We start from the raw sequence: 115,343 nt of genomic DNA, 5'->3' as shown, positions 1-115,343 counted from the left end.
CTCAATGGCACGCGCCTGCGCCAGAACCCGCCAGTGATTCAGACGCGGCTTGGGGAACGCTGCAGGCAGAATATGTATCCTGGCTCCTGCTACAGTTGTCTTACGGAACAACTCGGGGAATCTCAGGTCGTAGCATACCGCACAACCGATCGGACCGAAACGTGTCGAAAGAACCGACGTATGACTACCGGCTTCCACATATTGTTCTTCCCGAAATGGAGAGAACAAATGAATCTTATTATAAGAGCCGATTAATTCACCCTCTGCATCGAAATAGAGAAAGGTATTTGTCGCTTTTCCGGATGGAGATTGCTCGAGAAAAGAGCCGCATATGTCGACCCCAGCATCCTTTGCAATCTGCCCAATCGGGGAACGGTATTCCTGACGCGCATCAAGTATTCCACGGTTTGCGCGCCAATTGAAGCCTGAGGTACACATCTCTGGCAGACAAAGAAGTTCAGCCTCTCCGGAAACCTGACGTGCAAAGCCTGCGATACGTTCCAGGTTAGGCTTCACATCACCAGAATAAACTGAGTACTGGGCAACTGCTATTTTCACAATATTTTAAGTACTAATAGAAAATTCGAATCTGTTTTACATTTTAATATATTGACAGGAATTAACTTTATTCAAACAAACAAAATCCAATACATTATGGCAAAACGAACAATCAAGATAAGTATCAAGCTGCCTACTGGCATCAGCGCAACCAAAGAACTCGAAGAGAAAGCGCAGACAGCTGCTGAAGCAGCAATCGCATCTGCGGTTTCCGAATTGGCTGAAGCACACAAGCTGGCAAAGGAACTCGCCGATAAAGGCATCACAATCTCCCCGGAAGAGTTGATGAGCCGCAAGAAAACATCGGCAAAAAGAAAGTCCTCGGGGTCCAGCACGGAAAAGCGCAAACGAATCGTACTAAGCGCAGCACAACGCAAGAGCCTGATTGCCGAGCTCAAAGCCGGAGCAAAGATTGCAGAAGCCGCCGACAAGTATGGTATCTCAACTGCCACCGTTATGAATATAAAGACAGCCGCGGGCCTAACCAAGTCGCGTAGCAAGTAAGAGAGTTACAACATTTCCATCAAGCCCCTGTGCAACCGCCAGGGGCTTTTTCATGCCGGACTAGGACAACACAGACTCTTCCTGAAGTTCCGGCTGATCAACCTCCGCTGGCAAATGCTTCATAATATCACCGTAAGCGTCTTTCCCGAAATAACGCTCCAGCAAACGCTTATCTGACTTCGTTACATCAACTAGTATCAAGCCGTCGATCACATCACTGAAAGCCGGATCGACGTTAAAGCTAACAAGTACGCCATTCAGCTTCAAATAATGTCGAAGCAGCATCGGGATCCCTTTCTTATCTTCCTCAAAACCGGAAATGATCGCCGAGATCGCATCAATGGATTTAAGCGACTCGCCAATGCGTTTTAACGACATCCCGGGTATGCGCTTACGGGTTTTAGGAGGATTCCTCGGCCTGACATAGGAGGACAATTCATCGTCAAAATTATGCTCCCGAAAAAAACTCACCATTAAATCCTTCGAAATCCGGTTGTAAGCACTCGTAATGCTGACTGGTCCGAAGAGCGTACGGCAACCGGGGTGCAAAGCCATAAATTCGCCAATACCACGCCAGATCAAAGCCAATGAGGCATGTTTGCGCTGATATTGAAGACAGACAAAGGAACGTCCAAGCTCAGCAGCAGGTCCGAGCTTTCGAATAAAGCCGGACTGATAGCGGAACAAGGTGTTAGTGTAGAGGCCCGCGATACCATGCGACCGGACCACATCCTCGACGATCGCAACACGGTAGGCACCGACAATCGCATCGTTCCGATGATCCCACATGAACAAGTGCGTATAATAACTATCGAAGACATCAAGGTCACGGGCCTGCCCCGTGCCCTCCTCCACTGCCCGAAACGTTTCTTCCCTCAAACGTCCGATCTCAAGCAATACCGTCGGTATTTTTGCCGCTTTCGCATAATACACCGCAAAATGTTTTTGCCGAGCCAAACAATGCCGATCCGGCAAGGCCTCAACTTCATTGCGCAAGCGATGCTTCAACTGAGGCGGTGCCAATGGTGACAGCGCCACATGCGAATGTCCGCCTAACTGCCTAAAGGGAAAGCGCATGCCATGCACAGCTGTCCGCTGGCCCAACTCATAGGTCTTTGCTCTGAGAAAGTCGGTCGCGAGTTTCCTCGAGTCAAAGCGCGTCAGATAGTCGGGAGCAATCGGCTCCCCTATATTCACTTTCAAGGTCTGCCCACGGGCATGATAAAACTCACGCGAAAGCATCAAGGTCCGAAGCCGGGGGTGAATCAAGCCAAGCAACTGGAAAACAAAACCGTTCGAACCATGAAAATAAACCGGAAGGACCTTTGAATTGGATCGCAACGCAAGGTTCACGACATGTTTGGACCACTCCCGATCCGCGACCCCACGGCAATCCTTCTTATAACTCGAGACCTCCCCCGAAGGAAACACGCCCAAGCAGCCGCCATCTTTCAGGTGGTCAAGAGCACGCCGCATCCCAGTGATATTGGAAGCCATCGAATGCTCCGCTTCAAAAGGATCCACTTCGACAATGTGCTCCTTCAAGCCAGGGATAAGCCCCAGCAAATAGTTGCCCATCACTTTGCTGTCCGGCCTAAGCCCCTGAAGCATCGCTCCAAGGACAACACCATCGATACCTCCATAAGGATGATTGGCCACAACCAGTAAAGGCCCTTCCTTAGGAATTTTAGCATAAGCATCCGCATCGATCTCAAACTGTATCCCCATATATTTGAGGACCGACATGAAAAAATTTCCCTCGCCAACGTCTTTCGACTTCCGAAGCTCCCGTAGAAAGCGCGGGTAATGCCGATTGATTGGCCGAACGGAAAGCAAATGCCCGAGGAAAAAATCAGCCACTCCGACAAAGGCTTCGGGACAGCCCTGCTGTCGAAGAATTCCCTTCAGGTCAATCAACTGGCCGGCCTCATTCAAAGCAGATTCAGAGTGCATGAACCACAGATTTGTACGCTAGAATGAGTGACTGTTTCAGACGATGGATCTCAAGGGGCTTACTCAAGTAATCGTTCATGCCACTCTCCATGCATTTATCGCGATCATCCTCCATAGCGTAAGCAGTCACTGCGATCAGGTATTGCTCCTTCGGAGTCGCCAAGATGTCTCCCTCACGAATCAAGCGACTGATTTCCAAACCACTACGCCCAGGAAGCCGGATATCCAAAAGGATCACGTCATAACGACGCTCGCTCAGCAATTCAATCAACTGTTCCGACTCCTCGGCAATATTCGGCCGGTACCCGAGCGTCTCTAGCAGTTCCTTGATGACCCATCGGTTATCCTGATCGTCCTCACAAAGCAGGATATCCATCGGATAGTTTTGAGAAAAAGACTCGTCCAGATCGTCATCAATCCCCCCCTGAAGAGCAAAGGGACTATTGGACAGCGTACCCGCGACATAGCGCTGCAAGTCGATCTCAAACTGAAAATTCGCCCCTTCTCCGACGCGACTCTCAACCCACAAGCGACCGTTCATCCGTTCCACAAGCTTTTTGGAAATCGCCAGCCCCAAACCGGTACCACCGAATTCGCGAGTCGTCGAATAGTCTGCCTGGGAGAAAGGCTGAAAGATTCCCTCTGCCTTGGACGTCGGTATGCCACACCCCGTGTCGATGACCTCGAAGTGTAAGCGCTGGTTGAAATTATCCTCAAGCCCGCCTGCTGACGGATTCACATGAAGCGTGACCGAACCTCGACTGGTAAATTTGACCGCATTACTCGCAAGGTTCACCAAGATTTGACGGATACGGTGCGCATCACCACGGTAGAATTCATCCACTCCGGGACCGATCTCGAAATCCACTTTAAGCCCCTTATCCTTAGCGGAAGGCAAGATCGACTCAAGTGCTTCACAGACGATTTGCTCCAAATCGAACTTTCGGCATTCCAGCTCCAAGGCTTGGGATTCGATTTTCGAATAATCCAGAATATTATTAATCAGTTCAAGCAAGGCGGCACCACTTCGCTTGATAATCGACGCCTGTTCCGCTTGCGACTCATCCAGATCGCTTTGCCGTAATAAGTCAGTGTAACCAATGATCGCGTTCATGGGCGTCCGGATCTCATGACTCATCACTGCGAGAAACTCTCCTTTGGCGAGACTGGCGGCATCGGCCCGCTCCTTCGCGACACGCAGTTCCCGCTCTCGCTGACGGATGATGAAGATACCGGAAAGCCCGATCGCCAAGACGCGCACCGCATTGATCTCGCTTTCCTGCCAGACGTGAGGTCGGGAGCAGAAATCCATGGCGAGAAATCCCCTCAGACTACCATTGTACCACATGGGAATCGCGAGAACCGACTTTGTTTGAATTTCACGCAGAAGCGAAAGTGGATCCAAACGAACCGTCGCCGTATCATCGATACGGAGCAAACCGTCCTCCTCAAACGCCTTCAGCCAGCCGGGGAAATACTCTTCCATGGGCGCATGAGCCAAAGCCGGACTGGCCATCACCTGAGGGCAATTCTCATCCCTTAGCCACTCGTGGCTAGCTTGAAGCACGAGGAAATTATCCTCTTGCCTGCCACTGACGTGAAAGATGTAGGCACGATCCACCCCCAAGGCCTCGGACACTTCACTCAATGCCGAAAAGACCCCATCATCCAAATCTTCCTTCACCAGCAAGTCGGAATTTGCCCGTGCCGTCGCCATAAGCACACGGTCGCGATTCAACAGGGCGGCCTCAGAAGCCTTGCGTCCCGAAATATTGTAGGCGACCCAGACCACCCGGTCCTTCGTTTCAGAAAAGGGAGATGCCATGGGAGATACTCGAGCCTCAAACCAGTGGGTACCGAAGTCAACAGACTCAAGTGCATACTCCAGGGTACAGACACGGTCCTCCGTCAAGGCCGTTTCAATGACAGCTAAAAGCTGCCGGGAGAGGTCTCCATCAAACAGCGCACTGAGATGCTTTCCACGAATCGTTGCAGTGCTCACAATTCTGTGGTTCGCCTCAATCGCACGATTGGCGGCAAATGAATCCTGGATGATACCCGTACTGGAAAATACGAAGACGACATCCGGGAGTGCATCCGTAAAGGCCCTCAAGCGGCTTTCATTCTCGACCATTTGTGCTTCGCGCCTGCGCAACTCAGACATGACGGCAGCCAGAATCACTGATGTGAGCGAGACAATACCGATGAAGATCCAGACGCTGGCCGGGCTCTGGCTGATATAGCCACCACCATCCAGCACCGGGATCAATACCCAGGCCGCAAGCAACGCCAGCGCAAGCACACCAGCGGAGGCACCCCGCATTCCGAAGCGGACGGCCGCCCAAGCCATGATAGGAAAGATCGCCAACTCCATCGGGTAGAGCAGCACATCGGTGGGAGCCCAGTTCCGGAATGTAATGTAGCCAAAGACCAGCAAGGTGGCGAACCACAGCATCACTTCACACAAACGCCCGGAACCAAGCCGAAAACCACCTCGATGTGACCATGACACGAGTACCGGGACCGTAATAATCGCCCCGACCGAAGCCGCGAGCCAGTGCATCAGAAAGACCTCCCGGAAACCCACCTGCTCAAACTGATGTCCGGCGACGCTCAGAAGCGACACTTCCAGCAGCACACCAATAAAAGTCACGCAGATCGCACCACCGAAGAGCACAATGAGCGTATCGCGCATACGCTCCATATCGAGTTCAGCGGGAATAAACGTCCTCACAAACCGACGTCCAATACCGGCCGTAAGCGTCGCAGCCAGAGGCACACTGAAAACGACAGATAGCCCTCCCCCCGTTATGTTACCTGATAATAAGGCACCAAGGAAAACCGCAGGGAGATAGCGATATCCGCCGACCAAGACAATCCCCAGGCTCACACCGAAGACGGGTGCGAGCTGGTTGACGTTATTTTCGAGACGGGGATCCGCCAGGGAAACCGCAATTTGCGCCGAAAAGGCAACACCGAGGAGGACCAGAAGGAACTTTAGAGCAAAAAGAAAACCCCGCTTCTTCATGAAGAGTGGATGGCCGGTAGAAGATAATTAAAAGTAAGCCACATGCCGACTCGAACCGAGAACTATTCCCGGTACCAATCGCCCGATGGAGACTGTAACCAGACACGCTTAGGCGAGTTTTCGCGAATCGCCTGGGCACGCTTCGCCTGAACATCCGCCAAAGCGACACCGGTACGGTCCGCGATGATTTCATAAAATGCAAGACGATCGCGGTTCTCCTGGGATAACAGACGGCGCTCATCACGGTCCAGTACTGAGCGGGCCTCAAGCAAAGCCCGATTGTTTTCCCCGACTTTCCCCGCGAGCTTGAGCTCAACAATACTAGCCAATCGGGCATCCATCTGCTGGATCAGTTCGGTTTCGGAACCATCGGCCCGTGAGACCAGAGTCGCCCCAGGCAATAGGCAGAGAAGCAATAGAAATATTCGGAATCTGATAATCACTTTCATTCTGAGACTTCTCCTTCCTCAATCTGGTCCTTGGCGAGTTGTTTGGTTTTGGCATCCAAACCGGCAAAGGCATCGTCCAGTTCCTTCTCCAAACGGAGGTTAACATCCATGGTAATATGAATCGGCTCTATTTTATGCTCCGTCTTGACCGAAACACAACCAGGCAGGGCCCAGATGGCAACGAACAGACAGAGAACCGAATGGTAGAGGGTGCAGCTTGATCGTAGAGACATGCAAACGGGACAATTAAGTCTTTTCATACAAGTCACACACCGAGCCCAACGCAATACTTCTTAGCCCAAAACGGCCCGAAATCGAAAAAAAGTAAAATATCACCGAAAAAATAAACTTGATTCACCTCTGCTCAGAGCCAACCTCCATCACTTCACTTTTACGGACGGATAGCTCAGTTGGTTAGAGCACCTCGTTTACACCGAGGGGGTCGTGGGTTCGAATCCCTCTCCGTCTACCATGCCTCCCAAAGCGTCGCCACGCATCAGCGGGGCGTTCTTTTTTTACAATGCGTCACATCATCTCTATCCTCGTCGAAAACAAGTTCGGAGTACTTGCGCGGATTGCCGGCATGTTCAGCGGCCGTGGCTTCAATATCGAAACTCTGAATGTAGGCCCGATGACGGACGAGCGTTTTTCCCGGATCACCGCAACGATCATCGGCGATAGTGATGCGCTGGACCAGGCCATCAAGCAAGTGAACAAGTTGATCAACGTGCTTGAAGTGACCGAATTTTCCAGTGGCCAGGCCACCGAACGGGAAATGTTAATGCTAAAAGTAAGTGCCTCTGCCGGACAACGTTCCGAAATCATGCAGGTGTGCGACATTTTCCGCGCCAAGATTATCGATGTGGCCCCGGAAACCGTAAACATTGAGATGACCGGCAATGCCAACAAGGTTACGGCCTTCCTCAATTTGGTCGAACCGTACGGAATCATCGAGATGGCCCGCACGGGCAACCTCGCACTGAAGCGTGGTTAATCCTTCCCCTCATTTCTGCAATTAACCCGGCCCAAAGCCTAATTTAATCCACAGACAAAACTATGCCTGCAAAAGTATACACCGACAAGGACGCCGATCTGCGTGTCCTCAAAAAGAAAACTCTGGCAATCATCGGTTACGGCTCCCAAGGCCACGCCCATGCACAGAACCTGAAGGACAGCGGCCTGAATGTAATCATCGGCCTCTATAAGAAGAGCAAGTCCGTAAAGGTGGCCCAAAGCCAAGGCTTTGAAGTCTATGAGACTGCAGAAGCGGTCAAGAAGGCCGACGTCATCATGCTGGCAGTGCCGGACATGAAGCAGCCTGAAATTTACGAGAACGACATCCTCCCCAACCTCGAGAAGGGCAAGACTCTGGCTTTCACGCACGGTCTGGCCATTCACTTCGGCTTGATCGAAGCTCCCAAGGGCATCGATGTCATCATGGTCGCCCCGAAGGGCCCGGGTCATGTGGTTCGCAGCCAATACGTAGAGGGCAAGGGCGTCCCTGCCCTGATCGCAATCAACAAGGGCTCCTCCAAGGATGCCAAGAAGGTTGCCTTGGCATGGGCCAAGGGTGTGGGCGGCACACGCGCCGGCGTCATCGAAACAACTTTCAAGGAAGAGTGCGAAACCGACCTCTTTGGTGAGCAAGCCGTGCTTTGCGGCGGCGCTTCCGCACTGGTTCAAGCCGGTTTCGAAACTCTCGTTGAAGCAGGTTACCAACCCGAGATGGCTTACTTCGAATGCTTGCATGAGCTGAAGCTGATCGTCGACCTGATGGTCGAGTCCGGCATCTCCGGCATGCGTTTCTCCATCTCCGAAACGGCTGAATGGGGCGACTACATCTCCGGACCGCGCGTCATCAACGCCTCCTCCAAGAAGGCAATGAAGGCGATCCTGAAGGACATCCAAACCGGCAAGTTCACCAAGAACTGGGTGAAGGAGTACAAGGCAGGCCTGCCGAACTACAAGCAGTTCGTCAAGGACGGTCAAAACCACCCGATCGAAAAGACCGGTCAACGCCTCCGTTCGCTCATGCCGTGGGTCAAGAAGCGCAACATCAAGGGCGCTCAGGCAGCTTACAACTAAGCCTCGGCTGATATTTCAAAGAGAGCGGTCGTCGGCACCTCCGGCGACCGCTTTTTCATGCACAAAGGAGAGGCTTTACGCCCACGAAGAAATACCAGAAGATCGAGAACTATGGCTCCCTCACCCACCCTCATCGCGACCCGAAAAAGTCCGCTGGCGCTCAAACAAACCGAAATGGTGCGTGCCTGGCTGGCCGAGAAGCTGCCGGATGCGTGTTTTGAGGACCTGCCACTTAGCACCAAGGTGGACGAGCGCCTGAGTTGGTCGCTCGAAAAGCGCGGGGGGATCGGCCTCTTCACAAAGGAACTGGAAGACGCATTATTGGAGAACCGGGCCACACTGGCAGTGCACAGCGCAAAGGACATGCCGACCAGTTTCCAGCAGGACCTCGTAATCGCCGGCTACCTGCCTCGAGCTCGGGCAAATGACGTACTGGTACACAAAACCGGCAACCCGCTCCCACAGAGCATCGCTTCCAGCAGTCCGCGACGACGTGCCCAGGTCGGCCTGCTTCAGCCACAGGCCGAATGGACCACGATCCGTGGCAATGTGGCCACCCGCCTACGCAAGATCGTCGAAGGCGAAGCCGAAGCCACACTTCTGGCCGCCGCGGGTCTGGACCGTCTCGGAATTGAAGGCCATGAAGGTCTCGAATTCATGGAACTTCCCATCGAGGAAGTCGTTCCAGCTCCGGGACAGGCAGCCGTCGCCATCCAATGCCGCGAATCGGAGTTATCGAAGTACGAGCACCTTTTCTGCGAACAAACGAAACTGGCGGTTAGCTTGGAGCGCGCCTTCCTACGAAAACTCGGAGGCGGTTGCCAGACTCCTGTCGGCGCCCATTATGCCGGAGGCAGCTTTTATATTTTCCATCCTGAAATCGGCCACACCAGCTTCGAATTCGAAATTGAAACGCTCTCCGATATCGACGGCGTACTTTCCGCAATTTTCAGTGACCTGAAACTTTAGCCTACCTGTCATCAGCGTCACCGCTGGCACTACCAACAAAACGTAGCATCCGGTGTCTGGCGGATGATTTTAAAACTACTTGATGTCCATCTAACTCCTGTCTTCTTGGAAATATGTCTGAAAACGGAAAAGTCTATCTCATTGGCGCAGGCCCCGGTGATCCGGGTCTGGTGACGGTGCGTGCCCGCGAGCTGCTTGAGTCAGCTGATGTCATCGTTTACGACTATTTGGCCAATAACAAACTCCTGGAATGGACGCGACCGGACGCGGAGAAGGTCTACGTCGGCAAAAGCGCCGGCCGCCATTCGATTCCGCAGGACGAAATCGAAGAGATCCTAGTCGAGCGCGCCCAAAAAGGCCTCCAAGTCGTACGCCTCAAGGGAGGCGATCCCTTTGTGTTTGGCCGAGGCGGCGAAGAAGTCCGGGAACTGGAAATGGACCAGATTCCCTACGAGATCGTGCCGGGAGTCACCGCCGCCCTCGCCTCTGCAGCCTATGCGGGCATTCCGCTCTCACACCGGGATTACAGCTCCTCAATCACCTTTCTCACCGGCCATGAAAACCCGGAGAAACACGAGCTCCATATCGACTTCCGGAATTACGCGAAAGGCAAGGGAACACTGTGCGTCTACATGGGTATCGGGCAACTGCCCCGGATTGTAGCCGAACTCAAGGAAGGCGGGATGAATGGCACCACTCCCGTCGGCATCATCGAATGGGCCACCCTGAACCGCCAACGCTCGGTTTTCGGGACAATTGACAGCATACTTTCAGACCTGGAAGCCTCGGGCATCGGGGCACCCGCCATGGTTATTATCGGCGAGGTCGTGGGCAAGCGCGCCAAGACCGAATGGTTTGAAGGTCGTCCGCTGTTCGGAAAACGAATCGTAGTCCCTCGCGCACGCCAGCAGGCCGGCGAACTGACGCGCATGCTGGAAGAGAATGGTGCGGAGGTCATCGAGCTCCCCTTCATCGAGATCGTACCCGCTTTTGATGCGAAACTGGTCAGTGAGATCTTCGCGGGTATCGCAGTCTACGAATGGATCATATTCACCAGCGCGAACGGCGTACGCCAGTTCTTCGAACTTTTCTACAAAGCATACGAAGACATCCGCTGTCTGGGCCCGATGCGTGTCGCCGCAGTAGGTGCCGCCACAGCCCGGGAAATTGAAAAACATCGTATCAAAGTCGACCTGATTCCGAAAAAAGCCAATGCCGATGCGCTGGCAGAAGAACTGATCGAGCAGGAAGGCTTGGAAGGCATCCAGGTACTGGTAGTCACCGGCAATCTAAACCGCGAGGGTCTGGTCAATACACTGGAAACGGAGGGGCGCGCGATTGTCGACACCCTTCCACTCTATGCCACCCGAAAGGCAAAGCTGGCCGAGGATCCAGTGGCAACCGACATCCGCAAGCGCGGAGCCGACCTGGTGCTCTTTACCAGTTCCTCCACAGTCCGTTCCTACGTCGAGCAATCCAAGTACCTGCAAGCGGAACCGGGCGCGAGCAAGGCGGCCTATGCAAGCATCGGCCCTCAAACCAGCAAGACCCTGAAGGAAAACGGACTCGATATCGCCTTTGAAGCCTCAGAATCTAGTCTCGACCACTACGTCAAAGACACTATTAGCTTCTTTAAACAAACAACAGATCCAAAACAGCACTAACCTACACATACACAATGGCCAACGTCATCCTCGAAACCACCCAGGGCAGCATTGAATTCAAGCTCTACGAAGACATTGCACCGAAGACCTGCGAAAATTTCACCACCCATATTAAGAACGGTTACTACGACGGAATCGTCTTCCACCGGATCATTGAGGAATTCATGATTCAAGGCGGCGACCCGACCGGAACCGGCCGCGGTGGCGAATCCATCTGGGGTGAACCCTTTGAGGATGAATGCGCGCGCGACCTGCCCTTCGACCGCCCCGGCCTGCTCGCCATGGCCAACGCCGGCCCAGGCACCAACGGCAGCCAGTTCTTTATCACCACCGTCCCGACCCCTTGGCTGCACATGCGCCACACGATCTTTGGCGAGGTCGTCAATGGCATGGATACCGTCGACAAACTCGAAAAGGTTTCCAAGGGCCCCGGCGACCGTCCGATCGAAGAACAAAAAATCATCTCGGCCAAAGTGGTCGAGTCCTAGGCACCGCCCGAGTACATAATTTTCATGGCGGCTCGCGTCTGCGCAGCCGCCTTTTTATTGTCCGCTTATGTTAGTTTGCGCACTTCATGGATTCACCGGATGCGGTGCTGACTTTGCCCCCTTGCTTAGTGCATTGGGAGGTCCCCATGAAATCATCAACGCACCGATCCAATGGAGCTGCCCCAACCTGCCGGGCCACGGAGCACGGCCCGAACTAGACTGTAGTGCCGCCGCCACGCTTCAATGCATCGATCATGCGGTCCAGTCCCACCCATCCTCCCAGACAGGCAAAAAAGTCCTGCTGGGTTATTCCATGGGAGGTAGAGCCGCGCTTTTGCATGCCTGCAAACAGCCCCAATTCTGGGATGCGCTGATCTTGATCAGTACCAATCCAGGAATCGAGAATCCGGAAGAAAAGGCAGTGCGGGCCAAGGCCGATGCGGAAATGGCATTGCGGATCGAGAACTCGAAGCTAGAAGCGTTTCTGAATGAGTGGCAAGCAACTCCGATCCTTCGCAGCCAGCAAGATATCCGCAGCGATTGGCGGCAGAGTATGCGATTAAACCGCTTGCAGCACAGCGTACAGGGGCTTGCCAATAGTATGCGTGATTTCGGGCAAGGCTCCTTTCCTAATCTTTGGCCACAGCTAGACCGACTCGATATGCCGATCCTGCTACTCACTGGCGCCTCAGACTCGAAATACACAGATATTGCCCGGCAAATAAAGACCCGGTTGGGTAACCGACCAGTCAGCCATAGGATCATCCCTGAAGCCGGCCACATGCCACAGCTGGAAGCACCGGTCGAATCCATTCAGGCGATCCGCACCTTCCTGGGGCAGGTCGGCTACTGAAGTCCCTGCAGGCTCGGAAGGTCCGGGTCCTTATCGACGCGATCCGGAAAATGCTGAATGGCCCGGCTCAACGAGTCCTGCACACGACCGGAAGTCAATTGGACGGCATCGAATATATTTGGTAAGTCCTTGCGCCAAAATAGGCTGCGCGTTTCCGTTTCGTAGACCTCGACGGTCAGATTGAGTCGTGCCGCGAAGCGATAGCTAGGATTTTCCCGACGGTTCAAGCTGTCCAGCGGTCCGTCGATGGAATCAAAGACGCTCGGATAGCTGCTCACCCCCTTCATCCATTTGACCACAACATAGAAATCCGAACCACTTTCAACCGATTCGAAGCCGCGCGCTTCCAGTTCTTGAGTCAGGACCTGTTCAGAAAGCTGCTCCAGCATCAATGTTTCGGAATCGTTCCAATCGAAACCGGTAATCAAAGTATGCTTGAAGCTGAAAGTGTCAAAGGGGGTAAAATCTACCGAACGTACGAAATTACCATTCGGATTCTCCGGACTGGCGCAGCCGAAAAACAGCAAACACAGACAGGAAGACAGGAAGAGTACGTATTTCATGAAATAGAATATGCATGCACATCGTGTAATTTCAAACCTTGCAAGGATTGCGATGTCAGGATGGCATGCAGCATGCGGCTTACCAAACAAGAAAGAGTTAGCCTTTCAATCCTCCTACTGATTGGTATTCTGGCACTTGCCGGCTGGATTCTCTTCACCCAAACAGGCTTCAACGATAAAACGGAGCCTGCAGCGGCGCACTGGATCGACGGAACGGACAGTCCTTAACGGATGCTCCGCATCGGCAACAACTCGATTAGGGTCATTTCAGTCGGACAAAGGAAGCGAATCGGCGGTAACCCCCTGTAACGGTTACTCCCCGCACCGGCAGAAACATTCAGATAAGGGACTCCAATCCGGCGAAAGCCCCGGGACCATTCCTTAGGTACTTCGCTGTCAATGACAAGCGGGCCGTACCAAGGCAGACGGACCTGTCCGCCATGCGTATGCCCGGCGAGGCATAAATCGATCGGAAGCTCCCGCGTCTCCAGAGCATAATCGGGCGCATGCCCCATCACGACGCGAAAGTCCTTGGCATCCGACTTGGCCATCCAGTCTTCAATTGAACGCATGGCCCATTTCGGTTCCTTGGAATGAAATAGGTTCAGCCCGAGGATATCGATCTTCCCCGCCCCCGTATCAATTTGCGCGGAACCGGTCGAGAGGACATGAAGCGGCTCGAGTTCGGGACCGCGTAAGCGGTAGAATTTGATCCCAGGCTCATACTCGGTATCCCCGTAGACCGCATAAATACCGTATTTCGGTGACAAACTCTTGAACAGCGATAGGAGCTTCGGCCACTCACTGTCGAAAGTTGCAGGCGCCACCGGTTGTAGGAAATCCCCGGTAAAGAGCACCAGATCCGGCTGCAGTGCTTGGATCTGCTCGAACAGATTCTGCTCATGCCCGGCAATGCCTCCCGACTGGATATCCGAGATATGGAGCAGACGCACCGGCTTTGCCAACTTGGGCGTCTCCAGGCGAACGTGGCGCAAGACAATCTTCTCCGGCTCGACCCGCGTCACATAGTAGCGCAAGGCAAATAGATCCGCCGCCAGAAAAAGGAAAATACCACAGAGCGCACTCGCGGACCTGCGAATGCCCGGCCGTGTCACTCCCAGCACTCCGATAAAGAGCGCAAGTCCGACGAGGGTCAGCGGCAGCTCCCACAGATTAAAATCGTAGGCCTTGCGGATCAGCTCGAAATCCGGCTTGAGCATGCCCCGGGAGACATAGATCGCATTGCGCAGAAAGACATAAAGCACAATCAGGATCGTGGACAGTCCACCGGCCACAAAGAAAAAGCCGCTTCGTTTACGCGAAGCCACATCAGTCATGCCTAGTTGTGTCAATTCGGCCATTAGTTCAGAGATTGCTTCCGGATCAACATACGCACCGCTAAGGGAATCAAGGCCACCGCGCCCAATAGCCAGCACAAGACCAATTCGACCGTCACCCGCATCCGATTCCGCAGGGCGATCTGGTAAAGTAGCGTGCCGACACAAAGATTTAAGATCTGCAAATTACAAAACAAACTAAGAAACACGGTAGGATGGTTCGCCAAAGCCTTGGCTCCGCCATAATCAGCGGTCGAGAGGGGTTGCGGAATTAATCTGGCCTCGTAAAACTGCCAAACGAGATAGAGCAAGACCAGTCCATAAACACTACCCACCAGCAACGGTTGGGCCAAATGCCGCACCGTTTTCGATTCAGGAACCACGATCATCGCCAGCCAAACCGGGGCGGTCATAAAGAGAATGAGGTAAAAGGCGGCGTTCAAATCGCCTTCCCCGAAAAACTCAATCAACCAAATAGGCATGACTTCGTGAGTTAAAAGTATGAAGGTCGGAAGGTGGGAAGGTCATTGAATGGCCAAAAAATGTTCACTCCTTTCACCTTCACACTTTCCCACTCTCAGTTCCCAACAATCTTTAAATAGGCCTCGATATAGCGGTCCAAAGTCCCACTCAAGACATCCTCGGGCAAAGCAGGCGGCGGTGGCGTCTTATCCCAGTCCAAGGACTCCAGGTAGTCGCGCACAAACTGCTTATCGTAGGAAGGTTGCGGACCGCCCGGCTTATACTCGGAGGCGGGCCAGTAGCGGGAGGAATCCGGTGTCAGGATCTCGTCGATCAAGTAGAGCGCGCCCGACTCATCCGTCCCGAACTCAAACTTGGTGTCTGCAAGGATGATCCCCGCCTTTTCCGCGGCAGCCACCCCCATTGAGTATATTTCGATGCTCAGGTCATGCACGCGCTGGAACAGCGACTCTCCGATCAACTTGGCGGCATCCGGACAATCGATCGGCATGTCATGTCCGCTCGCAGCCTTCGTCGTGGGCGTAAAAAGCGGCTGGGGTAAGGCACTGCTTTCGAGCAGCCCTTCCGGCAAATCGTATTCGAAAAGCTTGCCCGTCTGCTGGTAGGCCTTCCACCCTGAGCCCGACAAATAGCCGCGCACCACGGCTTCGATTGGCAGCGGCTTGAGCTTCTTCACGATCATGCTGCGGTATTCCAGCTCGGGATACGACTGCCCCAGCTCACGGATTCGCGCGTCATGATTCTCGACCAAATGGTGCTGCGTGATCGCCCCCACTTGGCGAAACCAATACAAACTGATCTGGGTCAGCAGTATCCCCTTCCCCGCCAAGCCTTCCGACATAATCACATCAAAAGCCGAGACCCGGTCGGTCGCGACCATGAGCAAGGCATCCCCCAGATCGAACACTTCGCGGACCTTGCCGGAAGCGACACGGGGATAGGGCAGATTGTCAACGGTCAAGACCGCTTCTTCAGGCAGAGGGAAAGGCAGAGAGGATGCATCCATAGTCAACCTTGATGCAGGACAAATTCATGCGTGTAAACGGTTTCTGAAGCCAAGCGAAATTTTTGTGACTTTTTTCAAAAAAGACTTGCACGCCCCCCGCTCAAACATAGCTTCCGTGACTTCCTCCCACCTCCCGTTCGTCTAGCCCGGTCTAGGACACCTGGTTTTCATCCAGGCAACAGGGGTTCGAATCCCCTACGGGAGGCCACTTTAAACCCATCGGCTCACGGAGTTCGGTGGGTTTTTTAGTGCCCAGACGTGACGTGTCGGGGATGAAGAACCCCTCAAGGGGTTTGACGGAAGGAGCAACGCGACTGAGGATGGGGCACACCACAGGTGGGATCGCGAAGCGATACGGCAACGCCGTACCAATCCCCTACGGGAGGCCCTCAGCTCGCGTAGTTCGCTGTTTTCGAGGTGCGGATACCGTCGCAACGGAGCAAGGGCGTCTCGCCCTTGTCATGGTCCACTTCCTTTCCGCAATTTATCAGGGCGGGACGCCCTGACTCCGTTGGAATCCCGGACAATGCAGAAGGCGTATGCTAGCTTCACAGCCATGCCCAGACAAAGAAGACCTCAAAGTTTCAAAAAAAGACTTGCACGCCCCCCTCGCAAACATAGCTTCCGTGACTTCCTCCCACCTCCCGTTCGTCTAGCCCGGTCTAGGACACCTGGTTTTCATCCAGGCAACAGGGGTTCGAATCCCCTACGGGAGGCCACTTTAAACCCATCGGCTCACGGAGTTCGGTGGGTTTTTTAGTGCCCAGACGTGACGTGTCGGGGATGAAGAACCCCTCAAGGGGTTTGACGGAAGGAGCAACGCGACTGGAGATGGGGCACACCACAGGTGGGATCGCGAAGCGATACGGCAACGCCGTACCAATCCCCTACGGGAGGCCACTTTAAACCCATCGGCTCACGGAGTTCGGTGGGTTTTTTAGTGCCCAGACGTGACGTGTCGGGGATGAAGAACCCCTCAAGGGGTTTGACGGAAGGAGCAACGCGACTGGAGATGGGGCACACCACCGGTGGGATCGCGAAGCGATGCGGCAACGCCGTACCAATCCCCTACGGGAGGCCACTTTTAACCCATCGGCTCAGGTAGTTCGGTGGGTTTTTTAGTGCCCAGACGTGACGTGTCGGGGATGAAGACCCCCTCAAGGGGTTTGACGGAAGGAGCAACGCGACTGGAGATGGGGCACACCACAGGTGGGATCGCGAAGCGATACGGCAACGCCGTACCAATCCCCTACGGGAGGCCACTTTTAACCCATCGGCTCAGGTAGTTCGGTGGGTTTCTTTTTGTATGGATACCGTCGGCAACGGAGCAAGGGCGTCCCGCCCTTGTAGGGTCCGCATACCATTTGTAGTCCATCAGGGCGGGACGCCCTGACTCCGTTGGTTCATCCAGGAGCCAAAATGCGCTCCTTCACCAATTCGCGTTGATTCGTAGGAATTCGTGGGTTCAACTCAGCGACAGCATGTCCGACCCGCAGAAAGAAATCGCCAAGCTTCGCGCAGCCATCGCCGAACATGACCGGCTCTATTACAAGCAAGCCCAGCCGAAGATCGACGACCAGGCCTATGACAAGCTCAAGGCTCGACTGGCTGAGTTGGAAGCACAGAACCCGGAGCTGGATTTTGGTGCCTCCCCCACCCAATCGGTGGGCGATGACCGTCTGGAAGCCTTTGAGAGCTACACGCACCGCAAGCCGATGCTGAGTCTGGACAACACCTACAGCCAGGAGGAATTGATGGAATTCGGTCGCCGTCTGGAGCGTCTGTTTCCCGACGAGTCCTTGGAATTCCTGGTTGAGCCGAAGATCGACGGGGTCGCAGTCAGTTTGACCTATGAAAAGGGGCAGTTCGTCCGGGCCGTTTCGCGCGGCAACGGAGCCGAGGGAGACGACATCACCCAGAACGTCCGCCATATTGCCGGACTTCCTGCAGCGATCACAGATGCCCCCGAGATTCTCGAAGTCCGCGGTGAGATCTACATGCTGCACGAAGAATTTGAGCGGATCAATACCGCCCGTGACATAGAAGGACAACCGCTCTACGCCAATCCACGCAATCTCGCAGCCGGCACGATCAAACTGCTCGATCCAGCCGAAGCCCGTAGTCGCAAACTGGAAATCGTGCTCTATGGCATCGGTGCCTGCGAACCGGGCCGCTATTTCAGCCATCAGGCCGAGATCCAGGAAAAGCTCAAGCGCTGGCAGTTCCCGGTATTGGAGAAATACTGGATGGCTGGAAGTATCGAAGAAGCCTGGACCTGCATCGAGGCGCTGGACGCGCTTCGACAACAGTTCAGCTACCCGACCGACGGCGCAGTGATCAAGCTCGACGACTTCCGCCTGCAGGACGAAGCCGGTTTCACCTCGAAGGCGCCCCGCTGGGCCATCGCCTATAAGTTCGAAGCCGAGCGCGCCGAGACCCTGCTCAAGGAAATCAGCCTACAGATCGGCCGGACCGGTGCGGTCACCCCCGTCGCGATTCTTGAGCCGGTACAGTTGGCCGGCACAACCGTGTCGCGTGCCACCTTGCACAATGAGGATGAGATCCGCCGCAAGGACATCCGCCCCGGCGATACCGTACTGGTGCAAAAGGCCGGCGAGATTATCCCGCAAGTCCTCGGGGTCAACCAAGCAAAGCGCCCGGCCGACAGCCAGCCCTTCGACTTCGGCGAGCATCTAAAGGCACTCGGCATTGAGGCCGAGCGCGATCCCGCCCAAGCAGTCTGGCGAATTGTCAGCACGAACGATCCGATCCGTCAGCAACGCGCGCTCCAGCACTTTGCCAGCCGTGCCTGTATGGACATCGAGAACCTCGGTACCGCCGTGGTCGAACAGCTCGTGACCCGCGGCCTGGCCAAGGATCCAGCGGACCTCTACCTGCTCCAGGTCGAACAGCTACTTGAGTTGGACAAGTTTGCCGAGAAATCCGCACAGAATCTCTATGACGCGCTCCAAGCCAGTAAGACACGCCAACTCTGGCAGCTGATTCACGGGCTCGGCATTCCACATGTAGGTAAACAATCGGCCAAGGATCTGGAGGCCAACTTCGAATCCCTCGACGCCATCGCATCCGCCAGCGAAGAACAACTGGAGGAAGTCGACGGGGTCGGCAGCATCATGGCCCAGAGTATCCATGCCTGGTTCGAGGATGAAGCCAACCGCGACCTGATCGATCGTCTCCGCAGTCAGGGCCTGAACTTTCAGTCCGCCCGCTCCGAAGCCCCGGCGGATGGGGCACTCTCCGGCAAGATCGTCGTGCTCACCGGCAGCCTGCCCACACTCACCCGAAGCGAAGCGACCGAGCTCATCGAAGCCGCTGGCGGCCGTACCAGCTCAAGCGTGAGTAAGAAGACCGACTATGTACTGGCCGGCGAAGCTGCCGGTTCCAAATACGACAAAGCGGTCAAACTCGGCATTCCGATTTTGGATGAGGAAGCTTTCCAGGCATTGATTGGTTAAAATCTCCCGCAGTATAGAACTAAGATTGCGCCCAAGATAGACAGCCGCATTCTCCTAACAATGCGATTGCGAGTCAAAAGCAAGCCCTCGACGAACCGGCATGAAGGCGCCGGTTTCCGCGACGCCCCCAGCTCAAAGAAAGGCCGTTTCTTCGGCGTTTTCTTCGGCTTTCCCTTCTTCGCAATGGGAGCCGCCTTTTGTTGGTTCATGGCGCTCCATCCGATCGTCAAGTCGGTGACGAGTGGAGATTGGCCGCAGGTGCGCTGCGTGATCACGAAGAGTTATGTCGACAGCCATTCCGACAGCGACGGCACCACTTACTCCATCGAGATTGAGTTCCGCTATCGTTATGAAGGCAATGTATACACCGGCGGTAGCTACGACTTCAACACCGCCAGCTCCAGCGGTTCTTCAGGCAAGCACAAGGTCGTGCGTCAGTATCCGGTCGGCTCCGAACAAACCTGCTGGGTCAATCCATCCGATCCCACAGAAGCCGTACTCTCACGCAAGATCCCCGGAATCGTCTACTTAGTCATCCCCTTCACTTCAATCTTCATGCTTATCGGCCTGGCCATCATGCTCGGTTCCCTCGGCCTGCTCCCCCCAAAATGGAGGGACAAACTGTATAGCCGGCACAAGCCGGTCGAAGACCAGGACGAGGGCGAACGCTGGCTCAAGCCCAAGCACAGCGGCACAGGCAAACTGATCGGAGCCATTTTCATCGCCGCCTTCTGGAACGGCATCACCGGGGTCTTTGTGGGCCTCGCAGTGAAAAGCTTCCTGGAGGGACGCCCGGAATGGTTTCTCACCCTCTTCATCATCCCCTTTGTCTGCATCGGCCTCGTTCTTTTCTTCAGTATCTTTTACTATCTGGTTGCCCTGTTTAACCCGAAAGTCGATCTCAACCTGAGCGAGGCCCGTCCACGCCTCGGACAAACGGTACGCCTCAACTGGCGCAGCCGAGGCTCGCTGCAACGCCTGAAGGACTTGGAAATAATTCTGGAAGGACGTGAATCGGCAACTTACCGGCGTGGCACAAACTCCGTCACGGACCACAGCCTCTTCCACAAGGAAACCCTCTTTAAGACCGAACAGCCCGGCGCCCACCCCGGCGGTCAAATCGACCTGCAACTGCCGACGGCGCTCATGCACAGTTTCGACGGTGGCAACAACAAGATCGAATGGCGCATACGGATAGTCGGCAGTATCCCGCGCTGGCCGGATATCGACGAAAACTACCCGATCACCGTACGCCGCCTAAAACACCATTAGCCAGCAATAAAAGCCCGACATGGACTCAAGCCTCTACATCGACTTGCCGAAAACACATTACCAGCCCGAAGAAACACTCCGCGGTGAGATCCTCTGGGCCCAGGACGAAGCGCCTGAAAGTATCCACCTAAGTCTCGGCTGGTGGACCGAGGGCCGTGGGAGCAAGGATGCCAAAATAGAAACCGAGCTGGAATGGCCAAGTACGGATACCGCCGGCCAACAAAGCTTTGAAATTACTCTGCCGAAGACCCCCTACTCCTTCAACGGCCAACTCATTACACTGAAGTGGGCCCTGGAATTGAGGACCCGCAAAGGCGGCCACAGCCACAGCGTCGAAATCAGTATCGCTCCGGGGGACGCTCCGGTCGACCTCCCGCTCATCGAGGATGAAAGCCCACGAAAATCCATTTTCCGCTTCGGCCGTCGCTAGGATACGCTACCGCCTCCCCGAATCCGAACTCCGGAGCTTGGCAGAAACGATCTGCCAAAACCGCTCGGTCAGCGCGATTGTCGGGCCCAAAGGCACAGGAAAAACGACCTTGATCGAGGACCTCGTGCCCCAGCTGAACCGATTGGATCTTCGGATTGTTTGGATTCGGCTCAGCCTGGAATCTTCACAGACAGAGCGCGCACAGGCCATTGCCTGCCTCAATCAGCTCGGCCCTCAGGACTGCGCTCTCTTCGACGGAGGCGAAGTTCTGAATGTATGGCAGTGGTGGCGCCTGAAACGGCATTTAAAGAAGGGACAGGGCCACCTCATTGCCAGTCTCCATCGGCGGCGCGGGTGCAAAGTCCTCTACCGCACCCGCCCGGATTGGCCATTGGCGAAACGCTTGGTCCGAACACTCGCCGGCCAAGCTTTGGGCACAGAGCTGCTGCCGGTCGCCCGTAAAAGTTTTCTGGCCAACCGGGGAAATATGCGCGAAGTCTTTCGCGCCTGCTATTGGGCATGCGCCAAGCTGTAGCGACTCGGGTCTCCCTAAAAAAACCTGAGATTATTGTTGCTTATCTCAGCATTGCCTAAAATAAGAATCGGTTATGAACCTCGAAGCGATTAACCAACTCTTTCAAAACCAGCCAATGGTGGTACTTTTTGCCATTATTGCAGCCGGTTTGCTCTTCGGTAATATTACGATCAAAGGGATTAACCTGGGCAGTTCCGGGGTTCTTTTTACCGCTCTGCTGGCCGGACACTTGGGCTACAGCATTCCCGGGGGAGTCGGTACGCTGGGCTTGGTACTCTTCGTGTATTGCGTCGGGATCGGGGCCGGCGGGCGCTTCTTTGCCTCAGTGGCCCGCGAAGGCGCGACCTTGGCTAAGCTGGCATTGGTGATCGTCGTCTCGGGCGGATTGGTCACCTGGGCGGGTGCGAAACTCTTTCATGTTCCGACCGACCTCGCAGTTGGCATCTTCGCCGGCGCACTGACCAGTACACCGGCCCTCGCGGCGGCAACGGAAGGACTGCAGGGGGGCAGCGGCGTCAGTATCGGCTACGGTATCGCCTATCCATTCGGGGTGATCGGTGTGGTGCTCTTCGTACAGTTGCTACCACGCATCCTCAAACACGACCTGGACAAGATCGCGGCCGAACATGAAGGCAACCAGGCCAAGGAAGATTCGGTTCAAAACATACTCGTGGAAGTCACGAACCAAAATCTCTTCGGCAAGAAGATCGCGGATTCGGGCGTCGCCAACCTGAACGCCTGCCAGGTCTCCCGTGTCTACAAGAACAACCAGTTGATGCCCTTGAGCTACGACGATTGCTTCAGCGAAGGCCAGATCCTCATGCTGGTGGGACGCAGCAAGGAGATCAACATCGCCATCGACTACCTGGGACATAAGAGCCACCGCAACATCCTCAAGGACGTCGAAAACGAGCGGCAGCAGGTGCTGGTGACCGACCGGAAGATCGCGGGCAAGACTCTCCGCGAGCTCGCCCCCCTCAAGACCTATGGTGTCGTGCTCACCCGGATCACACGACTGGGCCTGACCTTCGTGCCCAATGCATCTACTGTGATCGAGTCGAACGACTACCTGACCGCGGTGGGCCGCAGCGAGGACCTCAATGAATTCCGCAAGATCGTCGGACACCGCAGCAGCGCCATCGATGCGACCGACCTCCTTTCTCTCTCTGCCGGCATGACGCTCGGCATCATCGCCGGCCTCATTCCGATCGGCTTGCCCGGCAGCACCCCGATCACACTCGGCCTCGCCGGCGGTCCGCTCTTCGTCTCCCTGATCCTGGGGCACTTTGGTCGCGTCGGGCGGATCTACGGCCACATCCCGCGCCCCACCCGCCTGCTCCTTCAGGAGCTCGGCCTGGTTTTCTTCCTCGCCAATGCCGGGGTGAAAGGCGGCGGCTCGCTGGCGGAAACTGTGGCTGCCTACGGCCCCATGCTCTTCGGCTTGGGTATGCTCGTCACCATCGTACCGCTGCTCATCGCCTGGCCGATCGCACGCAAACTCTTCAAGCTCGACCCGCTGCAGTGCCTGGGTGGTATTTGCGGAGGCATGACCTCGACCCCGGCACTGGGGGCGATTACGGCCAAAACCGATTCACAGGTCCCGGTCGTCAGCTACGTCTCGGCTTATCCGGTCGCCTTGATCGTCATGATCGTCATCGCCAAGATCCTGATCGGGGCACTGGGTGGCGCTTAGCGAGTCGCAGTGGCGCGCCCCAGCCGTAAACGGCACAACCTTAATGCAGTGTTGACGTAGTCGTATTGCTTCAGAGAGGACTTGCGTAACCCGTTGTCATGAAGGCGAACGGCTGAATCAAGTCGCCTACGACCGCCACTTTAAACTCCTTACGATATCCCTGAGGGAGTGCCATTCGCCTATGGCGTTGCCACCTTTGCCTTGGCTCCGATTTCTGTTACTGTCGAGACAAGATCATCCAGAAGTAACTGCATGAGGGCTTCTTCGGTTTTTTGACCGTTCTCATGTAACCATGCACTGGCCAAATTACCCGTGTCAGAACCATATATCCTGTGCGAGTAGATGATGGCATAAGCTTCCTTTTTCTCTATGGCTAGACGGGCAAATACAATCTCGATGAATTCTGGCCGAGGAAAAGCAACGACGATCAGATGCTCTGCTTCATTTTCTGTTGTGCGTGGTTTCGAGTCGGTACGGAGTATGACTGCTCCGTTTTTGTGATATATACCTAGAACATTATTTGCGATTCCAGCCAGTGATTCCCCCGTGCCAGAATCAGGGTAATGGTTTACCGTAACCATATCTTCCCAACTGCCTAAGTCTTCTTGTCCATCAGGAGTGAATTCATGCTGCGTGCCCTGAGACCACCGGTGGACAAATTCGACCGAAGATAGGTTGATTTTCGGAGTGCTCGCAGAAATCGGACAAATACAGATTAAGAATGCTGTGATCGTTTGTATGATTCGTTTCATGTTTTTTGCCAAGGTATGTTCGGCGTGTGAACCGAGAGCTATGATCTGTCCTAATGAAACTCGGACACGGGATTTTCAGGCCAAATCAAGTCACCCACGAACAGACTCGCACTCAATAGAAGCATCATTGTGTCACTTCATCTAGCTGTGAGCCTAGCGGATTACCCACGCGATACTTCGACCCAGTCATTTCATCAGTAACGAAAGTTCCGACATCAAATTGGAGTGAAAAGTCATAATCTTCATCTGCAACGCCGATGGACTGTATCGAGCACTTGATTTCGCGGACTAAATACTGACGATACTCGTTCGTCTCAGCATTCTTGCGGTAGCGCCAAATCCGGGTATGGGTTTTATGAGGAAAGCCATTGGCATCAGGATCCATAAGCTCAGTCCTCCAAACGGGCCGCCTAAAACCAGACAACTGCGGATTGGCATCGCCTACTATTGCGACCTCAATCGAGCTCAGATAGATAAAGTCTTCATGCTTTTGGAATGAAAGCGCGTAGGAGTAGCCCGCGCCACTACTGAATTCTTCGAGCCTTTTGAAAAAAGTAAACGTATAGCCCGACTCGACCTCCTCAAGGGTTCCAGATTCGATCAAGAAAGGCGCAAACTCGCTCAAGCTCTTCCAGCCAGCCGGACGAACCGGATCTTTGAGTGAACTCAAACCACTCGGCAGCATCCCTAACAAATGAATCAAATTAAAATGCGATGACACATGATCCGGCGTCCGAATATACGCAGATGGCCTTCCGGGATAGTAATCCACCAGTACCCCGTCTGAGGACAAAAGGCGCTGCCTTTCAACGGTGATACCGTGATTCTTTTCAATGCTTCGGAGATGGAATGCCTTCGCATTCCAGACTACTTTCTGAGAGGCCCTGAATGTGTTTAATTCCAAGAGCTTGCCAGAATCCGTCACTGGGACTGGAACATCACAATCGTTTCTGTAAGCGATAAAATCAGCCCCGGGACTGCTCACTCTCTCATATTTGGCTTCAAGACACCACTCATCGTTCGTCAGGCCATGAGTGAGCGAATCAAAAGGGTCAGCCTGTGCGTCCATCAGATTGATCGCTAGAAATGGACTCGCGTCCAACCACGATACCAAGCCTAGAATTAAACTGATCACTGGACCTGTGCGCTTCATATCAAGACCCGACAACTTACGTATGAGCTCTAGCGACGACGCGTTAGCGGCGTTGTCCAGTGGCGCCTACTGGTTCGCTCCTTGGGCCTAAGAGTTTTTCGAGTACAGATAGCCTCCTATCCAACTCCGAGATTTCCTGCTTCAATTTCTCATTCTCGATTCGTAGTTCCATGATTTCAGCGGGGTAATCGACCTGAAAAACACTGAGTTCTGCCCCCGGCTCTTCCTCCCATTTGATATCTTCTAAATTCACCGTAAAGCTCACTGTTTCCATTTTCGCTTCTTTGAACTTATCAAACCTCTGATCCGGAACCAAATCTGTCGCTCCAGATGGAAACTTCGCTTCGTCGTTCCCGTTAAGGGACAGCACGAGCAACAGAGCAGCGAAGGTTGTTATGGTACGGATATTCATTTTTTACAGCGTACAGTATTAAAAAAGGTCACTCATCAATAACCTACGAACACGGTTGGCACGACAGCAAAGCTGCGCTGCAAACACCTGGTTCGTAGTTTTCCACGTTTCTAGTGAACGGGTCGATCGATAGCAACCAAAGACTCATCTAAAAACAACTAGTCTTTTCCCATTTCACCCCTCCAGAAAAGAATCATCGTCAACCTACGGCATAGCAGGCATGCCCCGTCTCCTCTGCGATTGGGGCTTCATGGATCTTGGGGCTACGTTGCTCTACGCACAAGCCGCCCGCACAAGACGCCGAGGCATGCCGAATTCCACTTTGAGGGAGACCGGACCATCATTTTCCAACCGCTGCAGCGTTGTAGGAATTACCCTGTCAGTAATCATTCTGTTCCCCAAAGCACCGTTGTAAGCATCATTCTGCCTAAAATGATTCTGCCTAAATCTACGGTGTTGTAAAAATTATCCTGACCTGTCCTGAGCTTGCCCGCGGTGAGCCTGCCGAATCCGTCGAAGGGCCATAAATCATTCCGAGCTGTCGCACGGCTCAAGCAGTGCGACTACGACTGGCAGCGACCTCAGCCTTCCTTGATCAGATACGGCCCCCAGCCTTTCTCGAAGAACTCGCGTTTCACTTCAGAGGCGCGGTCCACCGAAATCGTGCGGATACCGATGCCGTCCGCTCCGCGGCCGACGACAATCTTCTCCTCCTTGTCCTTGTCCTGCTCGAGCACGAAACGGTACTCGCTGAGGTCCATGTTCTTGGCTTCGGGGCAATCCCTGCCCGCCTCCGAGCAAATCGCACGGGCACCGCGACTGCCGCCGCCATTGGCGATGTAGAAATCCAGGGCGGAAAGCACCGCCTCCGAGACCCAGGTCATTTGGTGCCAGCGGAAAGCGGAGCCGACCATGGACGCGGAGTTGACCTTCAGGCCTTTTGCTTCGACCTGCTTGCGCAAGTCAATGGCTGCCTCCAAGGCGGTGTTCACACTGCCCGCATCACAAATAATGCCGGCATAATCACTCATGCGCGCCTGCACCTCGGCCTTCACATCCTTCGGCGCGAGACCTTCGTCGGACTGGACAAAGCTGTCTGCATCCTGGAGTGCCCCCCGCAGCGCGGCATCGATGAATCCCGAATCCGCGATAGCGCGCTCCCGCACCAAACGGTCGCGCTTGATCGCGATAGCGACACGCTTCCCGAATACCTGGCCGGAATTAAGTGCAGCCCCGCCCGGACGGGTCACCCCGTGACTGCCGGCAGCTTCACCGATCGCGTAACAGCCATCGAGATTGGTCTTACCCCAGTCATCAATCAGGATGCCGCCGTTCATATGCTGGTTGTTCATGGCAAATTCCAGCGGCTCGGTCGTCAGGTCGCTACCATGCATCTTGTAGAGTTCGATCGCCAGCGGATTCATCCGGCGCAGGCGATCGATCGGCAGATCCTGCAAGGCTTCGTTGTTCTCCAGATAGGCCCGCACGTCCGGATCCAGGTCCTCCAGCGAGAAGGCCTCGCCTTCATTGACCGGCTCGGGATTGCGAAGAAAGTCCAGGTAAACCTTACGGCCCGCCTGCTGCTCCCTGAATACTGCCAGGTCAAAGAGACTGGACCCGTAATTCAACATCCGGGTGGAGTGGAACGGCCACTGGTAGCCCTTGCGGAAGGTGTTCGACACCATTTCGCGGGTCGTGCGGTAGTAGTCCCGGAGGAAGTGTATCTCGTTGCCGTCCGCATCCACCGAGTAAACGCGCGGCATGACTTGCACATAAGTACCGGAGAGGTTCCACGGAAACTTGGTGCGCGGCGTCCCTATCCCAAACTGGCTCTCTGTCAGGTTGCACAGTTCAACGCCAGCTTCCAGAGCCAAACCGAGACCACCGTAGCAATGATGTGGATACACGCTGTCACGGTAGAGTTCTCCGGGACCGCCAGTTGCGATCACCAGGTCGGAACAATGGATAAAGATCAGGCCATAGGCATTGCGTTCCTCTTCGCGGTGGAGTGCGATCACTCCAGCCACGCGTTCCTTGCCGTCGACGGTTTCCTTGACGATACGAATGCCGCTCACACTCGGAAGGATACGGACACCGAGGGTCAAGGCTTCCTCAAAGAGAACCTTGACCATAAGCTTTGACGTGCGTGGGCCACAGCTCGTCGCACGTCCGGCTTCGTCGTGGTCGGTCTGGTAGCGAAGGATCGCACCGTAGTCGTCATGCGGCAAAGGCAGGCCCATGAACTGCAGGCCGCCGATCGCGTCGATCGAGCCGACGGCTTCGACATAAGCGGTGGAGAAATTCATCGCCCCGCCCCCGCAAAGGCCTTCGGCGTACTTGATAAAGTTGTCGCCCTTGTAGTCCGTACTGGCGGTGTACAGGGTCTGCTTGTCGGAGCCCGAGCATGCGGAGGTGCCGGCATAAAGCCCGGTGCTGGCCACAAGAACATCGACGCCACGGCGGTGCAGTTCGACCACCGCACGCATACCGGCGGCTCCGCTGCCCAAGACGAGGGCCTCACATTGATAGACCGGCACGGTGACACCGTCGATATCCACGGTGCTTTCCGAGGGTGCTTCGCCGCGCACGGCGGGCATCTCAAATCGAGTCAGTTTATCCAGGATGTCCTGGGGTACGGTTTCGAATTTTTCGTCAGTCTGCATAGTTCAAGTAGGTTGTGAGTTGAGGTATGTATTTAAGAAAACCAAATCAGCATCGAAACAGTCATGAGTGCGGCACCGCCGAAACGCAGCCCCCGTGTGCGCGGGGTTATTTTTTCACGGGCCCCAGCCAGCAGATACGCGGCGGGTGTGGCCAGCAAAACGCTCCAAAGTCCACGTGTGCTGTAGGCGATGTTCATCGTCGCCACCTGCTGGTAGTTGGCCAAGGCATAGTTGAAGATAAGCGCTTGGAGCGCCATCCCTAATCCAGCCAGAATGGCCCACTTCCAGGCAACAGGCGTCAGTTTCTTGAGTGGTTGATTAAAAAAAGGAATCAGCGCGAGTGACAGAATCGCATTCACCGCCACAGCAATAAAGAGGAACGAGCCGACTCCATACTCGAGGCTAAAATTGCCAACCATGACATCGTAGCCGCCGAAAAAGCAGGCGCTGAGTAAAGAGAGGCAAATGGCCAGTGCATTTCCGCTGAGCAACTTATCGGAAAAACCGAGCATGGCGACAGCCACCATCACAGCCGAGGCTACCAGCATTAATTTTGAGCTGGGTGCCTCCGTCCCGAGCGCCAAGCCAATCAGGACAACAAACATAACCTTCGTTCCCATGATCGGAGTTTGCACACTCACATCCCCCACCCGGATCGAAGCAAAGGTGAACAATTGCCCGAGAAAAAACAGGCCTCCGCAGATCATCGGCAAGTGTATCTGCTTGAGTGAGAAACCAGACCAATCGCCAAGCAGATAACATCCGAAAACAGCCACAAAGAGCAGATTCGCAACAAAGGCCACACGCATCACTCCCGCGCCTTCCGCTAAAGCGCGTTTCGAGAGAATCGCGGCGATGGCATAGCCGAGCGCAGCGATCAATCCGTATGTTAGCGAGACAGCCATATTTTCGTTTAAAAATAAATTTCATTGCATTTTTTTCTCAGATTGCAATTAATAAAGCGAAACCATGAAAAACTCCGACCTTACCCTCGACTTCTCAATCGTGCGCGAACTACGTAAGCGTGCGGGGATGACGCTGGAAGATGTTTCCCAGAAATCGAACATATCGATCGCCGGACTCTCGAAGCTTGAACGCAACCAGAACATGGTCGAGCTCGACACCTTGTACCGGCTGGCCCGCGTCTTCGGCCTGTCCGCCACCGATCTGTTGAATCTGGCCGAATCCTGCTCGGCCCACGCTAAGAAAGCAGAGTGCTACACCTCTGGACCCTTCGACTTCGAACGGGTCAATTTCAAGGGCATTGATTGTTTCTATGCCAAGGCCAAGGCCGGCGAACAGCTCAAAAAACCCGAAGCCCACGGCGATGAATTTGAAATCTGCTGGGTACGCAAAGGCAGCATCACGATTACCCTGCCCCGCGAACAGCACACATTGACCCCCGGTCAGGCACTCAAATTCGATGCCGCCCTGGAGCACAGCTACGAGATCCTCGAGGACAGTGAAATGGTGATCCTCCACTTGGAAAAAACCCACCGCTTTTAAGAGACGACATGCTACAAACAGGACTCACCTCGATTACATTCCGACAACTTTCGGTCGACGAAATCATCGAACTGGCAGCCAAGGCCGAACTTAACGGTATCGAATGGGGCAGCGATGTCCACGTCCCACAGGGCGAACTCGAACTGGCCGCCGAAGTCAGAGCCAAGACCGAAGCCGCCGGCCTCACCGTGTGTTCCTACGGTTCCTACTACCGCTGCACGGAAGCGTCTGGTGAAATGACTGACTTTCTGGAAACCGCGCAAGCACTCGGCGCTCCGGCAATCCGCGTCTGGGCAGGCGACAAAGGTTCAGAAGATGCGGATCAAGCTTACCGCGACGAAGTCGCCGAGCGTCTCCGCCGCATGGTGCATGCTGCCAAGGAGCTGGATATCACCATCGCACTCGAATACCATGGCGGTACTTTAACGGACACACAAGCATCCGCTCATCAGCTCTTAAAGGAAGTCGGCTTGCCCGAGCTCAAGCTCTACTGGCAACCCCGCACCTGCGGCACCTTCGAAGGCGACATTCCCGAACTCAAAGCCGCACTGCCGCACATGAGCCACGTGCACTGTTTCCACTGGGGGGCCAATGGCTGGCAGGATCGCCATGCGCTGGCTGATGGTATCGCCCCCTGGACCGAATACCTAAAGCTGATCCGTCAAGCCGAAGGCGACCGCTACATCATCTTTGAATTCGTCAAGGACGACCAACCGGAGCAGCTCCTCGAAGATGCGAAAGTGCTCAAGCAGCTCATTTCAGAATCAAACTGATAACCGAATAACTGAAAACAGGAGAACTGAAAATCGTGAACGATTTATCCCGCTTAGCAATCCACACAATGACCACAAAGCCGTGGGACCTCCCCACCGCTTGCGCCAAGTATTCCGCTGCCGGTGTACCCGGTGTCGGCCTCTGGCGTCAATGGCTGGACGGGCGTCCGCTCGCCGAGTCCAAAAAGATGCTCGACGACCATGGCCTCAAGGCCGTCTCACTCGTGCGCAGCGGCTTTTACCCGTATCTCAGTGTAGCTGAAAAGCAGGCCGCCTATGACGACAACATCAAGGCCCTCGACGAAGCCGCTGCAGTGGGCGCACCGCAAGTCGTGCTCGTCTGCGGGGCCAAACCGGAACTGGACATCACGGAGAACCGCAAGCAGATCACCGCAGGCATCGCTTCGCTGATCGACCATGCCAGCAAGGTCGGCGTCAAACTTTCCATCGAACCGCTCCACCCGATGTATGCCGATTGCCGCAGCGCCGTGAACACCATCGGCCAGTGTAACGATATGATCGACCAGCTAGGCGACGAATGGGTCGGCATCGCGGCCGACGTTTACCACATCTGGTGGGATCCCTGCCTCGAGCAGGAAATCAAACGCGCCGGAAAGCGCATCATCGGCTTCCACGTCTGCGACTGGATGACTCCGACCGCCGACATGCTCAATGATCGCGGCCTGATGGGCGAAGGCTGCATCGACAACCGCGGCATCCGCAAGCTCGTTGAAACCACCGGATTCGACGGCCCGATCGAAGTCGAGGTCTTCTCCACCCGCCACTGGGCCACGGATCAGGACGAGTATCTCGAAAAGATCATCAAAGCCTACAAGGAGCACGTTTAAACAACCACAGATTCACGCTGATTTTGGTTTAAACATATCCGTGTCCATCCGTGTTCATCTGCGGTTCAAATGATTTCCCAACTAAACAAGGAACCAGCCAACTGAAAACTGGTTAACCGAAAACCGAACAACTCCAATATATACTATGAAAATCCACAGAATCGGTATCATCATGAACGGTGTGACCGGGCGCATGGGCACCAACCAGCACCTGCTCCGCTCCATCGACGCAATCATTAAGCAAGGCGGCGTCAAAGTCAGCCCGACCGAAGTCATCATGCCCGACCCTATCCTGGTCGGCCGTAACGAGGTCAAGCTGAAGGCACTGATCGAGCAAACCAGCGTGACCAAATACACGACTGATCTCGACAGCGTCATGACAGATCCGGACTACCCGATCTACTTCGACGCGCAAAGCACGCTGCGCCGCTTTGATGCGGTCAAGCAAGCGGCCGCCGCCGGTAAGCACGTTTACTGCGAAAAGCCGACCGCGATCAAGACCGAGGATGCCTACAAGCTCTATGAAATCTGCCGTGACGCCGGCGTTAAAAACGGCGTGGTGCAGGACAAGCTCTGGCTGCCGGGCATGGTCAAGTTCAAGCGTCTGGTCGAAAACGACTTCTTCGGCGACATCATGTCGGTCCGCGGCGAGTTCGGCTACTGGGTCTTCGAAGGCCACACCGTCCCGCCGCAACGCCCGTCCTGGAACTACCGCAAGGAAGACGGCGGCGGCATGATCGTCGACATGCTTTGCCACTGGCGCTACGTCATCGACAATCTCTTCGGTGCGGTGAAGAGCGTCAGCTGCCTGGCTGCAACGCACATCCCCGAGCGGATCGATGAAGAAGGTAAGCCCTACAAGTGCACCGCCGACGACTCGGCCTACTCCACATTCGAATTGGAGAACGGTGTGATCTGCCACTTCAACTCTTCCTGGAACGTGCGCGTGCGCCGCGACGACCTGCTCACCATGCAAGTCGACGGCACCAAGGGTTCCGCCATCGTCGGCCTCCGCGATGTATGGATCCAGCACTACGGCAACACACCGCGCCCGGTCTGGAATCCGGATATCAAGCAACCCATCGACTTCTTCGACGGCTGGCAGAAGGTTCCGGAACAGGAAACCTACGACAACGCCTTCAAGATCCAGTGGGAACTCTTCCTCCGCCACGTCGTGCTCGACGAACCGTTCCGCTGGAACCTCCTCGAAGGTGCCAAGGGCGTGCAGCTCGCCGAATACGGCATCAAGAGCTCCGACGAACGCAAGTGGCTCGATCTACCGGAACTGAAGGCCTAGTTTAATTAGCCGCGAAAAGGCGCAAAATTCACAAAACACGACCGTATCAGTTCTGTGTCTTTTGCGCCTCTTTGCGGCCAAACCTTTAAACTTATGACAACTGCAAACAAACCTGTCGCACTCGTCACCGGCGGTTCCCGGGGTATCGGCTTCGGCTGCGCCTCCGAGCTGGCCAAACTGGGCTTCGACATCGCCATCAACGGCATGCGCGACGAGTCCGCAGTCAGCGAAGCGATCGAAGCACTCAAGGCCCTGGGCGCGGATGTGCTCTACTGCCAGGGTGACATCGGTTCCGCCGACGCACGTGCCGCCATGCTCGACAAGATCAAGGGGCACTACGGCAAGCTCAACGTATTGGTGAACAACGCCGGTGTGGCGCCCAAGGAACGCAAGGACATCCTTGAAGCCACCGAGGAAAGTTTCGACTACGTGGTCGGCACCAATGTGAAGGGACCTTACTTCCTCTCACAAGCGGCCGCCAACTGGATGATCGAACAGAAGGCATCCGCACCGGACGACTTCTTTGCCATCATCAACGTCGGCTCCATCTCGGCCACCGTTGTCTCCGTCAACCGCGGCGAATACTGCATCTCCAAGGCAGGCATCGCCATGATGAGCCAGCTCTTCGCCGCCCGCCTCGGCGAGTTCGGCATTCCGGTGTATGAAATCCGTCCCGGTGTGATCAAGACCGACATGACCAGCGGCGTGACCGCGAAGTACGACGCCCTCATCGAAGACGGCCTCTGCGTGACCAAGCGCTGGGGCTTCCCCGAGGACATAGGCAAGGCAGTCGGCTCTCTGGCAACCGCCAAGTTCGCCTACTCCACCGGGCAAGTCATCATGGTCGACGGAGGCCTGACAATGACACGACTCTAAGCACATACGCTTCACGACAAAACGCCGCTCAACCGAGCGGCGTTTTTTATTGGCTGATAAGCGATTCGCGGGAAGAAGCGGCATGAGGCCGGTATCTTCGGACTGCACCCCCTCCACCGCTTTTGCAGCCCCCTGCCTTCAACGAAGAGAAGAGCTAGGATTGCCTCGAGCAGCTGTATGGAGATGTAAGAAAAGTTCCTCCTCTTTTCAAGGGGAGGTGTCCCGGCTTGTCCGGGACGGAGGGGTTCCAGCGCGCCATGACTCAATTTCTAAGACCGCCTCACAGAATTGCCATTGCCCCGGCCTCCAGATTTCTGCTTGGATACAGCGGCCCATGGACTTGCAAACAAAAATCCAAGACCTGCTGAACGAGCTCGTCGCCTCCACACAAGAACACGGCCTACAAGTCGTCGTCTACCACAAGGGGGCATGCGTCGTGGATGCCTTTGCCGGCTATATGGAAGCGGGCCACAAGTCCCCGGTCACCAGTGAAACACTTTTCCCGGTCTTCTCCTGCAGCAAGGGCATCACCAGCACGATACTGCACCGCTTGGCTGAACGCGGCTTGGTGGACTACGAAACGCCAATCGCAGAATACTGGCCGGGTTTTTCAGCCAACGGTAAAGGTAACATCCGCGTGCGCCACGCCCTCACCCACACCGCCGGACTCTGGGCCATGCCTGAGACGGCCGATCTCAAGATGGCGGCCGACTGGGATGCCGCCTGCGACTACATCGCGGGGATGCCCGCCAAGCATGCGCCTGGTGAGCGCACCGAATACCATGCCATCACTTTCGGTTGGCTCGTCGGCAATATTGCCTGCCTCGTATCCGGACTCAGCTTTCGCGAGCTCGTGGCCAAGGAAATCTGCGAGCCACTCGACATTCGTAACCTCTATATCGGCATGCCGGAGTCCGAGCGTCCCCGTGTCGCCACCTTGTATGAGGACATCCACGAAGATGCATTCGACCCGCCCCACGACGCGCAACTGGAAGCGATCCCGATGTACGTCCGGCCGCTCCACGCAATGATGAACCGCCCGGAGATGCAGGCCGCCTCAATTCCGGCCACTTCCGGCGTCATGACGGCCAAAGCCCTGGCAAAGCACTACGCCAGCCTCTTGCCTGGAGGCGTGGACGGCGTGCAACTACTGCCGGACTCGCGGATCAAGCTCGCCACCGAGCGCCCCGACTTCCCCCATCTTATTGGGATCCCTGCCCCCTTCAGCTTGGGCTATGGCACCCGTGAGGAATGGAATCAACCCGGCAAAGCCCGGACCTTCAGCCACGGCGGCTATGGCGGCTCCCTCGGCATGGCGGATCCAAACCGGAAACTCGCCGTCGCGCTCACCAAGAACTACCTGAATCGTGGCGACAATAGTGAGCGGATCCTCTCGCTGATCCGGAATCATTTTTCCTAATCGACTGATCAGCAGCTCGGCTTTCGCTGCAATATATATTGTATATTCTTACGATTAAGAGCATATATCCAGCAAGATGTCCGAATCGATTGTCTCCAAACTGCGTCCCAGTAAGGCACAACTAAAGAAAATCCCCAAGGAACATGCCATCAGGGACCATCTACGGGAACAGATACTCCAAACAAGACTCCAAGCTGGTGCGGCGCTTCCGTCGATGCAGGAGATCGCCCAGCTCTGGGAGTCCAACTACTTCACGATACACCGAGCGCTCACGCCACTGGTGAAGGAAGGCTTACTTGTTCGCCATAAAGGCGTCGGCACTTTTGTCGCCGACGCCAAGCCGAAGCTCGAAACAGTGGGTATTTATTATGGCAGCGACATTATATCAGACCCTCGGCACGGATATGCCATCCAACTCCACCGCTTGCTCTATCAGGAATTAAAACGTAAGGGGCTCAAGATCCACACTTGGCTCGAGCCACGCGAAATGGAAGAAGCGCAGTCAGAAATACTGCCTGAAGTCAAACAGGCGGCGGAGCTCCAGAAAATACAGGCACTGGTGACCATCATGACCACCACCGAAGTGAATAAACAGATGCAGAGCCTGCCCCTCCCCGTAGTACAATTCAGCAGTGCGCCGAAATCACAGAATGTCTATTTCCCGGTGCGGGAGTTCCTGACTTTAGCACTGCAACGTGCCAGCGAGAAAGGCTACCAAACAATAGGTTTCATTACATCTCCCTCACTCCTGCTGACCTACATTCGTAAACACAACCGGTCTGAAGCAGCCTCATTCTCGATTGTTCAAAAGTTGTGCGCGAAAGCCGGTTTGGAAACACGTCCAAGCTGGTACCACTCAATCGACAGTGGAAAGCTGTCACAAGAGGAGGAAAAGCTTCAGATACTGGATGCCTATCGTAAACTACAAGGGAAAGGCAAACAAAAGCCCGATGTCGTGCTCATCTTCCCGGACAACAACTTGGTGACACTGCAAACGGCTCTCGAGGAGAGACAAGAGAACTGCCATCCCGAACTAAAAATTATTAGTCACCGGAACGATCCACTGGCCTTTCCCATGCCACAAGGCCCATACTACATTGCAACCTCCCTAAAATCCGTAGCCGAGGGCCTGGTTAAACAGGTGGTCGATGCCTCCGAAGGTCGCCCCTGCCCAAGTATTCCCGCGGATCTAACCGAATTCGAAGCAATCTCCCCACTCAAGGCCTGACATACACTCTGCATACAGTGAAGGCGCCGTTGACCATATATAAGGTATATATTTTTAAGTTTACTATGTTCACCTCCCCGGCTTCTACCTTGATCCTGGCATCACTATTAGCGGCATTGTCATTACTCGCCCCTCAAGCTGGCAGGGCTGAAGCCACGAATCAGGGGATCGGCATAAGCTACGCACTGCCTGTAGACGGCAAGTTCCCCAGAACCTATCTCGTCACACTCGCGATCACGGCTCCCGACAATCCGGACTGGATCGTGAGCACCTTTGTCGCCGGACAGGTACGTACGGTGACAGCGGAAAACCAAGGACAGTTCACGGAAAACTGGGACGGCCTGGACGACAACCATATGCCGGTGCCTCCGGGCGATTATGGAGTCAAAGGCATCTACACGCCGGCCTATTATTGGGAAGTCGATGAGGAATGGCACGCCATCACAGCAAAGTTTGCAGGTGGCGTGTCTCCCTGGTTGCCGGACCCTGAGAATCCGGAGCACTGGAAGCAACCGCTCTTGTTTAAAGGCGATCCGGTGGGACAACCTTTGCGGGATGTAGATGTCGGGCCGAATGGGGTTGCCGTCTTTTACTACCAATATCTGGAAAACGGGCTGAACGCTCCCATGTTCGATTTGAATAAGCCGCTCGGCTACGAGCAGTTCATCGACTCGTTCAACTCCGGAGGTGCCGCCGGCGGCTGGTCGGTTGCGACGGACGGAGAATCCGTCTGGGCTGCCGGCGAGGAAGGCGGTCCCCGCTTTATTTATCGCACCGACCAGAAGCCATTTGGTAACGGCAACGGCGCCTATCGAAAGAATGTCACGATCAACCGGGGCAAGGTCACCTCGATGGACACGTGGAAGGATCCGGCAAGCGGGCAAAGCTACCTCTACGTGGCCGAACGTGGTAAATTCGACATCGCTCCCCCGAAGAACCGCTATCACAAATACGGGAAGTTTACTGAAAGTACGGAAGAGTTCATCAACGACATCACAGTCTATGCGGGTGCGGACGGAGAGCGACTGAGCCGGATTAAAATAGAAAAGCCGCAGAGCATTATCGTCCATGAACAGCAGCTCTACTGCCTGAGCGACATGGACGGCCGGTGGATCCTCAAGCAGATAACACTAGACCATGGCCTGCCCCTTGGCGAATGGGAAACGACCTTCGACCTCCCGAAAACAATCACTCCCTGCGACATGGAAATCGACTCCAAGGGCCGATTCTACTTCAGCGACAGTGAAGCCAACAAGGTCTACCAACTCAACGCCAAGGGGAAAATCCTGCGTACACTCGGCCGCCTCGATGCGCAGGAGCCGGGCAGCTACGACCCGCTCAGCTTTATGTCACCGGGTAAACTGGCAACCTGGGTCGATTCCGAAGGCAAGGACCGCCTGATCATCACCGAATACGAAGGGCCCAACCGTGTCTCCGAATGGGCCCCAGACAAAGGTACGCTGATCCAGGAATATCCGAGCTACCAGACCAAGGTGAACAATGGCTACGCCGTCGACCCAGCCGATCCGAACAGGATCTACTTGCCGACCCACGGCAACTGGCTCACCGCCTACCATGTCGATTACGACACACACACCTGGACCGTTGAAGCCGTCTGGCCCGATGTGCATGCCGGTCAGCACGGCGACATCGACAAGCCTGTCGCGATCCGGGCCAACCATGACACTCTCTACATCGCAGGCGGCCGCAAGGGCATCGTCTACCGACTGGACGAGAAGGAAAACCGGTTTTATAAGTCAGCCGGTATCCTCAGAGAGGGGAGAACATACAAGCTCTGGAACGATGCCAACGGAAACGGTGCCATCGACGAATCCGAACTCCGCGCAACGAATGAGGTGGATGGTTGGATCCTCACCTATCACGGACAACGCTTTATCGAGGATCTGTCCTACCTGTCTCCGGCACAGCATGGAAAAAGTGTCTGGCGCCTGCCGGTCGACCACTTCGACTCACACGGCAATCCCGTCTACACCGAATTCCAGAAGGTGGTCACCGACCCGGTCTTCGAGGCACGCGAAGCCGGCAAAGTCAGCGCCCTCTACGGAGGCAATGAGCTCGCCGAAACCTACAGCAGCGACTGGATGATGGCCGACGGTTCGGTCGAGGATGGCTTCTACGTACACGCCCGGGGAGGCAAGAATTTCACCGCCAATTTCGGCGCCCAGTACAAGATCACCCGCTATGTACCCGATGGTGACGGCAACTACGTCATGAAGTGGCGCGTGGGACGTTCCAACCTGATGCAACCCGAACACCATAAGGGGGATATCATCGGCGGAAGCCGCCTCTTCAAACCGATCAATGGTATACTCACACTGATCGATCAGTCGCGCAGTGGACTCTACCTCTACACCGACGACGGGATGTATCTGGATACCGTATTTCCGTCCGAAAAAATCAACAAGGAGGTCGGCGTCTACCGCCAGCCGGGGGAATTTTTTGCAGGCAGCATGTTTGCCAACGAAACAAATGGGACAATCTACTACGCAGCCGGAAAGTATACACCCTTCCTCTACGAGATGGAAAACTGGAGCCTAGAGTCCAATCCTGTTCGCGCACTCGAGGCCCTGACCAAGCACATCCAGTTGAAAGCCACGCAGATCGCCGACCCACTGCCAATTGCTGTCACATTACGCGGCGGTGCGGGCAAAACGAACATTGCACCTTTCGCACCTGCAGTCGGTGGGGCCGCACTCGATGGCTCCTTGTTGGGATGGGAATCGGTCTCCCCCGTCAGCTACGAAACCGGTGAGGATCAAGGCGTCGAAGTTCGCTGCCTCTTCGACCCAGAGCATCTTTATCTGCGCTGGCACGTGCGCACGGGTGGAACATTTGAACTCAAACCCACTCCCCCGCTCGAGCGTATTTTCACCCATGATCAGGAAACTGACACGGTTAGCTTTTACATCCAGGGCGATGAAAACGCCGCAGCCGATTCGAATGCAGACGGCCGTCCTGGCGATGTTCGTATGGTTTTTGGCCTATTTGAACAGGATGGCCAGCCCACCCCGGTCATCCTCGGGATGTATCCGAAACTTAATTATGATCGTGCCGAAACTCAAACCTACCGCACTCCGGTCGGCGAAGTAAGCTTCGAACATGTCGGACCGATTCACGAAGCCACTCTAGGAGCGGTCTTGGACGCAGATGGTAAAGGCTACGTCATCGCCGCAAAAATCCCCCGCAGCGCAATCCCTGCCATTGGCCAACCATTCTCCGGCGACTTCAGAACCATGGTCAATTTCTCCGCCAACCTCGGTGGCCATAATAAATTCTGGTGGGCCAATGCCGACGGCTCCGCGAATATCGAAACCTACGACGAACCCAGCGAGGCTCGCCTCTACCCCGGATCCTGGGCTCCCGCCAAGTTCTCCGGCCTCAGTGATGGCTACGTAATCCGACACTGGCAGAAACTGGGGCCCTTTGGCGGCTCCGGAGCCGATGCGTTTACCGACGACCCACGTCACAAGGAACCGGTTAAAAAGTTCTTCCACGCGGCCGGGTATCCGCCGGATGATGCCAAGGTTGACCTAGATGCCAGCTATACCGGCGAGCTGATTCAGGGCTATTGGCCGGAACTCGAATCGACCTCATGGGAGCCGGTCGAAATCGAACCACTCGACACCCGTGCAAGCATCGGGCGCAGCTCCCAGATCTGGTATGGTGTGACCTGGATCTACGCACCGGAAGCCGTCGAATTGGACTTCGAATTTCAGGGCCATAATATGACCTATATTCGCTGGTTCCTGAACGGGGTAAAGCTCTTCGAAGGTGATCCCGACAAGCATTACACGGCCCATAAAACACCGCGTGCCCGTCGCGTCGCCTTCACCCCCGTAACGCTCAAGCAAGGTTGGAACGAAGTCTATTTCCGTGCCTTCAACGTCGGCTACACTCCATTCAGAGTCGGCCTGAAACTCAAGGCCGACACCGACAAGCTCTGGCCCCTGAAATTTTCCAACCACCCGGCCGAATGATCCTCTGCACTGTTCCGTTCATACGACATTCCAAAGTAGCGCGAAGCTTTAACGAGTGCCCGTAAGGCAATATACTTTTATTCGAACTTCGGACTGAACCACCAATCACAACTCAACGCTCGCTGAAGCTTCGCGCTACGCAGATCCAGCACACCCCGCCCCCCCCTTCGACAAGCTCAGGACAGGTGAGTTCGGAGGCTACATGCCATTCGAACAGACTACAGGTAGAAATCGTTATCCTTAACGATCCGCGAACCGACATCCAGCTCAGATACATTTCGTAATCAATCATTTCAGTCCACACAGCAAACACCGACACGGCGCGATAAGGATATCGCGCCCTACCCAAAGACCAACCGATCAACCCCACGTATCAGCGCCAATGAGCGAACTAGGGACCTTACAAAAACTTCATGAAACCACTTTATCTCCTCAGCACAGCCCTCACCACCCTGGCCCTGACACACTCGGCACTCGCCGACAGTTCGGCCAGCGCTACGTCCAACAACCGTGAAATCGTTGCCGTCCCGACACCCGCCCCGGTGACCATTGACGGCAAAGAGAACGACTGGGACCTTTCTGCAGGTATCTGGAGTTATAACGACCCGACCCTCGTCGACAAGTATTCCGTCTGGAGCCACGTCATGTGGGACGACAAAGGCGTGTATCTGCTCATGCGTTATACCGACGACACGCCGTTGAAAAACGCTACCCGCGGCGAAGATTTTCATCAAAGCTGGCAGGCCGATGCCTTTCAGGGACGTGTCATCTTTGACCACAACACAGATGAGGAACACCAGATGCACATCAACGGCTTCCACTCATCGAGTGAGCAACGCAACTATATGATTGTGAATCATGGTGGCTTCAAAAAGAACCCACCTTACGATGCCACTGGCCCTTACCGTCAGGACCTCGAAGACGAGTATGGGATCACGATGGATGACTTTGGCGGGCAGATTGCCTTCAAGGAATGGGAGAATGGCCAAGGCTACAACCTCGAAGCCTTTTGGCCATGGGAATACGTCCGACTTTCCGGCGAACCACTTAATGCGGGCGATCGTTTTGTTCTGGGCATTGAAGCCATGTGGGGCGATCCTGAGGGCATTAAAGTGGATCACCGTCTGGTCGACAACCTGCGCAACGACGCAGTGAACCGCATTTTCTTCTTCCGCGCCAAGGAGGGTTGGGGCGAAGTCGTCCTGAGCAATGAGGGCAACCTGGCGATCACTGAAGCGCAGCAAAACCTTCAAGCAGAGCGCCTCAAGCAATTCACTAATTTCGACACTGCGGGATCGATGGAGATCGCCTACGAGCTCCCCAGCGACCGTGAAGTCACCATCGCCATCGACAATGCCGACGGGCAACGTGTACGCAACCTGTTTGGCCAATATCCCCGCTCTGCCGGCAAGAATATCGACTATTGGGACGGACTCGACGACAGCAGCAATCCGGTTCCGCCTGGAGAATATACGGCGACAATTGTGGACCATGAGCCTTTCTCGCTCAAGTTCCTCAACAGCGTCTACAACTCTTCGACCCCCCCCTGGTCGACAAGCAAGGGCTGGGTCAACTGGGGCAGTAATCACGGCCACCCTACTTCTGCAGCCAGTCGTGGTGATGTCCTACTCATCGGATTCACCGGCACCGAAGGCACTTCCGGAGTCCAACGTATCGACGAGAAAGGCATCATTCAGTGGGTCAATGTCACCGAAAGTCTCGATCTGACAATGGATGACGATTCGGTCTACCTGTTCTCCCGCGAAGCATGGACCGAGCGAGCAATGGTGCGCAAACTCGACATCAACACGGGCAAGATTACCCTTTTTGAAGACGAAAAGCGCAGTACAGAAAGTGTCATCCCACTCGCGAATTGGCGTGATGCTCCAAACAGTTCCACCATCGCTTACGCTTACGGTCAGCTCTACGTCTGCATCCCCACTCAAGGCCTTTGGATCATGCGTCCTTCGGATGGCAAGATTCTCGAACACCAAGCGCCAAGCGAACTGGTCGCGGTCGATAACCACAAGGACGAGCTCTACGGCCTATTTAAAGACGGCAGCATCCGTAAGTTGGATACGAAGGCCCAGACCACTAAAACACTCATCCAAACAAAAGGAGTCTTGGAACCTGTCCGATTTGCCCTCAGCTCCGACGGCAACCGCATTGCAATCAGTGATTCAGGCACCAACCAAGTTTTGGTCTATAATCGCAAAGGCACACAGCTCCATGCGCTAGGTGATGCCTATCAAAAAGAACATGACATGCGTCCGGCAGGGCCGTTCATCGAAACGAATTTTGTGGATCCACTCGGCCTGGACTTTGATAGCCAGGGGCGTCTCTGGATAGCCGAAGCCAACCACAGCTGCCGTCGCGTGACCAGCTGGAGCACAGCAGGCACTCTACTCAATCAATATTGGGGCTCGACCGACTACGGAGCCGTCTTTGGCTTCCCTTTTGTTGACGACTCCACGAAGTTCATTGCCCTCGGCATCGAGTTTAAACTCGACCCGAATCCGGACGTTTTCAACCGCCCGACACAGGAGCAGCCGCTTTATTTCCATCCGGACCTTGCACACAACGAACGTGGTCTGGTCTACGAATTGAACGGACATGAATACGCAGTGGTTATTTCCAAAATCAAAACGGATTACCTGACCATTGCAAAACGCGATGAGAGCGGAGTCTTCACGACCGTCGTTCAGGTCGATTATGATGATCCCAGAACCAAGAATATCGACGAGAGCCGCGTCTGGATCGACCGCAATGACAACGGCATCGAAGACGCGAACGAAATCATTGAAGGTGGTATCGACATCAAACATCACTACTGGAACAACGCCTGGATCCAGCCCGATCTGACGATCCTCACAGCGAATCAAAAGATCTTTCGCCCAACTGGTTTTACCGAAACTGGCGTCCCACTCTACGATTTTACAGATCCGGAGGAGCCGAAAAATCCGATTACCGGAATCTACAGCGGCGATAATATTCAAATCCGCAAGAATGGCAGCATTGGCACCTTTGTCATGGATAGCGCAGGCAACCTCTCTGACGGCGTGCATTATTCAACGGCCGATGGACGCCAGGGCGCTTATCCAAATCCTTATAAGCGTCATGACGCTCCAGCAGCGCAACGCGGCTTACTCATCGCCCCCTTCCGCACAGTCGGTGTAGTGGAAGACGTTCCCGGAGTCGGGAGTATAACTGCATTGGCCGGTGATCGCGGTGAATGGTTCCTGATGAGCATGGATGGTCTCTACCTCTCCTCGCTCTTGCAGGACATCAAAGGCGAGATCAGCATGGACCCGACCTTTGTCGGCCCCGAAGCCTTCGGAGGTTTCCTGTGGCGGGACGAAAAAGGACGTGTCCTCGTGCAAATCGGCCGGATCGCCTTTCGAATCATGGAGCTACATGGACTCGAGACTGTCCGGAAACAAAGCATCCAACTGAGTGCCACGACCGAAAGCATTGCCAAGGGAATCGAAATCGCCACCGCTAATAAGGAAGAGGCCTATCAGGAACCGGAGCAACTCACGATCGCAAAGGTCAATACACTCAGTCGCGTCGTCCCCTCACCATCGACCAGCATCGACAATACAATCCTAGCCGGTGCCTCGACCGCGCGGATTCAGGAAGCAGGCAATCCGTCGAACTGGTTCCGGGTGGCCATGGCTCAGGACGGCAAGAATCTCGCCATTGCTTACCAGGTCAACGACAGTAGTCCATGGAAGAACAGCGAAGGCCGTTTCAGCCATGGCTTCATTGGTGGCGACGCGGTTGATCTGAAACTGGAAGTCCCCGGACGTGGTGAAGTGCGTATTCTAGCTGCACCACTCGCCAGTGGAGAAACCGTCACCTACTGGCAGAAACACGCCGAAGCCCCGGACAACCCAACGACCTATGTGGTTTCGACCAATACCGCGAATGCCCGCCAGTTTGATATCGTCCGTCGATTGGACAAAGCTCGAATTCAATCACGGGTTGGCAACGGCAAGTATTCGGTGCTAGTCACCATTCCGCTCGACGAGATCGGGCTGAACCCCAGCGAGCTTTCCGAAGTGAAAGGTATTCCCGGCATCATCTATTCCAACAGCTCGGGCACCAATCGCACCTCACGCCTTTACTGGCATGACAAAGACACCGGAATGGTTTCCGACGTCCCGACCGAAGCCGGACTGGATGCCAAACGCTGGGGCACGATCCTAATCGAACAGTAAACGCCAAAGATGAATCTCCGACAAATCATCCGACTCAGCCTGGCGCTCACATGCGCCGCCGCAGCTCTATCGACACGCGCCGCGCAGACAGAAAACCCCGCCGCTACCGCGACGCCGAAGCAGCCCTGGATCGATCGGCACAACCGAATTGTTAAGGAGACCCTTCAGAAGAAGCCGGACCTGGTCTTCCTCGGTGACTCAATCACCGACGGCTGGGACAACCATGGATTGGCCGTATGGAAGCAGCACTTCGGACAATACAACCCCGTCAATCAAGGCATCGCCGGCGACCGCACCGAGCACGTGCTCTGGCGGGTCAAAAACGGAGCGCTCGGTGGCAACATTCAGCCGAAGCTGGTCGTGCTGATGATCGGCACCAACAATAGCAATGAGCCGGAACAAATCGCCGAAGGCGTCGGTGCTATCATCGCAAAAATCCGCGAGCGTTGCCCCCAGACCAAAGTCCTCCTACTGGACATCTTCCCACGCGGTGAATCGCCCGACAACCGGGGGCGCATTCGCAACGATGCGGTCAATGCCTTGCTCCCACGCTACGCGAATGACCAGACCGTGTTCTGGTTGCCGATCGGCCATCAGTTTCTTGAGCCTGATGGCACACTAAGCAAAGCAATCATGCCGGACTACCTGCATCCCCGCAAAGCGGGCTACGAAATCTGGGCCAAGGCCATCGATAGCATGGTGGCACAGCTGATGAACGAATAGATTCGTGAAAACCTTTCTCAATCCCATCATTCCAGGCTTTCATCCGGACCCCAGCATTTGCCGTGTTGGCAGTGACTACTATCTGGCCACGAGTTCGTTCGAGTATTTCCCCGGAGTTCCCATTTTCCACTCCCGGGATCTAATCCACTGGAAAAAGATCGGCCATGCCTTAACCCGCGACTCCCAGCTGGACCTGAGGGATGCCGGAGACTCCGGCGGCATCTACGCCCCGACGCTACGGTATCACAATGGCATCTTCTACATGGTCACAACCCATGTGTATGCCAAAGGGAACTTTTACGTCACCGCCAAAGATCCCGCCGGTCCATGGTCAGAACCGATATACCTGAATCAAGGCGGTATCGACCCTTCTTTTCTTTTTGATGAGGACGGTAAAGTGTATCTGACCACGAGTCAGAATATGCAGTCGGAAATCGATCTCGCCACAGGTGAACTGCTCACAGAACCACGCCAAATCTGGGCAGGCTCCGGTGGCAATGATTTGGAGGCCCCCCACCTCTATAAAATCAACGGCTGGTATTATCTCCTCTGCGCAGAGGGCGGGACGCACCACGGCCATATGATCACAATCGCCCGTAGCCGCTCGCCATGGGGTCCTTTTGAAAGCTGCCCAAACAACCCGATCCTGACGAATCGTCACCGTGCCGGACACGATGTGCAAGCAACCGGACATGGCGATCTGTTTCAGGCACATGACGGTAGTTGGTGGATCGTTTGCTTGGCGATTCGAACGGGTAAAACTCACTTTCCAAAAACACATCATTTGGGACGTGAAACCTTCCTCGCCCCTGTGACATGGGATGCAGACGGTTGGCCCATCATCAATCACTCCGGAACTTTGGATATCGAAACGGAGGCGCCGCGCTTACCCCACCAACCATTCCCCGAAGAATCCCCAACTGACAACTTCGATGCACCAACTCTATCTCCGGAATGGGTGCACCTGAGAAATCCCAAACCGGAACATTACTCCCTCAATGAGCGCCCGGGTTGGCTCCGCCTCAAAGCAGACGCAAACAGTTCCAGAAAACAACAACCGACCACCTGCCTCTTGCGTCGACAAACAGATTTCGAATGTACCGCGAGCACCTTGTTGGATTTCAAGCCTACAGAAGAGGGACAGGAAGCTGGGATGCTTGTCTGGATGAACTCTCGTTTCCACTACCGCTGCTTTCTGAGTATTCGTTCCGGAAGGTTACATGCCTCACTTCTCAAACAAATCGGCGACATCACACATCTGGCAAATTCCGTAGAAGTAGATACTTTGTCTGGCCCCTACACATTAAAAGTGGAAGCCAATTCAGAATCGTATGCGTTTTCAATAGAAACTTCAAACTGTCAGAAAATCGATCTGGGCACAGGCTTGGTGCGTCTACTGACCACAGAAGTTGCCGGTGGCTTTACAGGTATGATGCTGGGGATCTATGCGAACTCATGCGCCTCACCAACCACCGCTGATTTTGATTACTTTATCTACAACTCTTAGAGTGTACAGAAGTGGAACAGGTCTAACCTGCAGAACCTCTCTGGATGCGTCATGATTCACAGAAAACTCCCGACAGTTTTACAGGTAACTGTGCAAAGGCCATTCAAGATCACATTCTTCCTGTAGGACGACCTTCTCACGTTTGGGCGAACGATTGAGCTTTTGGTAAACAATCTTCTCAATCCCGCCGGAAATATTCGGAGGACGTAAATAGATGCGCTCGATCGAATAGACTTGGTCGGGCACATGGGGCACATTGATGCTATTGTTTCCAAACAAAACCCGGTGGTCTCGGAAGAACAAACGCGAAGCTTCAGGGTTTAGAAAACAGAATTCGGCAGTGCTGTGCTCATCCAGTAAGGCGATGCCGATCGTTTCTGAAGCACTGCTAGCCTGCCGTAAAATGGCCGACCCCGCATCCACCGTCCATCTTCGCATTTCACACTCAAAACCCGCGGCCCTGGCTTTGGCGATAAAATAGGTTTCACGCCCACGCGCGTAATCGCTCGCGATCGGCACGATAATCCGCTGAATCCTGTGGTGTTGTTTCCAGAATTGAAAAACCGCTTCATATGCTTTGTCCGGGTAGAGAAGGACATCTGGAGCCAGCACTTGAGGATCCGCAACATGCCGAAGGATAAACTGTGGAATACCACGATCCTGCAGAATTTGAATCGTGTTCTTATTGTGCGGGAAGGGATAGAGCCAAAGCGTGAAATCCATACGCTGACGCGCGAGTTGATCGACAAAATCATCCGCAAGATCCCCCACTTCTGAATACCAAATGGATTGGAGGACAATGTTCTGACGCCACAACTGCTCAGCCAGGATCGGAGGCATCATTTTATGCAAATGTGAGTAACGCAGCGCAAAAGCCCAAAGAGGCAATCCGATCACCCCTCGAATGTGATGCTTCGCCCACATATCGAGTCCAGGAATGCGACTATGAGAACCTCGCTGCGTGACCAAAAGCCCCTCGTCCACCAAAGCGCGAACTGCGAGATTCGCCGAACGCAAAGACACTCCAAAGAATGAAGCGATCTCCCGCGTGGGGTAAAAGAGCAAACTTTTCTCTTCTCGATGTTCAATAATCAGTTGGCGCAAGCAATCGGCAATCTGAGCGGAACGGCTCAACTCGCCACTGAAGCCCTCAAAACCCGTCAACAGTTCACTCAACGGCGAGAGTTCGGCAGAGTTCGCGATTCGAGGCATGCCCAATACTTTATACATACCTTATACTTTGTAAATCATTTAGAAACAGAAACATATTCTCCTCCACTTAATCCCAAACAAAACCATGAAATACAGCAATTCGATCCTTTCCGTAAGCGCACTCCTTAGCCTCAGCATCGCTTCCAGCCTCAGCGCAGTAAGCATAGACGCGAACACCGACTATACCTCCAGCGACTTCTCCGGACAATCACTCGAAGCCTCCGCTACCGATCTCGGCACGACACGTTTCTTTGGTGTCAATGCTTCCAATACATCATGGTCGGTATCAGGTGCGACGACCACTCCGCATTTCAGCGCCATGGCTGGACAGCATTTCCGCCAAGCGAACTTGGATGGCGCTGACTGGAGCGGTGTCATCTTTACAAGCAACGGCAGTGGTAACCAATATTTCTATCAAGGTAGTTTCGTGAACACCGACTTCAGCAATACAGTGTTCACCCTGACCTCATCCGATGCCAGTAGCGAGGCATTCAAGAATACGAACCTCTCCGGGGCAGACTTCTCTGGCGCAAGTATTACAACCACAGGTTCGGATATTTTTGAAGGTGCAACGATGACTAGCAGCACTAATTTTTCCAACGCGACACTCTTACTGGGCACGTCGACTGGAAGCGCTAATCTGGCAAGCACAGGGGGTGCAAACTTCTCCGGTGCCACCTTACGCGTTAATTTTGAAGGCACGAACCTTTCCAGCTCCAATTTTCAAAATGTCAGCTTCGTTTCCAGTGACGGCTTCAATTCAGTCATACGAAACTCCATCGCAAATTTGACCGATTTTCGGGGCACTGATTTCAGCGGCGTAAGTTTTCCGAATTGGCTCGAATCTTTAACCTTCGACGAGGGAATGGCACCGCTCTACGACGACAACACCATCTTCACAACTCAGAATGGCACGTTTGACCCTGTCGCCGCCGGATGGACCTATTCGCCAATCCCCGAAGCATCCAGTTTTGCGATGATCTTCGGAACAGCAGCAGGCCTGATAGTCACGCTGCGTCGCCGGCGTTGAGCTTCCCAATAAGCCTAGTCCAACATGGCGAGCATCCACAGCTGTAGCGAACCTCAACAGTTGTAAGGCACCTCAGCCAGCATGCCACAACGTTTCCATCGCGGAGACAGGTCTTCTGAGGTGCCCTCAGCACACAAGCATAAGCGTGAATAAGCGCCCATAAGTAGCGGTGCCCTGCGAAGCTGGAACAGCGAAGAAGGGTCGCCAGCTACGCTGGCCCTTATCGAACGCTGTCCGGACTTCGGCGAGCTCAGTCGAGTCGCAGAGCCGAAGACGACTTATTTTCATTTATCAACGCTTATAATTCTTATCGGGAAGCAGATGCAAAACTGCTCGCAGCGTAGCCTCGGTTCTCGGAACCGGGGTTACCTTTTTAATGCCAGAAAACACTCGAACAATCAGACGCCCCCCGAACTGAGTTCGGAGGCCACACCCCAGAATAATGCAACAATCAACAGCTGGCCGCACAGAAAACCAAGTCTGCGACCACGCAGTACTAAGGATTTGAAATTCAGGGCGACAATGGCTCCGAGGGTGTTTGTCCATCGGAGCCATGCTTTTCGCTGCCCCTATTCCCGCTCAAACTTCACAGCGTCCGCAATAACATGCCCATTGGTTCCACTATTGGAAACCTCAATATTTCCAGAACTGCCTGACGCAAATTCAAAGGTTCCCAAATAAATCCACTGCCCATTGTTAACTTCCTGGTTTATCGTTAACGTCGTATTGCCACCGTTGTAACTTACAGTCACGGGCACATTGTCAGCACGGTTGAGACCAGCGGTATGCCGGATATAAACACGGTAATTATCGGTCGTCGGCAGGTCCGGAGCAAAGACAACGGACTTACTCCCCTTTGAATTATTTCCATCATGGTAATAGTCATTATTCCAGCCCCCCCAGACAGATACACTGTAGGTCCAAGACCCGTTGAATGTCACTTCACTGGAAGTTCCTGCATCCAATATTGTCGTGTAATCAGTTTCTGGAGGAAAGAGTTGATTGGTTGGAATATTATAGGACACCGTTGTAGACGGATCACTCCACTTCAACAAACATTGGGAATCTGATCCGGTATTGATGTATTCCAGCTTGATGTCATAAAATTGGCCTGCTTCCAGACTGATCGTAGCCGAATGCTGCCCTGAAGTACTCCACTGATCGATCAGCAGGTTACCATCGACCCAAAGCCGTTTGCCCGAGTTTGCATTCACCGCAAAAGTGTATGTACCGTCATTCATAGACAGTACGCGACCTTCCCAGCGAACCGTGTAATTTGTGGTTCCCGTTCCGGGATAAGGCTCGGACGCATCCCATTCGAATACGACATCAGGATCAATCCGCCCCCCCAAGTAAGTATTGAAGCTAGTGCCCGAGTAGTAGCTACCGACCAATCCAGTTCCATTACCGCCCCTTGGCATATACATTCCATCAATTGCGGACCGCTCAAACTCCAACGCAGCGATCATTTTATGGAAAATGTTCCCCGACACGGCGGTAACATCAATAAAGCCATTATTGTCCGCTGTCACATACTCCTCATGAATTGCAGCCTTATACCCACCCCCCGCAAACCCATAGATCTCAATCGAAGGGTCGACAGTGTCGTAAATATTGATTTTCAAATCGAAGTCTCGGGCATCTGCAAACATGTAACTCGGATTAATCTCGGCCAAGTGAACTTTCATCGTGTAATTGGCAAACGGGGTGAAGCCTCCAAGGCCGTATGAAAGATCCCACTGACGTTGCTCTTGGTAAATGATCTCCCCCGGGACATCGTCCACCGAGTTGATATCAATGCCATTTCCCGTTGTAATAATGCGGTTACCGATGATCCCCATCGGATCTTCCATAAAGCGACCACGATCAACACCCCCACAATTTATGGCATATGAATCGGAGGGTAACAAGCAACTGAATGGCACAAATTGTCGGTTCTGAGAGCTACTTTCCCATAAAAGTTCAGCCTCGGCATCACCACTGGTGTCATGAAACTCAATACGAATATCATAGAGCTGTCCTGCAATTAGTGAAATCGGCAGACCATAGCTACGACCTGAATGCACCGTCCATTCGTCAATGACCAGTGTGCCGTCCACCCAGACACGAACCCCACCGTTAATATCGGTAATAAAGGTATAGTCTTCTGAATATTTCGGTTCGACCAAGCCGGACCAGCGGACGCTAAAATCGTCACTATCAACACCACTCACCGGTGCCCCGGTCCAGTAAAAATCGATGCCATGATCCAGTCGCTCACCGATAAATGTGTCCTGATTGATCCCATTAAAATACTGCCCGTGCAGACCGAGACCTGAAGGAGTATGACTAGCCACATGGACGGTAATGGGACTGAGTTCAGTCACTCCATCGGTTCCGTCTATTTTCCATCGGTGGATGCCGGTACCCCACTCATCATTAAGCCACATGTAAATTGCGTCACCATAAGTTACCATGGATGGCGACAAAGCGTTACCCGTGCGCCCAGCAACAACTTCATGTTCCTGAGTTGGCTGTTGATCGGTGCCGAACTGTCCGACCATCAAACCATTTTCCCAGAAATGAAGGTATTGATTGGCCTGCCCTCCAAGATATCCTTCACCATGCGCACAGAAGACAATATTCTCATCAATGACAAACTGAGTGGTCGCAGGGTAATTCGCATCCCCAATCGATCCTTTACCGTCAAAGTATCTTGCCAAAGGAGCCTCTTGCCAGAGCCATCCATCAGAGCCGAGCTCAATCCCACCAAGTGCTTTATACCAGCCGTAGCCTGAGGTTCTAGAGCTTATCAAAATGCCTCCCGATGTAATTGGAAAGCGTCGACCGGGGGTGCCGGCGTAGCTATTCGCAGCGGGACTGGTTGAAGTCACTGGCGCCGTCGCAATGGCATTTTCACTCCCAAACTGCGGGTTGTTAAAACCGTCAAAACCGGTCAAGGCCTCCTCATAGATTGTCACTTGAGCCAGACCCAAATCCTGGTAACGCAATGCCCCATCCTCGTGTAAAACTTTATTAGAAAAATTAACTCCGGTCTGACGGGCACATCCGGAGGAAGGCAACTCAAGAATTTCACGCGAGCTACCACTGGCTTGATCCGGTGCAACTGCATAATAGCGGTCATTGCTCAACTTCATAACTGCATGGAAGCCTTCGCGTGAATTATCCAAAAATGACTGAGGAAGACCGGCCCGCCAGTTACGCACAAGTGTCCAGCAGTCCTTGATGGGCTGAGAGTAATCAACTTCGTACTCCAGCCATTTGGCAAAAACACGGGTTGGATCGCCTGAACAGGCTGTCGCTACATAGAAATGAGAAATAAAACCAATTTGCTCAATATAGTTCTGCGAGGAGTCAAAATGCAGATAACGCTCATTCGCGGCATCTGCCAGCCAAAAGGAGCCATCCGGCTCAAAAGCTATAAATGGTATGCTTTCATCAAAGCAAAATTTGGTATTGGTGACCGCGGGGCCGTTCACCGCGTTATATCCACCAGCAGTTCCCAAAGTCCATGATAGTGAAGGAACCCCAGTGGAAACATTGGCATATGCTTTCACCTGCTGACTACTACCACCATCGGCAACCAAAACAGAACTGTTATTGGGTGATACAGCAATAGACAGCGGGTCAATTAGGCCAGTTATCACGGAGTTCCCAATTGTAACATTACCCGAACCATCGACTTCATAACGACGAACGACCGTGCTCCCACTCTCCTTGCAGATGACCCAGAAATCTCCGTCACTAGTAACCGCAAGAGCTCCGGGTTCGGTCACCGATATATACGAAACATCATCACCCGTATATTTATCGACCACATTAATTTGGTCGATTCCGCCGTGAGAGATGAAAAGATAATCCCCGGAGACTTGAACGCCCAGCCCCGTCGGATAATATTCCTCTCCCTCATAGTAATCGATCCCATTCCAGGTATGTCCTTGCGTCCCGTATTTAGAATCTGTGCCATTTGAAAATGTTAATTCGGTATTGTCCGTTGCATCGACACCTATAATAAAACTGGGGCGATTGGTATGGCGCTCAGTCCCAGGCAATGCAATGTATACTGTGTCTCCATCTGTTGTGATATACGTTGCAACCCGTGTAAAATCTTCCTCTCCCCAAGCATCCACTGCGTTCATATCTGAAGGGTCCAATCGGCACCAAAGCGAATCCGATTCATTGTATCCGTTGACGTAGAACATCCCATCCGAGGTGTATGCCATGCCTTGCATCGGTGCGTAGGAACCGAGCACAGAAGTGCCAGTCAATGAAGACGAGGTATTACCGATGTAGCCTTCCCATGTGTAAGTTACATTATGAGCAAGAATTCTCACTTCATACGCATCAGCTGGCACGGGGTGACCATTGTCATCCATACCATCCCAATACCCGGTATTGCTCCCTGCAGGATATGCTTCGTTATTCCAAATCGTGCGGACCAATACACCATCGGAGTCGTAAGCGCCGGCACTTGTGGTTGAAGCTTCGGGAAGTGTAAAATTAAACGAAACAGATCCCGCCCAGGCAAAGGGCAAGAGGGAAAGGAAGAACAGTAGTAGTGAAAAAGTGCGCTTCGAAGACGAAGAACACGGGAATAACATGGCAGGGGCGTAACGCATGAATTACCTTTCTTATGGGGTGACAATGAGATCGACGACGATCTGAACATTGGTGAGTTCTGGGGACAACTCATGCAACAAATCCGTCGACCTATCAAACCAATCAAATCAAATCAGGTTTCCGATATATACAAATAGCATACTGGTACGTTAAGATTTCCCAGAGAACTTTAACCGACACCTGCTAGAGCCTTCTGCGTTTAGTTAGACGTGCTGGCTGGGTAGAAATTTGTTTTCCAACAAGGCGGTCGCAGTGCGTGCGGGTCGAGACCCGTGCCGCTGCGACCAACGCCGTTGGAGGCCAAATTTCCCCCAGTCCCAAAGGGATGAGGCTTTTTTCAAAAGTTCGCGGCGTTGCAGAGACAGTCATGCAGCTCGCTGCACTCCTGCCTCTGCGCCTTGCGCTGCTTTTGAAAACCGCACTCACCAGCACGACTAACTAAACGCAGAAGGCTCTAATGGATCGACATTGACCATGACCTCGACCCACAGTTGCCCGTCATGAACACAGTGCGACCACTACATCATTTCCAACTCAATGAATGACAGAGCACAGGGTCCGAGACTGAACGACATCTCCACTCGTTGATTCGCATCCGGCTCGAGAATACAATCTTCAACACAAGGCGCCTCTGCTTCGGCCTTCAGGAATTCCACTTGATCGGGCTTCAAATGCGCAGGCTCACCGGCACGCTGCCATGCACGGAAGCCATTGCCATGGTTTCGATCAACAAGCCAGCGGCGGAGACGCAAAGAACCGGTGACGCCTTCCAAGCTGATCTCCACGCGTCTCGACTCATCCGGGATTGCCCTGTCTGCCCCGTAGAAATCGACTTCCGTCGGCTCGACATGATTCCAAACGAGGAGACGCAGACGGGAACCACCCGGTTCACGCGTCACAATCAACTGACCGTCTTCCGTCACGATCTCTTCCGGATACAACTTGCTGAGAAAACGAAACGCATGCCCGACCGGTTTCAGAATACCATGCAGGTTACACAGTCCGTATTTCCCGGTAAAGGGACGTAGCCCCGGCCCGGATTCCTCAAAGACATCGAAAATGGTCCACCAGGAATAGCTGTCCAGCAATCCATCCATATCTCTTAAAGTCGAAAGCGCAAAGGTCGCCGTCAGCTCACTGTCTTTGCCAAAACGGTCTTCATGCATCGGCGAAACATTCCACTCCGTGTAATGCAGCGGTAGCTCAGGAAAGGCAGAAGCGGAAATCTGTTCCTTCACACGTCGGACCGTTTCCTGCATGTAGGGCTGCCCCCGGTAAACTCGAACGAATTTCTCAGGGGAATCCACTTCCCAACCGAGAGCGGACTCACAACAATAATGGTGTGAGGAAACGAAATCAACCGGAGCGGCATCCTCATGGCAATGAGCCAGAAATTCCGGCACCCACTCATTCTTAGCGGTCGCAGGACCTCCGACACGAATTCGGGCATCCACCGCTTTAACCGCGCGCACACTAACCGAATAGAGCTTAAAGTATTCCCCCTGAGAACCGCTCCAAAAGCCGTCTAAATTGGGCTCGTTCCAGACTTCGAAATGCCAGGTCGCCACCTCCTCCCGTCCGTAACGCTCGACTAAATGTGAGGTAAAGGTCGTAATGAGATTGGCCCATTTCTCATAGTCTTTCGGAGGACTCGTATAGGCTTCGTAAGAAAAAACCCGGTTATCGTCCGATGCGAGCGCACGTGGCATGAAGCCCAACTCCACAAAAGGCTTGATCCCCTGTTCGAGGAGAAAGTCATAAACTTTCTCCACATTGTGAAAGCAATACAATGGCTTTCCGTTTCGATCTTCACGGTAAACACCCATCCAATCGTGGAAAATTCCGTGAAAGCGCATCGCATCAAATCCGATGTCACGCTGTAGCTGGCGCACATGATCACGCTAATCTTCGCGCAAAGTTAAATAGGCATGACAAGAACCAATGCAGCGACGGTGTAGTTGATTCGTCGAACGAAGATTTGTTTGGTCGATTGAAATTGATAGTTTCATACGAAAAAGCGGGACATACAAAGAAAGGAAGGGCCCCCAAGCCACAACAGCTCTTCACAACCCGACTGGATTCAAATTACTCCGCAGGCTCAATAACGATTGTATGTGTAATCGGCACGATGGCCTCACTGATTTCTTTGCGTAGCGCTTCATCTTTGCGCACGACTTTCGCTTTCACATCGGCGAACTCTTCCTGACTGCCAGGTAAATAGCGCTCCATACGCAAAATCGCATTGATCATCTGCTTGATACCGTAGGTTTCGAATACCTGCTTACGATAAATGCGCTGGTGCACATCGAAGAATGGTTTGTGGAACGGGTTCTTGTGGAAATCGGCGGCTAAATTAATGCCCGCAGAAAGTTCTGCACTCGTGTATTCATGGCTTTCATCACCCCAGATCACTTTGGCACGATCCGGCGCGTTTTTCACCACCAGCATGTAGCGGTTCAATGCACGATCGAACCCCATGACCTGGGCCATATCACGTGCCTCCCGATTGGATTCGGTGTCCTTGTCGTAGCAGAAGGGATAACGTGTCGAGCTGACTTCGATCTGACCATTCGCCGCACTGACGATCGTTTGCGCCTCATCGCTGTGATGCGCATCCGATGCGTAGTCGTATTCGATCACACCGATCTCTCCGTCACAGCCGAGTGCTTTCAAAAATGCGTATGCCATCAACAGGTGTCCATTATCCCCCGGATGCACACCGTCATTGGCGATTTTGTACCCCTCACCATACTGGGCCTTCGCAAGCTCCACACCATGCATCATAGGCGAATAGACATCCGCGTAACTGACTCCCTCAGAGACCGCCACCGCTTCCCCGACTTTCGCCAGCTCTTTGAGCGTGTGATTATAAACTTCGGCATCGGAATTCGCCCGCTTATAGCTAGCCGGATCGACAATGCCCGGTGAGCCTAGAATGATCCAACGGACGCCCGCTTCCTTCATTTGTTGCACGTAGTCGGTGGTGTGCCGACGATACCGATCCAGAGTGTCCTGCGTCACGGGGCGATAGCCACCGTCGTTCATGCCGTAACAAGTCGTCACGACGTCCGGTTGAAATGGGAGCACGTCGTTTTGAAAACGGCTCGCCATTCCATTGGCCTGCTCACCGCCCCAACCGAATTGAACCACTTTCAAGTCCGGTTGCGGCTGGCACATGACCAGATAGTCTTCGATAAAGACGGAATACTTCTTCTGTTCCGTAATCGAGTCCCCAATTACGGCGACCACGTCCCCTGGCCGAAACTGAGCCAGCAAGACACTGGGCAAAACGAATATGAGACTCAAAAAGCCCAGTTGAAGGAGTTGGGGAATACGATTCATTTAGTGGGATTCTCTATTGTGTTGAAGGAAGGCAGCAGGGTGAAGCACGATCGGAAGAAGACGTTCCCAGAAAAGCTTGAGGATAAAACGACCCTCCAGAAATAAGACGTAGCGGTAAACGCATACAGATTCATACAGATACCGCAGAGCCGACGAACTCATCGATTTTCTGAGGGGTGAGACATTACCGTTGCGCAATCACCTGAAGCGTCATTTCGCGGGCAAGATCCGCGACAGCAACGCCCTCGGCTGCCGTCGTCAGGCTATCCGAACGCCCCCGAGCCAATGCATCCGCCCATGCCGAATACATGCCCTTAAAGGATTTTTCCTCCGCAAAAGGAAATTCCTGATGTCCCTGCGCATTCTCCAGGTAAAAACGCTGGCTGTCCCGTTCATAGCGGATGACTCCTGCAGTGCCAATCAGTTCGTAGACGAACTCCGATGTTCGATTCTTTGCTGTGTGCGTGTAGGCATAACTAATTTCGACCACGGTGTGCGCACCACTGGCATGATCCAAATGAAGCCACATGTGCTCGGGAGCCTCGTAATCATCAACCCAAGCTCCATGGGCACTGGAACGTACAATCGGCGAGTCCAACCAGAAATGAGCCAAATCCAACTGGTGGGTGCCGCAATCCACCATCGGCCCGCCCTCTTTCATACGCTCCTCGCGGCGCTGATTGAGCACCAGCGCACCCGTGGCATCAGCTTCGAATTTTCCATGCAGGTGCCAGTTATAGATCAGCCTCAAGACACGAACTTCGCCAATTGCCCGCTGACGAATCAGTTCGCGTATCTTCAACGCGACCGGACTGAAGCGATAGCAAAAGCCGCTATAGAACGACAAGTTCGCAGCCGACATCGCAGCGACCATGGCATCGCCCTCCGTCTTGTTCATGGACAAAGGCTTTTCACACAGGACCGGTAAACCGGACTTGGCGCAATCAAGGACATTCGCGTAGTGACAAGGTGCCGGCGAGGTGATCGTCACCGCTTCAATTCCGGATGCAAAGAACGCTTCCAGATCCGTGAACGCATAGGGGATCTCATAGCGTTCCTGCATGGCTTTTGCGCTCGCTTCAAATGGATCGAAAACCGCATACAATTCGAGCCCCTCCGTCTCCAAAATGGCCGGAACGTGCCCATAGGCAGCCACCTTGCCACAGCCCATCAATCCGATCTTCTTCATAAATGTGGTCACACAGTGACGGACACCGCCGAGTGCGCAATGCTCTTCAGCATCAAATGTTACCTTCCCGCATCCAGAGAAAACTCGTGACAATGCGCGGATAGTAACGGCTCCCCAGTGACAGCACATCGGTCACATTTACCTGATCGACCATCGCATATTGTCCGATGATCGCGGTTTTCTGCATCCGCGCATGAACAGCGTCCGCCGGAGCCCCGGCTTCGACGTCGACTTCAAGTTCAGGAAAGACGGTCCGCAGCACGTGCTGGGCAATCGCGATCTTACTGAACCAGGAATTCTTACTCGTACTGGAAAGTTTCCATGCTCCGGTCCGGGCATCGAGACAAATGCCACTTTTCAAGGCATTTTGCATGTGCAGACCAAGCTTGTCGAATAGTTCGCCATGACGCGCTCGCAATTCCTCGACGAAACCAAGGTAGGAAGGAAAGACCAATCCTTCGATCGCGGGCAGGATCCGCGAACGGTTCCCATCTTCAAACACGGCGGGGAACATGCCGCTGTCGGACTCGAATTTCGAAACCACAGCAGAAGCGGCGCGATCGGTCGCTGCCTGTGCTTCGGCCGCCCAGTCGGACTCGTCCAACTGGGCCTCGGCAAAGACCTTCTCCAACAGTGACCAGGCAGCGTAGGCTTTGACCGATATATATAGATTGTTCCGTGCCTGCCCCAGTGAAACGTCCAGAGAATCATAGGTTGTGATCTCGGCACCGTCCGGTCCGCAACGGTCACTGTCGAATTTGAGCAGACCTGTCCGCTTCACAGGGACAGGATGATCGCGACGAAGTAAACTTTGCGCACAAGCGATAAAAGTCGCCCGCTGAGCTTCCAGCCATGCCTTGTCTTTAGTGGCCAGCGCATAGGTCCCGGCACAGCAGATCCAGTTGATGAGTTGCTCCATCGTCATTTGCGAGAAGCAACCGGTAATGTGCATACATTCGTAACTGGAGCGTCCGGGCAGCGTAAACTGGTCCATCACGCCCATATCGTGAACGAAGGAAATGCCCCCCGTCGGGTCGACGCCTTCCGACACATTCAAATTGTCCTCGAAGGAATAGCGCTGGACAAAGAGCTCCAATGTGTTCTTCACGGCCCACGGCTGCCACTCGAGTTCGAAAAACAAATGGTCGATGGTCAGGTCGAAGGTATTGATCATTCGGTACTCACCCTCGTTGACCACCCAGAGTGCTTCGTTTCGACTTTCGTCCCAGAGTAGCTCTGTACTCCCCCAGTAGCTATGCGTGGCTTGCGCGATGAGCCATTGCTGGTCGGCATTCAGCCATGTTGCCGATTTAAGTTGGGCGTCTCGCGCCTCTGCTTGTTCTCGATAATGGGCATGCTGCGCCAAGCCGTGCTGCAGAACCGATTCAAGGCCATCAAAGAGTTTTGTGTAGAAATAAGAAGCTGTCAGCCCCGCCGACACCACCCCGCTCTGATAAAATCCGAGCGAGACGGGAAAGCGCTTCTGCTCGCCCGCTTCAACCCGAAAGACAACCGCGGCCTCGGGCCCCAATAAATGCAGGCCACGATGATCCGTGCAGGCCTTGGGGTAGAATATACTCAAGGCCTGCAGACGACGCTCGACGTCCGAAGGACGCGCCGCAAAACCCATTTCTCGACCGAGGGCAAAACCAACCAAGTCAGTCACCTCATCCTCCAGTGGACGAAACTGGTAGGCGGCATGCCCGAGCCCGAAGACCAATTCGACGGCTGCCTTGCCTTCACGGTTGTCAAAAGAAACCTCTGCCTGGATCACCGGTGCAAAGGCCAGACGCGCGGCATCCTCGGACATGCTTTCCGGCGATTCCGTCCGTCCGAAGGGTGAATAGAGCGTCAAACTGAATTCCGCATGCGACCAACGATCGCTGGCCCACCCCAGTTCTCGCTGAACCTCTTCAGCATCCAGCATCCTGGGCGTATCCATATCCGCCTCGTCCTCTGCAAATTCACTGGTATAAGCCGCCGCGGCAGGGACTTCAGGCTCTTTGTAGAACGGAAGCAGATTCCAATTTCCACCAGCTAAACCGTCTGATTCGAGACGGCGATAGCCGGCAAAGACATCCTGGTCGGCCGGACCTGAAAGCGATTGGCCCATTCCACCGCGCGACTGCGGCAACCCGATCGTGAAACTGGCAAAAGCCCCGAATGGGGAATGTTGGGTGTGGTAACCGAAAGGCATAAGAAATCAGTCGTAGTGATAAATCGAAGGCTCGAATATACACCTTTCAAAGCGGGTCCGCTCAAGATTTATACAGTCAATACAGTTTGATTCAGTTCGTAGGCCACCTAGCCATCTTATGATTCCAAACGTGTAGCCGCCTCAGTCCCTGAGGCTTTACCGTATCGAAAACGCTACCATGTCTTTCTACGCGCCAGCGATTCGCCGAGCCTGCTTACAAAACTGTGACGGCGCGATACATTCGACAGGCTCATGTCAGGCAAGATATCGCCCCCTACCTCGCGAGCGCCTGCCCACTTCCGGGCTGGATGCCGCGAAACACGAGAACTGAATCAAACCGTATAATTCGCATCGATTCTCAGGTGCTACAATTTGACGGCCATGCGACTCCCCCCGCTTTCTGCCCTCGCCCTGCACTGCGCCATTCTCCTATCCGGCCTCCATGCTGAACCCGACAGCCGGATCCCCATTCAATTTACGCTCAAGCAACCCGGCTATGTCACTCTAGTCATCGACAACGCCGAGGGCATCCGGGTGCGCAACCTGATCAGCGAGCAGAACTTTCCCGCCGGGGCGCACACCGTCTACTGGGACGGACTGGACGACCTCGAACGCGATCCGGATGCCGCCAGACACTCCACTTTTCACATTCCCGGAAAAGCGGTCGCTCCGGGCGAATACACTGTCCGTGGCCTGGTCCACCCGGGGATTGATCTGCGCTACCTGATGACGCCCTACACCAATGGAAATCCAGCATGGAGGACGTCGGACAACAGCAGTCAATGGCTCACAAACCATTCGGCCCCCTCCGATGTGATCTACCTACCCGCCGGAGTCGCTCCGGAACGCGAGGGCAAACCAAGCTCAAGCGGGGGGCAACTGCTGGTCTGCAGCCGCGTCGCCGAAGGCGGCAGTGGTCTGGCATGGCTCGATATGGACGGCCACAAGCTTTGGGGGCAACACTGGCTCGGTGGTGTGTGGACCGCAGCCTCCCATTTAGCCTTGGACCTGGGCGAGCACCCCGTGGATGGTGTTTACGCCTACGCGGCGGCTTCGTGGAAAGGCGATAAGTATAATCAATACAAACCTGAGTTACGCCTCCATAAGCTCGTGCGCCCGGAAGACACAGGCAAGGCCCCACGGGACAAGCGGTTCGGCTTTGGGGAAGACCGGCCGGTACTGGAGCCAAATTACCACTATACCTTAGATCCGGATGCGCCACCGGAGCCTGATCCGGAGCAGACCCAGGAACGCGAGATGAAAGCCTTCTATGGACAATATGCTCCTGAGCTGACCGGACTTGCCGTCTTTAATGGTATCATTGCCACCGCAGCCAACAATGAAACGATCCTATTCATAAACGCGCACACCAGCACAGTTCTGGGCTCGGTAGACATGCCCGACCCGCGCGGTCTCGCATTCGACCGTCGAGGTCGTCTCTATATACTGTCCGGGAAAACACTCCGCAGGTATGACATCGTTCCAGAGACATTGCCTCATTTACCTCCAGCAACCGTTGTGGTCCAAAACCTGGAAGATCCGAAATATGTCACAATCTCACACAACAACACGATCTACATCAGTGACTGGGGAAATCGTCACCAAGTAAAGGTTTTTGACGCAGCGGGGCAATTGATCGGAGAGATCGGACACCCCGGTGCCCCGCAAATCGGGCGCTACGACCCTGAACATTTAAATAGGCCTTCCGGCACAGCGATCGATGAGAAAGGACGCCTCTGGATCACGGAAAACTTTCATACACCCAAGCGTGTGAGCATCTGGGATTTGAAGACAGGCGCACTGGTCGATGCCTTTTATGGCCCCATGCGCTACGGTGGTTCCGGAGCCATCGACCCTGAAGACAAGACACGGTTTTTCTACGATGACGATCATGGCGGTACCATCGAATTCAAACTCGATTATACGACAGGAAAATCAGTCCCGGTCGCGCTCCCATATCTCAAAGCCTACAACAAGACAGGACTCACCGGTCGAAATGTGGGGGCCGCCCCCAGCTACCCGATACATGCTGGTGGACGACTGTATTTGACCGATGCATACAGCCTCCACACCACAGGGCGACGCAGCGCGATGATCTATCGACTGGATGACGACGGAACCGCCCGTATCGTCGCCGCGGCCGGCAATATAATCGACTCCAGCAGCCAACCGCTTCCCGCCTTTGAACGTCTGGAATTACAGGCAAAAATGCCTAAAGACTTTGTCGTCAAACCCTACAATAACCTGCTCTTCGTTTGGTCGGACCTCAATGGCAATCAATATCCGGATGTCGATGAAGTCGAGTTCTTCGCCCCCGAAAAGTTTCAGTCCCCCGGCTCTAAAAGCAGAGGTCTTGGCACGGTCAGCGTGAGCGACGAACTCAGCTTCGGGTTTTCTTACATGGGAGATGCCATTACATCACTCGCACCGGCCAGTATCGACGAAAACGGCATCCCCAAATACAATGTAAATGACTTGAACGTCCTTGCTCAAGGCGCCAACAAGCCGGCCAGTTCCGGCGGCAACCAGATCCTGCTCGCCGACAGCGACTGGGTGATCACGACCACACCCGCCAAACCGTTCGCCCGCGAAGGCCTTGGCGGCATTCACAAGGGCTTACCAACCTGGACCTACCCCAGCCTCTGGCCGGGACTTCATGCCTCACACATTGCACCGATGCCTGAAAACTCAGGCCAGTTGATCGGTACCACCCGTGTCATCGGCAATGTCATCGATGCGCCGGAAGGCTCCGAAGCCGGACAGCTCTGGGCGGTGAACGCCAACAAGGGCACCATTTACGTCTTTACGGTCGACGGCCTCTTCGTCACACGGCTCTTTCAGGACAGTCGAACCGCCTCGTGGAATGCCGCTGAAGCCATTCCCGGCATGCTGGTCAACAACCTGAGCCTCCACGAGGAATGTTTCGGTCCTACATGGACACGCACCACCGATGGCGAGGTGCTCCTTCAAGGCGGCAGTGTCGGCAATATCGTCCGCATCGAAAACCTGAACCGGATCCAACGCATCCCGGATAAGAAACTGAGCATCACCGCAGAAGAAATCGCTCATGCGCAACAATGGTCCATTGAGCAGGAAATCCGACGTCAGTCCGAAGAGGCCGACCATGCTGCACCGCTTCAAGCCCGCATCCTCACGCAAGCCCCGAATCTGGATGGCAAGCCCGAGGAATGGGAGGACGGCGACTGGGTCATGATCGACAAGCGAAAGGCGAAAGTCGGTAACTGGGGTAAACGCGATCTCGAGATTCTCGGCAGTCTCGCCTTCCATCAGGATACCCTCTACCTGATTTGGAAAACCTACGACGACCAACTGCTTCGAAGCAGCGGAGAATCCATGAATAACCTCTTCAAGACTGGAGGCGGCTTGGACGTGATGATCGGCACGAATCTAGATGCTCCTCATGATCGACGCACCGCTACAGCAGGCGACAAGCGCCTGCTTGTTAGCAAAGTCAAGGACCGTGTCGTCGCGACGCTCTACGAGCCAATTGCTCACGGCAGCGACAGTGAACCGGTGGAATTCGGCTCTCCCCTCCGTACCATTCAGTTTGATCGTGTACGGCCGGTCGGGGATCAGGTGAAGCTGGCCAGCCATACGGCACCGGACCTTGAACTGGAGAAAAAGGGTTCGATCCAAGTCACCTACTATGAGCTCGCGGTTCCGCTCAGCCTGCTCGATTGGAAACCGGAAACCGGTCAGAGCTACAAGTTTGACATCGGCCTACTCCGCGGCGACGGCACCCAAACCTTACAGCGGGTCTACTGGCACAACAAGGCGGCCGGCATGGTCAGCGATATCCCCAGCGAGGCAGAATTGCTGCCGAGGCTTTGGGGTGCTGTGCTTATCGAGTGAGTTGGGGCGCGATAAGGATATCGCAACTTACCCGAGTCTGTTGGAAGGGGCGTACCCCGTATACAACTCCCTCTCCCTCATACGAGGCGCCAGAGAAATCCGTCTTCGAAAATCAGTAGCAACGCCCTCCCGGACCAAAGGGGAGACGACGAATCAGGCACACCCAAGGCAAAGGCATGGGTGTGCCTCCATTTAATAATGATCTATGATCATAATAAAGATCACATGGACTGACATGCCACTTGACGATTTTGAACGCAAAAAAAGAAATAAAGGCCTCAGAATCTAATCTTTAAAGAACCAATACCCCAACATGAAGAAAACTATCAGCGTTCTAACTGCCTTTTCATCCTCAATCGGAATGTTCGCGGTCGCAACATCCTCCAGTGCCTCCGTTCTAGGCATTACAGACATCGGGCTCAGCCCCGACCCCGGCGGCAGCACGATCGTCGACACCACACTGATCACCAGCTTCACCACAAGCAACGGAACCTACTCTGGCCTACAAGGAGCCGTAACAAGCACAGCAAATGGGACCGCATACTATGGACCGGACTCAGTAACAGTCGGGGATAGCAGTATACTCGGACTCGACGTCAGTACAGGCTTTGCGAACTTCGTAACGAACGATGTTGGATTTGGCCAAGTAGTCGATACCGCCGAAGCTTTCTTCATGACGGAATTCTTATACGGAGGCAGCCAGGACGATGTCACAATCGTTCCATTGGATCTGGCCGGCAATCCGATTGGAGATTTCAGCCTCTCCATTGCCTACACTGCTTGGGGCGCCGGATTGGATGCACAGCACATTCGAGGCTCAGGGATCAATTTCACAGGAAATGTACGAGGTATTGCATTTCAACTGGAGGACTTCGAGGGCACAGGCACCCTTTCCGGCGTGGCTGGTTTACGAATCAACTCGGCAAACGCGGACCCGTCGGTCATCGGCTATGCCACTGCCATCCCCGAGGCCGGCAGCTGTGCGCTCATTGGAGGCTGGCTGGCTTTCGCAGCGATGACCTTGCGTCGACGCCTGAAGTAAGACGGAAACCGAGTACAGACAGCAGCTAAATGAGTGGTCACTGTACCAGCATACCAAATTATATCCGGCTTCCAGCAAGCCGACTGGTCACATCCAACTGAGGCAAGGCCGATTCTACAGTTTTGTGTTTTTCGATGCCATGGTGTTGTCAGATGTATTTGCTGACCGGGAGCGAGTGAGAACTGAACGAATGCCCAATCGAAAGCGTCGAAAAAACGTGTCGCCAAACTTTCCAGGATGATGCCTACTGGAGGACTGCCGATCATTCATGCCAAAGTCCCCTGCAGCAACGCCCCCTCCGGAAATGGAGAGCATTTTCAAAAAGCCCGCGTTCCAATTGGGAATTGCCCTCGAGCGCCAGGCTACCGCACACATTCGAAGACTCATTAAAAGCAATGTCATCAAACCCGGCGATCGTTTACCAACGATACGGGAACTGGCAGCCTGGTGGGATACGAACTACTTCACGATTCAATCCGCCATCAAACCGCTCGTCAGCGAAGGCCTGCTTACGCGCCGCCCCAAGCTGGGCACCTTCGTAGCGAATCAGCAGAAACGACTGAAGCGCGTTTGTCTTTATCATGGTGGTCTTCAAGGCGCGGAATCCGTTGATGAATTCTACAACCGGATCGACCTTTTTCTCTACCAGAAATTATCGCAAAAGCACATCTCCACCCTTTCATATTTCGACCGGCGTAGCTCAAAAGAGCAAAGATACATTCCCAAGGAACTGGATGACGGGATCAAAGGAGGGGAAATAGACGCCATCATTGCCCTATGGCACGACATTGAAGCCTACGGCTGGATCGTCAACCTGACGATTCCCTGGTCGACCCCCGGCTTACAACCCATGGGACACACGATTTCGTTCGACTTTAACCGCTTCTGCGAGCAAGCGACTCAGGCAATCGTTGAAGCTGGCAAAAAGCGTCCTGCCTTTATCTCCGCCATAGACAAGAAGCAGAACGATACAATTGGGGAACTTTTTACAGGATCTTGTGGATCCACGAAGCTTTTGCACGAGCCGGAAGTCCTTTGCGTCCCCAGGAAAATACCGAAAGCGCAAGCCGGTTATGAAATTTGCTCGCGGCTGCTGGCCCAAAAAGCGAGGCCGGACGCCATCGTGGTCGACACCGACACCGTCTGCCAAGGCGTCATTGCAGCCTTAACAGAGAGCCAACTTCGTGTGCCCGAGGATGTCCTTTTAATCTCACACGCCAATAAGGAGATCCCCGTATTTAGCCCCTTCTCTGTCATTTGGCTGGCGGTCAGCATCCATGATTGGGCGGACGAAGTCATCGAGCAGCTCAACCGTCAAATAGCCGGGAAAGCGCCACGCAATTCAAAGCTGCATACCTGCGTTATGCGAAGCGAATAAAAACGCTGCAACCAATCCGGATGCAGCGTTTTAAAAGCGTAGGCAATCTGAGCGATCTTTATGCACGGCGCTGTCGGCGCATACAAAGAAGCATGGACAGAGAAAAAAGCCCAGCGATCGCTGCAGAAGTTGAAGGCTCCGGAATCACAATAAATCCAAGCTGACTGAAACGGTAATCGCCGAGCGTGCCTCCGTCGTCGCCGATGCGATCGAATTCAACTCGACCAATTCCTTGGGATGCCCCCGCTTCAATCGCACTCCACACGAGATTGGTATTACCAGAAGCTCCGGATGTGCTGAATGTGCCAATGACATTTCCTCCGACTGCTGCATCGTAGACAGTCACATCAAAGCCGCGAATGACGGTATAGCTGATCGCAAAGGCAGCTACATTCTCAGAGAAAGTAATGGTTAACAACTGGTCGAGATTGGATCCGCCTCCCGCACTGATTAAGTGGTCCGACAAGTCTCCACCATCCGTAATGAAACGGGCTGCTATGCCGGTATCCACGATCGATATATCCAGATCGCTGGAATAAGCAGATAACAGGCTCCCGTAGCTGCCTGCCTTGGTGTAGGTGAGATCGCCGAGATATGTTGAAAAGTTCCCGAGGTTGGGAATACTGGAATCGGCGTAGGGAACGCTGATCTGGTCATCAAAGGTCCAGACGATCTTAGCCGAGCTGTTGAACGCGGAAACAGCCTGTGCGCCCGTCAAGGAATCGTAGTTATGAAGATAGCCGTTGCCGTAGTCATAGAGCTGCGATTGGTCGACCAAAGTGTTTCCCGTGGTGTCATTCCCACCCGGGTCTGTAAAGCTAACTTGAGCATTTAACGAGGCATATGAGCCCACAAGAAGACAAGTTGCTGCTAGAAATCGACTGGTAGACACAGCATTCGAAGGCATTAGGGGATTTGTCATGTTTATATGGGGTTAACAGTAAACAACTGGTTTGTTATTGATATATTTGATATGCCGTCAATGTTAATTAGATATTTGAAATCATTATTAGCCCAGCACCATGCACCCGATCAGTCGATTTTGCGTACTACTCCTAGTCAATTTATGCACTTTATATTCTCTACCGGCCGCTGAATGGACCCGGAGCTTTCAAGACGATTTTGAGCGCACAAACTCCACCAGCGCCGGAAATGAATGGGAGGACAACGAAGGCATCGCCAGCATTGAAAACGGTGAGCTGGTGCTGACGAATCTCAGCGGCGACAGCGGCTTCGACATGCGCGTTTCGCGGCCTGGATCGGAAGCAAGCCTCTCACAACGCATTGATGCCAGCTTTGTGCTCACGGACAACGGATCGGATCATCATTGCGCTTACGTCCGGGGACAGTCCCTCGTGCTCAACGGCGAAGAACTTTACCCTGTGATGCTTGCCAGCGTGCGCCACAGCGGATCGCTCTCGCTAACGCTCCGCTATCAGGGCGGCGCGGTATCTTATCTCTACACGCCGCAGGACACCAGTTTCACCCCCGTCATCGGCCACACTTATACACTGTCCGTCATGGCCGTGAACAATTACCCGACCCTGTTCGAAGCCACCTTGACCGACGAGGATACCGGCACACAGGAAGCCTACGTCAGTTACAGCAACTACGGCTTCTACACGAGCAGCAAAAACAACATGAGCCCCGATTTTTTCAACGAGGGCGTTTGTGGAGTCAGTATGCAGGGTGGTGCCAATGACACTGCACGCTACACCGAAATCTCGACTTACGAATGGACTGCAACCGGCGATTTGGATGCGGCCATCAGCCCGGCCGTGGCCCAGCACGACGGCAAAACTTACCTGGCCTCTCCCACCCCCGACAGCGGCACTCCGCCCTACACCGTCCGCTGGTATCGCGGCGGCAATGGTTTCACCCCTCCGCTGACCATCGACGGTTCGGGCAGCGGCTCAGGTGAATTCATAGGCGAAGGTATGACAGTGACCGACGAAAACCCGCCTGAAAGTGTGAGTAATTATTCCATCTCCTACCGTGCCGTTTATTTTGACAGCGGCGATCACGCGAGCACTGGTCTTGCCGGAAACATCATCAACCGAAACAGTCCCAGCAGCAAAACAATCGCCGCCCCCCTATGGATAGGCGACTCCATTACCTACGGCTATGCCACGAGCAGAAACACCAGCACCTCGCCCCCCAGCTACGCGGAAACCTTTCTGAAGAACGACACCGACTTAAGCCAAAGCCATAGCTTCCTCATGACAGGCTCCAATGCGAATCTGGGGCTATCGGGTCGAACCTCGACCGATATGCTTGGTCAAATCAAACTGATCATGGGGCGCGCGCGTCTCTACGGAGCCACCTTTAGCTCCATCATGCTCGGCACCAATGATTCCAAAGACTCCGTCGCGACCAGTCCGGAGACTTACAAGGCAAACATTCAGACCATCATGGACGGACTCTGGGCGGTCAACCCGGACATGCAAATCATCTTGAACAAGCCGCTCTGGTTCCTCCCCGACAGTGGCTACAGCAGCGACTTTTCCACGGCTTCGCTCGCACGTATCGACGAGTATCGCAGCCAATTGGATAAATTGGCCGATGGAACGCGCGTGGTGGTCGGCGATTTAACCGCTTCGGACGAAATCGAAAGCTTCGGCTGGACGGGCACAAGCGGTGTGAACAATGCCGCCAACGCCACCACCAGCTACCCGCCCCAACCGGATCCGGGCGCATCTTATTTAATCGATGGACTCCACCCCTACGACGGCGGTGCCCAAATGATTGCTCAACTCGAGTGGGGACCGAATGTAAAGCAGGCGCTGCAAGGCACATTCACCCCCTTCCCCGAATCACAATATACCTACGGCATGTGGGTGGAAGACCGTGGTCTTTCCGGAGAGGACGCAGCTGAAAATGCGGATTACAACCATAACGGAGTCGTCAACATGGTGGAATACGCACTGACTCCCTACTCGGATACGTTCAGCCAGGATATCCTGCCACAGATGGATGTCGGCGAAGATGGTATCAGCCTGCGCTACCAAGCACTTCGTGACAGCATCGTCTATCAGCCGATGTGGTCCGATGGACTCTCAAGCTGGTCGGACCAAGGCTTCCAGCTCTCGTATGAAAATGAAGAAACGATTGCATCCATCGGATGGGGTCCCGACGGACACCGTTTCCTCAAATTGGTCCTGCTGCCGAACTAAAGTCATATCGTATCTAAAGTGTATGAATTCTCAGCCCGAAGTGTATATGATTGTCTCGCTGCTCACTGAATAAGTGGCTTCGTCTTGAATCCCGCACACTCGGAAGCTCCCCCACGATTATTTTACATGCAAGAAGACCGCCTCACCATCGGAATCATCGGCCTGAACTTCGGTCGTCATATTTTAGCAGACTTGGAGAGCGGTTCAGCGGCCGAACACCTCAAACTCGGGGCAGTCTGCGACTTGGACGCGAATAAGGTCAACGAGTTCTCCAAACAGTATGGCGTTAAAGGCTATACGGATATGGACGACTTGCTGGCCGACCCGGAGATTGATGTCATCGGCCTCTACACCGGCCCGAAAGGACGCGCCCGCCTGCTCAGTCACATCATCCGCACGGGCAAGGATGTCATGACCACCAAGCCCTTTGAGCTGGATGCAACGGCAGCCAAAGCCGTCCTGGAGGAGGCCCAGTCGCTCGGCCGCATTATCCACCTGAATTCCCCGACTCCGAAGCCCAATGCCTTCATGGAGCAGATCCATGCCTGGGAACAGGAGTACCACCTGGGCAAGCTGGTCTACTTCGGAGGCGAAGTCACCGCTTCCTATCGGGAAGAACCCGACGGGACTTGGCTCGACGATCCGGAACAATGCCCGATGGCTCCGATCTTTCGCTTAGGCATCTACCTGATCAACGACATGGTCCGTATCGCGGGTGGGATCGACTCGGTACAAGGGCTCGGCACACGCGTCTTCACCAAGCGCCCGACCATGGATAACGCCAACCTGTGCCTGACTTTTCAAAATGGTGCGATCGGCAATATCTACGCGAGTTTCTGCGTGAACAACGGCCAGTTCTACGGAAATTCCCTCGTGCTCCACTACGAGAACGGCAGCATCTACCGCAACTGTGACATTCAGGATTATGGTACGTCCATGAATGAGTCACACCTGCGCATGGTGTCCGTCGATAAGGATCAGCAGCAAATCACCCGCGAGTGGCGCCAGCCCGGCGGCAGCGGGCAATACGCCTGGGAGGATTTCTGCGAGGCGGTCCGCAATCGAGACATTTCAAGCACACCGGCCGATGCCATCGTTCATGGCGTGCAAGTAATCGAAGCCATGATCCGGGCACAACACAGTGGCAAACTCGAAAAGGTAAACCACTAAGCCATGCTCAAAATCGGTCTCTACGGAATAAACGGACACCAGATCCATCAAGAGCTGGTCGATCACCCGCTGGCGGAACTGGCTGCCATTGCATCCTTTCCTCGAGAGAAGCTGCCGGACGCACTCAGGGACAACGATCGTATTCGTAAGTATGCGACACTGGAAGAATTGCTTGCGGATGACTCAATCGACGCAGTCTGCCTGTGTTCACCACGCCGCGCCGATCAGACCAAGGATACAATCCGGGCCCTCGAAGCGGGCAAACATGTCTACGCGGAAAAGCCCTGCGCATTGAACGAGGCGGATATCAATGCAATCATCGACGCGGCCGCCCGAACAGGCAGAGTCTTCCATGAAATGGCTGGGACTGCTTTTGGGCAGCCCTACTACGCCATACGCGAAATTGTCCGTAGCGGCATCCTCGGAGAGATCGTTCAGATCATCACGGAAAAGTCTTATCCTTACTATCCGGACCGCGCCCAGGATGAAGCCCTCGACGGTGGACTGATTTGCCAGAACGGCATTCATGCACTGCGCTTTATTGAGCACGCTGCCGGCACGCCCATCCAGTCGATCCAGGCAGTCGAAACCGGTTTCGGCAATCCAGTAGCCAATGGAGGCTTGCAAATGGCCGGCTCCATGATTGCAACGCTCGCCAACGGCGGCGTGGCCACGGTGAGCTGCAATTACCTGAACCAGCCGGGATCCGGCGTTTGGGGCGAAGAAAGCCTGAAGATTCTGGGCACCAAGGGGTATGTGGAATCGAGCTCGGGCGGCCAGCAGACACGGCTCGTCATCGGCGACCAGGATCTCGGCCCACTCGACAACGAGCAAGCGTCGGCGGATTGGTTGACTATAGTATTCAAGAATTTCCTAGGTCTTGCAGAGATGCCCTTTTCCCTAGCTGAAGAGCTTTCGCCCACCCGCTGGGCGATACGTGCCAAACTCAGTACAGAAAAATGACTCAGGGCGATCACGCCTCATATACCAAGAATTTAGTTACATCATGAAAAACAGACTCACTCCCCTGCTTGCATCCATTGCACTTTGCTCGGCCTATTTCATCCCCCAGAGCTTTGTATCGGCAGCAGATGCCGATGTCACCACCCCGACTTCGAACAACCGCGAAATCCATGTGCTGCCAGCACCCGGCCAAGTCGTCATCGACGGTGAGACAGGCGACTGGGACCTTTCGGCCGGCATCTGGAGCTATAACGATCCGACCTTGGTGGAAAAGTACTCCGTATGGACCCATTTGATGTGGGACGACAAAGGGATCTACCTGCTAGGACGCTACCACGACATCAATCCCATGCAGAATGATACCCGCGGCAAGGACTTCATGAAGAGCTGGCGAGCCGACGCAATGCAGGCGCGGGTCATCCTGGATGACGGCACCGACGCGGAGCACCAGATGCATATCAACCTCTTCTATTCGACGCCGGAGCAACGCCCGTATATGATCGTCAAACACGGAGGCTTTAAAGCCCAGCCTCCCTATGACGCCACCGGGCCCGACCGCCCCGACCTCCAGGAGAAATACGGCTCCACGATGGAAGCGGAGGGAGGCAAGATCGCCTTCAAGGAATGGGAGGATGGCAAAGGCTACAACATGGAAGCTTTCTGGCCATGGAGATACCTGCGACTCGACGGGACTCCATTGACAGCCGGCGATCAATTCGTCGTTGGTATCGAAGCGATGTGGGGCAACAGCGATGGAACCAGCGGGGCCCACCGCCTGGCCGACATTCTCAAAAACGACCAGGTGAACCGGATCTTTTTCTTTCGTGCCCGTAATGGCTGGGGCCGTGCCGTCATCAGTGCAAAAGGAAACCTGGACATCAACAGGCAGCAAGTCGCCTTACAGGAAGCGCGACTGAAGCAATTCGTGAATTACGACACCGAAGGCCCCATCGAAATCAACTATACGCTGGATGAAGAAAAGGATGTGACCATCGCGATCGATAATGCTGAGGGTCAACGTGTGCGTAACCTGTTTGGTCAATATCCCCGCAAGTCTGGCCCGCAGAGCGATTATTGGGACGGCTTGGACGACGACGGCAAGCCGGTACCTCCGGGCACCTACACGGTCACCATCGTGGATCACGAACCGTTCGAGATGGAACTCTTCAACAGCCTCTACAACGCGGCCACCCCTCCATGGAAAACCGATACGAGCCACCTCATATGGGGCAGCAACCATGGACACCCGATGTCAGCGGCCACTCGTGGCGAATCCATCCTCCTCGGATTTACAGGCACAGAAGGGGCATCGGGCCTGCTCAGTATCACCGGGGACGGTCTGATAAAATGGAACGATCATTACGAGCTCTTGGACGTCACCCTGGACGACCAATATGCCTATGCCTTCTCGCGGGACAGCTGGATCAAGAAAACCGCCATCCGACGCTACAACCTGCAGACGGGAGAGCTCGTTCTCTTCGAAGACGCCGGCAAGAGCCCGAATGCCGTACTTCCCGTTGAGAACGAGCAGGTCACAGACGGCACAATAGCAATCAGCGGAGGCAAAGTCTTTGTCTTCATCCGTGGGAACAAATTCTACCGTATCGAACCGGCAACCGGAGCCATCGAGCATCAAGTCGAAATTGTAGGCCTGATTGCACTGGACGACCGGAACGGCGTCCTGCGGGGCCTATTTGACGACGGATCGATCAAGGAGCTGAGTCCGGACGGTGTTGCAGCCAAAACACTCGTACAGGTAAAGAACCTGAAGGCCCCTGCGCGTTTTGCCATTAGTCAGGACGACAAGCGCATCGCCATCAGCGACAAGGCCACCAACCAGGTCTTCATCTATAATCTGAAAGGCAAACTGAAGCAAACACTCGGTACGGCCTATGCCGCAGTCGATGGCAAGCGTCCGGGTGGTAAGTTTATCTCCACGAACTTCATCCATCCGCACGGACTGGACTTCGATACACAAGGTCGTCTCTGGATAGCGGAAGCGGAAGACACCTGCCGCCGGGTCACATGCTGGTCCTCAAAGGGCCAACTGCTGAAGCAATACTGGGGGGCCGCCGACTATGGCGCCATGGCGGGCTTCCCTGTAACAAATGACTCCACACGCTTCATCGCACATGGTGTGGAATTCAAGTTGGATCCGGATCTGGACATCATGCATCGCCCCTCAATGGAAAAACCGCTGTTCTTCCACCCTGAGTTGGGAAAGACCCGCGGTTTTGTCTATAAGTACAAAGGGCATGAATACGCGGTCTCGGTCCCCGGGTTCAACAAGCAGGACTACGTCATCATCGCAAAGCGGAACGATGCAGGCGTGTTCTCGACAGTGGTTAAAATCCAATATCCGGTCAGACATGGAAACAAGCTGGAATCCGGTTGGGTCTGGACTGATTTGAATGAGAACGGGCTACAGGACGCGGGCGAAGTCTACGAAGGTTTTGAGGCCAAACGTCACTACTGGAGCAATGGGTGGATGCGTACGGACCTGACCTTCATCACACCGGATCAAAAGCTCTTCCCGCTGAAGAAGCTGACCAAGACAGGCGTACCCGTTTATGATTTCGCACATCCTGAAAAACTCCCCTACGGCTTTGAGCCCGATTTCTCCGCCAATCGTTCCGGCACGATTGCCATGGACCGGGCCGGCAACCTCTCCGACGGCATCAACTACGCCACAGTCGACGGACGCACCGGCAGCTATCCAAATCCGTACGGACGTCATGACGCCCCGGCCGCCCGGCGTGGCTTGCTGATCGCTCCCTTCCGGACCAACGGCGTCATTGAGGACGTCCCCGGAATCGACAGCTTCACCGCAATCGGAGGCGATCGCGGCGAATGGTTCCTCATCTCAATGGATGGGCTGTACCTCTCCAGCATCTTGCAGGACATCAAGGGCGATGTCACCCTCGACGAGACACTCACCGGCGGGGAATCCTTCGGCGGGTTCATCTGGCGCGATGAGCAAGACCGCGTGCTGCTACAACTGGGCGGTTCCTCCTACCGGATCATGCAGCTCCACGGCACGGAGACGATCCGCAAGCAGACTCAAGCAATTGAAGTCACTCAGGCACAAGTCATGGAAGGCATCCGATTGGCAGAAGCCAAGGCAGCCGCCTCCCCCAATGAGCCGGAGCAACTCACGATTGCCCGGATCCGCAAGCTGCCCCAATCCGCTCCGGATCCCGATAGTCGCTCTCAGGACTCAATCATCACCGGTGCTCCCACCGCACGCATCCAAGAGGAAGGCGACCGGTCAAAATGGTTCAGGGTATCCCTCGCGCACGACACACGCAAACTGGCAATCGCCTGGCAGGTCAATGACTCCAGCCCCTGGAAAAATGCCGAGAAACAATATACCCACGCCTTCATCGGCGGGGATGCGGTCGACCTGAAATTGGACGTGCCCGGCCGCGGATCGATTCGTATCCTGGGCGCCAACATCGGAGGGACCAACAAGGTGATCTATTGGCAAAAGACCGCCCCGGAAAAGGAGAACCCGATGACTTATGTCGTCCGCAATAACCCCGCGAATGCCCAGGAGTTTGATGTGGTCAAGTTGCTGGACAGTGCCAAGTTGTCGGTGAGCCAGGGCATGCTCGGTTACAGTGTGCTACTGACCGTCCCCCTCGCTGATCTGGGCATTGATCCGGATCAAATCCCCGGGCTCAAAGGCATCACCGGTGTCATCTTTTCGGATCCGGCCGGCAACAACCGGGCCTCCCGGCTCTACTGGCATGACAAGGCGACCGGCATGGTCAATGACGTGCCCTCCGAATCCAAACTTTCCCCCGACCGCTGGGGTCCAATCGAAATCGCCAAATAGACGATGAAAAGGAAGCAAATCGCCGCTATTCTCGTCAGTGTCCTAGCCCTAAATGCCATGACTTTACCGGCCGTTCCGACTCAGCTCCTGACAAATCTGGAACAGGGGAAACAGCAAACCGTCGTCACCTACGGCACCAGTTTGACCGACAAGGGCAAATGGGTGCCGGATCTGACTGAAGCACTGAAGACACATTTCCCCGGACAAGCCACCGTTGTCAACAGCGGCGGCTCCGGCCAATGGTCCCAATGGGGCCTTGCCCATCTGGAGGAGCGCGTCATCAGCAAGAACCCGGACACGGTGTTTATCGAATTCTCCATCAACGACGCAGTGGCCCGATTCGGGGCCACGGTCGACGATGTCCGGAGAAACCTCGAAACCATGATCGCCCGTATTCTGGAAAACAATCCGGACTGCGAAATCATTCTCATGACCATGACCCCGGGGAATGCTTATCCCGAAGGTCACCGTTCCTACCGTAAGGACATCGAGGCACATTACGAAATGTACCGCCAGGTGGCCCGCGAGCGAGGCTTCCTCCTGATCGATCACTACCCGCGCTGGAAGCAATTGCAGGCGGAAACTCCGGAACGCTTCAAACGCTACGTCCCGGACTCGATTCACCCCATCCCGGAAGGCTGGGATGCCATGGTCACGCCCTACATTTTCGAGGCAATCGGCTTGAAAGCGCCAGAGCATGGCAACTTCCCCAGTCCTGGACGCTAAACAGATGCATTCCTGGTCCTGAAACTTGAGCAAAAGTCTGGACATCGAACGGCTTGAATCAGACACTAGTGTGGCATTTACTACAGTAAATGCTCCATTCCCCGTCTTCGATTCTACGTAGCCTTTACAATGTCTATTTTTAAACATGTCAGCACACTGACGGCGGCTTCCGCATGTCTTTTTTTGTCCACCTACCAAAGCAGTCACGCCGAACTTATTGCCTATGAAGGCTTTGAAGACTATAATCCCGGAGACGGATTGGCGGGCATGACCAGCACAAACGGAGGCACCGGTTGGTCCTCTGCCTTTTCCGTCACTTCTACAGGAGGCGGTTTTCCTTCTGCCACCAGGAATATCGACTACAGCAATGGTTCAATCAACGTGGACGGCGGTAATACCAGCTACTACTCAACTGGAGACAACAGTAACTATTATTTGAATCGAACTTGGAGCGGTGGCGTGGATCTCACTCAAGGATCTGGAAACGCACTCTATGTCAGCTTTCTCTGGCAGACCCGCACCGGCGAAAGTCGACCAGCCGGCGATGGAACCACTAATAGTTTCTTTCAAGTTATTTTCAGCGAAAGCACGAGTACCAATACCTATTTTTATGGGGTCATTAACCGCTTTGTCACGGACGATCATTATTGGCAGGCACGCTACAACAACGTTGCCAACACCGGCCCAAGCTCCACTTCCGATCAGGTTTACATGGTCGTGATGAAACTCGAGAGCGGTAGCATTTCACTCTACCTCAATCCAAACAGTAATTCGGAAGGCAGTCCCACAGTCACTCAGACCGGTGTTCAACTCACCGGCACCAATTGGGACTCGGTGGATACAATCAGCTTCCGGCAGGCCGTGGGCGCATCCAATTGGAATATCGATGAAATCCGCATCGGAACAAGCTTTGCCGACGTCATCGTGGTACCGGAAGTCAGTAGCTTTGCCGCAGTGCTCGGCCTGCTATCATTGGGCCTCGTAATCAACCGACGCCGCGCCTCCAGCTAGCGATCCGCAACTGAAGTTGCCTCTGAATGTATTGAATGAGCAAGTCTTCCTTGCTCATTTTTTTGTGCACTGATCCGGAGACTCGAATCAGGTCATACTCCAAGAGGCCCCTGCTTCTCGCACTCCCAGATCTCAAGAGGAGGCGGCTTTACTATATACAGCTATTGCATCCGACTGCCCCACTCACAGTAGCTCTGCCGGCAGACTGTCAGACCTTTGTTGCAGCCTGAAAAAGAGTGTGACTCGCACGACAAAAACTTGACAAACTGCCACCTCCTATCTCTATATAAGAGACGTTCTAATCGACTCGAAATATAAAACCTCATGAAAATCGTTACCACAGCACTGATCTCCAGCTCCACACTACTCCTTGGACTCAATTCGGCTCAGGCCGTACTCCTCGCCTATGACGGCTTCGAAGACTACGACACTTCCAGCACATTCGAGACTTTGACGTCCAGTAATGGAGGCACCGGCTGGACGGACAGTTTTGCAACGACACAAACAAATACTGGATTTGTGAGCGGTGCTCGAAATATTGATTATAACAGCGGAGCCATCCAAATAGATGGTGGCACACGGTCACTGTTTTCCACCTATACCAACAGCTCCATGTCCATTGACCGCTCATGGTCAACGGGCGTCGATTTGAGCGCTGGCTCCGGCAACGCACTCTACGTCAGTTTCCTTTGGCAAACACGCACCGGAGATACTTCGGCTGAATCCGATGGGACCAACCCCGGCTTTTTTCAAGTCACGGTGGGTGAAGGCGCTGGCGATACGACTTATGGTGTCATAAACCGACAAAACACCGGTCTTGATCCGGTTGACTGGCAGTGGCAGGCACGCTACGCCAATAGCAGCAACACAACCGATGGCCCCACCTCAGTCGTCGATGACGTTTACTTTGTCGTCATGAAGATCGAAAGCGGATTAACTTCGGTCTTCATCAATCCCACATCGACTACCGAAGGCACACCAACCATTACCGAAAGCGGGAACCAGCTGGACAGTAGTTGGGATGCGGTCGACTCGATCACTATTCGACAAGCCTTAGGGAGCACAAATTGGAACTTTGACGAATTGAGAATTGCCACCACCTATGAGGAAGCGGTTGCTGTTTCTGTTCCTGAACCAGCGACCTACGCAAGTATTCTGGCGGGACTCTGCTTATCACTCGCAGCCATCAGACGGCGGAGAAAATAGATCAACTAGACCCGTGTTCAAACCACTCCCAGAGGATGCCATGCCTCCTCTGGCTCATGCAGAGATTCATGCCGTTCAACCAGCGCAGCCTCAATCTCCAAGCAGGAACGTTTCAGCGCACTGAGTTGCTTGCGGCCATTACTTCCTTCAGGAAAATTAGCTAAGGCAACTGCCGCCACCACCTTACCTTCCTGGCGAATCGGATAGGCTTCGGTAATCTTATCCGGTTTTCCATGATACGCGTGACGACTGAAGCCTTCAATCCGGATTTGATGTAACTCATCTTTCAAGCCTTTCAACCCACCGTACCCGCTCAGATCCCGCTTTCCATAAAGCGCATCGACCTGGGTGTCGTCCAGTTCAGCCAGAAGTACACGGCCAATACTTGAATCCAGTGCGGGTACAGGCTGTTTAAAACCGATCGCCTGCACGATATCGCTACCGGGAAAATGATAGTAAAGGTAACTGACCATATCCTTCCATAGAACCCCATAGGCCACAATACACTTGTAACGATTCAAAGATTCAAGCACCGGAAGAGCTGGCCGCAAAATGCCCGAGGCGTAGAGACTCTGTGCCGCCAAGACATGAAAACCACTCCCCACGGAAAATTTCCGGTCCGCCGTTTGACGGGCAATCCCCATCATCACCAGAGTCTTTAAAATACGATTCGCCCGGTTACGATCGATGCCCATGACTCGCGCCACTTCCGCGTTCCCCAAGGGGCGCGCCGATGAAGCCAACCACTGCAAGCATTCGATGCCAGCAATGATACTGTTGTTCGGCTGGGAAAACGATTTCTCCGAGGTCGTATTGTGGCTCATATTTCTAAGTAGTGATAAAAATCTTCAAAAAGCTAGCTCTCGCAAACTACAGGGGCAAAGTAAATTTTACGTTGAGCGTGAAGGACTTCTGGAGATGCACAATCTGTATTTACTTCCATAATAGGCTTCAAATAGACGCCAGGGACTCCTACGCCACACCAGTTTGATAAAGAGATCAATCGGTGCTTAGGACTGCCTTTAAAGAAGCGTATACCAAGCGTATAGCTCTACTTTCATCGTCTGTTTTGTAGATTCAAAATCTCTGCGGATGTGCCGCTTGCGCATCCCACTTCACCCCATATCTACCTCACATGCAAAAAACAAAACCGAATAGATTCGGGCTGTTTCGGCGTGCACTGCCCCCATTGGTCTTGTGCGCAGCCAGCCCCATCGCCCTGCTGGCCAGTACACCACTGGTATTCACACATACCAAACATGCATTACCCGGAGATGTCATCATCCTGCAAGGAGCCGACTTTATCCAAGGCAGTGATTTGCCGGAAGTCTGGATTGATGAAATCACCGGTGACAGCGATGCCCCGACGACCGAAATACGCATGCCCGAAGTGCTCTCTTACTCAGAGAGTTTCATTCATGTCCGCATCCCGTTTTCTCTGAATGAAGGGCTCTATGCTGTCACCGTCCAATGCGGGTCCGACCAGAGCGATCCAGTCTGGATTAACAAGGCCGAGCCTTGGCAAATCCTGGATCTGGCAGGTACAGAGATTGATCCGAACCGTTCGTTTCGAATCTCCGGTTGGAACTTGGACCTGGACGGAGCGACGCCTCAGGTCTGGTTCGAAGACACGGCAAGCCTCACCCGGACTGCCGGGATTGTGAGTGACCAGAACCGCGCGAATTTGGCCTATGTGACTGCCCCCTCGTCGCTCGAACCGGGAAAAGACTACAAGCTAATAGTCAGCAATGGCTATGGAGAGAGCTATGGAGAATCCGACGGTCCGACATTGAGCTGCATTCCCACTCCGGTCGATGCACTCAACCTGGGCGTGCCCTGGGCAGATGACTTTGCCTTTGCCGGCACAAACGTCTACGATGTGACCAGTGACCCACGACTGACCAGCTATGCCGCGGGCGATGGCATCACGGATGACAGTGCCGCGATACAAGCGGCCTGTGATAAAGCCACAGCCGCAGGCGGCGGCTGCGTTTATCTGCCAGCCGGCACCTATTTGCTTGGTTCCGATTTAAGACCCAAACAAAATGTCGTGCTTCGTGGAGCCGGGATGGAGAATACGACCCTCGTCGGAAATATTGCGCCTTACATCGTCCACAGCACCCTGGGAACCACATTCTACAATGGAATCATGGAGTTGACTGTCACCGGTGGACGCGTACGGATGCACAGCTTCCAAGCCAATTCCGGCCCAGTGTTTTTCGTACGTGCAAGGGTGGATCATGAAGCCGGAACAGGACTTGATGTCCGGGGCATCAAAACACACTTGCTCGTTAAAGACAGCGAATTGATCACCCGAGCCATCGATAAGAAAGGCGTCTATGAATGCCTGGAATCTCAAAATATCCTGTTCCAAAACAATTACGTCCAATGGTCGGACGGACGACTGGAGGCAGGCAGCTGTAACAACATGCAAATCGACGCTTGCACCTTCGCGCGCACAGTCGAAACCGACGGTGTTTTGCTCGGATACGGCGGCTGGGAAGTCTCGAACTGTGATTATCTCTCCATTCTGGATAGTGAATTTATAAAGCTAGGAGAAGGTCCGATACCGGACGGCAACGATAGTGAAACAATACTGAATCAATACATCCCACGCTTTGGGGCTGGTTATCTCACATCTGCCACATCAACCACTATAAGTGATACGAGCGAAAGCTGGATAACAGACGAACTCTCGGATGCCGGAGCTTATGCGGTCATTATTTCGGGTCCCGGAGCCGGACAGTGGCGTCAAATCAGTTCAAACACATCCGATACCATTACCGTATCCCCCGCCTGGGAGGTGACACCAACCAGTACCTCGGCCTACACCATCACAAGACTCGACACAAACTGGTTGATCGCAGGCAATACCTTCAACGACTGCAAGCGTACGATCATGCTCTACAGCTGCAGCATGACCGATGTGGCGATTGTCGACAACGACCTGATCAACTGTTTCGAAATCAACCTTCGATCCGATCAACGTTTATTCGACACGCCCCACTCCCGCTTCAATGTCTTCCGTAACGTACTGCTCGATAACAATGAGCAGCTCAATACAAACGGAGTATATCCGGTCCAATTGAGCTGCGTACAAGTGGTACCCTCCTCGAGCGAAAGTATTATTGGCAACGGGTTCTGGGATGTCGTGGTGCGCAATAATGCGATCGATACAATACGTCCTAACCAAACCGGATCGAACAAATACGGTGTTTACGGGGAAGGCTATTTTGCAATTGGAATCGGATGGGGAGACCATGTGGGCCCCGCTGGTTTACAGGGCATCGTCTTCGACAAATGTACCGCTTATGATTTAGATACCGCCTTTCACATCGATACCGGAGCCGTGCAAACAACCTTTTGGAAACCGGTCACGGACAACATCGGAACGCTGGTGGAAAACGAAATTGAGGATGGCGCGACAGAGGGAGCGACAGAATCCAGCATCATAGAGTTCTCTAAACTCTACATCAACAGCTGGGACCCGCAATTGAATGTCTCCATCGACATGGACCCCATCACACCTGTCAACTTCTTCGACTGGTTGGAATTCGGCACGGGAACCACTACGACCGGCCAGTTCACCATAAGCGACAGCAATAGCGGCAATGCCGCAGCCCAAGGCGGTTTCATTGAATTTGAAACGCTTGCCGGCTATAATTATGCCCCGGGCAATGCCCATGGCCCGGATAACTTCGAAGAGGTTGTCGCCTCACTCAACACCTTGCCGGCAGGGACCTACACCTTGCGTCTGGGTTTCGACTACGCCAGCAACTTCACGGACGATCGCTATGTAAAGTTCCTGATTCACAGTGACAACGACAACAAGGACAGTGGCGGAAACGATCGCTGGGAATATGGGGGCGGCACCATAAGCTCAACCAACGACCTCCATAGCTTCAGCCATTTCCAAACCGATTACACCATCACGCTGGTGGAGCCGACAGAACCGGCACCGCGCCCCGAGGGCAGCTTTGAAGTAGGCAAGCTTACCGGCTTCAGCATTCGCTTCTATCAGGACGCCCGGCAGACCGGCAATCCGGATCTCTACCTGCGAATCGACAATCTGTCGCTCGATCTGCTTTAGAGTGTGAACCAGCTCCCCGAAGGAATGATACCTTCGGGGAGCTTATGCATCGGTTTACATCGCTGCCGCTTAAGAACCAACCAGTCTGCAGACAGATCACTCACTCCCGAGATCGAGCGCCATCCTGGCAGTCGTCGGAAGATTTTTCGGAACGATACTGTAGCTTAGATCATTCAAGTCATCACCCTCCAGACCAATCATACCAACCTCAAGCTGCCATTGCCATTGAGAGAAATTAGTCTTGAAGGAGAGTAGATTCCACCCTTTCCGTACCGATGACTCGAAAAGCTGTCCTCGGGCTTTGCTTGTATCGCCCGAATAAATACTGTCTCCGTTAAGCCAAACCTGCGAGTAACTGACACCCGCGAAGCCGGGACGGGAAACCGTCAATCGAACCGGACGGGCATGCTCGCTATAAATCCAACGCAGTCCATAGCCGATTTCTCCAGGGCGGAAGTAAGTGACTTGAGCGAAGTCGACGACTGCGGGATCCCCGTTCCCGCCATAGTTCACATTGCCGATAAATCGATCCCACTTGAGCGGCTTCCCCGGCTCAATTTCTCCATTCGTCAAAAGCAGATCCAGCCCCTCGCCCGTCCGCACAGCCATGTCGGAATCCAGTGCGCCCTTGTTCGGGTCATAGACTCCTTGGCTCCACCCAAACCATCCCTTGTTCGCCGTCGCCAAAAGCCAAGGCGCAGGAATCGACACCTCGCATGTTTCTTCCCCCGAGCGGATCTCAAATGGGTTGACGCGCTTCGCGAGTCGCGCGGTCAGTTCGAAACGGTACACATCCTTGGACGATGCCAAAAGATCGCATCGCCAGCCATCCGGAAGCTCCACTCGGGCGACACCATTTTGAGCGTATACCGTCAACTCGAAGACAGCCTCATCCGTCAATACATCGGACAATTTTGGCTCAAGTTCGTAGGAAATTCCGGACGAATCCGCCGGAACAGCCTTTTCCAGCATCAATGTCGCCGCCTCGGCCTCACCGAAACCGCGCAACATGCCTGCCGCGATCATAGGATGTCCATATCGGTTTGGATGCACCTGGTCATGCGAGAAATGAAAGTCCGGCTTTAGACGTCGCCCGGCGGCCAGTACCTCCCATGCGGTTTCCCGGGTCGGAAGAATGAGACAATCCTCTTCCTCAGCCAAAGCCTTCAGAGCTACAACCATCCGGTCCATCGCCAGGTTCTTCGGTGAATTCGTATCTTCAGTGCAAGGCGTCGGGGTGGCCAAGGCCATCACCCGCGGCGAACTCCGTTCCCGCACGGCTTGAAGCAGGCCCCGATACTGCGCTTTCCACTTCTCAATCCCCGCATCAGTATTAGCTAGGTGTGTGGAAAGCACATCGTTCATCCCTAACATAATAACAACGACATCGGCATGCTTGTCCAACTCGACGCCAACCTGGTATTTTTTGACATCAAGTGTGCCCGTTTTCTTTTCCCGACTGTTCTTCTCGATATTTCGCCAGGAACCCACGGTGTGTCCGCTGCCCCCCAGCGGTATGATCGTCTGCGCATTGCTGGCATCAACCGCTTTCAGGGCATCACGAATCAACCAAACCCAGCCGTGTTCATTCCCGCCCCCCTGACCGGTGATACTATCGCCAATGAAGACAATACGGTCCTCCGGCTGGAGTATTTTCGCGGAAAGCGATCCTGCCCAGAGAACAGAACAAACAAGACAAAGAAATAGAGTATACAGGCGCATGTAAGAAAAATGCCCCAACGAAGCATTAAAACAATTCACAGGCGAGTATTCACTTTGAAACAGTTTCTCCTGCCGAATATCTTCTCCTAACTGAGTTCGGATGAAGCAGGAATTGTAGCCGCCTCAGCGTGCCTCGGCGTAACAAACCCGTAGACGGCTCCCCAAGGTGGTATAACATTCACTTTGATACAAATTGTAAGCAGTATACTATTTGTATGAACTGCATCGGACCATTTCTTCAGGTTCCACAGAAACATGCCCTCCATCAATCCACACATCGGCACCGGTGAACGGGGCAACTGTCTCATCGGTCCCTGCCTGCCGTTTGGCCTGGTCAAGATCGGTCCCGACATCCGCTATCCGCAGCCCAACTCCGGCTACCGTCCCGGCAAGCCCATCATCGGCTTCTCCCACACCCATATCGCCGGAACCGGCGGGGCTGCCCGTTACGGGAACATCCGTATCATGCCACTCGCCAAGCCACCGAGGCAGATACCGGTACCGCCTTTCTACTGCCTTCCCGCCACCAACAGCCACTGGTCAATTCCGACTTCGGAAAACGCCTCTCTCGGCGAGTATCGCTGCCAGTTCAAAAACGGGATTTCAGTCGCACTCACTTGCACCCGGCATGTGGGCATCCACCGCTATCATTTCCCGCAAGGCAGCAATCCCCAATTGCTACTTGATATCTCTGCCATCCTGCAAGCGGGCACGGCACCCGCCGGGCAAGCCCCTTACGCGGAAGACTGGGAACTGGAGGGGTGCTGCCGTGCTGCCGAAGTATGCATAGCGGACGCGCACACACTCTACGGATGGGCCGAGCACCAAGGTGGCTGGGGGCATCTGGAGCGCAACCGTGTTTATTTTTACCTGCGCAGCCGCACGGCATTCCTCAACGAGGGCATCGTCAATCAGGACGGCGTTCAAAAGAGCCGAACAGGCTCCGGCTCCCTGCTGCGCACCCTACTGTCATTCAGCTCGAAAACCGTCGAACTGGAAGTCGGCATTTCCTTTCATTCGATCGACCAGGCGAAACATGCGGTGGAGAATGAGTCGGCCGGACGGGACTTTGCAAGCATCCGTGAAGATGCCCGCAAGGCCTGGCAGCCCTGGATTCAACGAATCGAGGTCGAAGGCGGCAATTTAGACCAGCAAACCTTTCTGAAAACCTCCCTGCTTCGACTCTTCACCCAGCCCGTCGACCTACGCGGCGACGGCGGCAGCGGCTTGACCGACATTTGCTGCCTCTGGGACAGCATTCGCAACGCCAACTCCCTGCAGCACCTGATCGCACCTGAGTTTTCGGCCGACCTGATGAATAGCCTGCTCGATAATGCCGATTCCAGCGGATGGCTACCCGATGCCCACCTGGCCGGGCATACCGGGTACCAGCAAAGCGGATGCTGCGCCGAGATCTTGTTTTCCGAAGCGGCACGTAAGGGCGTAGCTGGTGTCGATTATCGACGCGCCCTCCTTGCCTGCCAACGCAATGCGGAAACGCCCTCTCCCGATCCACGCTACTACGGACGCTATCTGGATGATTACGAGCAGCTCGGTTACCTCACCACCAATGTGCCCAAAGGTGCCGTCAACCGGCATATCGAATACAGTTATCAGGACTGGTGTATCGCCCGCCTGGCCGAACATCTGGGGCAACCCGACATGATGAAACATTTCGACACGAAGGCGCGCCGGCTCTGGAACCTCTGGCATCCGGAAAAGCGGCTTTTCCTGCCCCGGGATCCGTCCGGGGACTGGATCCCGGTTGAGGAACCGGAAACCCAGTCATGGGACGGCTGGAACGATCCGTACGCTTACGAAAGCTCCCTAGCCCATTGGTCCTTCTGTGGCCTGCACGACATCACCGGTCTGATTGAGCGGCATGGTAGCCCCAAGGCTTTCAGTCACCACCTTGACGGATTTCTGGCCCGACATCCAAAGATCGAGAAGGAAACCCGGATGATCCTGCCCCACCTCTACGCCTTCGCAGGTCGTCCGGACCGTACGGCACATATGGTGGCGAACAGCCTGCGCGAGAATTATTTGAATCATCCCGACGGCATGCCCGACGACGAAGACATGGGCTGCCAAAGCGCTTACTACATCTGTAATTCGATTGGGCTGTACCCCATTTACGGGCAGACCCTGTACTCGCTCGTCCCCCCGGTATTCGAAAAGTCCCTACTACATTATGGCGAAAGCGGCAAAGAACTGGAAATCCGGCGCAAGGGCGAGGGATCGGCCATCCAAAGCATCCGCATTAACGGCAGAACTCTGGAGAGCACCCTGATTGAGCATCAGGCGATTGAGGATGGGGGCATTCTGGAGATCACGGTGAGCTAGCACCTGATTCACTCCGTCATCTGTCGAAGCTTTCGCGGAGAGACACCAAAACGTTTTTTCACCCATACCGAGAAGTGTGATAAAGAGCTAAAACCGAGATCATAGCTGATCGCTTTGATGCTCCGACTGGTTTCCTGTAAGGCATTCACTGCCAAACGTTTTTTTCGCGTTTCCCAATACTCGGCAATCGTCATCCCCAAGTGCCCGACGAAAAGACGGTTCAACTGGGTGACACTCAAACCGACGAGTTCGGCAATCTGCTGCTCGGTAAAAGTCTCCTGCGTATTGCGGCGATCCATGATACTCGCGGCTGAAGAGACACGCTCGTCGAGTTGTGTCGCTAAAATCGGTTCCAGCCCCTGATTCAGCATGGTTTTGGCATAGGCAACCAACCAGGCATAAAAAAGACGTTGCTGGTCCAGAAAGGTATCCAGTTGTTGCGGCATGCGCTCAAGTGTCGCCGTCTCGAAAGAGATCCCCTCGAACAGACGTGCCAAGCGTTCGCCGAGACTGCTCAGCGACTTGGCACAGTCCTGTGGAATCTCAACCGTCTTCGAACGGTTGAAGAGAGGTGTGCCCTCCTTCCACTCGACAATAAAGCGCACGCTCAGCATGACTGCGTCCTTCGAAAAATGCTGCATGCCCTTTTCATGCTTCGGAAAAATCCAGCAGCCGGCCTGGTACGACTCCCGATGGTTCGCGAACTCCAGTGTGACCGAGCCATTCCGGATAAACCAGGCAACGACACCTTCGGGCCGATAAGCGCTGTGAAGGAAGTGCTCACGCACCGGACCATCATAGGCCCAGATCAGCCGCGTCGTCAGTTCATTCCAATTTTCAACGAGTGGTTTGGTGGCAGTCATCCCTCGAGGCCAGACCGAATCCAGCGAGCTCAATGATAAATTTATAAAAGTTTTTGTATAAATTAGACTACCGTCTGGATTTGTCAACCCAGGCTGCAACGCCATCAATGATAGTATCTCAAATAAACAACCCCGAATCCACCCAATACACGATGCGAAATCAAATCTACTTCACAAGCTTCCTCACTCTCCTGGGCTTAGTCACTTCAGCCGCGAGATCACAGGCAGATGTACTCATCAATGACAGCTTTGATGTGGGAGCATCCCCCACACTGGCCGACGACGGCGACGACCCAAACGACACAAGCTGGACCGCGGTCGCCGGCTACACCTCAACCGCGCTCAGCACGACCGATCAGTTGGGCTCTGGCAACTCACTCTATGGGAATGTCGGCGGCCAATCGGTTAACTTGCTGAAAACAACTTTCACAGAGCAAACCCTCAGTCAAGTCGGAGCCAGCCTCAGTGTCAGCTTCGATTATCGCACGCAAAGCACTCTAAGTTCAGGTAATTCATATGTTCCGGCTTTCGGGTTTTACGACTCAGATGGAGGCACCTCATCCAGCAACTCATTGGCACCCGATGGCTTTGAAGGCTATTTCGCACGCGTGGATTATGATCGCGTCTTCCTACAGGGAGAAACCGGGCTCGATCATCTCTCTGTGGCGGGCAGCGACGTCTTTGACCAAGCCAACCAATACTACACCGACATGGCTGGCACTGTTGGGAATTTCGACGGCTCAGAACGGAATTTCACCTTTACGATCACCCGTATCGCCGACACGGGTGCCGACGGCTTTGACGACATACAGATGACCATAACCGGTATCGACCCGACGAATTCCACAAACAACTTTTCTTTTTCATCGATCTCAAATGTGACGAGCGCACAAGACTACGAGTTTGATATGCTTGGCATACGCTCCAGGGCTGCGAACTATTGGATCGACAACATCGTGGTCACTAGCTCGATCCCAGAGCCGAACACCTTTGCCTTGTTCGGAGGCAGCCTCGCCCTCGGCGCCGTCATGTTGCGTCGCCGCAGGAAGTAAGCACGGAGGCCGACGTTGTAGCCGCCTCAGTCTCGGAGGAGGCCGTAGGATCCTAGCCCGCCCCTTGCGTTAAGAGGCACCAATCGCGCCAGAGACTGGCGCGGCTACAACGCATACCCGCTCACCGATCACACATGCCTCCACTGCCCTTGAAGTTGGGACAATTTCGGCGACTCGGGAATCCCATAGCTTTGTCGCAGTAAATGATGATGCAGCACACGCATACCTTCCGCCCCAATGGCGGCTCGGTTCAGTGAAAGATGCGTCAACGATCGCAGCTCGGGCTTGAATTGAATCGCATAATCGTTGAGCAATAAGAAATTCTCCCGGGCGAAGGGCCAAGCCTCCAGCAGTTCCTCATGAATGGTCAAGAGACCATCAACCTTCTTCGAACGACACCATTTCTCAAAGTCATCTCGACTGTCAGGATCAGTCTGATAGCACAACTTGGACTGCCCCTCGATCCCCGCCAGATAGCCCCCCATCCAGCGGTGGCCGGTGCGTGACTCATAGGCCCCACCCACCGCAAATCCGATCCGACCGCATCCGCGTCCCCGGAGGATACGACAGGCGGCAAAAGCCCCCTGAAAGTAGTCCATGGCCACCGCATGCATGGCTGGCTTGTGCACCAAAGCGCCCAAGGAAACCGCCGCAAAGCGATCCCAGGCCCAACCGCTGAAATCCGACTCATGATCGGAGGGCCCCAGTAAGAGCCCCCGAACCCCTCGATGATAGAGCACCCTCTGCAACTGGCTTTGCGCTTTTTGCGTCTTCGGCATGCGCTGCAACTCGATTCGATAACCATAAAAGCGCGCTTCAGCCTGGGCTCCTTCAAAAACGCCTCGACTGTATTCAGTCCCATCACAATCCAGAAAGACCAAAGTGCTGCCGTCCCCTTTCCCACCGCCTACTGTTCGATAAGCTGACAAGGCCGATAAAAGAGGATCCGGGTGATAGCCGAGTTCTTCGATCAAAGCCAATACCTTTTGCCGTGTCGCCACCTTCACGGTCGGTTCCCCACGCACCACCCGCGACACTGTCATGCGGCTCACCTTCGCTACCTGAGCGACGTCCGCTAAAGTCGCCCGCTTCCCCTCTATCTTCGCTGCAGTAGAATCCGCCATGGAATGTTACTGTTACCATTTTGGCTGGCTTTTCAATGCAGAACTCAGTCGCATGCTAGTCTCACATGGAAACAAAACTCCCCCTGAACTTCTCCGGCGTCGTGCCTTCACTGGCACAAGTCGCCGACTTTGGCCCCCCCCGAACCGAGATTGGTATCGGTTGCCTCATGCCCTGGCAGGACAAGTTGTATGTGCTGAACTACAGCTCCCACCGGGCAGAAACCGGGACAGGCACCGGACTGCGCGTGATCCATGCGGACTTTCAAATGACGCAGCATCCGGACGCGGTCGACGGCACTTATGCCAACCGCTTCACACATGCCCCCTCCAGCCAATTGGTCATCGGACCGCACATCATCGATACGGATCACAATGTCCGCACCGTGAAAGAGCTGATCGACATTCGACTCTGCGGCACCGCAACCCACCTGACGGATCCCGACAATCTCGTGTACATGTTGGGCATGGAAGGTGAACTCTTCGAGCTCAACGTCCACACACTTGAAACCAAACACCTCTTCGACCTGACCAAGGAGCTCGGTACACCGGGCGAAGGTAGCTGCCACTTCAAGGACTGCTACTGCAACCATGGCCGACTCGTCATCGTGAACAACGATTATGAGGAAGGTGACTTCAAAGGTGAGCGTAAAGAAGGCACTCTGGCCGAATACGACGGTGAAAAGTGGACCGTGCTGGAGCGCAAGCCCTTCGTCGCTGTTAACGGACTCGGCTACTTTGGCAAAACCATCTTCGCCTCCGGCTGGGACCGTGCCTCCGCCATCCTCAAGATCTACACCGCCAACGACGACACTTGGCGCACTTACCGTCTGCCCAAGGCCTCCAGTTGCTGGGATCACAAGTGGCAGACCGAATGGCCGCGTATTCGTTCCACCGAGCATGAGCGTCTGCTCATGGACCACCATGGCATGTGGTATGAACTCTCTCCCTGGGCCTACGAAAACCAATACTGCGGCATTCGTCCGATTTCGACCCACCTCTGGGTGCACGGCGACTTCTGCTCCTGGAAGGGCCTCTTTATCGTCGGGGCCGACAACACCAGTTTCGAAGGTGGCGGCAATCTGCAAAGCGCCGAACCTCAATCCGGTCTCTGGATCGGCAAGACCGACGACCTCTGGAATTTTGGCAAGCCTAAGGGCTGGGGCGGCCCCTGGTGGGAAGATACTGTCGAGGCCAGCACACCGTCGGACCCGTTCCTCATGACCGGATTCGACCAAAAGGTGCTGCATCTGAGCCACACTTCAAAGGAAGCTGTCACCTTCACTGTCGAAGTCGATTTCCAGGGCAACGGCAGATGGAAGTGCTACACCGAAGTCGAGGTACCGGCAGGCGGCTACACCCCACACGTCTTCCCGCAAGGCTTCTGCGCCCACTGGGTGCGTGTCGTCACCGATAAGAACTGCGAAGCGACGGCGCAGTTCCACTACTCCTAATTCGGAACTGACTTTTTTCACAAAGCCCGGAAGGATTGATTCCTCCGGGCTTTTTTGTGGACCGAGGAAACGCGCCAGGGACTGGCGCGGCTACAACAAACGATCACTGAGGTGTAGCAGCCACAGTCGCTTAGACTCCTCCGAACATAACGAACGCACCAGAGGTGCCATACACTGAAGTGCCTTCTCAATTGATGCCCCTTACTCCAACTCCATCGAAAGCCGCATAAACAAACGCTCGTACCCGATGCGGGACTTCTGGGCGACGACTTCATTCAGACTCCGTTCGACGGTCAGGCCATCGCTGAACCACTGCACTAAATTCTCCGACCACTCCGGGAGATAGGCGATGTCCTGACGTAGGAGCGGTGCAGTCACAGAAAGAACCGTTTCCAGAACTTCGGCAACCGGCTCTTCCAAGGTACCTCCATGGTCGATGCCAAGGGCATATTCGGTCAAGTTATCCAGTCCATTGCCATCCGCATCTGCTGTCGGCAAGGCGTCATCTCCACTGAGGCCGTTGCCGCTCGTCCAGGCATCGAAATCTTCGACGCCCGGAAAAGCCGCGGCAAAGCGCTCGCCAAGCGTCGCAATCCCTGCCGCATCGTAATGCAGGTTGTCTCCCTGCATACTGAGGTCATCCGTATCGAACCAAGTCGCATTTCCCTGCCCCTCGATCACGGTTTGCTGCGCAGTGCGCACCGTACCGGCATAAGTCCCGCTGGCCGTGCGAATCAAGGCGCAGACCGTTAGCATGTCTGAAGTGTCGTAGCCCCAATCCGTCAGTTGGGAATTCAGATCGGCGAGGAAGGTGGAGAAATTATTCTCGTAATTCGCCGCACGCGTCGCATTCGCCGCATCCGTCTCCCCCTGCAGCCAGCAGCCCCCCCGTACACGGATAACATAGCCCATGGTTTCCAGTCCTTCCAAGGCACAGGCAACTTCGCTCCGCCAGTGCTTCCACCAGGTTCCACAGGAGGTCGTATTCCAATCGACATCCAGTGAGGTACCCCCATCACTGACCTTGATAATCGCCACTCGATAGCCCTTATCCACCAACTCGCGCGAAAGGCTAATTTCCGGTCCATAATATCCCGATGCCAGAGGCTGCACTGTGGTGAAGGCGCCCCCGGAATCCACGTCGCTGGAAGCCGGCCCATCCGTACGATAGTAGAACAAGCACTCGTCGTCCCGAGAATCATGGATGTAATCCGTGGTGACTCGACCGGACATGTTGCTTTGCCCGGCAAGCAGGAAGACATCCACGACCCGGCTCGTCACTTCTACGGACTCCGAATCCACCGGAGCTTGCAGTTCAAAGTCTACCAGTGAACAGGTACCCGAGACAATATACAGTCCGGCTCCCGTCAGAACTGGAGGCGAACTGTACGTATAGGACAGGCTTTCAGCGTCCGAAGGGGCCAAATCCATTTGCACACCGCCAAGGTAGGCATCGAGTTTCCATGACTCCGTACTGCTGGTGGTCAGCACGAGTCGTACCTCATAGTCCGTTTGGCTTTCGGTAAAGAGGCTGTTGTTGCCTCCACTGGCAATCGCCGGCTCTGCCCCCATATCATAGAAGGCCCAGCTGCCGCTTCGCCCGAACTCCAAAAATCCACGGGTCTCCAGATTGTTCGGTCGTCCGGTGTTATAGGTATCGGCAGTGGTCAAAGCAAGACCACCTCCCGGCGTGGCACTCCCCGAGGCATAGACCACATCCATGTGAAGTGTAACCGTATAGACTTGATCGTCCTCACATTCGATCGGCAACCAGGCCGAGGCATGCCCGGTCGCACAGGAACCATCTGCATAGATATTCGATGCCGACTGCCACTGTTCGTTGGATGGACGAACATCCGGGGCAAAGGCATCGAGATTCGCCGGCGCGGCCGGACCATTGAAATCGTCCGAGTAGAAGACACCCGCTTGCACGGATGTAAGCGTCAGGAGTATCAGCGCTAAAAACCCAAACAGAATACGTAGATCTTCTTTCATGTATGTGAAATTGGGATACGGGACACTGGCCTGAAAGAGTGAAGGCGCAGTGAACACTACGCCTTCAAAACATTCGCCTGCCCGTTTTTTTTAGGCCAGTCGGCGACGCAGCATCACGGCAGCAAAGGCCAGAAAGCCTCCAAGCAAGGCATAAGTACCCGGCTCAGGAATCGTAGCCAATACGAAATTTTCAGCAACAAAGGTTGCGGAATGATAGCCCATACCAATACCGGTAAAGGACATCGCGCCACCAAAGTCGTAGAGCAATCCAGCTGCCGCACCATTCAGATCCAGTTGGGTCCCCGAAATGGAATCGCCCCCCGCATACGCTGCCAGCGTCCAGTTGGCCGCAGTGGTGTCCAGAACCAGAGTGATCTCGTAGTTATCCTGGCTGCTGGAAAAAAGTTCATTATTTGCCGCAAGAGTCAGATCAGTGGCATCGTTATTCGGACCTGCTTCGAAGATCGCACCACCGCCACGATAGATGGCAAGAATACCGTAAGTGTTTTGCGTGCTTCCCATTATATTTCCTGAATTGAAGGGATCATTCTCCGTAAAGCCAAAATAGACAGGAGTGGTACTACTCGCTTGATAGGCGATATCGCTGGCCAGCGTGGCGGAGTAGATCATGCCATTCTGGAAAGCATAAGGCAGCCAGGATGTCGTGCTGACAGAAGCGATCGAACCATCGGCATTCAGGTTCGAAGAAGTCCAGGTTTCACTACCGGGACGCACATCGGGGGCGACGCCATTCAGTGAGGTCGCAGCACCATCAAAATTGTCCGAGTAGATCACTTCGGCCTGTGCAACACTCAGCGTGAGGCCGGAAAATAAAAGGGCATGGGTCAGGTTTTTCATGATATTCTTTAAAACATTCGGGGGTGATACTTCTGAGTGGATGGCTGCTCTTTTCTTCAAATTTGGAAATTGGAACAATATGTTTTACATGTTACACGTAGCATTTAAACGCAGAATCAGCTTCAAAAAGTAAACGATGAGCGCCGCCAAAACAGTCACCATGCAGCAAATCGCGGATGCAGCCGGGGTCTCCAAGATGACGGTATCCCGAGCGCTGAAAGACCATCCACACCTCGCAGATGCCACGAAGCAGCGGATCCGGAAGATCGCCGAAGACATGGGCTATGCGCCCCACCCCTACATCAGTGCGCTCATGAGCCATCGAGCCCGCACATCCACGACAGAAAACCGAATTCCCTTGGCAATCTTCCATTTCGCCGCTGAAGCGAGCACCCGCCGTCATCTTTACTTCCAAGGCATCGAAGCACAGGCCCATAAACTCGGCTACAAGCCGGAGCTTTTTCATTATGCTCCGGAAAAAATCAGCCCGGATCGATTGCGTAAAATTCTAATATCAAGAGGCATCCGTGGTATCATACTCATGCCGGCCATACGCAGCTTTGAAAAACTGGATTTCAACTTCGACGGTTTTGCCGCGATTGCAATGGGCCATACCATCGCGTCGCCCCCACTCCCCCGAGTCGGCAGTGATGTCCAGGCAGGTGTCTTTCTAGCTTTGGAAAAGTTGCTGGAGAAAGGCTACAAGCGCATTGGCCTCATCAATACGGAAACCGTCGACCGGATGTCCCGCTACATGTATGTCGCTGCCCTGACCGCCTTCAAAAACTACAGCCCACGCAAGATGTATCTGTGCAATTGGAGCATACCGCAAGTGGGATCGGACATATCCCCCACATCGATTCGTCAATGGGTGGAACGCAAACAACTCGATGCGGTGATTAGCTCCAGCTTCGATATGGATCTGTATCTCTTGCTAAAGACGGCCGGATTTAGAATCCCGGAATCACTTGGCTATGTTCATCTCATGCGACATCCAGATGAAGCGGTCACCCGAGTGAACCAACCGGAGCAACTGATGGGGATCAAAGCGGTCAACCAAGTAACCGCGGCGATCAACCAAAACGACTTTAGCACAACGCAGTCTCCTTACCTGATCGGGCTCGCCCCGGAATGGCATGAGGGGCGGACGCTGCGATCCGACGCTGATACCCTTAAGGCGCGCTAGGGATAGCACGCCTTAGCCTGCAACTGAATTCATACCGCCGATCATGGTAGGGATCGTTATCCTTAACGATCCGCCGACACAGATCACACCGCAGGATGAATCAAAAATCCAAAAACCCACCCTGCATCACGGACTACTCCGCAGCGCCGCGCGAGGGATCGCACGCCCGACCTTTTGCGTTCCCCAAAACAGAAACTGTCTGTCCGATGAACAGCTTAAGCATGAAGACGGCGGCGAAGCATCACGCCCGCAAACGCTAGAGCCCCACCCATCAGGGCAAAAGCAGCCGGCTCGGGAACCGGGGAATAAGTCCAGCCAGCAGCCACAGGGTCAAAAGTCCCGCTCTGGGTGGTAAAGATGGTATTGTCATCGTAGAGGGGCGCCATGCCCTCATCCCAAGTCAAACTCTCGATCCAATTCGAGAAATTGACACCGGTAAAATCGGTACCACGGAAATCAGTGAGATTCGCCACCGAATTACGAATCACCGAACCGATGCCATCGGTCTTGATAAAACTCGCATTTTGGAAATTCACCCCGGACAGGTCAGTGCCTTCCAGGTCGATTCGCAGCGTTGCGCCGGAAAAATTCGCGCCCGACAAGCTCGGCAGGCTCCCGGATGAAACACTGTCACCGGCATAGATCGTCGCCCCGGAAAAATTGGTACTGCTACTGAATGTCGCGTTCTTTAGGAAATCGGTGGTGGAACCGACATCGATCATCGCCCCCGAGAAATCGGCCCCGGAAAAGTCGGCCTGCTTAAACATTTCCAGTCCAGTTGTAAGCGTAAAACTGGCACCGCTGAAGTTGGCATTTGTAAACTTGGTTTGCTGGAACACCTGAAGGCCGGATGTACTGGTAAAGTGAACACCACTCCAATTCGCACCGGTAAAATTAACCAAGCGAAAGTTCTGATTATCCAAATTGCTGAAATGAGGCGTTACCGTCGCACCAGAGCCGGACCATGATGTGTTGCTCAAATTGCTGGCACCGCTGCCACCAAAAAAGTGAGTGCTGCCCAAATCAGAAGCCGCCGCCGACAAACTTTCACCGGAAAAGTCCTGTCCCGTATAGATTGTATCCACATCGATGGTGGTCAGGGCTGAGAGATTCGATACAGTTAGAATGGCAAGCGAAAGTAGACGATTCCGGGGTAAGAATGGGGTACGATTCATACATTTTGACATAGCCAAAATCAGTTAAACTGACAGGCATACGGTATACATACACTCTCGATCATTCGTCGACGAGCCGCATAGAACAATTGGCCGATCAGCCAATTATTGAGACGAAGTGGACAACTTGACGATACGCTGGTTGCCCCAATCGATCACAACCGCACGACTCCCGGCGGCATCGATTCGCTGCGGCTGCTCCAACGGCGTTTTAAGGACCGCGGCACCGTCAAACGCATCCAGATAGGCCGGAACATGTCCCTCCAGACGAAACAGGACGATACGGTTATGACTCGTATCGCACACCCACAGCAAATCCTCGGCAATATCGAGATAGATCAGGTCCCCAAAGGGGGTCTCCCCATTCGGCCCCTGATAGGCCTGCATGCGCCCGACCTCCTTGTACGTATTCCCATGTGCAGCCAGAAGAACAATCCCCCTGCCACTGGCCGCCATCAGTTGTCCGTCCGGAGCAAAGGCCAAACTTGTGATCGAAGGATGCTGCTTCTCCAGTTCCAACTTGAATTGGCCGAGGACCTTTTGAACGGCCCCATTGCCGGCGAGTTGAAGCTGTACGCCCTCACCTGCCGCATTCACGACCACGCCGATCTGCCGCTTTCCATCGTTGTCCGGCCTCAAGGCAAAACCGGTTGGATTCTTCGGCAGTTCCTTCACTTCACTGGAGGTGGACTTGCTCTTTTCGTCATAGGACCGATGCATCAAGCGGGGCGATCCCCGGAATAGAAATGGCAGGAGCACCTGTCCGTTCAAGGAAGTTGAGCCCTGCACCTGATCCCAGTCGCGGGAAGCAAAGGCCGTCTCCCCTTTCAATGGAGAGACAGGGCTATCCGGCCAATCCCAGAACCCGGAGTAATACCAGGTACGCCCGCGCTCATCGAGTACCAGGGTCGACGGGAAATGGAGGCCACCCAAGCGACGGACCAGATGAAAGGCCTGCGCTTTCGGATCATACTCGACCAAGTGTATCACGCCGACCGGACCGACGAGCGCGAATCGATTGCCACCCAAGTGGGCAATGCCCCGAGGATAGTGCATCTCACCGTCTTCAGGAAGACTGCCGATAAAATACCCGGAGCTTCCGCCATAGATCACCCCCGGAGACGGTTCGAAATCCAGGTTCCAACGTTGCACCGTCATGTGCCACTGGAACGCGAAGGCATAGCCTCCCGCGATTTGAAAATCTCCGGGAAGCCGGTTCGGCAAGAGGCTACGCTCACTCTCCCCCGTAAAGCGCACCGCTCCATTCAGGACAAGACTCCGATCGGACAAAACGGCTAGGTTCAAGACACGGTCCCCCTCCTCCAAGCGAGCGTACTCGGTGAACGTACCGCTAAGGGGTTCGTAGACCCCGATCCTTCGGTCTTCAGTCACCACCCCGGCCAGTCCATCGACGGAATTCAGGGCTATTTCGAGCACCTTGAGATCCAGTGATTCTGGAGACAGTCCACTCTCCGCCGAGATTGGCAGTCGAGACAACTTATTGCCCAATCGCAATAAGAGCCAATCTCCGACGAGTACCAGGCTACGACTCTCATTACGGGTCACCTTCGCCGGGTAAGTCCCCAACATACGTCCATCCAACGAAAGACGCATTAAGTTATGATCGCCCCCGAAGGACCACAGTACGCCAAAACGATCGTAAGCGAGTCCATGGATTGCCGTCACTTCGTCGAAACCCACGCCGTCATACCGAACCAGGCTTTCGCCATCCATGCCGGAATTGCCAAGAATGCCGTCCAGATGTATTTCTTCATTGGCCAGCCCTAGGTGGAATCCCAGAAGGAGCAAGCTGGTAAGACACAGAAATTGCTTCATCGACATATTCATTACTTCCACTCGAAGTTCCCCCAAAGGCCCGGATTTATCATAATCTCACCCGGCACATCATTGACCAAACCGGTTGATTGATTGCTCCAATGGCTGCGCAAGACATTGATCTGGCCTTTGTCGTCGCCATAAATCACACCAAAATCGCCCTTCAATTCCAAATCAGACCCAACGGGGGGCAAGCCCAGCACGGAAAGCGGGATGCGGGCGGACAGCACATAACCGCGGCGGTTCTTCTTCACATCGATGGCCGCCGCTTCAAGTACATCCACCCGGTCGACAAATGCGGTTCGCCACGGACTGTTAAAAGGCACCGGGTTTTCAACGCCCGGTACCTTGTAATCGTAAAGCAAGGCGATGGAGCCATCCTCGTACGGGGCGATCATCAGCTTCTTGTCTCCCGGAACCGGCACGGTGCGATTCGGCCGCGCATCGGAATCGGTGGAGAACTCGAAGACGACGACATCCCCGGTCTTAAACAAGAGATTTCGGTCTTTCCCCTGGTTCGTCCACGGCGAGGGATCGTTGACCTCGTATCTGAGGACCAAGGTCTCGGCTTCGCGGTAGGCAGTCACATTGACATAAGGAAAGGGCTTACCGGCATCCCCCCACTCGGCAATCCTTGCGGGTTCCGAATCTGACTTCGTACGAATCATCACCGAACGCGTTTGCTTCTCGTCGACACTTGCCTGTTCCAGCACCTTCTGAGCTGCGGTGATTTGCTCCGGACGCACAAGCAATTGCCCCGTTTGTCGCCGGACCTGATCCAGTCCGTGAATCTCAAAGATACGGTAATCCGAATGTCCGGACTGAAGGATGTAGCGTCCCGATTCTTTATCCCGACCGAAGTAGCCACCAAAGGGTTCACCTCCGATCCGATAGGCACTTGCCTCACGGGACAGGCGCACATCCTGGAACATCTCATCCAAATAGATCCCGTCAGTCGTAAGGACATAGAAGCGGCCGTGGTTCCCATTGATCACAGTGACATCACTCACTTCGTCCAGCGGCGCACAGCCGAGATAGGAAAGCGATCCCTGCATCACACCCGACACCGGAAGTGGTGCCTTCTGGGAGCCATGCACGCCGTTCCAGTCGTTTGGCAATGTCCATTCGACCTCGTGTTCGGCATTGATGCCCAGCATCGGATGGCTGTTAATCAGCATGCGCCCAAAGCGGTCTTGGAGGTAAGCTTGTGGGCCCCGTTCTATCTTGGCATCCGGAACAGGCGTTGCGCCCATCACCGCGGCGCCCCAATCCCAATCCGGAGCCCCCGATGGCAGCCAACCTTTGAATTTCAGATCACCGATGCCGGATTCCCCGTCGGTCAGTGAAACCCAGAGCTTCCAATCCAAGGTATCTTCAAAATGATAGCCCCAGATACTGCCGCGCATCGTATGGCCGGCATCTCCGGCAACCTGTAATTCCTCGACCTGGGCAACATCATCACCATTCCGGTCGATCCACATGACGGAGAGCTCACGGCCGTCCTTCGATGCCGCAGGCCCATTCCGGAAGTTGCCGTAGCTGCCAACCGGCTCGGTAAAGTCTTTCAGGATTTCCTTCAGCTGGGGATGGCGTGTAAACACTTCCGGCACCCACCAGCGGGGAAACTCCGCCTCGTAGGCATGCAAGCTGCCAAACATGGCCCATAATTTCGCCCGATTGTCCGGCATGACTTCGTACAGGCGCATCACGGAATCCTTGGAAACGATGAAGGTACGATCGTCCTTGTGCAGAAACCATGCACTGAAGGGGTAAAAGCGATCCGCAGGCATCCCTGGCTTGTCCCCGGAAAAAAGCACCGACTCGATGGCAACCTCTCCCGTATCGATATTGATGTTCCATGACGCAGCCCCCCCCAGCCACTCCTTCATATTGGCCGTATCGAAGCCCGCACCGGAGGCACCGTAACGTGAAGGACCGAAGAGTTCCTTTTTCAAGGATCCAGCCGCGGCATCCCAGACACTGATCCGTTTCGGCCGCGCATGATTTTCCGCGACCCACAATTGTCCGGTCCCATCCAGCGCCAAGCCCTTCGGCAGACGAACCGCATCGGCAATCCATTCGCCCTCTTCGGAACCACCACCGGCTTGGCCGATCTGCCGGATGCGCGTGCCACTTAAATCATACACTTTGATATTCTGGTCCACCCCATCGTCGGCCGCATAGATGAAGCCCTCCGGACTTAATGCGAGCGCGGCACCCACCGTATCCGCATCCTGATCCACGCGGGCGGCACTGAGATCCGGAGTGAACAGCGCACGAGGCACCGCGCCCACCCCAGGCGTTTCATAGAGCGCGAGATTGCCTCCCGTGTAGACCAGTAAGCGCCGTCCATCCGTGGCCACGGCCCCCGGAGCCCGAAGTGACAGCGCCCCCAACTCTTCGCCCGACTCGGGATCCAGCATGAGGATCCGGTTCTCATCATGGAGCGAAAGGTAGAGCACACCATTCAAGTAGACACAGCCCCTGAGATTATGGACAACCGCATGCTTTTTCCCCCGCGGAGACTCCGGGTCGAGCTTGTACTCGCGTACGACCTTGAAGGTCTCTCGGCCATTGCGGTAACGATGCTCGCGACCGTCTTTCAGGTCCCAGGCGACCAAGCTTAATTCGGCATAGAGGTATTCCTTCCCGGTTTCATCCTTACGTATTTTGGTGTAGGCGGGCGAGCCCTCACAAAAGGCATAGAACCGGCTTGAATCCATTGCCAAAAAGATCCTCCCGTGCCCCATACGGGAGGAAATATTCGCATCGTTCAGCTTATTGCCCTCCTGGTCCACGATCACGATATTATTGCCGGACTCGGCCAAGGCACATCCCAAGGCAATCAGCTCACCATTGGACACCGCCGCTTCCGGGGCGGAGTGATCCCCCAGCCACATGCTCGTCGGGCCATCCCGCCACCCCGGATGCCCGGGACTGTAATAAGACATTTTGTACTCCGGCGTGATGCCCGGATGGGTCACCAATTGCCACTGGTATTCCCCCGGAGCCACCAGATTCCCCTGTTCATCCAAACCATTCCAGATGGCAGTCTGCCGCCCGGAAGAAAAAGTGGCGCCAGTAACGAGATTACGCACCCGCTTGCCCGAAGCGTCGTTAATCACCACCGTCGCCTTGCCGTCGATCGGCTGATCCCACTGCACACGTATCTCTTGCCGCAGATTCGCAACCAAGCGATCATACTCTTCCAGGCTGAAAGCCTGCCAACGGGCCGGATCGGATCCTATCGCCGCATACGGAGGCAAATCCCCCTGCAGCATAAAGCTTTCTTTTTGAGCCACTTCGCCCAGAGGATTCAACCACTCGACCGAAAAAGCCATACGCAGCGAAGGCAGCTGCGGATTCACCGGATCCAATTCAGCCGGGTCGACAGTGAACCTGAAAAGCTGATACGCTCCCTCGGTCTTGACCTTTGCTTCCATGCTATCGAGGCGTACTGTGTGTGCCGCCGAAAGACCCAAGTCGACCTGTGGCAACGGCCAATCATCGCCTGCAGCTTCGACCCGGATGTAAACATCCAGCTTGTCCCCGGAGTCATCATGCAGCGCGTAGGCAACTTCCGGCGAAGCTCCGCTTGAAACACTCAGATACTCCAGCGATTCAGGATCTTCCGTCGCCGACTGTCGTCCGAGTCGCGGGGAAGAATCCCCGGTACAGCCGCCCAAGGCCAACAGGAAGACCAGGAGTACTGCGGCAAAGGAATTGAAGAGACGGGAACAGGCTGGCATAGGAACTTAAAGGACTACCAGGGGAAGCAGTACATCTGGAAGGTATACACTAAACATTATCTTAAATTCCATAACGAACTAACCGGTTACTGATAGATCACGGGTCAGTCCGGCTGAATGCGTTGCGGTGAGCCGTCCCGGCTCAATTCCACCTCGGTCAATCATGGACAGGACCGTACTCAGGAGACGAAGCAGATCCTCACGTTCAGCACGCACAAAGACCGGTATTCCCGGGCATGGTGCGGCATATCCGCGATGCCAGCCGGACGCGAGCGCGTCCCCGGTCCATGCATCCTTCCAGCGACCACTTGGAAGAAGGATATCACGGGCGGTTTCGCCGCTCTTCAGCACGGGGGCAACGAGAATATCCGATCCCAGCAGAAACTCATCGGCAATTGTGTAACATTCTGAGTCTTCCGGCGCATCATACCACAAGGGGCGGACCAAGGGTGCCGTCCGGCCCCTCGCTTGATCCGCCAGATAGCCTTCCAATACCTTGTGCAGCAAGGCGTATTGCCGGACAGTGATTTCAGTGCCCGGGCTGTAGTTCCAGGGAAAATAGGAAAACTGCATGAAGGGCATGAAGGCGGTCACCTCGGTCCAACGGACCATCAGTTCATCCGTCGGCAAGGGATCCTCCGCATTCATGGTTTGCACCCGCCCCGGTACCATATCTGGAATCAGCAGGTCATAGCCCATCAGGCTCAGATGCAGAGCCAACCGGACCATCGCCGACAAACCGTTGTCCGTCCCCCAGTGAGAATCCTTTCCTCCCTGACGCCAAATGACCGAACGGCCCTGCGACAGCCAAGCCGCGCGGGACTCGCAGAGATTCGGCACCAATTCCTCGAAAGCCGCCAACAGTACATCCGAATAGCCGGACTCGCCGGCAAAGTCATGCCAGTCGGCAATCTCCGGCGAGGGCTGGTATTTGAAATCGCCCCCGTCAATCTTGAAGCCGTCCACACCGTAGTGTTCCTGCAAATGTTTGAGTTTGCCTTGCAACCACTCACGTCCCTGAGCTGCAGTCACATCAATCAAACCGGCCGTGCCTCCCCACCACCTGAACAGCGCAGCCCCTTGGCCATCTTTGTTCGGAACCAGCACGTTGGAACTCACCAAGTCTTCAAAACCTGTTGAATCCGTGTTCACGAAAGGCGTCACCCACAGCCAGACCTTCAAGCCCAATTCGTGAAGTTCACGAATCATTTCAGTTGCGTGAGGGAAATCAGGACCAAAATCAAGTTCGCCAAACGAAGACTCCCAACGGTCATCGATAATTAAAGTCGAGCAGGGGTAGCCCCGTGCTTTGATTTGACGTCCCATCTCGAGGATACGCTCCTGATTGATACAGCGTGGATACTGGGTCCAGGTGCAAAAGAAACTGTCACCAAAGACATCTGCCGCCGGAGACAGGTTCGGCCAGCCGAGATGAGCCATCAGCTTGGCCTGAGCTTGCGGCAAAGTGGCCGCCACTTTGCAGACGAGCCGAAACCCCGAACCGGGGCAGGCGATCCGAAGCGATCCGTCGTTTCCCTCGTTCAGATGTACATCCAGCACCCGCTTCGTCTCCGCCAGCAGTGCAACACCACTCGAACACATCCAGATCGGCGCCTGTATATTGTTCACCGCAAATGCCTCATTCACGACAGTTCCCTGCTCCAGGGGATAGTGCTGCACATGGTTAAAGCCATGGCCATACCAGTGCCCGCCACTGGCCAAATCAACCGCCACAACCTCTCCTGCGGGAATCTCCAGAATGGAATCCGTTTCGATCAGACCAGTGGTACCATCCGACAAGGTATATTTCAATTGGCGGGAAGACATACTCATTCGGAATATTCAGGCAGCCCCCGGGTCAACCATCGCAACAATATACAGATAACTAACAGTTTGTATACAGCTCGCCGGCAGACAACTCGACACTTAGACCATACGCATACAAATGAAGAACTCTCCAGCAGCACCTAGTCGTAACTGACGCTTCCCAACGGTAACTGTAGTCAAATGCCGAACGATCCAATGACTCCCCGACACCTACGCCCCACCCCGCTTAAGAACTTCCTCTTCGGAGCTCCTTACTATCCGGAACACTGGAACGAAGCGGAACGGAGACTGGACCGTGAACGCATGCAGACCGCAGGCGTCAATGTGGTACGCATGGCGGAGTTTGCCTGGGATTGCGTCGAACCGGAACCCGGCGTTTTCGACTTTCAGCTTTTTGACCAGACTATTGAGCATCTGGGCCAATGCGGGATTCAAACCATACTCTGCACCCCTACAGCGGCACCACCCCGCTGGCTCAGCCTGCAGCATCCGGAATGGATGCGGGTCGATCAAGAGGGACGCAGCATGCGTCATGGCAGCCGGCAACACTTCTGCACGAATCAACCCGGCTTTCGAAAGGCGTCCGAACGTATCACCCGCGCCATGACGCAGCACTATGCCGAGAACCCACATGTGATTGGCTGGCAGACTGACAACGAGTTTCACTGTCATATCAATGAATGTTATTGCAGCGCCTGCCTTCAATCCTTTCAGGAATGGCTACAAACGAAGTATGGTCAAATAGGACAATTGAATGCCGCTTGGGGCTCTGCATTTTGGGCACAAAGCTATCGTGCCTTTGGAGAAATCCCCTTCCCTTATCCAAACCGTCCCACGCATGCGAATCCGGGGCAACAGTTGGACTATTACCGCTTTCTCAGTGACAGCCTAATCGCCTTTCAAAGCGGTCAAATCGCTGAAATCCGCAAAGCAAATCCGGCATGGTGGGTTTCACACAACGGCACATTCGATCACATCGACCACTGGCAATTCGCGGAGGAACTCGATTTCTACGGTGTCGACGTGTATCCGGGATTTTCCCACGGCAACAATGCGCCCGAACCGGACCCGGCCTGGGCCTCTTTAAAATTGGAGGATTGCCGCTCCGCCCGGGGAAACTTTGTCGTCTTTGAGCAACAAGCCGGCGCCGGCGGGCAACACCCCTACCTGCTTCCCACGCCCCGTCCCGGTCAAATGCGACTCTGGGCCTGGCAGTCCATCGCCCATGGCGCGGACGGCATCCTGCATTTCCGCTGGCGGACTTGCCGGTATGGAGCCGAGATCTATTGGAACGGCATCCTGGATCACGACAATGTTCCAAGACGCCGGTTTGAGGAATTTTCAAAGGAAGGCGCAGAACTTCGAAGAATCGGGCCCCGCATTCTGGGCACGGTGCCTCAGGTCGACATTGGCATCTTAGTGGAGCAGGACCAAGATGAAGCCCACCAGAGCATGCCGCTGGGACAAACCGCCCCCTGGCATCAGCGCAAAGCTGTCCTGCGCGAGTTGCAAGTGCGTCATCTGGCTTGCGGCCTGGTTCAAGCCGCCGACAGTTTCACAGGCATCCGCGCCCTGTTTATGCCCGGCTTCGCGCTCATGGACCTAAAGCTAGCCTCCAAGTTAAAGGAATTCGTCCGGCAAGGAGGCATCCTGATCGCCACAGCCCGAACCGCCACCCGGACACGGGACAACCAGGTCAGCTCCGAAACAGCGCCATGCTTCCTACAGGAATGCTTCGGCCTCACCGTCGAGGAAAACGGGACACACGAACCCCTGAGGTTCACGCACGCCGGCAAGACTTACCCGACACAAAGTTACTACGAAATCCTACAAGCACTGCCTGGAGATCAAACTGAAGTGCTGGCCACATGGAACGAACTGGAGCCCCCCGCCCCACACTGCGCCCCCGGCCAAGCCGCATTGACCGTACATCCTTACGGTCGTGGGCACGCGATCTATCTGGGAACATCCTGCTCCAATGAAAATTTAGAGCCTGTCATCGATCAGTTGATGGCGATATCTACCCTGCAGCCCTTGGCCAAGGCAAACAGCACGGTCCAAATCGCCTGCCGGCAGGCTGAGACTCGCCGCTTACTCTTTCTTCTGAACCATAGCGGAAGCCCTCAGTTAGTCAGTGGACTCCCCGAGTGTATCAACCTGGTCGACCAGAAAAAGGTCTCCGGTGAATGTCAGCTCTCCGGCTACGAGCTTGCCGTCCTGGACCTTCCTACCGGCTTAGCGTTGAAAAAGAGTTCAAGGCTGTCGCCCCGCTAGGGGCCCGCTGCCGAATCCTCTGGTTCCGATATGGCCTGGGACGAACAGGTCCGACGGAAAACGCGCCAGCAACCTTAACCGGCATCCCTGAGACTATTCCGATAGGCGCGAGGCGACTTTCCGGCATTGCGCTTAAACCAGGCCGAAAAATGGGATAGCTGTACAAAGCCCAAATCAGCGGCGATTTCCTTCACCCGCTTTGAGGGATTCTCCATGGCCCTGCGAGCCAACTTGATGCGGCGATCTTCCCAATAGGCATTCAAGGTCAACCCATATGCGATTACCGCCAATCGGTTCAAACGCCCAATGGTCAATCCCGTCGCCTGACAAATCTCCGTCTCCGGGAACAACTCCCCCGGCGACAGGGCATCAATGATCTGCACCGCAACTGTAACTCGCGGATCCACGGCCTCCGGCACATGGATTTCATGCCCCTCCGCATACATCACGCGAGCCAGTTCGGAAAGCCACCTCAAGAGCTTCACCTGATAGTCATGATAGGTCAGGTAATCAATACGGCTACGCCAGAGGAAACTATCCCGGGGGTCCTGCTTTCCCTCGTCCCAACTCACCTTCTGCATCAGGTGTAAGAGCGGCAATGCCAGCTTCTCCAGCTTCGGATAGTCTTTTCCGGCAAATTGATAAAGCGGGCCACCGGAAAACAAGGCACTGCCATCCGGCCAAGCTTGCTGCACACGCAAAGAAAGCAGATGTACGTCTTCGGAAAAGCTCTGCTCAATCTCCGATCCAAAGCAAAGCAACCACTCCCCCGCAACCGCATGCGCCTCCATCCCTTCCGATTTCAGATGCGCCCAACCCTGACGAATATACCAGGCACTGAACTCGGACGAGCGTTCTCCAAACACATTCGCCCGCCCTCCGGGAATCGCATCGTCATAAATAAACAACAGATCCGAATTCAGACTGCTCCAGTCATGCAAGTTGGCGGCAGGTAAAGTCTTATTGGAGAGGCTTCTCGATTTCATGAACAATAAAGCGGATGGTTTGATCCTACAGCCTGACCGACCGAGACGAAAAGTAAAGACTCCCCAGTCATCAGAACGACAGGCTCCGCCTGGTGGGCGGAGCCTGTGCAACTACCTGCAGAAGCAAGCGACTAAGCTTTCTGGCGTTGACGACGTTTCAAACCCACGAGAATAAAGACGAGCACCCCGCCCAACAGAGCGATGGAAGCAGGCTCTGGAACTGTGACCGCAACTCCGTTCAAGACGATATTATCCAAACGATCCGACTGGGAAGAATCCAATGAATCATCCGAAAAACGAAACTGGAAAGTAATTGACCCAAGGCCCTGGAATTCCGCTCCGGAGAGATCGATCATGGCACCAGAGACAACCGTAACCGGACTGTTGTTATTTTGTTCCTGCAGCAAGGTGCCGGCAACCGACCCCACAACTGATCCAGTCTCGCCCAAGCCGTTGCCGTAAGCATCCGCCTGGACATAAGCGACGGCATTATACTCGGCATCACCAGACGATCCACCCATCACAAGGTCTAAAACCAAGGATTCGAGATTCAATTCATAGCCTGCCTCTGCTGTCACCGTGAACTCGAAGTAACTGGCACTGGCCAGTGCATCCGTCTCAGTCGCTCCGACTGAGGGCGCAAAGATATAGGCAGTTTTCGTGGAATTTGAGAACTTTGCCTGGTCGAAGCCCTGCAAATTTGTGGCGAGCGAGTTCGTATCCGTATCCTCGGTAGGTGCAGTGTATGTGGTATTGCTCCCGGTATCCATTGTATAATCGGCCAGAATGGCTGCCGAGGCGATGCCACTCATTGCGGTGCCAAAGAGGCATAGGAATCCACAAGTGTACGTGGCTTTCGTGAGAGCATAGGTGAATAGACTTTTCATAAGTAGAACATTAGAAGGTTAATTAAACATTCGCCCAAAAAGTTATCTATTCACGTCATATCTATCAAGAAACGGAATCACATACAGCGCGCACACAGTTCGCTGATTAGATAACTTTTTAATTAAATATAATAAGCAAATACAGTTGAGAGCGTAGAAAATCCCTCAAAAAATGTCGCAACAAACTCCCTCATAGAGGGCCCCACCATCCCCCTGAACCTCAATTATGAATAAATCTCCAATTATCCTGAGCGCAGCCCTTTTGAGCACCTCGATGGCGAGTGCGCAAACCACAGTCTTCAGTCACACTTTCGACGGAGATGGAGCCAGTCCCGTCACGGCAGTCAACGGCACAGGTAGCGCCAACTGGATCCTCGATGTCGAGGCAGGCAAATCGCTATCAACCAACGGAACGCCCACCGGCGCTTCCAGCGCATATCTAGCTTACAGCTTTGGCACCGGAATCTACGAGATCACAGCGACAATCAACGTTTCCTCAAAACCAACGAACAACACTGGTCTCAGTATGATTTCCTTCACGACCTCAGATCCGGTGACAGCTGGATATATCAACGAAGCAGACGCAGAAGCACATGCGAGTTTCGGGATGCGTGAGAATGGCGATTTCGAAATGTGGGGAGGCATCGGGACCGCTCTCGGGAACGACGGCGGTAATCTAGCAAGCACCTACGGCTATGGCGTCAGTTCCACCAAATCACTGGACGATCGCGAAGGCACCCTGCGACTCGTCCTTGATACGACACAGACCAACTGGACAATTGCCGGCTACTATAAACCGGTCGGTGAGTCGGAATTCCAAGTCGATGTCAATGCAGGCGATGGCATCGGTTCGGGAAGCTATATTTACACCTATGCGACAAACCCGGATGCCTTTACTGGGGTTGGTTTGCTTTGGAGCTCCAACAGCATACCTGTCTTCCAGGACTTCACAGTGACCAGCATCCCCGAGCCCGGAACCTATGGGCTGCTCTCCGGTCTGACAGCCTTGCTTGGCCTTGCACTTCGTCGTCGCAGGTAAGCTTCCTACACGCTTTCAAACGCTTGGCCGGACACGGACAATGAGGCGTTTTGTATCAGGACTATCGATACTACATGCATAAACAACCAGTCACACTCAGCATTCGAGAAGCCGGCACTTACGATGTCATCGTGGTGGGTGGAGGCCCGACCGGTTGCACCGCAGCCGCCGCTGCGGCACGCGACGGAGCAAGGACACTGCTAATCGAATCCACCGCGATGCTCGGCGGCAGTGGAACCGGCGCGCTGGTTCCCGCCTGGTGCCCCTTTTCCGACAAGAAGCAGATCATTTACCGCGGCTTGGCCGAGACGGTCCTGACCCGCTGCAAGGAGCAGCAGGCACATGTTTCGAAAGAACAACTTGACTGGGTGCCAATTGATCCGGAGTTGCTGAAGCGCGTCTACGACGAACTCGTCGCTGAAAACGGGGCCAAGGTACTCTTCAACACCATGCTCAGCGCAGTCGAGGTCAACGAAGCAGGCACCGTCGAGTCGGTCATCGTGACCAACAAAAGCGGACTGTCCCGACTGCGCGCCAAGACTTTCATCGACTGCACCGGCGACGCCGACCTGTGCGCCTGGGCCGGAGCTGAGTTTAAGAAAGGCGACAAACATGGCGAGCTGATGCCGGCCACCCACTGCTTCCTCCTCAGCAATGTCAATGAAAAGGCCTTCAAGGAAGAGTGCGACAACGGCATGCGCGTGATGGGAAACCACCCGAAGACACGCTTCTATGAAATCATCAATTCGGGCAAGTATCCGCTCATCCAGGACGCCCACGCCTGTTGCAACCTGACCGGCCCCGGGACTGTCGGATTCAATGCCGGGCACATCTGGAATGTGGATAATACGGATCCGAAATCCGTCTCCAAAGCGCTCGCGATAGGCCGGCAGTTGGCCAAGCAATTCCGTGACGCCTTTGCCGAGTACTACCCGGAAACTTTCGGCAATGCGTTTCTGGTCAGCACTGGCAGCGTGCTCGGAATCCGCGAAACCCGTCGTATCGAAGGCGATTATTCACTGACACTAAATGACTACATCGAGCGTCGCAGCTTCGAGGATGAAATCAGCCGAAACTGCTACTTTATCGATATCCATCACTCACTCAAGGAAGCCGAAGAACATGTCCGTGAACGTGCCGACGGACTCTCGACTTCTTCCATGCACTATGGTCCCGGCGAGTCCCACGGTATCCCGTACCGCTGCCTCATTCCCAAGAATTTGAAGAACGTGCTGGTGGCCGGACGCTCGATCTCCTGCGACCGCCATGTGCAAGGTAGCGTACGGGTCATGCCGGTCTGCCTGGCCATGGGCGAAGCCGCGGGTACCGCCGCGGCCATGGCCGCCCAAGAAACAGGTCGTGTCCGGGAAATATCCACTCTCAGGCTGCGCCAAAAGCTCAAGGCATATGGAGCCTATCTCCCGGATCCGGAGGAGATCTTATCCGCCAAAGCGTAAGCGATTCAGCCCCGGGAACTGCCAAGTCCACAGCTTGCACCCGATTCAACCGACGGCTGATATACAGTAAGCCGGATGAAAATTCCGTCTGTTCGCATACTGAATAAGTTGCATCGCGGTGAATACTGAAATGGTCTCGTCGAAAAGGACGATTGAATCCACCCACACAACCAAGGATCCGAAACATGCCATCACGGCACCAACAACACACCATATCCGCAACTAGGATGCCATGCCTCGCAAACTAAAGCTAATTCAATGCGGTGTCGGCGGGTTTGGACGCAGCTGGCTCGACGTATGCTCGGCCTCCGAGGACTTTGAGCTCGCCGCCCTGGTCGACATCAACCAAGCGGCCCTCTCAGAAGCCGGCCAATCCATCGGGCTGGGCAGCGTCTGCCTCTTTGACCAGCTGTCAAGCGCGCTGGACGCAGTCGAAGCCGAGGCAATCCTGACGATCACACCACCGGAAGTTCATATCGAACACGCCCGTGAAGCGTTTGCCAGGGGCCTGCATGTCATGACCGAGAAGCCGGTCGCCGAGAGCCTGGATGAGGCACGCACGATGATCCAATTGGCTCAGGAAGCCAAACGTCAGCTCATGGTCAGTCAGCAATACCGCTTCAACGCCCCGATCCTACAAATGAAAGAAGCGCTGGGCGGCGGCGAGATCGGCACACTGACACACGGACACATCGATTTCTATGTGCCCGGCGACTTTCGAGGCAGCTTCCGGGAAAGCATGCCCTACCCGCTACTCCACGACATGGCGATCCACCATGTCGACCTCATCCGCGCGCTGACCCAGCAGGATATCAGGCAAGTCACGGCACGAGCCTTTAGAACTCCGTCGGATTGGTTCCAGAACGAAGCCGGCTTGAAGATGCTCTTGGAACTGGAAAACGGCCTGCTGATTTCATACTCAGGAGACTGGAGTGCCTTGGGACGTTTCACAGGCTGGAACGGAAACTGGCGCCTCCAAGGCACACAAGCTTCGCTGCACCTGGATAATGACGTTGTATCCATTGACCATTGCGAAGCATGGATGAAACATCCGAGCCATAAAGAATGCCCCCCACCTGCATCTGGCCCGGTCGAGCGTGAAGCCACACTTCAAAATTTCGCCAGATCCATCCGAAGCGGGATTCCTGCCGAAACCAGTGGTGAAGACAATATCAAGAGTCTCGCCGTCATCATGGCAGCCATCAAGAGCAACGAGGAACTGCGTCCGGTCACCGTTTCAGAATTACTCTAAGCATCCCAGACATGGAAATCATTCACAGCCCCCAAGCACATCAAGTCCTGCAAAGAATCGGCCATCAAGGCGCCAACACTTCCCTCAGCGGTAAAGCCACTCCGTTCTCGGAGATCACGCTATCGATCCGGGATTCGAGCGGCCAACTCCCTGACTTCAAGACAATCAGACTTCGAGCGGATGCCACAGGCAGCTTTCTAGCTGAGCTGCGTCAGATCCCAATTGGCGGCCCATACGAACTCCGTATCGAACAGGGAAACCGATCCAAATGTATCGGACCCTTCTTCGTCGGGGATGTCTGGATCCTGGCGGGGCAAAGCAATATGGAAGGCCTGGGAAACATGACTCACGCCGCCGAGCCGCATCCTTTGGTGCAAGCGTACTCCATGGCACGGGTTTGGCGACCAGCGGAAGACCCCCTGCATATCCTGCAAGAATCCACGGACGCTTGTCACAGCAAGGGACAAGCCTGCACAGCCGAACAAGCGGAATCCCTAAGGGCAAACAAACCCACCGGAGTGGGCGCGGGTGTCTTTTTCGGCCGAGAAATGGTCGAACGCACCGGTGTGCCTCAGGGGCTCATCTGCGCCGCGCACGGCGGAACTTCCATGGAGTCCTGGAGCACGATCCGAGCGAAAGCCGAAATGTATCATTCGATGCTCAAGTCGGTTCGCCAAACAGGTCAGCCTGTCGCTGGCGTCCTGTGGTATCAGGGCGAGAGCGATGCCGCCCCCGGAAACATCGATTTGTATGCCGAGCGGATGCAGCAACTGGTGGCCTCGACACGCGAGGAGCTGCAGCAACCCGAGCTCCCATGGATCATGGTGCAAATCGGGAAGGTCTTCGGCCACAAAACAAAAGATTCGATTCGCCATTGGAATCAGATACAGGAGCAACAGCGACAACTGCCCGAGACGATCACGGATCTATACACAATCGCCGCCATTGATTTACCGATGGACGATGGCATCCATATCAGCGCCACCGGCTTCCCCACACTAGCCCAGCGCATGGCCGTTGTTGCAGAAGCCCTGCAAAGCGGGGAGAACTCTGCAGCGCAACCACCAAAATTTGAAGCGATCCGCAAGTTAGATAATGGAAGCAAAGCTTGGCGCTTCGCGATCCGATATTCAAATGTCGGATACTTGAAAGCAACAGGCACACCTCATGGCTTTGCACTGACCGACTCCGCCGGGGACGAGCAGCCTCTGATCATCAAAACCACTTTGGAGGAAAAAGAAGCAATCATCGAAGTTATCCCGCCCATGGGAAAACTGCCGGAAGACTTCAACCTCTCCTACGGACATGGCTGCACACCTTATTGCAACCTCAGCGACGCCCGCGGAATGGCACTCCCGGTTTTTGGCCCCATCCCCCTTGCTCCGAAATCTGCCGGCACGCCCTACCTCCGGCATTGGAAAGTCTCGGCTCCGCAAGAATTGACGCGTACCGGCAAGGAAATCCCTGCCCCTCCGGAAGGCCTGCCCCTAAGCGAAAAATCCTATGGCGAGGATGGCTTTATCAACGAGCACGACAACTGGGCCGGACAGAGCGGCTATGCCTATTTCTTTCAGAAAATGTCACTGTCCGAGCCTATGACACTCTCTTTTAAAATGGGCTACGATGGTCCATTTGCAGCTTGGATCGACGAAAGCCCACTGCACGCCGACCCATATGGAAGCAACCCATGCCTGCCCGACAAAACCAGTCGAACGATTCAACTCAGTGCGGGCGAACACGAAATCTGCACCGGTATGGATGTCGGCAATGGGATCGCATGGGGATTCTTTCTACGTGTCATACGCGAAGACCTGTCCAAGGAGACCATCGATTCTGGAGAATTTGCACTGCCAGGATTTGCGGAATTTTAGAAAACGTTTCGCATTGTAGCGCGACACTCCAGCGGGCAAGTCAAGCAAACAGGGTTTCAAGTGTAGAGAAGCGATGACAGTCGCTTCTACCTGTGCCGATGTCGAAGCCGCTCCCGCGTCTTCGCTGCACAGAGAGAAACCAATCGTTTGAAATCAACTAGGTCGCGGACAGCATGCTCGATTCAAGCAATTTGCCGACCTCAGGCCGCAAAGCATACACCTGACCGGCTTTGAATGCATACTCGCCGTCTTTCAATTCCAGTGCACCCGCTTCTAGATCAGTCGCACAATCGTATCCGTTCACTGAGACGTCCTCGAAGACCCAAACCACAGCCGGATTCCCATTCGCATCCAGCCAGAGGATATATTTCCCTTCCGGCTGTAGTCTCGGACGATCCATAAACGGCAGCGCCGCATTATAGAGGTGGTTCACCCTTCCGTATTGCGCAGCAAAATCACCTCCGGGCAGCCTTGCTTTGTTCGGGGCACCGCTTTCCCATGGATCGGCACTCAAACCAGGAATCGCCCGGTGGGCGGCCAGCCAGAAATAGACCTCCACACTCAAGCGCTCAGGGTGCGCTAGCATCTCTTTGCAGAAGAATCCAGTGCTACAGTCCAATAAGGCAAAGGCATGATCTCCTTTAGCACAATCGTCCCATAAGCGGCGTCGGAAGGCATCGTTCTTAAAACCAAACATCGCCACTTGGCTGACCCCAAAGATACTCACGACCTCGACGCGCTGCTTAAACCCGCGCTTCTGGAGCTGAGCTTGCATCCGGAAAATTTCATCAGCCTGAGGGGCCTTGTCTTCGGCTCCCCAGTCAATCCCCGTGACCCCCAGGTTCTGGTAGGAATCCCAGAAGATGCCATGAATCCCGGTGCTGTCCTGAACATCGAAAATTTGCTGCTGAAACCAATCGCCATAGCCACTGCGGATGCGCCCGCTCCATAGACTACCGTAATTGCCATCCCAGGGATCTCCATTGGCTTCTTTCAATACCCAATCCGGGTGCTCCTGCCATACGGGAGCCTCCTTGGACATATGGAACGAATACCACTGCATGAGCTGAATATCACAGGCATCAGCCACCGCGTTAAGCGTCTTCATCCCCTCGCTTCCACCAAATGCATCGGCATAAGTAAACGAATACGGACAGCAGATATTCCCCTTCAACCACTCACGCGGATCGGAGGTGATACTGTCCCATACTCCGTGCGTGAACATATCCTTGTAACCAAGTCGCTGATACTCCGGAAGGTCCCGCTGGATCGGCTCGTGCCATTTTTCCATCCGTTCCTTGAGTTCCTTATCCCACAAATGCGCCCCCACACAGGGAACCGGAACCTCGAGCTGGAAATCATAATTAGCGAGAATCCGTCGACGCACCTCCATGAAACAATCCAACCAGAGATTCCTTGTTTCGTATTTGGCCAATGTGACCTCGGCTTTGTGCACCAACAATTTCCGACTCTGGACCTTGACGCTTTCGCTCAATGGAAAATAGGTACGGTCCAAATAGTGAATGACATTTTCATCGGCATGCTTCTCCAAACGAGCCCGGGTCAACCCCGGCTTCTCCGAAAAGAGACAGATCGCGGTATCTCCCTTGGCCT

General features: G+C 54.5%; 78 protein-coding genes and 3 tRNA genes (2 of these 81 only partly in view). 47 read left to right on the top strand and 34 right to left on the bottom strand.

The window, feature by feature from the left end; all coding sequences use genetic code 11:
* On the bottom strand, positions 1–558 hold the 5' portion of the coding sequence (locus tag O2597_RS06050; protein ID WP_269523364.1) for a nitrilase-related carbon-nitrogen hydrolase. Its footprint begins 231 nt before the window's first position; only the first 558 of its 789 coding nucleotides appear in the window; it begins with the start codon at positions 556–558; its stop codon lies beyond the left edge, outside the window.
* Between the two features lie 96 nt (positions 559–654).
* Between O2597_RS06050 and O2597_RS06045 the strand changes: the two genes are divergently transcribed.
* Entirely contained in the window at positions 655–1,062 is a 408-nt protein-coding gene (locus tag O2597_RS06045) for a helix-turn-helix domain-containing protein (protein WP_269523363.1), read from the top strand.
* A gap of 60 nt (positions 1,063–1,122) precedes the next feature.
* Here O2597_RS06045 and O2597_RS06040 read toward each other — a convergent pair whose 3' ends face one another.
* From O2597_RS06040 to O2597_RS06025, 4 genes are all read right to left on the bottom strand, one after another.
* Complete coding sequence (locus O2597_RS06040; protein ID WP_269523362.1) at positions 1,123–3,015, bottom strand: bifunctional lysophospholipid acyltransferase family protein/GNAT family N-acetyltransferase; 1,893 nt, start codon at positions 3,013–3,015, stop codon at positions 1,123–1,125.
* Positions 3,005–6,043 (bottom strand): ATP-binding protein, encoded by a 3,039-nt coding sequence (locus O2597_RS06035; RefSeq protein WP_269523361.1) that lies wholly within the window; start codon positions 6,041–6,043, stop codon positions 3,005–3,007. The genes O2597_RS06040 and O2597_RS06035 overlap by 11 nt, the downstream gene beginning before the upstream one ends.
* 62 nt (positions 6,044–6,105) lie before the next feature.
* Positions 6,106–6,459: a DUF1318 domain-containing protein gene (locus O2597_RS06030; protein ID WP_269523360.1), complete on the bottom strand. Its 354-nt coding sequence runs from the start codon at positions 6,457–6,459 to the stop codon at positions 6,106–6,108.
* A 29-nt stretch (positions 6,460–6,488) separates the two neighbouring features.
* Complete coding sequence (locus O2597_RS06025; protein ID WP_269523359.1) at positions 6,489–6,725, bottom strand: hypothetical protein; 237 nt, start codon at positions 6,723–6,725, stop codon at positions 6,489–6,491.
* Between the two features lie 162 nt (positions 6,726–6,887).
* On the opposite strand from O2597_RS06025, the gene O2597_RS06020 reads away from it, so the two are divergent.
* The 7 genes from O2597_RS06020 (at position 6,888) to O2597_RS05990 (ending at position 12,551) form a co-directional block, all read left to right on the top strand.
* Positions 6,888–6,964, top strand: a tRNA-Val gene (locus O2597_RS06020).
* A gap of 48 nt (positions 6,965–7,012) precedes the next feature.
* Positions 7,013–7,486 (top strand): acetolactate synthase small subunit, encoded by a 474-nt coding sequence (gene ilvN, locus O2597_RS06015; protein WP_269523358.1) that lies wholly within the window; start codon positions 7,013–7,015, stop codon positions 7,484–7,486.
* 62 nt (positions 7,487–7,548) lie between these two features.
* Positions 7,549–8,577: a ketol-acid reductoisomerase gene (gene ilvC, locus O2597_RS06010; RefSeq protein WP_269523357.1), complete on the top strand. Its 1,029-nt coding sequence runs from the start codon at positions 7,549–7,551 to the stop codon at positions 8,575–8,577.
* Positions 8,578–8,688: 111 nt separating this feature from the next.
* A complete protein-coding gene (hemC, locus tag O2597_RS06005; protein WP_269523356.1) occupies positions 8,689–9,546 on the top strand; it encodes a hydroxymethylbilane synthase in 858 nt (285 codons plus the stop codon).
* 113 nt (positions 9,547–9,659) lie between these two features.
* Positions 9,660–11,210 (top strand): uroporphyrinogen-III C-methyltransferase, encoded by a 1,551-nt coding sequence (gene cobA / locus O2597_RS06000; protein ID WP_269523355.1) that lies wholly within the window; start codon positions 9,660–9,662, stop codon positions 11,208–11,210.
* Between the two features lie 14 nt (positions 11,211–11,224).
* Positions 11,225–11,698 (top strand): peptidylprolyl isomerase, encoded by a 474-nt coding sequence (locus tag O2597_RS05995; RefSeq protein WP_269523354.1) that lies wholly within the window; start codon positions 11,225–11,227, stop codon positions 11,696–11,698.
* 67 nt (positions 11,699–11,765) lie between these two features.
* Entirely contained in the window at positions 11,766–12,551 is a 786-nt protein-coding gene (locus O2597_RS05990; RefSeq protein ID WP_269523353.1) for an alpha/beta fold hydrolase, read from the top strand.
* Here O2597_RS05990 and O2597_RS05985 read toward each other — a convergent pair.
* From O2597_RS05985 to O2597_RS05970, 4 genes are all read right to left on the bottom strand, one after another.
* Positions 12,545–13,114: a DUF4136 domain-containing protein gene (locus O2597_RS05985; RefSeq protein ID WP_269523352.1), complete on the bottom strand. Its 570-nt coding sequence runs from the start codon at positions 13,112–13,114 to the stop codon at positions 12,545–12,547. The genes O2597_RS05990 and O2597_RS05985 overlap by 7 nt on opposite strands.
* Before the next feature lie 224 nt (positions 13,115–13,338).
* Positions 13,339–14,475, bottom strand: a complete 1,137-nt coding sequence (locus tag O2597_RS05980) for a metallophosphoesterase (RefSeq protein ID WP_269523351.1) — start codon at positions 14,473–14,475, stop codon at positions 13,339–13,341.
* Positions 14,475–14,933: an abscisic acid-deficient protein Aba4 family protein gene (locus tag O2597_RS05975; protein ID WP_269523350.1), complete on the bottom strand. Its 459-nt coding sequence runs from the start codon at positions 14,931–14,933 to the stop codon at positions 14,475–14,477. The genes O2597_RS05980 and O2597_RS05975 overlap by 1 nt, the downstream gene beginning before the upstream one ends.
* Positions 14,934–15,028: 95 nt before the next feature.
* The gene (locus O2597_RS05970) at positions 15,029–15,940 is read right to left on the bottom strand and encodes a phosphoribosylaminoimidazolesuccinocarboxamide synthase (RefSeq protein WP_269523349.1); all 912 of its coding nucleotides are present in this window, start codon (positions 15,938–15,940) and stop codon (positions 15,029–15,031) included.
* A 130-nt stretch (positions 15,941–16,070) separates the two neighbouring features.
* On the opposite strand from O2597_RS05970, the gene O2597_RS05965 reads away from it, so the two are divergent.
* The 7 genes from O2597_RS05965 to O2597_RS05935 all read left to right on the top strand — a co-directional run bounded on the left by O2597_RS05965 (position 16,071) and on the right by O2597_RS05935 (position 23,346).
* Positions 16,071–16,148: transfer RNA gene (locus O2597_RS05965), tRNA-Glu, on the top strand.
* Between the two features lie 433 nt (positions 16,149–16,581).
* A tRNA-Glu gene (locus O2597_RS05960) sits at positions 16,582–16,659 on the top strand.
* 762 nt (positions 16,660–17,421) lie between these two features.
* Positions 17,422–19,416 carry an NAD-dependent DNA ligase LigA gene (gene ligA / locus O2597_RS05955; RefSeq protein ID WP_269523348.1) on the top strand — a complete coding sequence of 665 codons (1,995 nt, stop codon included), beginning with the start codon at positions 17,422–17,424 and terminating at the stop codon, positions 19,414–19,416.
* 60 nt (positions 19,417–19,476) lie between these two features.
* Positions 19,477–20,688 (top strand): DUF3592 domain-containing protein, encoded by a 1,212-nt coding sequence (locus tag O2597_RS05950; protein WP_269523347.1) that lies wholly within the window; start codon positions 19,477–19,479, stop codon positions 20,686–20,688.
* A gap of 19 nt (positions 20,689–20,707) precedes the next feature.
* Complete coding sequence (locus O2597_RS05945) at positions 20,708–21,118, top strand: hypothetical protein (RefSeq protein ID WP_269523346.1); 411 nt, start codon at positions 20,708–20,710, stop codon at positions 21,116–21,118.
* The gene (locus O2597_RS05940) at positions 21,075–21,653 is read left to right on the top strand and encodes an ATP-binding protein (protein ID WP_269523345.1); all 579 of its coding nucleotides are present in this window, start codon (positions 21,075–21,077) and stop codon (positions 21,651–21,653) included. The genes O2597_RS05945 and O2597_RS05940 overlap by 44 nt, the downstream gene beginning before the upstream one ends.
* A 73-nt stretch (positions 21,654–21,726) precedes the next feature.
* Complete coding sequence (locus tag O2597_RS05935) at positions 21,727–23,346, top strand: aspartate:alanine exchanger family transporter (RefSeq protein WP_269523344.1); 1,620 nt, start codon at positions 21,727–21,729, stop codon at positions 23,344–23,346.
* A 179-nt stretch (positions 23,347–23,525) separates the two neighbouring features.
* Here O2597_RS05935 and O2597_RS05930 read toward each other — a convergent pair whose 3' ends face one another.
* The 5 genes from O2597_RS05930 to O2597_RS05910 all read right to left on the bottom strand — a co-directional run bounded on the left by O2597_RS05930 (position 23,526) and on the right by O2597_RS05910 (position 29,231).
* Complete coding sequence (locus O2597_RS05930) at positions 23,526–24,098, bottom strand: hypothetical protein (RefSeq protein ID WP_269523343.1); 573 nt, start codon at positions 24,096–24,098, stop codon at positions 23,526–23,528.
* Between the two features lie 124 nt (positions 24,099–24,222).
* The gene (locus O2597_RS05925; protein ID WP_269523342.1) at positions 24,223–25,251 is read right to left on the bottom strand and encodes a hypothetical protein; all 1,029 of its coding nucleotides are present in this window, start codon (positions 25,249–25,251) and stop codon (positions 24,223–24,225) included.
* A 43-nt stretch (positions 25,252–25,294) separates the two neighbouring features.
* A complete protein-coding gene (locus tag O2597_RS05920; protein ID WP_269523341.1) occupies positions 25,295–25,663 on the bottom strand; it encodes a hypothetical protein in 369 nt (122 codons plus the stop codon).
* A gap of 581 nt (positions 25,664–26,244) precedes the next feature.
* A complete protein-coding gene (locus tag O2597_RS05915; protein WP_269523340.1) occupies positions 26,245–28,326 on the bottom strand; it encodes an FAD-dependent oxidoreductase in 2,082 nt (693 codons plus the stop codon).
* Positions 28,327–28,358: 32 nt separating this feature from the next.
* Positions 28,359–29,231 (bottom strand): hypothetical protein, encoded by an 873-nt coding sequence (locus O2597_RS05910; protein ID WP_269523339.1) that lies wholly within the window; start codon positions 29,229–29,231, stop codon positions 28,359–28,361.
* A 64-nt stretch (positions 29,232–29,295) separates the two neighbouring features.
* On the opposite strand from O2597_RS05910, the gene O2597_RS05905 reads away from it, so the two are divergent.
* The 11 genes from O2597_RS05905 (at position 29,296) to O2597_RS05855 (ending at position 46,722) form a co-directional block, all read left to right on the top strand.
* Positions 29,296–29,832 (top strand): helix-turn-helix domain-containing protein, encoded by a 537-nt coding sequence (locus O2597_RS05905; protein WP_269523338.1) that lies wholly within the window; start codon positions 29,296–29,298, stop codon positions 29,830–29,832.
* 8 nt (positions 29,833–29,840) lie between these two features.
* Positions 29,841–30,605: a sugar phosphate isomerase/epimerase family protein gene (locus tag O2597_RS05900; protein ID WP_269523337.1), complete on the top strand. Its 765-nt coding sequence runs from the start codon at positions 29,841–29,843 to the stop codon at positions 30,603–30,605.
* 68 nt (positions 30,606–30,673) lie between these two features.
* Positions 30,674–31,453: a sugar phosphate isomerase/epimerase family protein gene (locus O2597_RS05895; protein WP_269523336.1), complete on the top strand. Its 780-nt coding sequence runs from the start codon at positions 30,674–30,676 to the stop codon at positions 31,451–31,453.
* A gap of 145 nt (positions 31,454–31,598) precedes the next feature.
* Positions 31,599–32,750, top strand: a complete 1,152-nt coding sequence (locus tag O2597_RS05890; RefSeq protein ID WP_269523335.1) for a Gfo/Idh/MocA family protein — start codon at positions 31,599–31,601, stop codon at positions 32,748–32,750.
* A gap of 93 nt (positions 32,751–32,843) precedes the next feature.
* Positions 32,844–33,626 (top strand): 3-ketoacyl-ACP reductase, encoded by a 783-nt coding sequence (locus tag O2597_RS05885; protein ID WP_269523334.1) that lies wholly within the window; start codon positions 32,844–32,846, stop codon positions 33,624–33,626.
* A 334-nt stretch (positions 33,627–33,960) separates the two neighbouring features.
* A complete protein-coding gene (locus O2597_RS05880) occupies positions 33,961–35,046 on the top strand; it encodes a serine hydrolase domain-containing protein (RefSeq protein ID WP_269523333.1) in 1,086 nt (361 codons plus the stop codon).
* 76 nt (positions 35,047–35,122) lie between these two features.
* Positions 35,123–36,274, top strand: coding sequence for a GntR family transcriptional regulator (locus tag O2597_RS05875; protein WP_269523332.1), 1,152 nt, complete (start codon positions 35,123–35,125; stop codon positions 36,272–36,274).
* A 65-nt stretch (positions 36,275–36,339) separates the two neighbouring features.
* Entirely contained in the window at positions 36,340–40,272 is a 3,933-nt protein-coding gene (locus O2597_RS05870) for a hypothetical protein (RefSeq protein ID WP_269523331.1), read from the top strand.
* Positions 40,273–40,685: 413 nt separating this feature from the next.
* On the top strand, positions 40,686–44,492 hold the full coding sequence (locus tag O2597_RS05865; RefSeq protein WP_269523330.1) for a FlgD immunoglobulin-like domain containing protein: 3,807 nt from the start codon (positions 40,686–40,688) through the stop codon (positions 44,490–44,492).
* Positions 44,493–44,501: 9 nt separating this feature from the next.
* Entirely contained in the window at positions 44,502–45,215 is a 714-nt protein-coding gene (locus tag O2597_RS05860; RefSeq protein WP_269523329.1) for a GDSL-type esterase/lipase family protein, read from the top strand.
* Between the two features lie 4 nt (positions 45,216–45,219).
* The gene (locus O2597_RS05855) at positions 45,220–46,722 is read left to right on the top strand and encodes a glycoside hydrolase family 43 protein (protein ID WP_269523328.1); all 1,503 of its coding nucleotides are present in this window, start codon (positions 45,220–45,222) and stop codon (positions 46,720–46,722) included.
* Positions 46,723–46,800: 78 nt separating this feature from the next.
* On the opposite strand, the gene O2597_RS05850 is transcribed toward O2597_RS05855, so the two are convergent.
* Positions 46,801–47,952, bottom strand: coding sequence for a helix-turn-helix domain-containing protein (locus O2597_RS05850; protein WP_269523327.1), 1,152 nt, complete (start codon positions 47,950–47,952; stop codon positions 46,801–46,803).
* A 67-nt stretch (positions 47,953–48,019) separates the two neighbouring features.
* Between O2597_RS05850 and O2597_RS05845 the strand changes: the two genes are divergently transcribed.
* Positions 48,020–48,964 (top strand): pentapeptide repeat-containing protein, encoded by a 945-nt coding sequence (locus O2597_RS05845; RefSeq protein WP_269523326.1) that lies wholly within the window; start codon positions 48,020–48,022, stop codon positions 48,962–48,964.
* A 569-nt stretch (positions 48,965–49,533) separates the two neighbouring features.
* Here the strand turns inward: O2597_RS05845 and O2597_RS05840 are convergent.
* From O2597_RS05840 to O2597_RS05820, 5 genes are all read right to left on the bottom strand, one after another.
* Positions 49,534–53,583 (bottom strand): PA14 domain-containing protein, encoded by a 4,050-nt coding sequence (locus tag O2597_RS05840; RefSeq protein WP_269523325.1) that lies wholly within the window; start codon positions 53,581–53,583, stop codon positions 49,534–49,536.
* 519 nt (positions 53,584–54,102) lie between these two features.
* Complete coding sequence (locus O2597_RS05835; RefSeq protein WP_269523324.1) at positions 54,103–55,476, bottom strand: GH39 family glycosyl hydrolase; 1,374 nt, start codon at positions 55,474–55,476, stop codon at positions 54,103–54,105.
* Between the two features lie 193 nt (positions 55,477–55,669).
* Positions 55,670–56,926: an SGNH/GDSL hydrolase family protein gene (locus O2597_RS05830; protein ID WP_269523323.1), complete on the bottom strand. Its 1,257-nt coding sequence runs from the start codon at positions 56,924–56,926 to the stop codon at positions 55,670–55,672.
* A gap of 184 nt (positions 56,927–57,110) precedes the next feature.
* Positions 57,111–58,115 (bottom strand): Gfo/Idh/MocA family protein, encoded by a 1,005-nt coding sequence (locus O2597_RS05825; protein WP_269523322.1) that lies wholly within the window; start codon positions 58,113–58,115, stop codon positions 57,111–57,113.
* A 52-nt stretch (positions 58,116–58,167) separates the two neighbouring features.
* Positions 58,168–60,312 (bottom strand): glycoside hydrolase family 52 protein, encoded by a 2,145-nt coding sequence (locus O2597_RS05820; RefSeq protein ID WP_269523321.1) that lies wholly within the window; start codon positions 60,310–60,312, stop codon positions 58,168–58,170.
* A gap of 381 nt (positions 60,313–60,693) precedes the next feature.
* On the opposite strand from O2597_RS05820, the gene O2597_RS05815 reads away from it, so the two are divergent.
* The 3 genes from O2597_RS05815 (at position 60,694) to O2597_RS05805 (ending at position 66,605) form a co-directional block, all read left to right on the top strand.
* Complete coding sequence (locus O2597_RS05815; RefSeq protein ID WP_269523320.1) at positions 60,694–64,185, top strand: hypothetical protein; 3,492 nt, start codon at positions 60,694–60,696, stop codon at positions 64,183–64,185.
* Positions 64,186–64,498: 313 nt separating this feature from the next.
* A complete protein-coding gene (locus tag O2597_RS05810; RefSeq protein ID WP_269523319.1) occupies positions 64,499–65,227 on the top strand; it encodes a hypothetical protein in 729 nt (242 codons plus the stop codon).
* Positions 65,228–65,495: 268 nt separating this feature from the next.
* Positions 65,496–66,605 (top strand): GntR family transcriptional regulator, encoded by a 1,110-nt coding sequence (locus O2597_RS05805; protein ID WP_269523318.1) that lies wholly within the window; start codon positions 65,496–65,498, stop codon positions 66,603–66,605.
* Between the two features lie 58 nt (positions 66,606–66,663).
* On the opposite strand, the gene O2597_RS05800 is transcribed toward O2597_RS05805, so the two are convergent.
* Positions 66,664–67,527, bottom strand: a complete 864-nt coding sequence (locus O2597_RS05800; RefSeq protein ID WP_269523317.1) for a hypothetical protein — start codon at positions 67,525–67,527, stop codon at positions 66,664–66,666.
* Between the two features lie 100 nt (positions 67,528–67,627).
* On the opposite strand from O2597_RS05800, the gene O2597_RS05795 reads away from it, so the two are divergent.
* The 7 genes from O2597_RS05795 (at position 67,628) to O2597_RS05765 (ending at position 78,692) form a co-directional block, all read left to right on the top strand.
* Positions 67,628–69,778 carry an SGNH/GDSL hydrolase family protein gene (locus tag O2597_RS05795; RefSeq protein ID WP_269523316.1) on the top strand — a complete coding sequence of 717 codons (2,151 nt, stop codon included), beginning with the start codon at positions 67,628–67,630 and terminating at the stop codon, positions 69,776–69,778.
* A 126-nt stretch (positions 69,779–69,904) separates the two neighbouring features.
* Positions 69,905–70,948 (top strand): Gfo/Idh/MocA family protein, encoded by a 1,044-nt coding sequence (locus O2597_RS05790; RefSeq protein WP_269523315.1) that lies wholly within the window; start codon positions 69,905–69,907, stop codon positions 70,946–70,948.
* A 3-nt stretch (positions 70,949–70,951) separates the two neighbouring features.
* On the top strand, positions 70,952–71,911 hold the full coding sequence (locus O2597_RS05785; RefSeq protein ID WP_269523314.1) for a Gfo/Idh/MocA family protein: 960 nt from the start codon (positions 70,952–70,954) through the stop codon (positions 71,909–71,911).
* Between the two features lie 43 nt (positions 71,912–71,954).
* Positions 71,955–75,749, top strand: a complete 3,795-nt coding sequence (locus O2597_RS05780; protein WP_269523313.1) for a FlgD immunoglobulin-like domain containing protein — start codon at positions 71,955–71,957, stop codon at positions 75,747–75,749.
* A 3-nt stretch (positions 75,750–75,752) separates the two neighbouring features.
* Complete coding sequence (locus O2597_RS05775) at positions 75,753–76,475, top strand: SGNH/GDSL hydrolase family protein (protein WP_269523312.1); 723 nt, start codon at positions 75,753–75,755, stop codon at positions 76,473–76,475.
* Positions 76,476–76,604: 129 nt separating this feature from the next.
* Complete coding sequence (locus O2597_RS05770) at positions 76,605–77,486, top strand: hypothetical protein (protein ID WP_269523311.1); 882 nt, start codon at positions 76,605–76,607, stop codon at positions 77,484–77,486.
* A gap of 324 nt (positions 77,487–77,810) precedes the next feature.
* Positions 77,811–78,692: a PEP-CTERM sorting domain-containing protein gene (locus O2597_RS05765; protein ID WP_269523310.1), complete on the top strand. Its 882-nt coding sequence runs from the start codon at positions 77,811–77,813 to the stop codon at positions 78,690–78,692.
* Positions 78,693–78,709: 17 nt separating this feature from the next.
* On the opposite strand, the gene O2597_RS05760 is transcribed toward O2597_RS05765, so the two are convergent.
* Entirely contained in the window at positions 78,710–79,516 is an 807-nt protein-coding gene (locus O2597_RS05760; RefSeq protein WP_269523309.1) for an IclR family transcriptional regulator, read from the bottom strand.
* Between the two features lie 311 nt (positions 79,517–79,827).
* Between O2597_RS05760 and O2597_RS05755 the strand changes: the two genes are divergently transcribed.
* On the top strand, positions 79,828–82,782 hold the full coding sequence (locus O2597_RS05755) for a glycosyl hydrolase family 28-related protein (protein WP_269523308.1): 2,955 nt from the start codon (positions 79,828–79,830) through the stop codon (positions 82,780–82,782).
* A 96-nt stretch (positions 82,783–82,878) separates the two neighbouring features.
* Here the strand turns inward: O2597_RS05755 and O2597_RS05750 are convergent, their stop codons facing one another.
* Entirely contained in the window at positions 82,879–84,504 is a 1,626-nt protein-coding gene (locus O2597_RS05750) for an SGNH/GDSL hydrolase family protein (protein WP_269523307.1), read from the bottom strand.
* 255 nt (positions 84,505–84,759) lie between these two features.
* Between O2597_RS05750 and O2597_RS05745 the strand changes: the two genes are divergently transcribed.
* Positions 84,760–86,847, top strand: a complete 2,088-nt coding sequence (locus O2597_RS05745; protein WP_269523306.1) for a GH92 family glycosyl hydrolase — start codon at positions 84,760–84,762, stop codon at positions 86,845–86,847.
* A gap of 8 nt (positions 86,848–86,855) precedes the next feature.
* On the opposite strand, the gene O2597_RS05740 is transcribed toward O2597_RS05745, so the two are convergent.
* Positions 86,856–87,710 carry a helix-turn-helix domain-containing protein gene (locus O2597_RS05740; RefSeq protein WP_269523305.1) on the bottom strand — a complete coding sequence of 285 codons (855 nt, stop codon included), beginning with the start codon at positions 87,708–87,710 and terminating at the stop codon, positions 86,856–86,858.
* Between the two features lie 152 nt (positions 87,711–87,862).
* Here O2597_RS05740 and O2597_RS05735 point away from each other — a divergent pair, with 152 nt between their 5' ends.
* The gene (locus tag O2597_RS05735; protein ID WP_269523304.1) at positions 87,863–88,762 is read left to right on the top strand and encodes a PEP-CTERM sorting domain-containing protein; all 900 of its coding nucleotides are present in this window, start codon (positions 87,863–87,865) and stop codon (positions 88,760–88,762) included.
* A 128-nt stretch (positions 88,763–88,890) separates the two neighbouring features.
* Here O2597_RS05735 and O2597_RS05730 read toward each other — a convergent pair whose 3' ends face one another.
* Positions 88,891–89,886, bottom strand: coding sequence for a LacI family DNA-binding transcriptional regulator (locus tag O2597_RS05730; protein WP_269523302.1), 996 nt, complete (start codon positions 89,884–89,886; stop codon positions 88,891–88,893).
* 65 nt (positions 89,887–89,951) lie between these two features.
* Between O2597_RS05730 and O2597_RS05725 the strand changes: the two genes are divergently transcribed.
* Positions 89,952–91,337, top strand: a complete 1,386-nt coding sequence (locus tag O2597_RS05725; RefSeq protein ID WP_269523301.1) for a hypothetical protein — start codon at positions 89,952–89,954, stop codon at positions 91,335–91,337.
* 201 nt (positions 91,338–91,538) lie between these two features.
* On the opposite strand, the gene O2597_RS05720 is transcribed toward O2597_RS05725, so the two are convergent.
* Positions 91,539–93,332 (bottom strand): sialate O-acetylesterase, encoded by a 1,794-nt coding sequence (locus O2597_RS05720; RefSeq protein ID WP_269523299.1) that lies wholly within the window; start codon positions 93,330–93,332, stop codon positions 91,539–91,541.
* A 90-nt stretch (positions 93,333–93,422) separates the two neighbouring features.
* Positions 93,423–94,190 carry a PEP-CTERM sorting domain-containing protein gene (locus tag O2597_RS05715; protein WP_269523297.1) on the bottom strand — a complete coding sequence of 256 codons (768 nt, stop codon included), beginning with the start codon at positions 94,188–94,190 and terminating at the stop codon, positions 93,423–93,425.
* Between the two features lie 136 nt (positions 94,191–94,326).
* On the opposite strand from O2597_RS05715, the gene O2597_RS05710 reads away from it, so the two are divergent.
* Complete coding sequence (locus O2597_RS05710) at positions 94,327–95,376, top strand: LacI family DNA-binding transcriptional regulator (protein ID WP_269523295.1); 1,050 nt, start codon at positions 94,327–94,329, stop codon at positions 95,374–95,376.
* A gap of 215 nt (positions 95,377–95,591) precedes the next feature.
* Here O2597_RS05710 and O2597_RS05705 read toward each other — a convergent pair whose 3' ends face one another.
* The 4 genes from O2597_RS05705 to O2597_RS05690 form a co-directional block, all read right to left on the bottom strand.
* Complete coding sequence (locus O2597_RS05705) at positions 95,592–96,551, bottom strand: pentapeptide repeat-containing protein (RefSeq protein WP_269523293.1); 960 nt, start codon at positions 96,549–96,551, stop codon at positions 95,592–95,594.
* A gap of 105 nt (positions 96,552–96,656) precedes the next feature.
* Positions 96,657–98,387, bottom strand: coding sequence for an NHL repeat-containing protein (locus O2597_RS05700; RefSeq protein ID WP_269523291.1), 1,731 nt, complete (start codon positions 98,385–98,387; stop codon positions 96,657–96,659).
* Between the two features lie 11 nt (positions 98,388–98,398).
* Entirely contained in the window at positions 98,399–102,136 is a 3,738-nt protein-coding gene (locus O2597_RS05695; RefSeq protein WP_269523289.1) for a FlgD immunoglobulin-like domain containing protein, read from the bottom strand.
* Positions 102,137–102,214: 78 nt separating this feature from the next.
* Positions 102,215–103,963, bottom strand: a complete 1,749-nt coding sequence (locus O2597_RS05690; protein WP_269523287.1) for a glycoside hydrolase family 31 protein — start codon at positions 103,961–103,963, stop codon at positions 102,215–102,217.
* A gap of 195 nt (positions 103,964–104,158) precedes the next feature.
* Here O2597_RS05690 and O2597_RS05685 point away from each other — a divergent pair, with 195 nt between their 5' ends.
* A complete protein-coding gene (locus O2597_RS05685) occupies positions 104,159–106,237 on the top strand; it encodes a beta-galactosidase (RefSeq protein ID WP_269523285.1) in 2,079 nt (692 codons plus the stop codon).
* A gap of 74 nt (positions 106,238–106,311) precedes the next feature.
* On the opposite strand, the gene O2597_RS05680 is transcribed toward O2597_RS05685, so the two are convergent.
* On the bottom strand, positions 106,312–107,223 hold the full coding sequence (locus tag O2597_RS05680; RefSeq protein WP_269523283.1) for an AraC family transcriptional regulator: 912 nt from the start codon (positions 107,221–107,223) through the stop codon (positions 106,312–106,314).
* A 131-nt stretch (positions 107,224–107,354) separates the two neighbouring features.
* Positions 107,355–108,110, bottom strand: coding sequence for a PEP-CTERM sorting domain-containing protein (locus tag O2597_RS05675; RefSeq protein WP_269523281.1), 756 nt, complete (start codon positions 108,108–108,110; stop codon positions 107,355–107,357).
* Positions 108,111–108,336: 226 nt separating this feature from the next.
* Here O2597_RS05675 and O2597_RS05670 point away from each other — a divergent pair, with 226 nt between their 5' ends.
* The 4 genes from O2597_RS05670 to O2597_RS05655 all read left to right on the top strand — a co-directional run bounded on the left by O2597_RS05670 (position 108,337) and on the right by O2597_RS05655 (position 113,729).
* Positions 108,337–109,149 (top strand): PEP-CTERM sorting domain-containing protein, encoded by an 813-nt coding sequence (locus O2597_RS05670; RefSeq protein ID WP_269523279.1) that lies wholly within the window; start codon positions 108,337–108,339, stop codon positions 109,147–109,149.
* Positions 109,150–109,223: 74 nt separating this feature from the next.
* Positions 109,224–110,606 (top strand): FAD-dependent oxidoreductase, encoded by a 1,383-nt coding sequence (locus O2597_RS05665; RefSeq protein WP_269523277.1) that lies wholly within the window; start codon positions 109,224–109,226, stop codon positions 110,604–110,606.
* 232 nt (positions 110,607–110,838) lie between these two features.
* Positions 110,839–111,858 (top strand): Gfo/Idh/MocA family protein, encoded by a 1,020-nt coding sequence (locus O2597_RS05660; RefSeq protein ID WP_269523275.1) that lies wholly within the window; start codon positions 110,839–110,841, stop codon positions 111,856–111,858.
* A gap of 11 nt (positions 111,859–111,869) precedes the next feature.
* Positions 111,870–113,729 (top strand): sialate O-acetylesterase, encoded by a 1,860-nt coding sequence (locus O2597_RS05655; protein ID WP_269523273.1) that lies wholly within the window; start codon positions 111,870–111,872, stop codon positions 113,727–113,729.
* Between the two features lie 157 nt (positions 113,730–113,886).
* On the opposite strand, the gene O2597_RS05650 is transcribed toward O2597_RS05655, so the two are convergent.
* A protein-coding gene (locus O2597_RS05650) for a hypothetical protein (protein ID WP_269523271.1) crosses the window boundary here: on the bottom strand, positions 113,887–115,343 show its 3' portion. It continues 634 nt past the right edge of the window; the window shows 1,457 of its 2,091 coding nt (coding positions 635–2,091); its start codon lies off the right edge, out of view; its stop codon occupies positions 113,887–113,889.

The sequence above is a fragment of the Coraliomargarita parva genome (assembly GCF_027257905.1).
Classification (GTDB): domain Bacteria; phylum Verrucomicrobiota; class Verrucomicrobiia; order Opitutales; family Coraliomargaritaceae; genus Coraliomargarita_A; species Coraliomargarita_A parva.
This window is presented reverse-complemented; position numbering and strand designations above follow the sequence as displayed.

Coding starts and splice junctions, on each gene's coding strand:
- O2597_RS06045 (WP_269523363.1), top strand. CDS start 655: ATGGCAAAACGAACAATCAAGATAAGTATCAAGCTGCCTACTGGCATC.
- O2597_RS06040 (WP_269523362.1), bottom strand. CDS start 3,015: ATGCACTCTGAATCTGCTTTGAATGAGGCCGGCCAGTTGATTGACCTG.
- O2597_RS06035 (WP_269523361.1), bottom strand. CDS start 6,043: ATGAAGAAGCGGGGTTTTCTTTTTGCTCTAAAGTTCCTTCTGGTCCTC.
- O2597_RS06025 (WP_269523359.1), bottom strand. CDS start 6,725: ATGTCTCTACGATCAAGCTGCACCCTCTACCATTCGGTTCTCTGTCTG.
- ilvN (WP_269523358.1), top strand. CDS start 7,013: ATGCGTCACATCATCTCTATCCTCGTCGAAAACAAGTTCGGAGTACTT.
- ilvC (WP_269523357.1), top strand. CDS start 7,549: ATGCCTGCAAAAGTATACACCGACAAGGACGCCGATCTGCGTGTCCTC.
- hemC (WP_269523356.1), top strand. CDS start 8,689: ATGGCTCCCTCACCCACCCTCATCGCGACCCGAAAAAGTCCGCTGGCG.
- cobA (WP_269523355.1), top strand. CDS start 9,660: ATGTCTGAAAACGGAAAAGTCTATCTCATTGGCGCAGGCCCCGGTGAT.
- O2597_RS05995 (WP_269523354.1), top strand. CDS start 11,225: ATGGCCAACGTCATCCTCGAAACCACCCAGGGCAGCATTGAATTCAAG.
- O2597_RS05990 (WP_269523353.1), top strand. CDS start 11,766: ATGTTAGTTTGCGCACTTCATGGATTCACCGGATGCGGTGCTGACTTT.
- O2597_RS05985 (WP_269523352.1), bottom strand. CDS start 13,114: ATGAAATACGTACTCTTCCTGTCTTCCTGTCTGTGTTTGCTGTTTTTC.
- O2597_RS05980 (WP_269523351.1), bottom strand. CDS start 14,475: ATGGCCGAATTGACACAACTAGGCATGACTGATGTGGCTTCGCGTAAA.
- O2597_RS05975 (WP_269523350.1), bottom strand. CDS start 14,933: ATGCCTATTTGGTTGATTGAGTTTTTCGGGGAAGGCGATTTGAACGCC.
- O2597_RS05970 (WP_269523349.1), bottom strand. CDS start 15,940: ATGGATGCATCCTCTCTGCCTTTCCCTCTGCCTGAAGAAGCGGTCTTG.
- ligA (WP_269523348.1), top strand. CDS start 17,422: ATGTCCGACCCGCAGAAAGAAATCGCCAAGCTTCGCGCAGCCATCGCC.
- O2597_RS05950 (WP_269523347.1), top strand. CDS start 19,477: ATGCGATTGCGAGTCAAAAGCAAGCCCTCGACGAACCGGCATGAAGGC.
- O2597_RS05945 (WP_269523346.1), top strand. CDS start 20,708: ATGGACTCAAGCCTCTACATCGACTTGCCGAAAACACATTACCAGCCC.
- O2597_RS05940 (WP_269523345.1), top strand. CDS start 21,075: ATGAAAGCCCACGAAAATCCATTTTCCGCTTCGGCCGTCGCTAGGATA.
- O2597_RS05935 (WP_269523344.1), top strand. CDS start 21,727: ATGAACCTCGAAGCGATTAACCAACTCTTTCAAAACCAGCCAATGGTG.
- O2597_RS05930 (WP_269523343.1), bottom strand. CDS start 24,098: ATGAAACGAATCATACAAACGATCACAGCATTCTTAATCTGTATTTGT.
- O2597_RS05925 (WP_269523342.1), bottom strand. CDS start 25,251: ATGAAGCGCACAGGTCCAGTGATCAGTTTAATTCTAGGCTTGGTATCG.
- O2597_RS05920 (WP_269523341.1), bottom strand. CDS start 25,663: ATGAATATCCGTACCATAACAACCTTCGCTGCTCTGTTGCTCGTGCTG.
- O2597_RS05915 (WP_269523340.1), bottom strand. CDS start 28,326: ATGCAGACTGACGAAAAATTCGAAACCGTACCCCAGGACATCCTGGAT.
- O2597_RS05910 (WP_269523339.1), bottom strand. CDS start 29,231: ATGGCTGTCTCGCTAACATACGGATTGATCGCTGCGCTCGGCTATGCC.
- O2597_RS05905 (WP_269523338.1), top strand. CDS start 29,296: ATGAAAAACTCCGACCTTACCCTCGACTTCTCAATCGTGCGCGAACTA.
- O2597_RS05900 (WP_269523337.1), top strand. CDS start 29,841: ATGCTACAAACAGGACTCACCTCGATTACATTCCGACAACTTTCGGTC.
- O2597_RS05895 (WP_269523336.1), top strand. CDS start 30,674: ATGACCACAAAGCCGTGGGACCTCCCCACCGCTTGCGCCAAGTATTCC.
- O2597_RS05890 (WP_269523335.1), top strand. CDS start 31,599: ATGAAAATCCACAGAATCGGTATCATCATGAACGGTGTGACCGGGCGC.
- O2597_RS05885 (WP_269523334.1), top strand. CDS start 32,844: ATGACAACTGCAAACAAACCTGTCGCACTCGTCACCGGCGGTTCCCGG.
- O2597_RS05880 (WP_269523333.1), top strand. CDS start 33,961: ATGGACTTGCAAACAAAAATCCAAGACCTGCTGAACGAGCTCGTCGCC.
- O2597_RS05875 (WP_269523332.1), top strand. CDS start 35,123: ATGTCCGAATCGATTGTCTCCAAACTGCGTCCCAGTAAGGCACAACTA.
- O2597_RS05870 (WP_269523331.1), top strand. CDS start 36,340: ATGTTCACCTCCCCGGCTTCTACCTTGATCCTGGCATCACTATTAGCG.
- O2597_RS05865 (WP_269523330.1), top strand. CDS start 40,686: ATGAAACCACTTTATCTCCTCAGCACAGCCCTCACCACCCTGGCCCTG.
- O2597_RS05860 (WP_269523329.1), top strand. CDS start 44,502: ATGAATCTCCGACAAATCATCCGACTCAGCCTGGCGCTCACATGCGCC.
- O2597_RS05850 (WP_269523327.1), bottom strand. CDS start 47,952: ATGTATAAAGTATTGGGCATGCCTCGAATCGCGAACTCTGCCGAACTC.
- O2597_RS05845 (WP_269523326.1), top strand. CDS start 48,020: ATGAAATACAGCAATTCGATCCTTTCCGTAAGCGCACTCCTTAGCCTC.
- O2597_RS05840 (WP_269523325.1), bottom strand. CDS start 53,583: ATGCGTTACGCCCCTGCCATGTTATTCCCGTGTTCTTCGTCTTCGAAG.
- O2597_RS05830 (WP_269523323.1), bottom strand. CDS start 56,926: ATGAATCGTATTCCCCAACTCCTTCAACTGGGCTTTTTGAGTCTCATA.
- O2597_RS05825 (WP_269523322.1), bottom strand. CDS start 58,115: ATGAAGAAGATCGGATTGATGGGCTGTGGCAAGGTGGCTGCCTATGGG.
- O2597_RS05820 (WP_269523321.1), bottom strand. CDS start 60,312: ATGCCTTTCGGTTACCACACCCAACATTCCCCATTCGGGGCTTTTGCC.
- O2597_RS05815 (WP_269523320.1), top strand. CDS start 60,694: ATGCGACTCCCCCCGCTTTCTGCCCTCGCCCTGCACTGCGCCATTCTC.
- O2597_RS05810 (WP_269523319.1), top strand. CDS start 64,499: ATGAAGAAAACTATCAGCGTTCTAACTGCCTTTTCATCCTCAATCGGA.
- O2597_RS05805 (WP_269523318.1), top strand. CDS start 65,496: ATGCCAAAGTCCCCTGCAGCAACGCCCCCTCCGGAAATGGAGAGCATT.
- O2597_RS05800 (WP_269523317.1), bottom strand. CDS start 67,527: ATGACAAATCCCCTAATGCCTTCGAATGCTGTGTCTACCAGTCGATTT.
- O2597_RS05795 (WP_269523316.1), top strand. CDS start 67,628: ATGCACCCGATCAGTCGATTTTGCGTACTACTCCTAGTCAATTTATGC.
- O2597_RS05790 (WP_269523315.1), top strand. CDS start 69,905: ATGCAAGAAGACCGCCTCACCATCGGAATCATCGGCCTGAACTTCGGT.
- O2597_RS05785 (WP_269523314.1), top strand. CDS start 70,952: ATGCTCAAAATCGGTCTCTACGGAATAAACGGACACCAGATCCATCAA.
- O2597_RS05780 (WP_269523313.1), top strand. CDS start 71,955: ATGAAAAACAGACTCACTCCCCTGCTTGCATCCATTGCACTTTGCTCG.
- O2597_RS05775 (WP_269523312.1), top strand. CDS start 75,753: ATGAAAAGGAAGCAAATCGCCGCTATTCTCGTCAGTGTCCTAGCCCTA.
- O2597_RS05770 (WP_269523311.1), top strand. CDS start 76,605: ATGTCTATTTTTAAACATGTCAGCACACTGACGGCGGCTTCCGCATGT.
- O2597_RS05765 (WP_269523310.1), top strand. CDS start 77,811: ATGAAAATCGTTACCACAGCACTGATCTCCAGCTCCACACTACTCCTT.
- O2597_RS05760 (WP_269523309.1), bottom strand. CDS start 79,516: ATGAGCCACAATACGACCTCGGAGAAATCGTTTTCCCAGCCGAACAAC.
- O2597_RS05755 (WP_269523308.1), top strand. CDS start 79,828: ATGCAAAAAACAAAACCGAATAGATTCGGGCTGTTTCGGCGTGCACTG.
- O2597_RS05750 (WP_269523307.1), bottom strand. CDS start 84,504: ATGCGCCTGTATACTCTATTTCTTTGTCTTGTTTGTTCTGTTCTCTGG.
- O2597_RS05745 (WP_269523306.1), top strand. CDS start 84,760: ATGCCCTCCATCAATCCACACATCGGCACCGGTGAACGGGGCAACTGT.
- O2597_RS05740 (WP_269523305.1), bottom strand. CDS start 87,710: ATGACTGCCACCAAACCACTCGTTGAAAATTGGAATGAACTGACGACG.
- O2597_RS05735 (WP_269523304.1), top strand. CDS start 87,863: ATGCGAAATCAAATCTACTTCACAAGCTTCCTCACTCTCCTGGGCTTA.
- O2597_RS05730 (WP_269523302.1), bottom strand. CDS start 89,886: ATGGCGGATTCTACTGCAGCGAAGATAGAGGGGAAGCGGGCGACTTTA.
- O2597_RS05725 (WP_269523301.1), top strand. CDS start 89,952: ATGGAAACAAAACTCCCCCTGAACTTCTCCGGCGTCGTGCCTTCACTG.
- O2597_RS05720 (WP_269523299.1), bottom strand. CDS start 93,332: ATGAAAGAAGATCTACGTATTCTGTTTGGGTTTTTAGCGCTGATACTC.
- O2597_RS05715 (WP_269523297.1), bottom strand. CDS start 94,190: ATGAAAAACCTGACCCATGCCCTTTTATTTTCCGGCCTCACGCTGAGT.
- O2597_RS05710 (WP_269523295.1), top strand. CDS start 94,327: ATGAGCGCCGCCAAAACAGTCACCATGCAGCAAATCGCGGATGCAGCC.
- O2597_RS05705 (WP_269523293.1), bottom strand. CDS start 96,551: ATGAATCGTACCCCATTCTTACCCCGGAATCGTCTACTTTCGCTTGCC.
- O2597_RS05700 (WP_269523291.1), bottom strand. CDS start 98,387: ATGAAGCAATTTCTGTGTCTTACCAGCTTGCTCCTTCTGGGATTCCAC.
- O2597_RS05695 (WP_269523289.1), bottom strand. CDS start 102,136: ATGCCAGCCTGTTCCCGTCTCTTCAATTCCTTTGCCGCAGTACTCCTG.
- O2597_RS05690 (WP_269523287.1), bottom strand. CDS start 103,963: ATGTCTTCCCGCCAATTGAAATATACCTTGTCGGATGGTACCACTGGT.
- O2597_RS05685 (WP_269523285.1), top strand. CDS start 104,159: ATGACTCCCCGACACCTACGCCCCACCCCGCTTAAGAACTTCCTCTTC.
- O2597_RS05680 (WP_269523283.1), bottom strand. CDS start 107,223: ATGAAATCGAGAAGCCTCTCCAATAAGACTTTACCTGCCGCCAACTTG.
- O2597_RS05675 (WP_269523281.1), bottom strand. CDS start 108,110: ATGAAAAGTCTATTCACCTATGCTCTCACGAAAGCCACGTACACTTGT.
- O2597_RS05670 (WP_269523279.1), top strand. CDS start 108,337: ATGAATAAATCTCCAATTATCCTGAGCGCAGCCCTTTTGAGCACCTCG.
- O2597_RS05665 (WP_269523277.1), top strand. CDS start 109,224: ATGCATAAACAACCAGTCACACTCAGCATTCGAGAAGCCGGCACTTAC.
- O2597_RS05660 (WP_269523275.1), top strand. CDS start 110,839: ATGCCTCGCAAACTAAAGCTAATTCAATGCGGTGTCGGCGGGTTTGGA.
- O2597_RS05655 (WP_269523273.1), top strand. CDS start 111,870: ATGGAAATCATTCACAGCCCCCAAGCACATCAAGTCCTGCAAAGAATC.